Source organism: Citrobacter telavivensis (genome assembly GCF_041807075.1).
Lineage (GTDB): Bacteria > Pseudomonadota > Gammaproteobacteria > Enterobacterales > Enterobacteriaceae > Citrobacter_A > Citrobacter_A telavivensis.
Genome location: NZ_JBGUBF010000002.1, coordinates 57440 through 172782, shown reverse-complemented (window position 1 = coordinate 172782; position 115343 = coordinate 57440). Strand labels below are relative to the sequence as shown.

The 115343-nt window shown below is 52.3% G+C and carries 90 protein-coding genes, 1 tRNA gene and 4 pseudogenes (2 of these 95 running past the window's edge); 52 read left to right on the top strand and 43 right to left on the bottom strand.

What is annotated here, in order from left to right:
- The 3 genes from ACERJC_RS11980 to ACERJC_RS11970 all read right to left on the bottom strand — a co-directional run.
- Positions 1-58, bottom strand: partial view of a hypothetical protein gene (locus ACERJC_RS11980; protein ID WP_373671762.1) — the 5' portion only. 494 nt of this gene lie to the left of the window's left edge; 58 of the gene's 552 nt are visible here — the first part of the coding sequence; it begins with the start codon at positions 56-58; the stop codon falls past the left edge of the window.
- Positions 59-363: 305 nt separating this feature from the next.
- Entirely contained in the window at positions 364-1254 is an 891-nt protein-coding gene (locus ACERJC_RS11975) for a GTPase family protein (protein WP_373671761.1), read from the bottom strand.
- Between the two features lie 52 nt (positions 1255-1306).
- On the bottom strand, positions 1307-2239 hold the full coding sequence (locus tag ACERJC_RS11970; protein ID WP_373671760.1) for a hypothetical protein: 933 nt from the start codon (positions 2237-2239) through the stop codon (positions 1307-1309).
- Between the two features lie 255 nt (positions 2240-2494).
- On the opposite strand from ACERJC_RS11970, the gene ACERJC_RS11965 reads away from it, so the two are divergent.
- From ACERJC_RS11965 to ACERJC_RS11935, 7 genes and pseudogenes are all read left to right on the top strand, one after another.
- Entirely contained in the window at positions 2495-2704 is a 210-nt protein-coding gene (locus ACERJC_RS11965) for a helix-turn-helix transcriptional regulator (protein WP_373671759.1), read from the top strand.
- An 855-nt stretch (positions 2705-3559) separates the two neighbouring features.
- Positions 3560-4180, top strand: a complete 621-nt coding sequence (locus tag ACERJC_RS11960; protein ID WP_373671758.1) for an inovirus Gp2 family protein — start codon at positions 3560-3562, stop codon at positions 4178-4180.
- Positions 4181-4495: 315 nt separating this feature from the next.
- Complete coding sequence (locus ACERJC_RS11955; protein WP_373671757.1) at positions 4496-4882, top strand: putative zinc ribbon protein; 387 nt, start codon at positions 4496-4498, stop codon at positions 4880-4882.
- A gap of 363 nt (positions 4883-5245) precedes the next feature.
- On the top strand, positions 5246-6940 hold the full coding sequence (locus ACERJC_RS11950) for a ShlB/FhaC/HecB family hemolysin secretion/activation protein (RefSeq protein WP_373671756.1): 1695 nt from the start codon (positions 5246-5248) through the stop codon (positions 6938-6940).
- A 12-nt stretch (positions 6941-6952) separates the two neighbouring features.
- A pseudogene (locus tag ACERJC_RS11945) lies at positions 6953-7756 on the top strand (filamentous hemagglutinin N-terminal domain-containing protein); the annotation flags it as partial.
- A gap of 3123 nt (positions 7757-10879) precedes the next feature.
- Positions 10880-16225: pseudogene (locus ACERJC_RS11940) on the top strand (hemagglutinin repeat-containing protein); the annotation flags it as partial.
- 383 nt (positions 16226-16608) lie between these two features.
- Positions 16609-16914 (top strand): hypothetical protein, encoded by a 306-nt coding sequence (locus ACERJC_RS11935; protein ID WP_373671755.1) that lies wholly within the window; start codon positions 16609-16611, stop codon positions 16912-16914.
- A gap of 267 nt (positions 16915-17181) precedes the next feature.
- On the opposite strand, the gene ACERJC_RS11930 is transcribed toward ACERJC_RS11935, so the two are convergent.
- Entirely contained in the window at positions 17182-17316 is a 135-nt protein-coding gene (locus ACERJC_RS11930; protein WP_373671754.1) for a SymE family type I addiction module toxin, read from the bottom strand.
- Positions 17317-17434: 118 nt separating this feature from the next.
- Between ACERJC_RS11930 and ACERJC_RS25520 the strand changes: the two are divergent.
- Positions 17435-17575 (top strand): annotated as a pseudogene (locus ACERJC_RS25520) (cytidine deaminase-like fold-containing protein); the annotation flags it as partial.
- Between the two features lie 13 nt (positions 17576-17588).
- Complete coding sequence (locus tag ACERJC_RS11925) at positions 17589-17960, top strand: DUF6911 family protein (protein ID WP_373671753.1); 372 nt, start codon at positions 17589-17591, stop codon at positions 17958-17960.
- A gap of 447 nt (positions 17961-18407) precedes the next feature.
- Here the strand turns inward: ACERJC_RS11925 and ACERJC_RS11920 are convergent, their stop codons facing one another.
- Complete coding sequence (locus ACERJC_RS11920; RefSeq protein ID WP_373671752.1) at positions 18408-19415, bottom strand: DUF4917 family protein; 1008 nt, start codon at positions 19413-19415, stop codon at positions 18408-18410.
- A gap of 278 nt (positions 19416-19693) precedes the next feature.
- Between ACERJC_RS11920 and ACERJC_RS11915 the strand changes: the two genes are divergently transcribed.
- The 11 genes from ACERJC_RS11915 to ACERJC_RS11865 all read left to right on the top strand — a co-directional run bounded on the left by ACERJC_RS11915 (position 19694) and on the right by ACERJC_RS11865 (position 41425).
- Positions 19694-20911: a DNA cytosine methyltransferase gene (locus ACERJC_RS11915; RefSeq protein ID WP_373671751.1), complete on the top strand. Its 1218-nt coding sequence runs from the start codon at positions 19694-19696 to the stop codon at positions 20909-20911.
- A 17-nt stretch (positions 20912-20928) separates the two neighbouring features.
- The gene (locus tag ACERJC_RS11910; protein WP_373671750.1) at positions 20929-23487 is read left to right on the top strand and encodes a hypothetical protein; all 2559 of its coding nucleotides are present in this window, start codon (positions 20929-20931) and stop codon (positions 23485-23487) included.
- Positions 23488-23501: 14 nt separating this feature from the next.
- Positions 23502-25592, top strand: a complete 2091-nt coding sequence (locus tag ACERJC_RS11905; RefSeq protein WP_373671749.1) for a hypothetical protein — start codon at positions 23502-23504, stop codon at positions 25590-25592.
- Between the two features lie 19 nt (positions 25593-25611).
- On the top strand, positions 25612-31455 hold the full coding sequence (locus tag ACERJC_RS11900; RefSeq protein WP_373671748.1) for a DEAD/DEAH box helicase: 5844 nt from the start codon (positions 25612-25614) through the stop codon (positions 31453-31455).
- A 90-nt stretch (positions 31456-31545) separates the two neighbouring features.
- Positions 31546-31746 (top strand): hypothetical protein, encoded by a 201-nt coding sequence (locus tag ACERJC_RS11895; protein WP_373671747.1) that lies wholly within the window; start codon positions 31546-31548, stop codon positions 31744-31746.
- Between the two features lie 293 nt (positions 31747-32039).
- The gene (locus ACERJC_RS11890; RefSeq protein ID WP_373671746.1) at positions 32040-32873 is read left to right on the top strand and encodes an HNH endonuclease; all 834 of its coding nucleotides are present in this window, start codon (positions 32040-32042) and stop codon (positions 32871-32873) included.
- A gap of 231 nt (positions 32874-33104) precedes the next feature.
- On the top strand, positions 33105-34814 hold the full coding sequence (locus tag ACERJC_RS11885; RefSeq protein WP_373671745.1) for a class I SAM-dependent DNA methyltransferase: 1710 nt from the start codon (positions 33105-33107) through the stop codon (positions 34812-34814).
- A complete protein-coding gene (locus ACERJC_RS11880; RefSeq protein ID WP_373671744.1) occupies positions 34804-36192 on the top strand; it encodes a restriction endonuclease subunit S in 1389 nt (462 codons plus the stop codon). Before ACERJC_RS11885 ends, ACERJC_RS11880 begins: the two co-directional genes overlap by 11 nt.
- Positions 36185-37366: a DUF4268 domain-containing protein gene (locus tag ACERJC_RS11875; protein WP_121339976.1), complete on the top strand. Its 1182-nt coding sequence runs from the start codon at positions 36185-36187 to the stop codon at positions 37364-37366. Before ACERJC_RS11880 ends, ACERJC_RS11875 begins: the two co-directional genes overlap by 8 nt.
- Entirely contained in the window at positions 37366-40497 is a 3132-nt protein-coding gene (locus tag ACERJC_RS11870) for a type I restriction endonuclease subunit R (RefSeq protein ID WP_220152183.1), read from the top strand. The genes ACERJC_RS11875 and ACERJC_RS11870 overlap by 1 nt, the downstream gene beginning before the upstream one ends.
- An 85-nt stretch (positions 40498-40582) precedes the next feature.
- Positions 40583-41425: a hypothetical protein gene (locus ACERJC_RS11865; protein WP_373671743.1), complete on the top strand. Its 843-nt coding sequence runs from the start codon at positions 40583-40585 to the stop codon at positions 41423-41425.
- Positions 41426-41668: 243 nt separating this feature from the next.
- On the opposite strand, the gene ACERJC_RS11860 is transcribed toward ACERJC_RS11865, so the two are convergent.
- Positions 41669-42937: a tyrosine-type recombinase/integrase gene (locus ACERJC_RS11860; protein ID WP_373671742.1), complete on the bottom strand. Its 1269-nt coding sequence runs from the start codon at positions 42935-42937 to the stop codon at positions 41669-41671.
- 198 nt (positions 42938-43135) lie between these two features.
- A tRNA-Leu gene (locus ACERJC_RS11855) sits at positions 43136-43220 on the bottom strand.
- Positions 43221-43419: 199 nt separating this feature from the next.
- On the opposite strand from ACERJC_RS11855, the gene ahr reads away from it, so the two are divergent.
- Positions 43420-44439 carry an NADPH-dependent aldehyde reductase Ahr gene (ahr, locus tag ACERJC_RS11850; RefSeq protein WP_373671741.1) on the top strand — a complete coding sequence of 340 codons (1020 nt, stop codon included), beginning with the start codon at positions 43420-43422 and terminating at the stop codon, positions 44437-44439.
- 24 nt (positions 44440-44463) lie between these two features.
- Here ahr and idnK read toward each other — a convergent pair whose 3' ends face one another.
- On the bottom strand, positions 44464-45006 hold the full coding sequence (gene idnK / locus ACERJC_RS11845; protein WP_152401834.1) for a gluconokinase: 543 nt from the start codon (positions 45004-45006) through the stop codon (positions 44464-44466).
- Positions 45007-45223: 217 nt separating this feature from the next.
- On the opposite strand from idnK, the gene idnD reads away from it, so the two are divergent.
- The 5 genes from idnD (at position 45224) to ACERJC_RS11820 (ending at position 51066) form a co-directional block, all read left to right on the top strand.
- Complete coding sequence (gene idnD, locus ACERJC_RS11840) at positions 45224-46267, top strand: L-idonate 5-dehydrogenase (protein ID WP_152401832.1); 1044 nt, start codon at positions 45224-45226, stop codon at positions 46265-46267.
- A gap of 11 nt (positions 46268-46278) precedes the next feature.
- Positions 46279-47043: a gluconate 5-dehydrogenase gene (gene idnO / locus ACERJC_RS11835; RefSeq protein ID WP_152401830.1), complete on the top strand. Its 765-nt coding sequence runs from the start codon at positions 46279-46281 to the stop codon at positions 47041-47043.
- 63 nt (positions 47044-47106) lie between these two features.
- Positions 47107-48426 carry a gnt-II system L-idonate transporter gene (gene idnT / locus ACERJC_RS11830; protein WP_152401828.1) on the top strand — a complete coding sequence of 440 codons (1320 nt, stop codon included), beginning with the start codon at positions 47107-47109 and terminating at the stop codon, positions 48424-48426.
- 60 nt (positions 48427-48486) lie between these two features.
- The gene (idnR, locus tag ACERJC_RS11825; RefSeq protein WP_042321747.1) at positions 48487-49485 is read left to right on the top strand and encodes a DNA-binding transcriptional regulator IdnR; all 999 of its coding nucleotides are present in this window, start codon (positions 48487-48489) and stop codon (positions 49483-49485) included.
- A 78-nt stretch (positions 49486-49563) separates the two neighbouring features.
- On the top strand, positions 49564-51066 hold the full coding sequence (locus ACERJC_RS11820) for a helicase HerA-like C-terminal domain-containing protein (protein WP_373671740.1): 1503 nt from the start codon (positions 49564-49566) through the stop codon (positions 51064-51066).
- Between the two features lie 136 nt (positions 51067-51202).
- Here the strand turns inward: ACERJC_RS11820 and lptG are convergent, their stop codons facing one another.
- From lptG to ytgA, 3 genes are all read right to left on the bottom strand, one after another.
- Positions 51203-52285, bottom strand: coding sequence for an LPS export ABC transporter permease LptG (gene lptG, locus ACERJC_RS11815; protein WP_152401824.1), 1083 nt, complete (start codon positions 52283-52285; stop codon positions 51203-51205).
- Positions 52285-53385 (bottom strand): LPS export ABC transporter permease LptF, encoded by a 1101-nt coding sequence (gene lptF, locus ACERJC_RS11810; RefSeq protein WP_195296435.1) that lies wholly within the window; start codon positions 53383-53385, stop codon positions 52285-52287. The genes lptG and lptF overlap by 1 nt, the downstream gene beginning before the upstream one ends.
- Positions 53386-53447: 62 nt before the next feature.
- Positions 53448-53498, bottom strand: a complete 51-nt coding sequence (ytgA, locus tag ACERJC_RS11805) for a protein YtgA (RefSeq protein ID WP_211180521.1) — start codon at positions 53496-53498, stop codon at positions 53448-53450.
- Between the two features lie 153 nt (positions 53499-53651).
- Between ytgA and pepA the strand changes: the two genes are divergently transcribed.
- The 3 genes from pepA (at position 53652) to ACERJC_RS11790 (ending at position 58655) form a co-directional block, all read left to right on the top strand.
- Positions 53652-55163 (top strand): leucyl aminopeptidase, encoded by a 1512-nt coding sequence (pepA, locus tag ACERJC_RS11800; protein ID WP_373671739.1) that lies wholly within the window; start codon positions 53652-53654, stop codon positions 55161-55163.
- Between the two features lie 163 nt (positions 55164-55326).
- The gene (holC, locus tag ACERJC_RS11795) at positions 55327-55770 is read left to right on the top strand and encodes a DNA polymerase III subunit chi (RefSeq protein ID WP_046495682.1); all 444 of its coding nucleotides are present in this window, start codon (positions 55327-55329) and stop codon (positions 55768-55770) included.
- A complete protein-coding gene (locus ACERJC_RS11790; RefSeq protein ID WP_373671738.1) occupies positions 55770-58655 on the top strand; it encodes a valine--tRNA ligase in 2886 nt (961 codons plus the stop codon). The genes holC and ACERJC_RS11790 overlap by 1 nt, the downstream gene beginning before the upstream one ends.
- Before the next feature lie 72 nt (positions 58656-58727).
- Here the strand turns inward: ACERJC_RS11790 and ACERJC_RS11785 are convergent, their stop codons facing one another.
- On the bottom strand, positions 58728-59918 hold the full coding sequence (locus ACERJC_RS11785; protein WP_373671737.1) for a YjgN family protein: 1191 nt from the start codon (positions 59916-59918) through the stop codon (positions 58728-58730).
- A 179-nt stretch (positions 59919-60097) separates the two neighbouring features.
- Here ACERJC_RS11785 and ACERJC_RS11780 point away from each other — a divergent pair, with 179 nt between their 5' ends.
- Positions 60098-60601 (top strand): GNAT family N-acetyltransferase, encoded by a 504-nt coding sequence (locus ACERJC_RS11780; RefSeq protein ID WP_178828442.1) that lies wholly within the window; start codon positions 60098-60100, stop codon positions 60599-60601.
- A 6-nt stretch (positions 60602-60607) separates the two neighbouring features.
- Here the strand turns inward: ACERJC_RS11780 and ACERJC_RS11775 are convergent, their stop codons facing one another.
- From ACERJC_RS11775 to rraB, 3 genes are all read right to left on the bottom strand, one after another.
- The gene (locus ACERJC_RS11775; protein ID WP_373671736.1) at positions 60608-61438 is read right to left on the bottom strand and encodes a topoisomerase II; all 831 of its coding nucleotides are present in this window, start codon (positions 61436-61438) and stop codon (positions 60608-60610) included.
- 81 nt (positions 61439-61519) lie between these two features.
- Entirely contained in the window at positions 61520-62284 is a 765-nt protein-coding gene (miaE, locus tag ACERJC_RS11770; protein WP_286631140.1) for a tRNA isopentenyl-2-thiomethyl-A-37 hydroxylase MiaE, read from the bottom strand.
- Between the two features lie 67 nt (positions 62285-62351).
- On the bottom strand, positions 62352-62768 hold the full coding sequence (rraB, locus tag ACERJC_RS11765) for a ribonuclease E inhibitor RraB (protein ID WP_373671735.1): 417 nt from the start codon (positions 62766-62768) through the stop codon (positions 62352-62354).
- A gap of 98 nt (positions 62769-62866) precedes the next feature.
- Here rraB and argL point away from each other — a divergent pair, with 98 nt between their 5' ends.
- Both argL and argF (ACERJC_RS11755) read left to right on the top strand, forming a co-directional pair.
- A complete protein-coding gene (gene argL, locus ACERJC_RS11760) occupies positions 62867-62962 on the top strand; it encodes a putative translational regulatory protein ArgL (protein WP_371305914.1) in 96 nt (31 codons plus the stop codon).
- On the top strand, positions 62932-63936 hold the full coding sequence (gene argF, locus ACERJC_RS11755; RefSeq protein ID WP_178827081.1) for an ornithine carbamoyltransferase: 1005 nt from the start codon (positions 62932-62934) through the stop codon (positions 63934-63936). The genes argL and argF (ACERJC_RS11755) overlap by 31 nt, the downstream gene beginning before the upstream one ends.
- A gap of 94 nt (positions 63937-64030) precedes the next feature.
- Here the strand turns inward: argF (ACERJC_RS11755) and ACERJC_RS11750 are convergent, their stop codons facing one another.
- From ACERJC_RS11750 to ACERJC_RS11740, 3 genes are all read right to left on the bottom strand, one after another.
- Positions 64031-66478, bottom strand: a complete 2448-nt coding sequence (locus ACERJC_RS11750) for a molybdopterin guanine dinucleotide-containing S/N-oxide reductase (RefSeq protein WP_373671734.1) — start codon at positions 66476-66478, stop codon at positions 64031-64033.
- A 27-nt stretch (positions 66479-66505) separates the two neighbouring features.
- A complete protein-coding gene (locus ACERJC_RS11745) occupies positions 66506-67606 on the bottom strand; it encodes a NapC/NirT family cytochrome c (RefSeq protein WP_373671733.1) in 1101 nt (366 codons plus the stop codon).
- A gap of 476 nt (positions 67607-68082) precedes the next feature.
- Complete coding sequence (locus tag ACERJC_RS11740; RefSeq protein WP_373671732.1) at positions 68083-68535, bottom strand: YhcH/YjgK/YiaL family protein; 453 nt, start codon at positions 68533-68535, stop codon at positions 68083-68085.
- Positions 68536-69212: 677 nt separating this feature from the next.
- Here ACERJC_RS11740 and arcA point away from each other — a divergent pair.
- The 10 genes and pseudogenes from arcA (at position 69213) to ridA (ending at position 78033) form a co-directional block, all read left to right on the top strand.
- Positions 69213-70433, top strand: coding sequence for an arginine deiminase (gene arcA, locus ACERJC_RS11735; RefSeq protein WP_373671731.1), 1221 nt, complete (start codon positions 69213-69215; stop codon positions 70431-70433).
- A 10-nt stretch (positions 70434-70443) separates the two neighbouring features.
- On the top strand, positions 70444-71376 hold the full coding sequence (arcC, locus tag ACERJC_RS11730) for a carbamate kinase (protein ID WP_152401797.1): 933 nt from the start codon (positions 70444-70446) through the stop codon (positions 71374-71376).
- A gap of 110 nt (positions 71377-71486) precedes the next feature.
- On the top strand, positions 71487-72491 hold the full coding sequence (argF, locus tag ACERJC_RS11725) for an ornithine carbamoyltransferase (protein WP_152401795.1): 1005 nt from the start codon (positions 71487-71489) through the stop codon (positions 72489-72491).
- A 111-nt stretch (positions 72492-72602) separates the two neighbouring features.
- Positions 72603-73682 (top strand): alanine/ornithine racemase family PLP-dependent enzyme, encoded by a 1080-nt coding sequence (locus tag ACERJC_RS11720; RefSeq protein WP_152401793.1) that lies wholly within the window; start codon positions 72603-72605, stop codon positions 73680-73682.
- 33 nt (positions 73683-73715) lie between these two features.
- Entirely contained in the window at positions 73716-75191 is a 1476-nt protein-coding gene (gene arcD / locus ACERJC_RS11715; RefSeq protein WP_178825859.1) for an arginine-ornithine antiporter, read from the top strand.
- 251 nt (positions 75192-75442) lie between these two features.
- The gene (locus ACERJC_RS11710; RefSeq protein ID WP_042322699.1) at positions 75443-75922 is read left to right on the top strand and encodes an arginine repressor; all 480 of its coding nucleotides are present in this window, start codon (positions 75443-75445) and stop codon (positions 75920-75922) included.
- 98 nt (positions 75923-76020) lie between these two features.
- Positions 76021-76156: pseudogene (gene pyrL / locus ACERJC_RS11705) on the top strand (pyr operon leader peptide).
- 2 nt (positions 76157-76158) lie between these two features.
- On the top strand, positions 76159-77094 hold the full coding sequence (gene pyrB, locus ACERJC_RS11700) for an aspartate carbamoyltransferase (protein ID WP_373671730.1): 936 nt from the start codon (positions 76159-76161) through the stop codon (positions 77092-77094).
- A 14-nt stretch (positions 77095-77108) separates the two neighbouring features.
- Complete coding sequence (gene pyrI / locus ACERJC_RS11695; RefSeq protein ID WP_046495617.1) at positions 77109-77570, top strand: aspartate carbamoyltransferase regulatory subunit; 462 nt, start codon at positions 77109-77111, stop codon at positions 77568-77570.
- A 76-nt stretch (positions 77571-77646) separates the two neighbouring features.
- Positions 77647-78033, top strand: coding sequence for a 2-iminobutanoate/2-iminopropanoate deaminase (ridA, locus tag ACERJC_RS11690; protein WP_152401787.1), 387 nt, complete (start codon positions 77647-77649; stop codon positions 78031-78033).
- Positions 78034-78085: 52 nt separating this feature from the next.
- Here ridA and ACERJC_RS11685 read toward each other — a convergent pair whose 3' ends face one another.
- The 5 genes from ACERJC_RS11685 to mgtL form a co-directional block, all read right to left on the bottom strand.
- Entirely contained in the window at positions 78086-79372 is a 1287-nt protein-coding gene (locus ACERJC_RS11685) for a TRAP transporter large permease (protein ID WP_042321679.1), read from the bottom strand.
- Between the two features lie 30 nt (positions 79373-79402).
- Complete coding sequence (locus tag ACERJC_RS11680; RefSeq protein WP_152401784.1) at positions 79403-79912, bottom strand: TRAP transporter small permease; 510 nt, start codon at positions 79910-79912, stop codon at positions 79403-79405.
- Between the two features lie 60 nt (positions 79913-79972).
- Complete coding sequence (locus tag ACERJC_RS11675; RefSeq protein ID WP_178827052.1) at positions 79973-80950, bottom strand: TRAP transporter substrate-binding protein; 978 nt, start codon at positions 80948-80950, stop codon at positions 79973-79975.
- Positions 80951-81308: 358 nt separating this feature from the next.
- On the bottom strand, positions 81309-84017 hold the full coding sequence (gene mgtA, locus ACERJC_RS11670; RefSeq protein ID WP_371895050.1) for a magnesium-translocating P-type ATPase: 2709 nt from the start codon (positions 84015-84017) through the stop codon (positions 81309-81311).
- Positions 84018-84163: 146 nt separating this feature from the next.
- On the bottom strand, positions 84164-84217 hold the full coding sequence (gene mgtL, locus ACERJC_RS11665; RefSeq protein WP_125369841.1) for a mgtA regulatory leader peptide MgtL: 54 nt from the start codon (positions 84215-84217) through the stop codon (positions 84164-84166).
- Between the two features lie 272 nt (positions 84218-84489).
- Between mgtL and treR the strand changes: the two genes are divergently transcribed.
- The 5 genes from treR to nrdG all read left to right on the top strand — a co-directional run bounded on the left by treR (position 84490) and on the right by nrdG (position 91839).
- On the top strand, positions 84490-85437 hold the full coding sequence (gene treR / locus ACERJC_RS11660) for a trehalose operon repressor TreR (RefSeq protein WP_152401777.1): 948 nt from the start codon (positions 84490-84492) through the stop codon (positions 85435-85437).
- Positions 85438-85583: 146 nt separating this feature from the next.
- Positions 85584-87002, top strand: coding sequence for a PTS trehalose transporter subunit IIBC (treB, locus tag ACERJC_RS11655; protein WP_286631191.1), 1419 nt, complete (start codon positions 85584-85586; stop codon positions 87000-87002).
- 47 nt (positions 87003-87049) lie between these two features.
- On the top strand, positions 87050-88705 hold the full coding sequence (gene treC / locus ACERJC_RS11650) for an alpha,alpha-phosphotrehalase (protein WP_373671729.1): 1656 nt from the start codon (positions 87050-87052) through the stop codon (positions 88703-88705).
- Between the two features lie 409 nt (positions 88706-89114).
- Positions 89115-91253, top strand: coding sequence for an anaerobic ribonucleoside-triphosphate reductase (nrdD, locus tag ACERJC_RS11645; protein WP_373671728.1), 2139 nt, complete (start codon positions 89115-89117; stop codon positions 91251-91253).
- A gap of 121 nt (positions 91254-91374) precedes the next feature.
- Complete coding sequence (gene nrdG / locus ACERJC_RS11640) at positions 91375-91839, top strand: anaerobic ribonucleoside-triphosphate reductase-activating protein (RefSeq protein WP_152401770.1); 465 nt, start codon at positions 91375-91377, stop codon at positions 91837-91839.
- Positions 91840-91847: 8 nt separating this feature from the next.
- Here the strand turns inward: nrdG and ACERJC_RS11635 are convergent, their stop codons facing one another.
- From ACERJC_RS11635 to ACERJC_RS11585, 11 genes are all read right to left on the bottom strand, one after another.
- Positions 91848-92132, bottom strand: coding sequence for a type II toxin-antitoxin system RelE family toxin (locus tag ACERJC_RS11635; protein ID WP_373671727.1), 285 nt, complete (start codon positions 92130-92132; stop codon positions 91848-91850).
- Positions 92122-92364 (bottom strand): type II toxin-antitoxin system RelB/DinJ family antitoxin, encoded by a 243-nt coding sequence (locus ACERJC_RS11630; RefSeq protein WP_152401767.1) that lies wholly within the window; start codon positions 92362-92364, stop codon positions 92122-92124. The genes ACERJC_RS11635 and ACERJC_RS11630 overlap by 11 nt, the downstream gene beginning before the upstream one ends.
- Before the next feature lie 77 nt (positions 92365-92441).
- Complete coding sequence (locus ACERJC_RS11625; protein WP_152401764.1) at positions 92442-94352, bottom strand: BglG family transcription antiterminator; 1911 nt, start codon at positions 94350-94352, stop codon at positions 92442-92444.
- A gap of 18 nt (positions 94353-94370) precedes the next feature.
- On the bottom strand, positions 94371-95111 hold the full coding sequence (gene dagF / locus ACERJC_RS11620) for a 2-dehydro-3-deoxy-phosphogluconate aldolase (protein ID WP_373671726.1): 741 nt from the start codon (positions 95109-95111) through the stop codon (positions 94371-94373).
- Entirely contained in the window at positions 95108-96226 is a 1119-nt protein-coding gene (locus ACERJC_RS11615; protein ID WP_152401760.1) for a DgaE family pyridoxal phosphate-dependent ammonia lyase, read from the bottom strand. The genes dagF and ACERJC_RS11615 overlap by 4 nt, the downstream gene beginning before the upstream one ends.
- Positions 96210-97343, bottom strand: a complete 1134-nt coding sequence (locus ACERJC_RS11610; protein WP_373671725.1) for an amidohydrolase/deacetylase family metallohydrolase — start codon at positions 97341-97343, stop codon at positions 96210-96212. The genes ACERJC_RS11615 and ACERJC_RS11610 overlap by 17 nt, the downstream gene beginning before the upstream one ends.
- 44 nt (positions 97344-97387) lie before the next feature.
- Positions 97388-98032 (bottom strand): DUF4310 family protein, encoded by a 645-nt coding sequence (locus ACERJC_RS11605; protein ID WP_042321639.1) that lies wholly within the window; start codon positions 98030-98032, stop codon positions 97388-97390.
- Positions 98033-98043: 11 nt separating this feature from the next.
- Positions 98044-98820: a DUF4311 domain-containing protein gene (locus ACERJC_RS11600; protein ID WP_042321636.1), complete on the bottom strand. Its 777-nt coding sequence runs from the start codon at positions 98818-98820 to the stop codon at positions 98044-98046.
- Between the two features lie 22 nt (positions 98821-98842).
- Positions 98843-99142: a DUF4312 family protein gene (locus tag ACERJC_RS11595; protein WP_046495547.1), complete on the bottom strand. Its 300-nt coding sequence runs from the start codon at positions 99140-99142 to the stop codon at positions 98843-98845.
- 2 nt (positions 99143-99144) lie between these two features.
- Positions 99145-99507: an SFCGS family glycine-rich protein gene (locus tag ACERJC_RS11590; RefSeq protein ID WP_012134368.1), complete on the bottom strand. Its 363-nt coding sequence runs from the start codon at positions 99505-99507 to the stop codon at positions 99145-99147.
- Positions 99508-99518: 11 nt separating this feature from the next.
- The gene (locus ACERJC_RS11585) at positions 99519-99857 is read right to left on the bottom strand and encodes a glycine dehydrogenase (protein WP_162200254.1); all 339 of its coding nucleotides are present in this window, start codon (positions 99855-99857) and stop codon (positions 99519-99521) included.
- A gap of 373 nt (positions 99858-100230) precedes the next feature.
- Here ACERJC_RS11585 and ACERJC_RS11580 point away from each other — a divergent pair, with 373 nt between their 5' ends.
- Positions 100231-100749: a ClbS/DfsB family four-helix bundle protein gene (locus tag ACERJC_RS11580; RefSeq protein ID WP_178826699.1), complete on the top strand. Its 519-nt coding sequence runs from the start codon at positions 100231-100233 to the stop codon at positions 100747-100749.
- A gap of 157 nt (positions 100750-100906) precedes the next feature.
- Here ACERJC_RS11580 and ACERJC_RS11575 read toward each other — a convergent pair whose 3' ends face one another.
- The gene (locus ACERJC_RS11575; protein WP_373671724.1) at positions 100907-101824 is read right to left on the bottom strand and encodes a LysR family transcriptional regulator; all 918 of its coding nucleotides are present in this window, start codon (positions 101822-101824) and stop codon (positions 100907-100909) included.
- Between the two features lie 308 nt (positions 101825-102132).
- On the opposite strand from ACERJC_RS11575, the gene ACERJC_RS11570 reads away from it, so the two are divergent.
- Positions 102133-103161 (top strand): alpha/beta hydrolase, encoded by a 1029-nt coding sequence (locus ACERJC_RS11570; protein ID WP_373671723.1) that lies wholly within the window; start codon positions 102133-102135, stop codon positions 103159-103161.
- 118 nt (positions 103162-103279) lie between these two features.
- On the opposite strand, the gene cybC is transcribed toward ACERJC_RS11570, so the two are convergent.
- Both cybC and pmbA read right to left on the bottom strand, forming a co-directional pair.
- Positions 103280-103669, bottom strand: coding sequence for a cytochrome b562 (cybC, locus tag ACERJC_RS11565; RefSeq protein WP_152401749.1), 390 nt, complete (start codon positions 103667-103669; stop codon positions 103280-103282).
- 53 nt (positions 103670-103722) lie between these two features.
- On the bottom strand, positions 103723-105075 hold the full coding sequence (pmbA, locus tag ACERJC_RS11560; protein ID WP_373671722.1) for a metalloprotease PmbA: 1353 nt from the start codon (positions 105073-105075) through the stop codon (positions 103723-103725).
- Positions 105076-105168: 93 nt separating this feature from the next.
- On the opposite strand from pmbA, the gene yjgA reads away from it, so the two are divergent.
- Entirely contained in the window at positions 105169-105720 is a 552-nt protein-coding gene (gene yjgA / locus ACERJC_RS11555) for a ribosome biogenesis factor YjgA (protein ID WP_046495529.1), read from the top strand.
- Positions 105721-105817: 97 nt separating this feature from the next.
- Here yjgA and mpl read toward each other — a convergent pair whose 3' ends face one another.
- Positions 105818-107197, bottom strand: a complete 1380-nt coding sequence (gene mpl, locus ACERJC_RS11550) for a UDP-N-acetylmuramate:L-alanyl-gamma-D-glutamyl-meso-diaminopimelate ligase (RefSeq protein WP_373671721.1) — start codon at positions 107195-107197, stop codon at positions 105818-105820.
- A 175-nt stretch (positions 107198-107372) separates the two neighbouring features.
- Here mpl and fbp point away from each other — a divergent pair, with 175 nt between their 5' ends.
- A complete protein-coding gene (gene fbp, locus ACERJC_RS11545; protein WP_042321606.1) occupies positions 107373-108371 on the top strand; it encodes a class 1 fructose-bisphosphatase in 999 nt (332 codons plus the stop codon).
- Positions 108372-108463: 92 nt separating this feature from the next.
- Here fbp and ACERJC_RS11540 read toward each other — a convergent pair whose 3' ends face one another.
- From ACERJC_RS11540 to cscK, 3 genes are all read right to left on the bottom strand, one after another.
- Positions 108464-109576: a methyl-accepting chemotaxis protein gene (locus ACERJC_RS11540; RefSeq protein ID WP_373671720.1), complete on the bottom strand. Its 1113-nt coding sequence runs from the start codon at positions 109574-109576 to the stop codon at positions 108464-108466.
- 61 nt (positions 109577-109637) lie between these two features.
- Positions 109638-110885, bottom strand: a complete 1248-nt coding sequence (gene cscB, locus ACERJC_RS11535) for a sucrose MFS transporter (RefSeq protein WP_373671719.1) — start codon at positions 110883-110885, stop codon at positions 109638-109640.
- A gap of 62 nt (positions 110886-110947) precedes the next feature.
- Positions 110948-111871: a fructokinase gene (cscK, locus tag ACERJC_RS11530; RefSeq protein ID WP_373671718.1), complete on the bottom strand. Its 924-nt coding sequence runs from the start codon at positions 111869-111871 to the stop codon at positions 110948-110950.
- 217 nt (positions 111872-112088) lie between these two features.
- Here cscK and cscA point away from each other — a divergent pair, with 217 nt between their 5' ends.
- Positions 112089-113522, top strand: a complete 1434-nt coding sequence (gene cscA, locus ACERJC_RS11525; protein ID WP_371895038.1) for a sucrose hydrolase — start codon at positions 112089-112091, stop codon at positions 113520-113522.
- Between the two features lie 7 nt (positions 113523-113529).
- Here the strand turns inward: cscA and ACERJC_RS11520 are convergent, their stop codons facing one another.
- Both ACERJC_RS11520 and yjfF read right to left on the bottom strand, forming a co-directional pair.
- Positions 113530-114525, bottom strand: coding sequence for a LacI family DNA-binding transcriptional regulator (locus ACERJC_RS11520; protein WP_152401733.1), 996 nt, complete (start codon positions 114523-114525; stop codon positions 113530-113532).
- Positions 114526-114603: 78 nt separating this feature from the next.
- A protein-coding gene (yjfF, locus tag ACERJC_RS11515; RefSeq protein WP_152401731.1) for a galactofuranose ABC transporter, permease protein YjfF crosses the window boundary here: on the bottom strand, positions 114604-115343 show its 3' portion. Its footprint extends 262 nt past the window's final position; only the last 740 of its 1002 coding nucleotides appear in the window; its start codon lies off the right edge, out of view — the gene reads right to left on this strand; it ends in the stop codon at positions 114604-114606.

Below are 115343 nucleotides of genomic sequence, written 5' to 3'. Positions count from 1 at the left end.
GTACAACCGCGAGGCACCAGGCAAAAATGTCCTGACGCTGTAATGGATAGGATTTCATCTCAAGGTCTCCCTGTGGATACAGACACCCGTCATCACAGACATAAAAGCACACATAGAATATTCCTTTATAAACAATTAATTAAATGAAACGAATAACAGGGGATATTTTCACATTCAGCACAGATCGTACTGGCTAATCAGAAGGCGGGATAATTGTTAATTCAGATCGATATGCATAAACTGATCGTTGATATCTATCAATAATAACGATCGATATATTGAATTTAATAGCCAAAAACTATTACAGGTAATCATTTCGATCGTCGAAACAGATCGAAACGGCAGTGAAAAAACACAGTGAAATCAGAACAGGAGATGCCAGACGGCGCGGATAACCGCCAGGAACCGCAGGCGGAGTCGCTGTAACTGGCGCACCAGCCTGCCTGATTTCTGTATAGCCGCGACGACCTCATCAAAGATGTCACCTGTGGCCCGGACAAAACCCTCCCGTGCGGTTTCCTGCACACGTTCAGTTCGAAGTTCCGGACTGAGGTGCCGGGAAACGGCGCTGCAGCGGCTCACCGGAAGCGCCTTAATCAGCGCTTCCGCCCACTCCTCCAGGTGATAGTTCTCCGTTACCGATACCGCAATGACCGGATGGACGGCGGCAAACAGCATTGCGGCAAGTTCGGTTTTGGCGCGAAGGTTTTCTGACTGGCGTGGTGAGGGTTGGTGATTTATATCGTCCCATTCGCGGCAGGGCTCCATTTTATCGGCCTGGGTGAGGACAAACAGAAAGCACTCCGGCGCAGCACCCGCGTTCAGCAGTTCACGATAACAGCGGATGTCATCTTTCCAGGCCCGTTCATCTGCCTTCAGCGCCCAGACAATCAGATCCAGCTTCGGGGCCCATGCCCGGTACAGACGACGATACTGCCTGTCGGGTTCCGGGGTTTCGGCAATGCCCGGAAAATCGGCAATATGAAGCGTTCGTGAACCACGGGTAACCTGATAGCGGTGAACATGACGGGTACAGCCCCTGACGGGGTCGACCCTGGCGGGCGGTGGACTGAAGAGGGTATTGCACAGGCTGGATTTGCCCGCTCCCGATTTTCCCATAATGCCAATCACCGGTTCGTAGTGAACGCACCGGAGCAGGCGCTCCACCATCGCATCCGACAGAATACCAGGGAGAAGGGATAAGGGCTGTTGCAGGGCCTCAGGAATTTGCCCGGTAAGGATATGGTCTGACACATTGACCTCCGTGAGTTAAAAAACGATGCGGCAGTAATACCGGCTGCCATACTCACAGTGGTGATATCTGGTTGTCTTTTTTTGAAAGTGAAAGCGTTATCGTATTTTTGAACTTCACATCACGGGAGTGCATATGCACTTTGTAAAGTATATTTTTCGGTTTATCCGCATCGTCTACATTGAGCATCTCATAGCCCTCATAAATTTCATCCGGACTGTCCCTCTTATTCCATGCCAGCCCAATAAAATACCCTCCTGACTTCGCTCCTGAAGCGTGCTCAATATACACCATTTTCTCATACTTATTTTTATCCCAACCATCAACTGCCAGCGTTTTGAACTGCCTGAATCTGATTCCTGGGAAATTAAGTCTGCTATTAACCACATCATTAAAAAAAACAGGTAAGACATGCAATGTGATCAGAATTCTGACATTGCAGTTAAAGTCATTGTCCTCATAATACTTAACTATTGCCTTTTTGACGAATAAATGAAGGAAATCAGGCGTCCCCCCCATAAAATGAGTAATCACAGGTATCTCCTTAACAATAAATGCTCTCAACATTTCCATAACTGCAGTTCTGGTATCGCCACTCATTTTCCTTCTGGCTTTAGAGTAGAACTCGCTCTGGCTGCTTAAATCAGGAATTGTGAATTTATAAACAGGAAGGCGACATTCATGAGCGTTCAGTACAATCTCCTCATCGGCATCGCTGGTATCCTTATTCGGTACTATTGTAGATGTACGATGCAAAATGCGCGTCTCATCCCTGATAAAACTCTTTTCCCCTGCATTACCCGCTTTTAACTCATTACGTAACTCCTCCAGAAATCGGGCTGACGATGTATCAAACCTCAGGCATGCAATGATGATTTCCAGGATGAGCCCTGACCTGGTCATGCCTCGTTTCTGTGCCAATTTCCGCAGAGTATTGCTGAGCCTGAACGATGGCAGATTAACGGTGATTCGATAGTGGCTGGGCATTTTTTCTCCATAAGTGCTGCACTTTATATAACAAAAAAGTGCCGCACTAATTGTAATTCATTGAATTTAACCAAGATAACACACACTAATGCTTTGAACACCTTATAAGTAACCTTTGTCTGAGCAGGTTGAAGAAGCCTGTCCTGCAGTACGTGATGTAATTTTTTACTCGGCCTTCCCATCCTCTGAGGAAGGCTGCAACACAACACTGAGAACAGTCATTCCTCCTTCACTTTTAACGTAAAGGAGATTTCCATGAACACATCCCCCGCACTGCTGAACGACCAGCTTGTCGATATGGCATTCATTACCACCTACACCGAAATGACGGATAAATGGTTTTACAGACTCATCAGCGAAGGTCAGTTCCCGAAGCCCATCAAACTGGGGCGCAGTTCGCGCTGGCTGAAGAGCGAAGTAGAAGCCTGGATGCAGCAGCGTATTGCTGACTCACGGGGTAACTGACCATGTCTGCGCTGAAGTACAAAAGAAGAGAAGCTGTATCAGCAAAAACCTCACGCACAGTGTCTCCGGATATCCCGACTCGCTGGATATGTCCACAGTGTCGCCGACAGTATTGTGGTGCTAAACCCTGCCCTTTCTGCCACAGGGCTGCCTGACGAGTCACTGGCTGCTGACGGTCAACTTCGTTGACCACATGACGGTCTCCGGTTTTTCAGTTGTGAACGTCAGACTCTCCGGGAATAAGATTTTTTTGTATCCTGAACTGGTAACCCTGGAGTAAAATCTGAGGGTTTTAAATATATAAGCCCGTACCTGACAAGGCCTGGTTATTAGCTGACCATGTAACCTGGTACAGTATATATATTATATAGGTAAGGTGTTGGGCAATATAATGCATGAAGGTAAAGGGTTAAGTAACAATAACATGATGCATGCTAACTCATTAGTTCACTACAATTAACGTGATGAGCTAGCGAGATACATTATAAAAATAGAATTGCAGGATACTAATCTCAGTTAATACAGGTATGAAGACTTACCCAGAGCGTTCTTTAAAATAAAATTAAAGAAACCTTTCACCCCCTGAAAAAACTAACCACACAGCTCTCTCGCCGGGGGAGATATTAAATCGTGATGACTGACAATAGCCAGGGCGGCTTTCGTTCAGCATCGTAATAAATACCAGCAGGTAAGTGCATTCATCGTTAGTTAAAGCCTCAGCGTCAGTAGATGAGCATCAGGCAGCGCTATACCTTTCCACCGTCTGAAACTTTAACCCTCATTCGTGCGTTCGTTACTGCCATTTGCTCTGGCAGGGGCTTCGCACGTCTGAACATACCTACAGGAGTAACACTTATGCCCGACAGTAAATCCGGACCACTGAATACCGGTTATATGAAGCGTATGGAGGATATCATCACCTTAGCAACAGAGGCTCACTCCAGAACTGCCGTTTTCACCTTCGTTCTCAGACTGCCTGAGTACCGCGACAAAGGGGACACTATAGCCTGTATTCCCAATCTGCAGGTCGGGATAATGGAACGCTTCAAAGGGGCGCTGAAAGCCCGTATAGCCGTTCATCAGCACCGACGCAGGCGGGAAGGTCTTCAGGTGTGTCCAACGGACCTGAGAGTCGTCTGGGTACGTGAGACTGGTGCCAGTGGCAAACCGCACTATCACGCAGCGACATTCGTGAATAAAGATACCTTTAACGGCTTAGGGGATTATTCGAAGCAAGACTGTAATCTGGGGAGTTATATCTGTAAGGCCTGGCTGAGTGCGACAGGTCTGCTCGGGTATCCTGAATACAGAACACTGGTGTCCTTCAATAACACGCCGCACATTCTGGAAGCGCTTCGCGAGGACCGTTTTGAGAAACAACGGAAGCAACTACTGGACCACCTGAGTTACTTCGCCAAAGAACGCACCAAAGTCTACAGCAGGGAAGCCCGCTCATTCGGGGGGAGTGTCAGATAAGCCAGCACAATGCAGGAAGCGACATTTTCCCTTCTTGTGGAAGAACAGTAATCCTTTATCAGCCCCGAAACTGACGGTCAATTTCTTATCATACTTTCATCATCTTAATTCCCGATAACCCTTTCTGCAGTCATACCGCCACGTTTTCCCAGTCCTTCTGCCCTGAACAGGATGGAGTACACCTGCGCGGTATCTGGCTGCAATGGAGAAAAAGAATATGAGAATACTCACACTCACCGGCGGCCAAAAACCACCATCTTTTTTACCCTTACTCTGCCTGTTCGTGCTCCTTGCGGTGTGTTTAAGGAGACTGGCATGCGAATGATGAAATGCTATCTCGCGAATACCGGCAACGGACATTTTATCACTGCTGACAAAGCTGCGACCGAAGAACCGGGACCGCTGACCTGCTCCTCATGCGGTTGTGTTCTTTACATGCAGCCCGGAAATGCAGACGAAAAACCGTGGTTCAGGCATGACCAGAGTACGGTGCCCGTCAGTACACTGATGAACTGTGTTCATTCTGATCCGGAAATTAAGGCTGAGGCCAGGCTCAGAAAGCTGCGTAATTCCATTGGGGAACTGACAACTCCCGTGACAGTGCTGTCCTGGTACTGCGTCTGGTGCGGGCAACACTACCAGGGAGAGAAGTTCTGCTCTGTATGCGGCACAGGGATATACAGTATCGAAGGAAACATGTGACAGGCAAATGACAGCAGAACTATCAGGTCTCCGGTATGCATTATGCCCTGAAGAACAGTTGAATCGCGCTGATTTTTTGCCCGGTTTAACATGCCACCACCACTTCGCCGTATTCAGTTTCATGCTGCCGAAAATGCCGGCTCCCGGATGCAGGTAATATTCGGCAGCCCGGGCTGACAATGGCTGTCAGTACATCTGACACCTGTCTGTTGATGCAATATTTTCTCGCCATTTCAGCGGGACGAATGAATACATTAGCCTCAGTTATCATATACACAAAATTAACAATGTTATTTACAAAATCTTACTTCTGGATTATTTTCACGTTTAACTTTCATACGAAATCTCCCTTAAGGATAAGTAATGGGCAGGAAGCCAGTATGCGATTATTCCGTCGTCACGCGCCTCTTCTGTATCACCATTCTGGCGGTAGCGTGCGTGCGTGCCACAGCGGCTCCACTCTCTCCGGCTGACCGCGATACCATTCAACAGCAACAACAACAGCTGCTTGAACAGAACCAGCGTCAGCGTGATGAACTGGAGCGCAGCACACCGCTACCCCGCTCATCTGCACCTGTCGTGCCCCCGACCACAGAAGGTCCGTGCTTTACCATTTCCCGTATCGAAATCAGTGGCAATACGAAATTGTCACCGCGCGACGCTGACACCGTCACCGCCCCCTGGCTGAATCAGTGTCTGGACATGACCCGGCTGACGCAGGTCACTAACGCCGTCTCTGACTGGTATATCAGCCGGGGTTATATCACCAGCCGTGCCTTTCTGACTGAGCAGGACCTCTCCTCCGGCGTGCTGACCCTCACGGTACTGGAAGGCCGGTTACAGCAAATCCGCCTGGAAGGTGTACCGCAGCGGACGCTCGCCATGACGTTTCCCGGGCTGGAAGGAAAAATCCTTAACCTGCGCGACATCGAACAAGGTATGGAGCAATTAAACCGCGTGCGCCAGGTTCCAGTGGAGATTGAAATTCAGCCGGGTGAGTCGCAGGGCTGGTCAATTGTCAATCTCACCGCAACGCCGGAATTTCCGCTTAGCGGTTCGGTAAGCTTTGATAACAGCGGGCAGAAAAGTACCGGTACCGGCCAGTTCAGCGGCGCATTAACCGGCAATAACCTGCTTGGTCTGGCGGATAAATGGTTTATCAGCGGCGGACGCAGTAGTGATTTTTCAAACTCGCATGATGCGCAGAATTTTGCCGCCGGTGTCAGTCTTCCCTACGGCTACGGCCTGCTCGATTACAGCTACAGCTGGAGCAATTACCTCAACACCATTGATAACAACGGCTGGCCGTGGCGCTCAACCGGCGACAGTGAAACGCACCGGCTTATCGGCTCGTGGGTGGTGTTCCGCAACGGCGATATCAAAACCGGTCTTACAACCGGCATCACCCACCGCATCAGCCGCAATTATCTGGATGACGTGCTGCTGGACTCCAGCAGTCGCAAGCTCTCCAGCGTGATGTTCGGCATCAATCACACGCAAAAAATGTTCGGTGGCGTGGCGACCCTCAACCCGTCTTTTACCCACGGTGTGCCGTGGCTGGGCGCGGAAGACGATCACGATAAACATGGCGATGTGCCGAAAGCGGAGTTCCGCAAATGGAGCCTCAACAGCAGCTTCCAGCGACCCGTCGCGGCCGATCTCTGGTGGCTCAGCAGCGTTTATTTTCAGTGGTCACCGGACCGGCTTTATGGAGCTGAACAACTCACACTGGGTGGAGAAAGCTCTGTCCGCGGTTTTAAGGAAAAGTATCTTTCCGGCAACAATGGCGGTTATCTGCGAAATGAGCTGAATTACTCGCTGTTTACCCTGCCGTGGATGGGGCAAATCAGCGCGATGGCGGCGCTGGATGGCGGCTGGCTGAAACAGGACGACCAGGACCCGTACGCCAGCGGCACGCTGTGGGGCGCGGCAGTCGGGCTGACCAGCGCGAATCGCTGGTTTTCGACACAGTTTACCGTGGGAACTCCTGTGAAATACCCGGACTGGCTGGCACCGGATCATCTCATTATTTATTACCGCATGGCGGTGGCGTTTTAAGGGACAAAAACGATGGATAACAATCAGACCCGTTTTTCTCAGCGTGTACTGAGCTGGCTGCTGAGTACCCTGCTGGCAACGCAACCGCTGCTGCCCGCGGTGGCAGCAACCGTCACCCCCACCGGTAACACGAAGATGGATAAAGCCGGCAACGGCGTGCCGGTGGTGAATATCGCCACGCCCAACGGAGCGGGGATATCCCATAACAAATACGGTGAGTATAACGTCGGGAAGGAAGGTTTAATCCTTAACAACGCCACCGGTAAGCTGAACCAGACGCAACTGGGCGGCCTGATCCAGAACAACCCGAACCTGAAAGCCGGACAGGAAGCGAAAGGCATTATCAACGAAGTCACCGGCGCTAACCGTTCACAGCTTCAGGGTTATACCGAAGTGGCGGGCAAAGCGGCGAACGTGATGGTTGCCAACCCTTACGGCATTACCTGTAACGGCTGCGGCTTTATCAATACCCCAAACGTGACGCTGACCACCGGGAAACCGGTACTGGATGCCAGCGGCAACCTGCAGTCGTTTGATGTCACTAAAGGCAGCATTACCATTGAAGGTCAGGGGCTCGACGGCAGTCTCAGCGACTCAGTATCCATTCTTACCCGCGCCACGGACATTAACGCCGCCCTGCATGCAAAAGACCTGACGGTGATTGCCGGGGCCAACAGGGTGACGGCGGACGGTCGCGTCAGTGCACTGAAAGGTGAAGGCGACGTGCCGGAGGTCGCTGTTGATACCGGCGCGCTCGGCGGGATGTACGCCAACCGCATCCGTCTGGTCTCTGGCGAAAGCGGCGTCGGGGTAAACCTCGGCAACCTCAATGCCCGCAGCGGTGATATTACGCTCGATGCAAACGGCAGACTGACTGTCAACAACAGCCTTGCCACCGGCGCCATCAGCGCAAAAGGCCAGAGCGTTACACTCACCGGCGACCATAAAGCAGGCGGTAACCTGACCGTCAGCAGCCAGAGTGATATCGCCCTCAGTAACGGAACGCTTAACAGCGACAACGACCTCAGCCTGACTGCCAGCGGCAAAATCACTCAACAGAATGAAAAACTGCTCGCCGCCCGGGATGCCACGTTGCGGGCAAATACCCTTTCGCAGGACAGCAACAGCCAGACTGATGCCGCCCGCAGTATCGCCCTGAATGCAGGTAGCAGTGTGGCAACACAGGGGCGCGTGACCGCCGGACAGAACCTTAGCGTCACCACCGGCACACTCAGCCACAACGGTGAACTGGTCGCAGGTAATGCCCTGTCGCTGAATGCCGCCAGTCAGACGCTGAGCGGTGCGATAAACGCCACCGGCGATATCACGGTGCAGGGACAGAACCTCACCACCACAACCGCGTCGCAGATGCAAGGGCGCAACGTCACGCTCAGCGCGAAGCAGGCTACGCTGGCCGGTACCCAGGCGGCAAAAAAACAGTTGAACATCGCTGCCAGCGAACGTCTGAACCACAGCGGTAAAAGCAGTGCGGCATCACTGAATGTCAACGCTCCGACATTCGTTAATCAGGGGGTGATGACAGCCGCCACGCTGAACACACAGTCGCAGACGCTGACCAACAGCGGTCTGCTGCAGGGCGATTCACAACTACTGCTGAATACGCAACAGCTCGACAACCAGCAGGCCGGAACGCTGTACAGCGCCGCGAACCTGACGCTTAACGTTCCTGGTATCGTCAACAATGGCCTTATCGTCAGCGATACCGGACTGACCGTGCAGACGACAACCCTCACCGGCGACGGGCTGTTACAAGGAGACAGTGCCCTGACGCTGCGTGGTGACACGCTGGCCCAGGGTAATGCAGGACGCTGGTTAACTGCGGGCGCACTGGACATCACCGCCGGGCAGCTCACCACTGCCGGTACAGTACAGGGTGATAACGCCACGCTGACCGGCACGGACTGGAGCCACGGCGGCAGCCTGCTGGCGACCGGCACACTCGTGACGAACACCGGTTCGCTTGTCAGCACCGGCGATATCATGAGCCAGAGCAGTGCCACGCTGACGGCGCAGAATACAGACAACCGGGGCAGACTGCTGTCAACTGAGAGTCTCAGCCTCACGGGTAACATGCTCAGCAACAGCGGCACGATTCAGGGTAAAACGCTGACAGTGCGCCAGGACAGCATCACCAACAGCGGCACGCTCACCGGGATCGCCGCGCTGACACTTGCCTCCCGTATGGAGATGGCGTCACCTCAACTTGCGCTGATGAATAACGGGGGATCACTGCTGACCACCGGCGATCTGACGATCACCGCAGGCAGTATTACCAGTTCAGGACAATGGCAGGGCAAACGAGTTCTGCTCACCGCAGACAGTCTGACAAACAGCGGTGCAATCCAGGCGGCTGACAGCCTGACTGCACACCTGACGGGTAATCTCGCCAGCGCAGCGGGCAGCAAAGTCACCTCGAACGGTGAGATGGCGCTCAGTGCAATGAATTTAAGCAACAGCGGACAATGGATCGCACAGAACCTGACGCTGTCAGGCGAGAATCTGACCAACTCAGGCGACATCACCGGCGTCAATGACCTGATGGCCTCGCTGAACGGTATGCTGACCAACCAGGCAGGCGGTAAAATGCTCAGCGCGGGTACACTGGCACTGCAATCCGCAAACGCCAGTAATGCCGGGCAACTGCAGGGCAAAACCACAACTGTCAATACCGCGTCGCTCGCCAACAGCGGCCGCGTGCAAGGGGAATCGCTCGACCTGAACATCAGCGACGAGCTGAACAACGCCGTGAATGGCGTGTTGCTGAGCCAGAATGCGCTCAACCTCTCCACCGCGACACTTATCAACAATGGTACGCTGCAGGGCGGCGGCGCGACCACGCTCACCGCCACCAGCCGCGCACAGAATGACGGTAACATTCTCTCCGGCGACAAACTCACGCTGACCACACCGCAACTTACCACCGGCAGTAACGGGCTTATCCAGGCGCTGACGCTGCTGGTAAATGCCGTGCAGACTGTTAACGGCGGAAAGATGGTGGCGACCGGCAATGCCGAACTGCGTGGAACCAGCCTGACCAACACCGGCACGCTACAGGGTGCAAACCTGCAGGTGCTGAATAATACACTCACCAATAGCGGCACTGTACTGGGTACCGCCGCCCTCATCGTGAAAGGCAATACCGTTAATAACCAGGCGGGTGGCAGATTGTTCAGTGCAGGAAACCTGTTGCTCGACAGCAACACGCTCACCAGCGCTGGTCAGGTGGTGGCGCTCGGCGATACCACCCTGAAACTGGTTAACGCCCTCACCCACAGCGGCACCCTGGCGGCGGGCAATCTGCTCTCCGTCACCTCTCAGGCAACTATTGCCAATAACGGTGTGATGCAGGGTAATGGCCTGTCGCTCAGCGCAGGCGGAGCCTTAACGAACAATGGACAACTGACCACCGGCACGGCTGGCAGCACGTTCAGCGCACAGAGCATTCTGCTTAACGGGGCCGGAAGCCTCTCGGCGGGCGGTGACGTCCAGATGACCAGCCGCGGTGATATCACCATCAATGGCTTCACCGGCACGGCAGGCAACATGACGATGAACGCCGCCGGAACGCTGCTGAACACCGCACTGATTTATGCCGGTAACAATCTCAACCTTTTTGCTGCCCGGCTTCACAACATTTATGGCGATATCCTGGCGGGCAACAATCTGGTGATGCAGAAGAATGCGGCGGGTGCGGCGAACACGGAGATCATCAATACATCAGGAAATATCGAGACCCTCAGGGGTGATATCACGATGAAGACGGGTCATCTGCTGAATCAGCGGGATGGTCTGAAAGTTACAGAAACACATATTAATGGCGGACAAACCCTCCCGGGCGTGGGAGACGCCACTCTGTCTGTGGATATCAGTCTGCTGCCGGAGGGCAGTTACGGCATATTAAAGAGAATTCGCGATTACGAAACAGGCCCATGTGGAACACACAGTGCCTGTAACTACTTCCATGTCATGCAGTATTACTATGCAGCTTTTGAGGATACTGCCGATCAACGGTTTATTACCAACCAGACAGGAACGACGGTCACAAGCAGCGGTGGTGCTGCGCGTATCGCTTCCGGAAAGAACCTTGTAATCGAAGCCGGAAACCTGAGTAATCTTGCCAGTGATATCCTTGCCAGTAAGGATATTTCACTGACAGGGAATGTACTCAATAATCAGAGCTGGCAGTCAGGTATATCAACGGAGTATTTAGTTTATAGTTATGATCCCGGTTATATCGGTTACGCCACCGATACAACAGATAAACTCCCTGAAAAATATTCAGAAGATGCAGAAACTGGTCGGGAAAATCGGTTACCGGAAAGCACTACGCTGAATTATATCCTGAAGGGCCACGAGACTGCGCTGACGGAAGGTGAGCATTTCCGCTCTGTTATCCAGGCAGGCGGCAATGTTAATGCCACGTTCACCAGTGATATCAGCAATACCAGTGCCACCGCCAGTGCCGGACAGATTAGTAACACTATCACCACCCCGTCGCTGACACCGCTGAGTCAACAGACCGTAAGTGATGCGGAAAAAACGCAATCGCTCACAAACGCGAACACTGTCGCAGTCAATTCCCCTGAATGGCGCGATGAAGTCAATGATGCACTGCAAAACCTGAGCGGTGGCAATTCGCTGGATAATTCAGGTACCAGCGCTTATCCCCTCCCCTCGGGCAATAACGGCTATTTTGTCACGTCCACCGACCCGGACAGCCCGTATCTTATTACCGTTAACCCGAAACTCGACGGACTCGGTCAGCTTGACCCCAGCCTGTATGGCGATCTTTATGTGCTGCTGGGCATGCACCCGGGCGATGCTCCACGCGAAACGAACCGGGCATTTACTGATCAGAACCAGTTCCTGGGTTCGTCGTACTTCCTTGACCGACTCGGTCTCAGGCCGGACCACGACTATCGTTTCCTTGGCGATGCGGCATTTGATACCCGTTACGTCAGCAACTATGTACTGAACCAGACCGGCAGCCGCTATATCAACGGTCTCGGCTCTGACCTCGACCAGATGCGATACCTGATGGATAACGCCGCCACCACGCAGAACGCCCTCGGCCTGCAGTTTGGCGTCGCACTGACGGCTGCGCAGATCGCCGCGCTCGATCAGAGCATCCTGTGGTGGGAATCCGCGACTGTCAATGGTCAGACGGTGATGATCCCGAAAGTCTATCTGTCACCGAAAGACGTTGCCGTGCAGAACGGCAGCGTCATTAGTGGTAACAACGTTCAACTGGCAGGTGGTCGCGTTATCAACGATGGCAGTACCATTACTGCGCAGAATGCATTAGCTATCGACAGCAGCAACAGCCTCAGCAACCTGAATACCGGACTGATAAACGCTGGTGGTAGTCTGAACCTGAGTGCCATCGGGGATATCAATAATATTGGTTCTGCTATCAGCGGTAAGACTGTGGCGCTGGAGAGCATCAGCGGCAGCATCAATAATATCACCCGGACTCAGCAGTGGAGTGCGGGCAGTGACAGTCGCTATGGCAGTGTGCATGTCAGCGGTACGGACACCGGTCCGGTGGCGACCATTAAAGGCACTGATTCACTCTCACTGGATGCAGGGAAAAACATTAACATTACCGGGGCAAATGTCTCGTCTGGTGGCACCCTTGGAATGTCTGCGGGAAATGATATCAACATTGCCGCAAACCAGATAAGCGGGAGCAAAAGTCAGTCCGGTTTCTGGCGCACTGAAGACAACAGTTCATCATCCACCACTTCACAGGGCAGCAATATCAGCGCTGGCGGAGACCTGGTGATGGTGGCAGACAATAACCTGAATGTTACCGCCTCATCCGTCTCCGCTGGTAACAGTGTCCTGCTCTCTGCAGGTAACGACCTTAACCTGAACGCGGCCCGGGAAAGCCACAACAGTCGTAACGGTAAATCAGAAAGTCACGAAAGCCACGCGGCAGGCTCCACGGTGACTGCAGGGGATAACCTTACCTTTGCCGCCGGGCGGGATATCACCAGCCAGGCCGCCGGAATCGCCGCGGAAAACAACGTCGCCATCCAGGCGGGCCGTGACGTGAACCTGATGGCCGAAGCCAGCAACGAAGGCAGCAGCTACATCTCAAAAAACAAAAAAGAGATTAACGAGTCTGTTCGCCAGCAGGGAACGGAAATCGCCAGCGGTGGCAACACTACCATCACCGCAGGACGGGATATCACATCTGTTGCTTCATCTGTGACCACAACCGGTGATATTGCGCTGAACGCCGGGCGTGACGTTACACTGACCACCGCCACAGAAAGCGATTATCACTACAAAGAGACGAAGAAGAAAAGCGGCGGTTTCCTCAGCAAGAAAACCACGCACAAGATTGAGGAAGACAGCGCCACCCGTGAAGCCGGGTCATTGTTGTCGGGAAACAGCGTCGCGGTAAACGCCGGTAACAACCTGATGGTGAAAGGCTCGGATGTGGTGGCTGACCAGGATGTGGCGCTCAGCGCGGGTAATAATGTGGATATATCCGCCGCCACCAATACCGACACCTCATGGCGCTTTAAGGAAACGAAGAAATCGGGTCTGATGGGTACCGGCGGTATCGGCTTCACCATCGGCAGCAGTAAGACCACGCATGACAGACGTGAAGCCGGTACCACCCAGAGCCAGAGTGCCTCCACAGTGGGTAGTACGGGCGGTAACGTCAGCATCACCGCGGGAAACCAGGCGCATATCAGCGGCTCGGATGTGATTGCCAACCGGGACATCAGCATTACCGGTGACAGTGTGGTGATTGACCCGGGTCACGACCGTCGCACAGTGGACGAGACGTTTGAGCAGAAGAAAAGCGGGCTGACCGTTGCCCTCTCCGGCACAGTGGGCAGCGCCATCAATAATGCTGTCACTAACGCGCAGGAGACGAAAGAGACCAGTGACAGTCGTCTCAGGGCACTGCAGGCAACCAAAACGGCCCTGTCTGGCGTTCAGGCCGGACAGGCAGTAGCACTGGCCTCCGCAACCGGTGACCCGAATGCGATGGGCGTCAGCCTGTCACTCACTACCCAGAAATCAAAATCACAACAGCATTCAGAGAGTGACACGGTATCCGGCAGCACGCTCAATGCCGGGAATAACCTGTCGGTTATCGCGACCGGTAAAAACAAGGGCGATAACAGCGGGGATATTGTGATTGCCGGAAGTCAGCTTAAGGCTGGCGGCAACACAACTCTGGATGCCACGAATGATGTTCTGCTCCTTGGTGCTGCAAACACGCAAAAAACCACCGGCAAGAACAGCAGCAGTGGCGGCGGCGTGGGGGTCAGCATTGGTGCCGGTGGCAGTGGAGCCGGTATCAGCATCTTTGCCAACGTCAATGCCTCAAAAGGCAACGAGAAAGGCAACGGCACCGAATGGACTGAAACCACTATCGACAGCGGGAAAACCGTCACCATCAACAGTGGTCGCGATACGGTACTGAATGGTGCGCAGGTCAGTGGTGATAAAATCACGGCAGACGTGGGCCGAGACCTGCTGATGAGCAGCCAGCAGGATAACAATGACTACGACAGTAAACAGAGCAGCGTAGCCGCTGGTGGCAGCTTCACCTTTGGTTCTATGACCGGCTCGGGTTACATCAGCGCCAGCCAGGACAAGATGAAGAGTCGCTACGACTCTGTGCAGGAGCAGACCGGGATGTTCGCCGGTGACGGCGGGTTCGAAATTACCGTGGGTAAACATACCCAGCTTGACGGTGCGGTCATAGCCTCAAACGCGACGGCAGATAAAAACCACCTTGATACCGGCACGCTGGGATTCAGCGACCTTCACAACGAGGCGGATTACAAAGTCAGCCACAGTGGCATCAGCCTGAGCGGTGGCGGAAGCTTTGGCGGCGACCAGTTTAAAGGCAACATGCCGGGCGGCATGATATCTGCCGGTGGCAGCAGCGGCCATGCTGAAGGCACAACCCAGGCGGCTGTGTCGGATGGCACCATCACTATTCGTGATAAGGATAACCAGAAACAGGATATCGCGGACCTCAGCCGTGACCCGGAACATGCCAACGACAGTATCAGCCCTATCTTCGACAAGGAGAAAGAGCAGAACCGTCTGCAGGAAGTGGGTCTTATCAGTGATATTGGCAGCCAGGCTGCAGATATCGCCCGTACTCAGGGTGACCTGAACGGACTGAAAGCTGCGAAGGAAGCATCCGGTGAAACACTTCCTGCTAATGCGACAGAGAAACAACGTCAGGAATATCTTGCGAAACTGCGTGACACGCAGGCTTACAAGGATGAAATGGCGAAGTTCGGCACCGGCAGTAATATCCAGCGGGGTATACAGGCCGCGACAGCCGCGCTTCAGGGGCTGGCAGGTGGCGACATTGGCGCAGCACTGGCGGGAGCTTCAGCACCGGAACTGGCACATCTGCTGAAATCAACCGAAAAAGACCCGGCTGTAAACGCCATCGCCCACGCCATTCTTGGCGGTGCAGTTGCTGCGTTGCAGGGTAATAATGCGGCAGCAGGTGCGGTGGGAGCAGCGACGGGAGAACTGGCCGCCAGAGCGATTGCCGGAATGTTGTATCCAGGTGTGAAACAGTCTGATCTCAGCGAAGAGCAGAGACAGACAATAAGCACTCTGGCAACGATATCTGCAGGTATGGCAGGCGGTATTGCCGGTGACAGCATCGCGTCAGCGGCTACAGGCGCGCAGAGCGGTAAGAATGCGGCTGAGAATAACTATCTTAGCGTGTCTGAAAAGACTGAGCTTGAGCTAGCAAAACAGACGCTTAAAAACAGTAAAGATCCGGTAGAGCGCGAAAAGGCGCAGCAGAAATATGATGCATTGCTTGAAAAAGATATTAGCAGCGATAAGGAAGTGATTGATGCGTGTGGCAATGGCAAAGCAGCCACTGCCGGATGTGCGACGGAAAGAGCTAAAGCGTATGCGGCAAAAGCCGGATATGAAACCGGAAACTACAATAATCAAGCCAGCGATATGTATCCGGATGCTTACGGGCAGATAGTAAACTTGCTGAATATCACCAGTGTTGATGCGCAGAATCAGCAACAGGTGAAGGATGCAATGGTGAACTACGCCATGGTGCAACTTGGTGTTGATAAAGCAACGGCACAAGCTTATGTCGAAACTTATGACGGGATGAAGATAGTAGCAGCTTCAGTTGCACCAATTATAGGAACTGCAGCAGCAAACAAACTAAGTTCTTTGACGAACAAAGTTGTCTCTTCTGGGAGCTCTCAATCAGCACAACTTATTAAATCATATGGTCCACATGAATCAGGCCCGTTAGGGAATCCAAATGATCCTCAAGCACCAGCTTCGACATTTAGAAGCGGAACGTATACTGAGAAAGTAGCAGAAACAGATATTTATCTATATCGTGACTATGGTGGTTCTGCAAAAGCTGATGGTCGTTATTGGACTCCAGAACCATCAAAAGGCCCTTTACAATCTCAGATGGATAGTGCTGTACTTCCCGAATGGGGGAACACTTTCCAAAACCAATCTATTATAAAGATCCCTAAAGGAACAACATATTACGAAGGAGCAGCTGCAGCACAAACTGGTACCCAAGGTACCCACCCGACATTGCATGGTGGCGGCACTCAGATATTTTTACCTACACCTAAAGATGACTGGATCATAAAAAAATGAATACGAGTGAAATAGTTGAGTATTGGGTAAGCAAAAGAAGCTCATTTTATTTCTTTCTACCAGACGGCCCCTATGGAAGGCCTTTTGATAATCAATATGTTATTGAAAAGATAGAAAAAAAAACAGATGGATTTAGAATTTTTCTTTCGGACAACCTAATGCTTAACTTTATTGGGGACGCAGAGGTTGATGATGAGGGATGTAATCTGAAAATTAAGAACTTTAATCACTGCATCTTCGTAAGAAATGGGAAAATTCTAAAAAAATATGATCATGGGGAAGTAGTTTTAAGTGGTTTCTGAATGATTCAGCTCCTGATTGCTATGCCGGGAGCTGCTTTTCTATATTCCCCAGCTGTAGGCAATTTATCCGGTGGAATCTTCACCGGGGCGGTAGCGTGTCCGGGCGAAAAAGGCGCGTCAGGGCAAAAAAGTTGTCGGCCGGATTGCATCGCTCGCGAAGCAATGCACTGGTCGGTCAGCACCGGTTGATATGTTCAGTATGTGATGCCAGGGTCGGTAACGGCTTCTGCGTGGTCAGTATCAGACAACCCGGCATCACTCGTACCCTTAGTGGTGTCTCGCTCTCAAATTCGCGTCTTCCAGACAGTCGCCCTTAAGCGTGATGGTGGAGGCAGGTTCGTGAGTCTGACTGTCGCGGATGTAACCAATGGCATAAAATCGCCCTTCGCTTAAGAGTTTCATGACCACCCGGCAGGCCCTTCGCCGTGAGGTTTCTTCAACTGCCATGATAAAACAGTAATGACAGTGGCGGCAGTACACCACAGATGGTGGTACAGGCTGTTGGGGGAATACTGGGAGGGATCCTTGCCGATATTGCCGCAGTGATATAGCAGCTATGGCTAATAAAGCGTGGCTAAAATCTTTAACAATTTATGAAGAGGCTACAGGATCAGTCCTCTACTGGCAGCCTAGCATGAAATCTCTCAAGGTTAGGGATTAAAATGAATTTTAAAATGAGCTGGACACTGGACGAAACAGGTGGCAATAAACAGATCTCAAATTGGGATATGGTATTAAATCAGTTTAAACAAATTCAGGGGAAAAAAGGAACCCTTACTCTTGATATACTGAACAGTGGCGATGATAGCGCTGAAATGCTTCAGGTCAGAACAGAGAATGGTTATTACTTGATAACATTAGGTGAAATTATCGAAGATGAATACCAAGTAAGAACGTACTGGGATTCATCTAAACCTGATACAGGAATGGTGATTCTTGGAGATTACTGGCCGGAATCTCAGCTTACAAAAGACTGTGAACTTATTGTTAAGATCTTAAAAGAGTTTTTTGATACTGGTAACGTATCAAAGGAACTTCTTTATTGAAATATAAATTCAAGACTTCAGCATCCTAAGTGGTGCTGCAGTTTGCTTATATGATGATGGCGTAATAGATCTTGTGTCACGGCAGGGTGGTAGCGTGCTCAGGAGAAAAAGGCCCTAACTAACTTAAAGTTAAGGGAAAAATTAGGTCAGCCACATAAACCTACGTCGGAAAGAGATGTTGTTGAGAATAACCTGACGAGTAAGTCTCTTATTGAAGTATATGCGTTAGCAGCCCCTGCAGGACAAGAGTGGCTTGTCCGGTTAGGTGGGATACTTACAAAATCAGCTCCTATTCCATGTCGAGATGCTCATAACGAATGCTTGATGTATCCTATTGAAAAATAATAATTTTAATCTACTTAAATTTATATTAAAGAACACAGTCTAGTAACGCGCCGCTTTAGCTATGCCCCTACGCCGTTACCAGTTAGGGTTAGGGTCCCTACATCAAATTTCGGGTGGCTTATTCCAGCAGCTCGGGCTTTCACTGTCAAAAAACTCTATCAGAATATTTTGCCCAAGATTATCTTTGATTAATTGATTGGCTCTATTGCAATACGCTTGGTCTTTTCTGAAAACGGATACCGCGACTCGCTTTATGCCCGCTCCAGCCATTCGTTTTAGCAGATGTACATCATGTTCGCCTATGCCCCAGCCTAGAATCACAAGATTTTCACACTGTTCGACGAGAACTTCCCGGTAAACCGTTGAAAGATAGAAACTGCTCTGAATAGAGTTTACTTTTTGTTCATGCGTTCCTTCGCTCACAAACAGCGGAACGACTTCCTCGCTTTGCCAACGTTTCAGAATCGATTCAAGTAAGCCCGCATTCTGAATATGAATTTTACTCTCCTGTTCGATACGATTTCGACACAATATGAGGCTGCCATGTGGGTAAAAAACAAGCGTGTTAGATTGTTCATTTCCAAGCATTCCTCTTAACCGTTGCCAATCCTGCTCAAAACGACCTCTGGCAAGAAAGCAGTCCTTAAATCGATGATGATCGTTGATATCCAAACCATATGTCATTGTCCAGTAAACGATCAGATCATAGTTAAGCGAAATAACCTTATTGAATCTTTTCAGAAACTCGTAAATATATGGCAGTTGTTCATCAACTTCATCATGCTCAGGATGCACATCTCGTACAGCCTGAATAAGGCATTCGCGTATCCGGAGGTAGGCCTCATGGGTACGGGCATCCTCAATGTCTAAAGATTTATTGACGTTAGACGCCTGCCAAACAATACGCAAAATAAGTTCGAAATCTTTAGTATTAAAAAAGTCAAAAAGTTTGCGTACATCCGCCTCCAGACTCTCTCTTTGTTTGACGCATTCAAGCAGAGATCCATATGCAAAACGAGGACTGACGGCGATACTTGCGCCGTTGCCCAGCAAAATAGTCCCATCGTATCGTGGCGCTAGCTCAGACCAAGGGAGAATGGTAAACGACATTTTAGCTATCCGCTCCAGTAGTGAATTTTTAAAATAAAAAACATTTTACAGCGCAGGTGCTGACTATTTGCATTTTTTGTCATCGTATCAACAACCTCACTTGCTGAAAGCAAAAGATTATCTTTGTTTTCAGTCAGTTTCTATACTTTGCCACATAGACAGCACCTTTATCGATATAGATATTATCTTCATGATTTTATAGACTATCTAGTTAAGAATATCTCTTTCAGGAAATTGATCGATGCCCAGATTCAGCAATACTATTTTATGGTCAGGTCATGAGCACTAAAGCCGTCACGAGCCACAATCATTTAACGGAACCTAATGAGGCGGGATTCACTTTCTATGAGTTTTTCGCGGGGGGGGGTATGGCCAGGGCAGGGTTGGGAAAACAGTGGCAATGCCTGTTCGCCAACGATATGGACCCGATAAAAGCATCGACCTACATCGACAACTGGGGCGACGAACATTTCGACATACGCGATGTACGCGAAATTGCACCCGATGAACTGCCGCTCCACGCTGATTTAAGCTGGGCCTCATTTCCCTGCCAAGATTTATCACTGGCCGGCAATGGCTTGGGAATTGGCGAAAGAGATTCCAGCGCGGATGAAACCACGCGTTCAGGCGCGGTATGGCCGTTCCTCGATTTAATAAGCAGGCTCGGCGAGGAAAACCGTAAGCCGCCGATTCTTGTTCTTGAAAATGTTCTTGGGTTGCTGACGCTGGATCAAGGGAGCCATTTCGCCGCGATATGCCATCAATTAAGTAAAACGGGCTACCGATATGGTGCAATAATCATTGATGCAAAGTACTTTCTTCCGCAGTCCAGGCCCCGCGTATTTCTTGTGGCGATTAGTCGTCATGTTTCCATTCCTGCATGTTTAGTTTCAGAAGAACCTTTGTCGCAATGGCATTCGTCGTCACTTCTTCGCGCCTGCGATGCGCTGGCGGAAGATGCCCGCAATGACTGGATCTGGTGGTCGCCAGGCAATATGCCAGACGCTAGAATGAAGGAGCTGGACGACTTAATCGATTTTGAAGACGAAAATGCGCTATGGCATTCTGTTGATGAAACACAACGGCTTATCAGTATGATGGCACCGGCACACATGGCGCGCCTGGCGAACGCGCAGGCATCCGGCGCAACAATAATAGGCAGCCTTTATTTACGCATGCGCAAAGAAAAAGGTGTAAACAGGCAACGGACCGAAATTACGTTCTCGACCGTTCTTGGTTGCCTTAGAACGCCAAAAGGTGGAGCTTCTCGTCCTCGTATTATTGTTGTCAAGAATAATCAGGTGAAAACGCGTTTGTTGTCGGTTAAGGAAGCGGCAGCATTAATGGGTTTGCCAGATGATTTTATCCTCCCGGCGGCGTATCAGTCGGCGTTTAAAGTGATCGGCGACGGCCTCGCCGTTCCTTCTGTCCGTTTCCTGGCCGAACGTATTCTGGAGCCACTGGTGATGGCCGTCAGAATTAATAATACCCACTGAACGGAGAATATTCGCGAATGAACGGGACGTCACCGGTTACGCTCGATGGCTGGGAAAGTAAACTGATTGATTATTTTCTTCGGTTCGGTGCTGACGACGATGCGCAGGATATTCGCTGGTTTGAAGTTACGCCGGAGACGCTCGCGGCAGCATTCGCCGACAGCGGCGTTAGCGCGGATGATGTTGAGGAAGCGTTTCGAACCTGCATGTCGAAAATACGGGAGCTGCCGCAGCGCCTTGCAGGCGGCATGATGGAAAAGTCAACTCGTCGTTCGCCCGGATATTTTACTTATCTGGTCATGACGTTACTTATTAGCAGTAAATTCGACGTACAGGAAAAACGCAATGATTTTCGCCTGAAACTACAGAGCTGGTTGCAGACCACGCATAGTTTTCAGAACTTATCCGGCGTCAACAAGATGTGGGAGGCATTAGCCGAATGGCTTGACCAACGTATTCAGGAAGGCGAGCCCTACAGGCGTCTTGTCCTGCCGCCGCGGGATGGCTGGGTCCAGATCGGTCACACACTGCGATTGGCATTCCCGAATAAAGCCGATCTACGCCTAATGAGCGAATGTCTTGAAAGCTATCCACAAGCTGGCGCGAACCCGCGCCAGCTAATTGAATACTTTCAAATCGTTATTCAGAGATACGGTGTTTCTCCTGCGCTGAAAGAGGCTTTTGCCGAATTCAGCGACGCTTGGTTGTTGGGTCATCGCGCGCTGTTCGATATGCCTTTCTGGCACCTGCGCCAACGAGCAGTCCAGCTATCTTCCTGTGTAACACCGCATCAGGCCATCATTGATATGTACGTCGATTTCGATGGCTCGCGGTGCTATTTCAGTGTCGCAGACAAGAGCGACGAAAGAGTTTTTCATCCTACATTATCCGAAGCTCTTATCGCCCGCGACGCCGAGAGTAGCGAAAATCTGGGGAAGGCGACGCAGGTTGGCTTACTCTTTTTTTACGAGATAGGACACGGACGCTGGAGAGCTAAATCGTCACCCGACGTAGACTCCCAACAGTTTCATATCGCTTTATCCAGTAAACATTCTGTACAGATGAGCAAGCGCCTGAATGAATATATTTCAGAGGACGAGTGGATTTTAACGTCGCAGCCGCTGAGCAGGGTTTCAGCGGCGGATTTATTCCGATTAATACGATCCTCTTCAGCTAATCAGGATGATGTCGTTACACGCCCTCAGCTATACGGAGGAATACGCGTCCCTGGCGGATGGCTGGGATTACCGGCATTTTTGCCTTATGTTGAGTCAGATACGCGACGCTACAAAATATATTCAACCGTGAATGATGAAGCAGGAACCAATATTTCTGTAATAGATGGTCGGCTGAATTCTTCTGAGCCGCTTAACGGTAAATTTTTCATCGAGCCAGCCCTTAAGGCGGGTGAACAAACGCCGCTCTGGCGGCGTCGCGCGCGTTTTTTCACCCGCGCCATACCGCACCCTACTTTAGGTGAAAGCGCAAGATACCGGTTTGAACTGCTTTGCGATTGGTTGACGTCTTCACTAAAGGCACCGACGTTTAATTTCGAAGGATTGTTTGAGTGGGAAGATAGCGAAGCGTGTTGCGATCACCTCCTCGAAGCGATTTACGCGAGTGGAGCCAGCGGCTGGGAAGAAGCTGAATTAATCGAGCTTCTCAAGCCTGTGACCGGTGATATCAACGTGTGGCATTTGATTCGTTGTTTACATCATGCGGGTCTGATCGAGCCGCGCTTGCGGCCTGGGTGGAAAGGTCGGGTATGGACATTAGTTAAACCTTCATTGCTTTATATTCGCAATGGAGAAAATAGTCTGATTGTTGTGGAAGGCGCAGTCTGCGCCAGTCTGATGGATGATTTTCAAAAAGCGGTCGCTGGGCTGGGTGGAAATAGTTTTCGTCGTTGCGGTGTAAGCCTCTGGTCGCCGCCTGTATTTGGAGCAGCACTAGCTAATCCTCTTGCGTTATCCCAGCGTATGGGATGGCCGCTTATCGAAGCACCGTCGTCATCCGATACAACACCACTTTCACTGGTCTCGACGGAGCGCACAGCTGAACTACACGAGCCAGCGGCTGTCTGGAACTGGCGTTCAGGAAGATTTCAGCAGCATGGTTCTGAGGATAAAGAGTCTGCTTCGCTGTCATATCATAATCACCCTGGCGGGCGAGATCATGATATTTATCGGGTTGTTTCCGGAAGCAAAACAATACATTATCTTTCTAGAACTGCAGCTATTATCGCTGCTGGCGCAAAAAACCGGCAACCCGTGTTTAAACGCATCACCAAAAATCATCTGCTATGTCTTATCACTGATTGCGGTCTGCCTGACGCGCTTGCCGCGGGAATACGGCGTCACACGCTCAGAAACGGAGGCCCAACGGATTCTGGTTATGTTTATCCTGTCGATGACGCCTCTTTCCTCTGGCTGAAATCGCTGCTTCCGGGATGTTTTTCTTCCCTCGCGCCGGACGGCGAGAGGGAAGCAAGCAATTTGGTTTCCTCCGCTCGCCATTCCGGCGGGAAAATACGTCTGACATGGCGAGACGGGCGACTCATGCTGGGTCCGAGATAATAAGGAAAATAACAATGAGTGAAATTCCCTGGTATCTTGGTCAATATGACCGCAGAAATTACCAGTCGTACTTCAAAGTTGTCGCGCAGGAAACCCAAGATGGCTGGAGTGTGATCGACAATCCTAAGAAGAAATTTCCTCGTACAGGGGAAGTCGAGTTTAACGGAACTGACCTTTTACAATTTCGCCCGCAAGAATGGGCTGCCTTTCAGGTGGGTCCAGGTCCTCGAAACAAGACTCAGGCGAAACACACCCGTCGTATTTATCCTTATTATGATTTATCTTCCGGGCAGTCACTGCTGGAGGCGCGTCGTAGATTAAGTTTCGATGGCATAACGGCAGACGGCGAACCGGGATTATGGGCTATCCGCTTCGGGTCCGATGCGCTTATTCTGGCTAATCTGGCGGAATCGAAATCAGGCAGCCTTATCCTATCCAGAAATCAGAACGTTTACGAATATGATTTCAATGAAAACGGCGTAATTATCGTATCCGGTATATCTGAAAGCGAAAATTTGTTTTATATGCCCGATGTCGATGCGTCACCAACCCAGGTCCATGACTGGACGCCGGATAAGCAATACATCGAAAACGTTATTCGACTACTTTCCTGCGCTGATTCAACAGCCGCGGTAGCTTCGTGGCTTCGGGTGCATACAAACGAGCAAAATGGGGAATTAACATCCGGCACCGAAGCGCTTCTGGCTGCCGCTCAAACGCTCCGGGCTGGAGAGCTGGCGAAGAAACTGGAAGAAGAGGATTCACTGGCTCGTCAATTTACTGAAGCGGTGTTGAAGGACCAGCATATCACCCGCCTTCTCGACCATCAGATAAAAAACATTGCGAAAGAAGAGCGAGTCGCATTGCGCGCCGAACAGCATAAGGCGCTCGAGAAAGAGTTTTCTATTGAACGACGGCGACGTCGTGAAGTTATTGAAACGGAAATGGCCGTTTTTGAGAAGACAAGTAAAAGCGAGATCGAAGAGAAGCTCACACAATTACGGCAGCTCGAAGAAGAAAAATTACACATTGATTTTGCAGAAAAGCAAGCGGATATAGAACAAACGCTCAAACAGGAAAAAGCGTATCTCGAAAGCGAAATTAGCCGTCTGAAAGACGCCAACGCTGATTTATGCGCTCAGAACGAAAACCAGCGTCAGATACTGGCTTCTTTGACCTGTGAACATGAAGACTGTTTGGCATCTTTAACAGATATCGAAGAACATACCGCTCAGGCGCAAATTGAACTCGAAAAAATAGATATCGCCATTGCTGAGAAGGCTCGTCGTATGGCTTACTCAGCGATCCCCGAAGTACGCCTCCCGGTGCAAGCGAGAGTCGTATCTTGCGAAGAGTTCGGTTATACCCTCAGAGAGAACAAGCTACTGACGTCTGACGGAAAGATACTCATGACGCAATTTCTGGCGTTGATGTTGGCCGGCGAGTGTCCATTGCTATATGGCCCGGAGACACAAGACTTCCTTGCTATTGCCGAATCGCTGATTTCTTCAGGCCGCTCCATCCGACAGATCGCCGATCCAACGATGATTTCCTGTGAAGATCTTTGGGTTCGTGCGGGAAATAATATGGCAACGCCGCTTTATCAGGGTTTATTGTTGAGCGAAGCCTCTTGTCCTCGAACGATTCTCGCCGTCATTGAAAGTGTCGAATGTTCCGCTGCGCGTTTCTGGCTGCCAACGCTGAAAGACCGATTACACGGCGGCGATTTGCCCAGACGCTTTCTGATTTGCGGCACCATTGAGAACGAAGATTGTGAAGAAGCGGAGAAAATGAAGGAACAACATCTTCGCCTACGGATGGAAAACGTCGTCATTCAGAATGCGATTGCGCTGTCCCCTTTGCACCTTTCCCCGGAAAATCATACTGAACTGGACCCTGGCATAGCATCGCAAGGTTCACTCCCGGATAAACTCGCTATCACGGATAAAATGTCAGCCGGACGTTTGGATCTGGCAAATACCCTACGGGCGATGCGAACGGCACATGAAGTCGCGCCGTTTGATGATGAAAACAAAGCGATACATCAGAAGCAGTTAGTCGATTTATACGCTGATTTGCAGAATAACGAGCTGTACGCCCAATAAATTACAGGAGAAGGAAATCATGTTAGATCCAATTGGCGGTTTTCGCCGCATTCAGGACTTCTTCATTTCATATATAGAAACCAGCTTTCGAATTGCCGATCCTTCAGTCGCGGACTCAAGACGCAATCTCTTGAATAGCAGCGGGGAATTTGCCGCAGAGCCCTACATTGAACCTGTTTTACGGTATGAGTCTTCGGATAAAACGCTTGAAGCTTTGGCCGAGATGGACAGCGGGCCGCTGAATAGCTTGTCTTCCAAAGGCCGTAAAGCGTTCGTCGAACTAGCGTTATCCGGTCTGTTCGATTCTAAACCAGGCGACGAAGTCTGGCCGCGTCGTTCGGTCCATGCGCCCTATAGCCACCAGACTCAAATGCTAGAGCGCGGTATTCGCCCCGGCTGCCCCGGCATTGTGACATCGGGAACAGGTTCGGGAAAAACGGAAAGTTTTATGTTGCCGATACTGGCTGCATTATCGAATGAGGCTGTCAACTGGGCCAAGCCTCGCGATGGCTATCTGCAAAATCGGTGGTGGAATGGCGAAAAAACAAACTGGGTTTCTCGTCGCGAAGGAGAAAGACGCCCTGCAGCGGTCAGGGCGATGGTGCTTTACCCAATGAACGCTCTGGTTGAAGATCAAATGGCGCGTTTGCGTAAAACACTAGATTCCGACGATGCGCGAGAGGTCATGGAGCAGCGTTTCGCCGGAAACAAGATCTTCTTCGGGCAATATACCAGCGCCACACCGATTACCGGCTACTCTAACCATCCTCGTCTTTCCGGCATCAGTTCGGAAAAAAGCCGCCGGGCTCGTAATCTTGAAAAATTACGTAAGGCGTTGAAACGAATTGATAGCGATCAGCAGGCTGCGCGCGCATTCGACGAAAAAGTAAACGCTTCGGAAAAGACCCGATATATATTTCCTTCTACAGACGGCGGGGAAATGATGTCTCGCTGGGATATGCAGGCTGCCCCGCCTGACGTTCTTGTCACTAACGCCTCAATGCTAGGGGCAATGCTTTCGCGCGAAGTCGAAGACGGTATTTTTGATGCTACGCGCGAATGGTTGATGAATAACAACGATGCGTACTTCTATCTGGTATTCGACGAGCTGCATTTAATGCGCGGTTCCGCTGGAACCGAAACCGCAATGTTGATTAAGTCGCTGATTATCAGACTTGGGCTTGACGATCCGAAACATCGCTACAAACTGCGTTTGCTGGCGTCTTCCGCATCGCTGCCGATGGATGGAGCTGATGGAGAACAATCACGGAAATACCTTCGAGATCTCTTTGCGCCCTTTGGCACTTGCCGCGATTCTCTGGATCCCGGTAGCGATAAGCCTGATTTCTGGCGTAACTGCGTCATTCAGGGAAAACCTTATATACCGTTGAAGCCAGAAGGAAAAATCGCCGTGCGGCCTTTTGCCGCATTAATGCGGGTTGCCCTTGAGAATCAGGGAAATGTCATTCGCAATTTGAATATGACGGACGCGCTGAGTCAGGCTTTGTCTGATGTATTCCTAGCTCTGAGCGTGAATGCGCAAAATGATATGCAAGGCATTAAACAAGCGGCGGAAAAAGCGGCTGCGCTATTGACCAACGCTTGTATAGAAGAAGACGGCGAGTTGCCACGAGCAATGCCTCCAGGACTTATCATAGATAAGATTTTTCTGAAGGAAGACTCGGATAAACCAGATGAATTGGAATTAGCATTACGCGGGTTAATGCTGGTGCGCGCGCTGCCGGAATGCGGAGTGGTTTGCGAGAAGCCCGCCAACGTCACACCAGCTTTTCGCGTGCATACATTCGTCAGAAATATTGAAGGTTTCTTTGCCTCCGTATCGGCGGGAGAGCAAAAGGCGAAATTCGCAGACTTTTGCCTAGAGCGAGGGCTGTCGCATGCGCCATCAACACCAGCCGGAAAACGTGGTCGCCGTTTGTTCGAAATGTTGTATTGTGAAGCGTGTGGCGAGTTACTGATCGGGGGGCAGAAGGGACAGAATCACGGTAAAATCATCGAATTATTACCTTCAGCGACAAATCTGGAAAATCTTCCAGAACGCCCTAGCGCTGAATATTACGATGATATGACACTGGATGAGTTCGCGGTTTTCTGGCCTGTCGATATAGCTGATCGACCGCCGGTAGGTTGCGAAAAAGGTTGGGATGTCTGGGAAAAAGCGGCGCTTAATCCTGTTACAGGCATAGTGACCACTGGTCAGGAAACATCAACGACGAATACTGACGTAGTTCGCGGGTATATCTATTTCCAGAATCAGGTTAAGCCTAAAAAAGGTGAGCCGCCGAAGAAACCCTCTGCGCAACCTTTCTGCTGCCCTAGCTGCGGTATTGACTATTCCAGCCGGCCTGCCAGCAATCGTTCCAGATCGCCCATTCGCGCATTTCGTACCGGTGTAACGAAATCATCCCAACTGGTTGCAACGGAGCTATTTGAATTACTGCATGCGATCGGCGCAGAAGCAAAGAGTATTGTTTTCTCAGACAGTCGACAGGATGCGGCATCAATGGCGCTGGAAATCGAACGGCTGCACTTGCGCGATCTACGCAGGGAAATATTGATCGCAGCGTCCAGGGCGATGATTAACGAGGCCGAAAGCGGGTTCATTTCAGACAAGGATATTGAAGAAAGGAAAGCCAAAGCTAAACAATCTGGAGACTACGATGAGTATGCCAAACTAGATAACCTTCAAAAAAGCCAAGTCGGAATTACCGAGCTTTGTAAATATCGACGGGTAAAAATAGACAAATTGCTGGAGTCTGAAGGCGGCTCAATCGGAAGAATCACATCTGAGCTAGTCGGACTGGGAATATCACCCTATAAATACCGTTCTAATTCAGATGAGAATGATAGCGCTGTTTGGCATGCTAATTTCATTAAAGAAGAGGAATCGGTTAGATTCAGTGAAAGACTTCCTTCTCATGAACTAATGAAAATAAAGACGAAAATATCTTACGATCAATCTGAACTGATAGATGACGTTATCTTCGCCAATACTTTTTTCGCGCTGGAAGAAACAGGACTGGCATACCCATGTATCTCAGATAAAGATGACACGCCGGAAATTGATGCTTGGCTAAGGGTTTTTTCCGGTGCCTATCGTGTTAAAGAGAATAAATATTTCGATGCAAGCCGTACTCGTGATTGGTATGTTGGGAAAGATGTTGAAAAAGAGAAAATTAAGCGAGTCGCGAGAGTTTTATTCGGTGATAACAACTATCAAGATGGGTTGACGCGTATATTAAAGCAGTTTACTGATTTGAAACATCCAGCAGGATTAATTAGTATCGGTAAGTTGTTTCTTAAAGTTGCTAAACCTGGCGATAATTACTGGCAATGCGGTAATTGTGGGCGAATTCACTTACATTTAGGATTCAAACATTGTACCCGTTGCGTAAACCCGCTCGACATTAAACCCAGCGGAGTTGTCGAAGAGCTATGGGAAGAAAATTTTCTTGGTAAACGCATTGTACGTGGAGAGCGAGACGGAGTTAAACGTTTCCGGCTGAACGTCGAAGAATTGACGGGACAAACGGATGATTTCTCCGATCGTCTGCGTAAGTTCAAGGGTATTTTCGTCGATAAGATGAGTGAACTTGAAAAGCTAGATGCGGAAATAGATATGCTTGCTGTTACCACGACAATGGAAGTTGGAATTGATATCGGTTCACTTCAGTCTGTTTATCAGGCGAACATGCCGCCTCAACGGTTTAACTACCAGCAGCGCGTCGGTCGAGCTGGACGACGCGGTCAAGCTTTTTCTTTCGTTATCACATTTTGTCGCGGACGTACTCATGATGCTTACTATTTCGCCCATCCTCATGCGATCACCGGTGATCCACCGCCGCCGCCCTTTCTGGCGGTAGATCACGATGCCATTCCATTAAGACTTATGCGGAAAGTATGGCTTAGAGCTGCATTTAATCTTTTACGCGAAGAGGATCATAAAAACGGAACAACTTTCCCTGGAGATAAGCTCGTTCCTCCTGATATTCATGGCGAATATGTTTCTACGCATGATTACTATCATAGCGATGAAACAAATTGGGCTGAACGATTGCTGGGAGCATTGAAAGCGACTCAGAATATACATGATCGTTTTATTGAAGCAGCAACATTCGCTCCAGAGCAAAAACAACGTCTTTATTCCGCATTAAATGCGGAAAGAGTAATTGATGAAATCGCTGAACTGAATGCTTATGTCCCTGAAGAAGATATGGGGCTCGCTCGTTTCCTGGCCGAACACGGTAAACTGCCGATGTATGGAATGCCGACACGGGTGCGCAACCTTTATTTGGGATTGCGTAAAACAAAAGGTCTAAATGCTCAAGAAGAATACGAATGGTCGACGATGGATCGAGATCTTGATCTCGCAGTTTTCGAATATGCTCCCGGTTCTGTATTGATTAAGGATAAGAAAAAGCATGAGGTAATAGGCTTTACAGGCAATTACCAGGAACCACAGGTCAAAAATAACCGAATATCGGATCTATCGACGGTAGGCTCATGGCAGGAGTCATGCAGCCATGTAGCAATTTGCCCGGCATGTGGCTCCGCCAAGCTGGAGTTACATAAGCCTGGCAGCGATATTAATTGCGAGGATTGCCGCGCTCCTATTAGTCCTGACGAATTCAGGCTTTATATCACGCCCGCCGCTTTTCGCACGGATTTCAAACCCAAAGACGATATAGATAGTTTTATCCGCATGTCGTTGAAAACCACGGCGACAGTGTTGCATGAAGGCGTTCCAACAAAATGCGATTCTTTCACTGTGCAACGCGGCGAAGTGACCATCCTGCGCCTCAACGATGGTCCTATTAATGGAGAAAAGGAAGGTGAACGATTTACTGTCGACTTGGTAACCGATCAAAAAGCACCGATGCCCTTTTCTACATATTGTTCGTCAGTTAAAGGCGAGCAGGCTATCGATTCAGGATGGCTGGAATCGCACAATAACCCGCGCTGGCAGTTTAGCGGCAAGAAAAAAAGTTTTGGGCTTATATCGAGCAAAGAGACCGAATCGCTTCATCTTGAACTAACGAAATTCGATACTCGCCTTAATCTGAATATGGTCGCCAGATACGGAGAGTACATGAATTTGCCTACGCGCGCCGCGGCTATCAGCGCAACCCAGATATTGACGCATAAAGCAGCGCTCTATCTGGATGTTTCGCCAGATGAATTTGAAATACTTGAACCCCGACTACATCTTGGTAAACCCATATTGCAAATCGCCGACGCGTTAATCAACGGTTCAGGATTATGCAGACGGCTTGCCGAACCAGCAACTGCTGACGGCTTACCTTTGATAGTCAAATTATTACATGAGATTCTCGAAGAGAAAAACGACTGGCCGATGGTTGATTTTCTAAAAAATGATCACCCGACTCAGTGCAAAACCGCGTGTTACAAGTGCATACAGCGCTATGGCAACCGTCAATATCACGGCTTGTTGGACTGGCGTTTAGGTATGGCCTATTTACGAGCGATGGTTATGCCTGAATTCGCATGCGGCCTGAACTCCGTCGACTGGAACCAACCGGAAATGAAAGGCTGGCGAGAAAGAGCGTTTGAGTTAGCGGAAGACGTCGAGGCGCTACGACCAGGAACAATCAAATTGTCAAAAGAGCATTCATTACCTGTTCTTATCGAAGTACAGGACGGAAAAGAGCTTTGGCGAGCGGCCGTAACGCATCCATTATGGCAATGGAGAGACGCCGAACGTGATGCCCTTATCAACACTTTTGGATTGGTTGATGGGAAGTCGCCGCTACGATTCATCGATACATTTGAACTGGAAAGACGACCACTGCGTGCGCTGACGAACCTTAAAAAATTGCAGTAGCGTTTATTGTTACTGGCTGGTGTTTTTAGCCGAAGACGCTTTCGATGCGAAAGCGCATTTAAGCGACGACATAACATAGCGAGGTTTACGATGGATACGGTTTCTCCTGCTAAACGAAGCTATGTTATGTCCAAGGTTAAGGGGAGAGATAGCAATTCAGAAAGAATCGTTAGACGTCTCGTCTATCATGCTGGATTTCGTTATCGTTTATGCGATCCGCGATTGCTGGGCAAGCCAGATTTAGTGTTTTGGGGAAAGCGTAAAGTTATCTTCGTGCATGGCTGTTTTTGACATGGTCATGAGGGATGTCAGCGACATCGTATGCCAAAGTCAAACCAGGAATACTGGTTTGTTAGGTTGGGGAAAAACAAAGTCAGAGATACTTTGCATTTATCAAAACTACATGAAATGGGTTGGCAGAAGTTGGTGGTTTGGGAGTGCGAACTTAAAGAAACAGATATCCTTTTGGAAAAAATGAAAACGTTCTTAAAAGAATGATGGACCGGACAAATTTTAATAAAACGTTGCGTATTTATATAGATAGATAGTAGTTTTATAGAAAACCCTCACATAAGATCATTATAATGCTTGTTTTTGATAAAAACGGTACTGAACTGAACGCAGAGTGCACAGTAGATGAAGAAGATGGGGTTTATGGCCTAATCCTTGAGTCTTGGGGACCAGCACACAGAAACAAAGACTACAATATTGCCCTCGATTGTATCATTGAGCGACTGATCAATTCCGATGTAGATAATGTCGTTGTATATCTTGCCTCATCGACAGCCAGAAAGCATATGCCGTCCATAGCTGAAAGAAAAATCCATCCTGGTGAATACTTTTCTCTAGTAGGTAATAGCCCTCGAGATATTCGCCAAGAAATGTGTAGTTATCAAGCTCATTTCAGTAGCACAGGTAGAAAAGAAGTTCCTTCTGGTAACAGGACCAAACGAATAATGATAAGTGTTCCTAAAGTCAACAGTGGCGAATTTTGGAAACCAATAATACATGGAGAATCATCAGATCTCTTGCAACCTACAGATGATGAGAACGTTCTGAATACAAGAGTTAGCAAATTAATAAAAAAACCTCTGAGTAAGCCCAAAGGATATAAAGTACCAGGCGCGGTAGAGCGACTTCAAAAGGTCTATGTTAGAGATCCTGCGGTGAAAGCTTGGATCTTGCAGCAAAGTAAGGGTGTTTGTGAAAACTGTGGTGCAAAGGCACCGTTTTATTTAAACGATGGTAGCCCATACCTGGAAGTACATCACGTGATACCTCTATCTTCAGGAGGTGCTGATACCACAAGCAACTGCGTTGCACTTTGTCCCAATTGCCATAGGGCCTTGCACTACAGTCAAAATGCGAAAGAACTAGTCGAGATACTTTACATTAATACAGATAGATTGCAGAAGTGAGGGGGTTCTTTTCTAAGTGGCTTGCAGACGGGCAACGTCCCATTTCTTTAAGAATAAGCAAGCGAGACGATGATCTAGTTTCCTCTTTTTTACCCTGCAAAAGCAAACTTCTTGAAGCCGTGTCGTTTGTAATCGCCTTCGTTCCGGGTATCATTTTGCGAACTGCGTTCCAAAACTGAATTTGCGATAAAGCATGGCTGCTTTTCGCTACGAACTACCCCGAGGATTTTCATGAACAACGCCGAACAACGGTTTCTGAACGAACTGGATAACAAATTCTGGAAGGCCGCTGATAAGCTGCGCGCCAATATGGATGCCGCCAACTACAAGCATGTGGTACTGGGGCTTATCTTCCTGAAATATGTGTCCGATGCCTTCGAGGCTCGTCAGCAGGAGCTGCTCACCCTGTTCCGCGATGTCGGCAATCCGGACAACATCTACGCCATGTCACGCGACGATTACGACTCCGATGAGGATTACGCGCAGGCGATAGTTGATGAGCTGGAAGTAGAAGATTACTACAAAGAAAAGAACATTTTCTGGGTTCCGAAAGCGGCGCGCTGGGACACGCTGAAAAACAAAGCCATGCTGCCGACCGGTACCGTGCTGTGGGTGGACGAAACCACCGGGCAGGAGGTGAAGCTGCGCTCCGTCTCCTGGCTGGTGGATAACGCGTTAGATGAAATCGAAAAAACCAACCCGAAGCTGAAAGGCATTCTGAACCGCATCAGCCAGTATCAGTTGGGCAATGAAGTGTTAACCGGTCTGATTAACACCTTCTCTGACGCCAACTTCAGCAACCCGGAATATAACGGCGAGAAGCTCAATTTAAAGAGCAAAGATATTCTCGGCCACGTTTACGAATATTTCCTTGGCCAGTTCGCGCTGGCAGAAGGCAAGCAGGGCGGCCAGTACTACACGCCAAAAAGCATCGTTACCCTGATCGTCGAAATGCTCCAGCCTTATAACGGCCGCGTGTATGACCCGGCGATGGGCTCCGGCGGGTTCTTTGTGTCCAGCGACCGCTTTATTGAAGAGCACGCGGGCGAGAAACAGTACAACGCCGCAGAGCAGAAACAGAAAATCTTCGTCTACGGTCAGGAGTCCAATCCGACCACCTGGAAACTGGCGGCGATGAACATGGCGATCCGTGGCATCGACTTTAACTTCGGCAGCAAAAACGCCGATACCCTGCTGGATGACCAGCACCCGGATCTGCGCGCCGACTTCGTGATGGCTAACCCACCGTTCAACATGAAGGAGTGGTGGAGTGCGAAGCTGGAAGGTGATGTGCGATGGAAATACGGCACGCCGCCGCAGGGCAACGCCAACTTTGCGTGGATGCAACACATGATCCATCACCTGGCCCCGAAAGGCTCGATGGCGCTGCTGTTGGCCAACGGCTCGATGAGCTCCAACACCAACAACGAAGGTGAAATCCGCCGCAACCTGATCGAAGCCGATCTGGTGGAGTGCATGGTCGCGCTGCCAGGCCAGCTGTTTACTAACACCCAAATCCCGGCCTGTATCTGGTTCCTGACCAAAGACAAATCCGGCGGCAACGGCAAAGCGCACCGCAAAGGTGAAGTGCTGTTTATCGACGCGCGCCAGATTGGTTATATGAAAGACCGCGTGCTGCGCGACTTTACCCGCGAAGATATTGCCAAAATTGCCGATACCTTCCACAAATGGCAGACGGATAAAGAGTACGAAGATGAAGCCGGATTCTGCTTCTCGGCAACGCTGGAAGACATCCAGAAAAACGATTTTGTGCTGACCCCTGGGCGCTATGTCGGTGCCGCCGAGCAGGATGAAGATGATGAGCCCTTTGCCGAGAAGATGGCACGGCTGACGGCTCAGCTTAAAGAACAGCTGGCAGAGAGCGCGAAGCTGGAAGCGCAGATTAAGGCGAATCTGGGGGGGCTGGGTTATGAGTTTTGAGTTATATGAATACAAAATTGAGGATCTAGGTAAAGTTATCACTGGTAAAACACCGCCTTCCAAAATTAGTGATGCTTTTAGCGCACAAGGTATTCCTTTTGTAACGCCAAAAGATATGGACGGTCGTAGACTTATAGATAAAACCGAAAGGTATTTGTCTTCCCAGGGTGTCGAAGCGGTGCGGAATTGCTTACTGCCTCAAAATAGTATTGCGGTGTCTTGTATTGGTTCAGATATGGGTAAAACGGTTTTATTACCCGGTGAAAGCATTACTAATCAGCAGATAAATGCCATCGTTGTAGATTCAGAACGTTTTGATTACAAGTATGTCTATTATTATCTTTCAACTCTGCAGGATGATTTCAAAGCAATTGCTGGAGGAAGTGCAACTCCAATTTTGAATAAGGGGCACTTTAGCCAATTTAAGGTTTCATTACCCGTTAAACTCTTGCAAAATAAAATCGCTTTAATACTTGACTCCTTGGATACAAAAATAGAAGTAAATACCGAAATCAGCCATACTCTCGAACAAATGGCCCAAGCCCTGTTCAAAAGCTGGTTTGTAGATTTTGAACCGGTAAAAGCCAAAATCGCAGCGCTGGAAGCGGGCGGTTCGCAGGAAGAATCCACACTTGCGGCCATGACGGCGATTTCCGGGAAAGAGGCTGATGCGCTGGTGGTTTTTGAGCGTGAACACCCTGAGCAATATGCAGAGTTAAAAGCCACGGCAGAACTGTTTCCGTCTGTGATGCAGGATAGTGAGATGGGGGCGATTCCAGAAGGTTGGGCTTTGGGGACATTAAGTGACATTGCTATTTTTGCCAACGGTAAAGTGGACGTTTCTTCTCTGACACCGGCTACATATGTTTCTACTGAGAATATGCTTGAAAATCGAGCCGGTATTTCTAGCGCTTCTTCATTACCCTCTGTAAACAGCGTTCCTAATTTTAGACGTGGACATGTTCTGATTTCCAATATTCGCCCTTATTTCAAGAAAATTTGGTTAGCTCGGTTCGAGGGAGGCCGTTCGGCGGACGTGTTAGCCTTTGAAGCAAGAGACTCTGTTACCGTGGAGTACATTTACAATTTGCTTTATCAAGAATCGTTCTTTGATTTTATGATGCTGACTTCTAAAGGTGTGAAAATGCCTAGGGGAGATAAAAAAGCGATAATGGGTTGGCAGTGTATTTGCCCTGAGAAGAAAATCTCACACGCTTTTTCAAAGGCTGTTGGTAACTATTATTCATTTATTGAAAGCAATCATGCTCAGAATAAGACTTTAACCCAACTCCGCGATACCCTTCTCCCCAAACTCCTCTCCGGCGAAATCACCCTGCCCGAAGCAGAGCAGGCAGTAAGCGAGGCGGAAAATGTATAAAGTCGATACGCCGACCAATAGCTTGCACTCCTTGCAAGAAGTGTCGTTCAGCAGCCTCGGCTTTCGCGAGCGCGATCATTTGCAGGAGTGGCTGGCGAAAAATCCGCAGACGCTGACCAAAAAAGACGACAAAGAAGACGAACTGCTGATTATCCAGAAAGAGTTCGCCGGCTTTGACGACACCAAAGAGCGCCTCGATCTGCTTGCACTCGATAAAAAAGGCAACCTGGTGATCATCGAGAACAAACTCGATGACTCCGGGCGCGACGTAGTCTGGCAGGCGCTGAAATACGCCGGATACTGCGCCAACCTGCGTCAGGAGAGCGTGGTGGAGATCTTCCAGCTCTATCTGGATCAGTACGATCCCAGCGAGAACCGCCAGGCAGCAGACGTCATCGCCGAGTTTATAGGCTGGGAAAGCCTGAAAGAAGGGGTGCTCAACCGTAAAGGCACCCAGCGGGTCATCATGGTCGCGGCCAATTTCCGCAAAGAGGTCACCAATACCGCGCTGTGGCTGATGCAGTTTGGTATCCGCGCCCAGTGCTTCAAAGTGACCCCTTACCGTTTTGGTGAAGACGTGTTTGTCGATATCCGCCAGGTTATCCCAACCCCGGAAGCGGAGTCATACATGATCGGCATGGCGCAGAAAGAGGCGGAAGAGCAGTCAACCTCCAGCAGTAGCGAACTGCAACAGCGTCATTATCTGCGCCGCGAATTCTGGACGATGGCGCTGGAAAAATTCCGCACCAGCCCCTGTACACTGTTTAACAACCGTGCCCCCTCAACCGATCACTGGCTGGCCGCCGGGTCGGGCGTCAGCGGCGTGCCGTTTGAGCTGATCTTTTCCCAGAAAGACGCTCGCGTGCAGCTCAATATTTCGCGCGGGGATGCGCTGGAAAACACCTGGTTATTTGAACGCCTGCAGGAACGCAAAACGCACATTGAATCGCTGTTTGGCGAGCCGCTCGACTGGCGATTGCTGCCAGAGCGAAAAAGCTGCCAGATCGTCTGCTCAAAGGCGTTTGACGGCGGCAATAAAGAGATCTGGCCTGCCATTATCAACTGGATGATGGATAGCATGAACCGTCTGGAAAAAGCGATCCGCCCGAGCCTGCTGGAACTGGCGATTGAGCTGAAACAGACCGGTATGATCACCGAGGGAGAGGAAGAGTAATGCTGAGCGAAGACGATTTAGAGCAGCAATGCCTGAAATGGTTTGCTGAACAGGACTGGGAAGTGCTGCACGGGCCAGATATCGCACCGGATGGAGACAACCCGCTGCGTGCTTCATTTCATGATGTGTTTCTGCGCCCGGTGATGCTGGAGCAGCTGCAAACCATCAACCCCCATCTCCCTGTTACCGTGCTGGAAGAGGTGATACTGCGTATTACCCGCCCCGAAAGCCCGGATCTGGTCGTCAGCAATAAAGCCTTTCATCACCTGCTGCTCAATGGCGTACCCGTTGAATATAAGCATGAAGACAAGGTGATTCACGACAACGCGCTGTTAATGGATTTCAACCATCCAGACAACAACCGCTTTATGGTGGTGAACCAGGTCGCCATTCAGGGAACAAAACAGGTGCGTCGCCCGGATGTCATTGGCTATATCAATGGCCTGCCGGTAGCGGTGCTCGAACTCAAAAGTCCCATTGATGCTAACGCCGATATCTGGGCGGCGTTTAACCAGTTACAGACCTATAAAAATGAACTGAGCGACCTGTTTATCTGCAACGAAGCGCTGGTGGTGAGTGACGGGCAGAATGCGCGTATCGGCTCGCTGACTGCCGATGAAGAGCGCTTCCTGCCATGGAAAACCGTGGCTAACGAAGATGATAAACCGCAGTTTGACTGGCAGTTACAAACCGTCGTGAAGGGCTTCTTTAACCGTGCGCTTCTGCTCGATTACATTCGTTATTTTGTGCTGTTTGAGTCTGACGGTAAACGGCTGATCAAGAAAATTGCCGCCTATCACCAGTTCCACGCGGTGCGTGAAGCGGTTGCGGCCACGATTGTGGCGTCTACCGGCAAACACCTGCCGCTGCGCAGCAACATTACCCCCGGCAGTAAAAAAGCGGGCGTGGTGTGGCATACCCAGGGCTCTGGCAAAAGTATCTCTATGTGCTGCTACGCCGGAAAGCTGCTGCAACAGGCGGAGATGAACAACCCGACCATCGTGGTGGTGACCGACCGTAACGATCTGGATGGGCAGCTTTACGCCACCTTCTGCCAGGCGCAGGATTTGCTGAAACAGATGCCGTTACAGGCTAACGACCGCGACGAGCTGCGCGAGTTGCTCAATGCTCGTGAATCCGGCGGCATCATCTTTACCACCGTGCAGAAGTTTGCGCCGCTGGACAACGAGCGGAGCCATCCGGCACTCAATCAGCGCAGCAATATCGTGGTGATTTCCGATGAAGCGCACCGTAGCCAGTATGGCCTGAGTGCCACGCTGGACCGTGAAACCGGGGTCTATAAATACGGCTATGCAAAGCACATGCGCGATGCACTGCCGAACGCGTCGTTTATGGGCTTCACCGGTACGCCGATTGCCTCTGAAGATAAAGATACCCGTGCCGTGTTCGGTGATTACGTCTCGATATACGACATTCAGGATGCGGTGGATGATGGCGCGACAGTACCTATCTACTACGAATCCCGTCTGGCAAAACTCGATCTGAATCATGAGGAACTGGAAACGCTCTCCGACCAGGTAGATGAGCTGGTGGAAGATGAAGAGACGGACCAGCAAGAGAAAACCAAAGGTGACTGGAGCCGTCTGGAAAAACTGGTGGGATCTGAGCCACGTATCAAACAGGTAGCTGCGGATCTGGTTCAGCATTTTGAAACGCGCAACGCGGCCATGAACGGTAAAGCGATGATTGTCGCCATGAGCCGTGATATCTGTGTGAAGCTCTATGATGCCATCGTCGCAATCCGTCCGGACTGGCACAGTACAGATGTCGAACAAGGTGCCATCAAAGTCATCATGACGGGCTCGGCATCTGATAAAGACCATCTCCAGCCGCATATATACAACAAGCAGACCAAAAAGCGTCTTGAAGCCCGTTTTAAAGATTTGAACGATCCGCTGAAGTTGGTGATTGTCCGCGATATGTGGCTGACCGGGTTTGATGCGCCGTGTTGCCACACCATGTATATCGATAAACCGATGCGCGGCCATAACCTGATGCAGGCCATTGCGCGCGTTAACCGCGTGTTCCGGGATAAACCCGGCGGGCTGGTGGTGGATTACATTGGCATTGCCAACGAGCTGAAGCAGGCTCTGAAAACGTACACTGACTCGAAAGGGAAAGGGCAGACCACGGTAGATGCGCGGGAAGCCTTAGCCATTCTGTTGGAAAAAATCGATGTCATTCATGGGATGTTCGCATCCTCAGCAGGAAAACCCGGCTTTAGCTACGAAGGCTTTTCTCGCGATCCATTAGCATTTTTACGCGATGCCGTGAACTACATTTTGGGTCTGGATGACGGTAAAAAACGCTACCTCGACGTTTCACTGGCGATGAGCAAAGCCTGGTCGCTCTGTAACACCCTTGATGAAGCTGAGCCCTTACAGGAGGAGTTCGCGTTTCTTTCTGCCGTCAGAGTGGGGCTTATCAAACTTGATCCGAAGGCAAAATTTAGCCAGTCAGAAAAAAACTCCCTGTTGAGCAAGATTCTCGATAACGCCGTTGTTGCAACCGGCGTTGAGGATGTGTTTGCTCTGGCGGGGTTAGATAAACCCAATATTGGGCTGCTGTCGGATGAGTTCTTGGAAGAAGTGCGGGAAATGCCACAGCGTAATCTGGCGGTGGAACTGCTGGAAAAACTGCTAAATGACGGCATCCATGCTCGTTCTGGTAATAACGTGGTGCAGCAGAAAAAATACTCTGACCGCCTGAAAGCCGTTTTGCTGAAATACAATAACCGGGCGATTGAAACCGCGCAGGTGATTGAAGAGCTTATCCAGATGGCGAAAGCGTTCCAGGAAGCGATGGCGCGTGATGAAGCGCTGGGGCTAAACCCGGACGAAATCGCGTTCTACGATGCACTGGCGGAAAACGATAGCGCGGTACGAGAGCTGGGTGATGATGTCCTTAAGAAACTGGCTATCGAAGTCACGTTAAAATTGCGTCAATCCACAACTGTAGACTGGCAGGTACGAGAAAGCGTGCGTGCGAGGTTACGTATTCTGGTGCGCCAGACACTACGCAAATATAAGTATCCGCCGGATAAAACACCGGGTACGGTGGAGCTGATTTTAAAACAGGCTGAGGTTATCTCGAATCATTGGACGGTATAGCAACTGATGAGTTCTATCCGCCGAGGATGACGGTGAATTTTAGTCTCAAAAAAATCTCAGTTGATTATAAAAGGAAAATAGCAAAGTGAGTAGAAACCCATGGGAAGTACCTGAATGGCATGCTCTAGGCCGAGAAGCATCATTAGTCTGTCATCTCATTGGATCAGGTGCAACAGCTATAGGTAGGGCCAATTACGCTGACAAGATGGGAGAATATTACACTGCGTTCTTTGGACTTTCAGTTGGGTTAGAAAGGCTTTCAAAGTTAATATTGGTTGCGCATTATGCTATTGAGAACCAAGGAAGAATGCCTGATGAGAAAGTTGTGAGAAAATTTGGACACAAACTAATCGACTTGACCAATGAGGTTGAGAATATTTCCAAAAAAATGGAACTATTACTTGAATATAAAATGCCTACAGGAAAAATTCCTCACAAGATACTTGAATGTTTAGATTCATTTGCTGATGCTCGGAGAGGTAGGTATGCAAATTTTGCTTCATTAGGTAACCCCTCTTTAACCGGTGATGAACCTATTAACAAGTGGTGGGGAGAAGTAGCTGAGTGCATACTAGAAAAACATTATTACGGTACAACTGCTCAAAGACGTGTTGAAGGGGATGCTGAATTAATCGATGCTATGATGTCACGTTTTACAATGGTATTGCATACAGATGAGACCGGAAATATTATGCAAGATGTTAAGTCTTCCTCAACACGTACTGGCCAAAACGTTATCGTACAAAAGTGGGGAAGATACTATTCTCTAACTATCGCTCGATGGCTTGCAACAATTTTATCTGAGCTTTCTCAGATCGCTTGCTATAAATATAATATCGAAGGTTTTTTTGGTCTGAATGAACATTTTTATAGTTACACTGTTGACGATAGTTTCTTAAAAACCAGAAAGATATGGCCTCTAAAATAATAGCAATCTTAACAAACACCATATATCGTGAATACGAAGCTGAGCTCACAACAAGCTGTGAGCTCCCTATTACTTCAGGCCCCTCTAAGTAAGCATGCATACCGTATTCCTGTTTTTTACATAAACCTGACAGTCAGGTTTTACTGGTTTCAACATATAAAGTTGTTAGGCTAAGTTTGAGCTAATACATATATTGCAGTCAATTGCTGCAACCAGAGATGCTTCCCACTTCAGCCCAACTATTTATCCACCATTACCCCGATTAATTTTCGCATAGTCAAACGGCGTAATCCCCTTCTCCCGATTCGCATCCAGATAATCCGCCCACCACTGCAGCATTAACCTGCGCTCTCCCAGATGCTCCGCCTTGTGGATGTAAGCTGCTCGCACAGAGCTACGCTCTTGGTGACTCATCTGCCGCTCTACCGCATCCCTCGACCATAATCCCGACTCGATCAACGAGCTACACGCCATCGTCCTGAAACCATGCCCACATACTTCCGTTTTCGTGTCATAACCCATCACTCTCAGCGCCTTGTTCACCGTGTTTTCACTCATAGGTTTACGCGGATCGTGATCGCCCACAAAGATCAGCTCACGGTTTCCACTCATGCTTTTGATCTTTTGCAAGATAGCGAGAGCTTGTCGCGACAAAGGAACAAGATGTGGAGTACGCATCTTCGAACCACGTTGAGAATGCTTAACTCCTTCCAGTGGCTCACGCTCGCCCGGAATCGTCCACATAGCCGTTTCAAAATCCACTTCTGTCCAGCGAGCAAAACGTAACTCGCTCGAACGGATGAAAACCAGTAACGTCAAATCCACAGCTAACCGCGTTAATGGTCTGCCGGTGTAGTTATCAATGCGATGGAGTAACTCAGGAATGCGATTGAGATCTAGCGCAGCGCGATGCTTTCGTTTAGCTGTTGCGATCGCACCAGTGATCTCTTGTGCAGGATTGTAATCAATTAAGCCGTTCTGTACTGCAAAGCGCATTATTGCCGTTGTTCGCTGTTGAAGACGCGCAGCCACTTCAAGGCGTCCTGACTTTTCCACCGCTTTAATTGGGACCAGTAAGTCACGAGTACCAATATCTTTGATATTTCGCTTCCCAACTGAAGCAAATAAATTGTCTTCGAGACTTTTCAATACACGAGCGCTATGCGATGCAGACCACTTCTGATTGCTGGCGTGCCACTCTCTGGCTACCACTTCAAACGTTATCGCTTCTTGTTCCTGCTCTACCTTAACGGCTTTCTTGTTCTCACTGGGATCGACGCCATTAGCTAATAGTTTACGGGCCTCATCCCTGCGTGCCCGGGCATACGCCAGCGAGACTTCAGGATATTTCCCCAACGCCAGCATCTTCTCTTTACCGCCAAAGCGATAACGAAGCCGCCAGTATTTCGAGCCATTCGGGTGAACCAGCAAAACCATGCCTTCACCGTCAGCCAGTTTATAGGCTTTTGCTTCAGGCTTAGCCGAACGAACCTTCACATCACTCAGAGCCATGATGAGTATCCTTTCAAGGGTTCTGTGTGGGTACAAACATTATCGAACCGGGATATACCCGCAGTTGTACCCGCATCAGTAAGTTGATGTAGATTGAATCAGGTTGACTTAGGAAGAGTGAAAAAGCGAGGAAAGCCTTGCGGATACTGGATTTCAGGCACAAAAAAAGACGTCCGTTGACGTCTATTGATGTTCCGATGGTGCCGAAGGCCGGACTCGAACCGGCACGTATTTCTACGGTTGATTTTGAATCAACTGCGTCTACCGATTTCGCCACTTCGGCACTGAAGAGGTACGCGGAAAACGTTGTGGATTATACCTGTAGCACGCAACCATGCAAGCGCTAGCGTGTGTCTTCTCCGTTAAGTGTCGAAAAAATCAGCACGCTTCCCCTATTCCTCTTCTCTATCCCCTCTTCTGCAAAGCGATGCCGTATTCCATGCTCTACACTTTCCTGTTCAACACCACATGAGGGAAACACGATGTCGATGATAAAAAGCTATGCTGCAAAAGAGGCGGGCAGCGAACTCGAACTCTTTGAATACGATGCGGGCGAACTCAAGCCGGAAGATGTCGAGGTACAGGTCGATTACTGCGGTATCTGCCATTCCGATTTGTCGATGATCGACAACGAGTGGGGATTCTCTCAATATCCACTGGTTGCCGGGCATGAAGTGATTGGTCGCGTGGTCGCTCTCGGCAGCGCGGCACAGGGGAAAGGGCTGAAGATCGGCCAGCGCGTGGGTATTGGCTGGACGGCACGCAGCTGTGGGCACTGCGATGCCTGTATCAGCGGCAATCAGATTAACTGTCTGGAAGGCGCTGTGCCAACCATTCTCAATCGCGGCGGCTTTGCTGAGAAGCTGCGCGCAGACTGGCAGTGGGTGATCCCGCTTCCGGAAAGCATCGATATTGAATCCGCCGGTCCGCTGCTGTGCGGCGGCATCACGGTGTTTAAACCGCTGCTGATGCACCACATCACCGCCACCAGCCGCGTCGGAGTGATTGGTATTGGCGGGCTGGGGCATATCGCGATTAAGTTGCTGCATGCGATGGGGTGTGAAGTCACCGCGTTCAGCTCTAACCCGGCGAAAGAGAAAGAAGTGCTGGCGATGGGTGCCGATAAAGTGGTGAACAGCCGCGATCCGCAGGCATTAACCGCGCTGGCAGGCCAGTTCGATCTCATCATCAACACCGTCAATGTCGATCTCGACTGGCAGCCCTACTTCGAAGCGCTGGCCTACGGCGGTAAATTCCACACCGTCGGCGCGGTGCTGAAACCATTGCCGGTACCCGCATTCACGCTGATTGCCGGCGATCGCAGCATCTCCGGTTCGGCGACCGGTACGCCATATGAGCTGCGTAAGCTGATGAAGTTTGCCGGACGCAGCAAGGTCTCGCCAACCACCGAACTGTTCCCGATGTCGCAAATCAACGAGGCTATTCAGCACGTGCGTGACGGCAAAGCCCGCTACCGCGTGGTGCTGAAAGCCGATTTCTGACGCTCTGACTCAGCGCCTCCTTGTTCAGATTGAGGCGCTGAGTCGTTCCCGTGCCTGGCGAAACGCCAGTACCGCCTGTTGGCACTGCGCCGTCACGTTCTCAATGTCATGATTAATGTCGATACGCGCGATATCGGCCTCTTCCGCCAGCGGACATTCCAGCGCCTCAAACTGACTTTTCAGCAAGCCGACCGGCATAAAGTGCCCTGCCCGACGCTGCATCCGCGCCAGGATAATGTCGTAATCGCCATCCAGCCAGAGAAAATGCACGTTAGGACTGCCTTTGCGTAAAAAATCGCGATACTGTTTTTTTAATGATGAGCACACAATAAATCCCGTCTCATTTTTTTTATACAGACTATAGGACGCATCATTTAAGCGTTCTAACCACGGCAGCCTGTCTTCATCGGTTAACGGTATTCCCTGAGACATTTTATCAATGTTTTTGGCAGGATGGAGATCGTCACCATCAATGAACTTCGCCGATAATAATGCAGCCACCTTACTGCCAATTAACGATTTACCACTTCCTGAAACGCCCATCAAAATATAGCTTTCCCCGGCCATGTAAAACCCTCTGCGTCATATTCCATGGCGCGATACTACGCCTGCATAATCGGCAATTTCACGTTTTTTTATTTCCATAGATAAGAATTATAAAGCGCATCACGTTATGCGTAACATTGTAGTGTAACAATTTTCCAGCGTGACACTGATCACAAATAAGGACAATGAAAACCGCTTAAATGCACCGGAGATGAAGACCTGACCCAGTGAGGCATTTATGGAAGTGAAAACTCAATCCTGCGTTGTCGCGGGTAAGCATTCTGTTGCCGTTACACAACAGAATATCGAATGGAATAATAAAGGCACGCTCGTAAAAATAACTCGCGGAGGGATTTGCGGCTCTGACTTACATTATTACCAGGAAGGCAAAGTCGGTAATTTCACCGTCAAAGCGCCGATGATTTTAGGTCATGAAGTTATTGGCAAAGTGGTCCATAGCGATTCAGAAACATTACGCGAAGGACAGTCAATTGCTATTAATCCGTCTAAACCGTGCGGCCATTGTAAATATTGTCTTCAGCATGAAGAAAACCAATGTACTGAAATGCGCTTTTTTGGCAGCGCGATGTATTTTCCGCACGTCGATGGGGGATTTACCCAGTTTAAAACGGTCGATACCGCCCAGTGCATTCCTTACCCGGAACAGGCGGACGAAAAGGTTATGGCCTTTGCCGAACCGCTGGCGGTGGCCATCCATGCCGCGCATGAAGCTGGCGACCTACAGGGTAAGAAAGTGTTTATCTCCGGCGTCGGCCCCATCGGCTGTCTGATCGTCAGCGCGGTGAAAACGCTGGGTGCCGCGGAAGTGGTCTGTGCCGATGTCAGCCCCCGATCGCTGTCGCTGGCTCAGCAAATGGGCGCGGATACGCTGGTGAATCCTCTGCATGACTCGCTCGATCAGTGGAAAACGGAAAAAGGCTATTTCGATATCAGCTTCGAGGTCTCAGGCCATCCTTCCTCTATCACTACCTGTCTGGAAGTTACCCGGGCAAAAGGGGTGATGGTGCAGGTCGGGATGGGCGGCGCCGTTCCGGACTTCCCGATGATGATGCTGATCGGCAAAGAGATAGCCCTGAAAGGCTCTTTCCGCTTTACCACCGAATTTAACACTGCAGTCTCCTGGCTGGCGCATAACGTTATCGATCCGCTGCCGCTGTTGAGTGCGGAATATCCGTTTACCGATCTGGAACAGGCGCTGATTTTCGCCAGCGACAAAACCCAGGCGGCGAAAGTTCAGCTCGTCTTTGAGAATGAAAAATAAGGAGCAACATCATGAACGATCTTTTTTCACTGGCAGGTAAAAATATACTGATCACCGGCTCCGCCCAGGGGATCGGGTATTTGCTGGCAACGGGTCTTGGCAAATATGGCGCGCAGATTATCGTTAACGATATTACGTCGGAACGGGCAGAAGCCGCCGTCGCAAAACTACAGCAGGAAGGGATCCGCGCCGTTGCCGCCCCCTTTAACGTGACGCATAAACAGGATATCGACGCCGCAATAGAGCATATCGAAAAGGATATTGGCCCGATTGATGTACTGGTCAATAACGCCGGGATCCAGCGCCGTCACCCGTTTACCGAATTTCCAGAGCAGGAGTGGAACGACGTGATTGCGGTCAACCAGACCGCCGTGTTCCTCGTCTCCCAGGCGGTAACCCGTCGGATGGTTGAGCGCCAGGCTGGGAAAGTGATCAACATCTGCTCGATGCAGAGCGAACTGGGTCGCGACACCATCACACCGTACGCCGCATCGAAAGGTGCCGTGAAGATGCTGACTCGCGGTATGTGCGTTGAGCTGGCGCGCCATAACATTCAGGTTAACGGCATCGCGCCAGGGTACTTCAAAACCGAGATGACCAAAGCGCTGGTTGAAGATGAAGCCTTCACCTCATGGCTGTGCAAACGTACGCCTGCCGCCCGCTGGGGCGATCCGCAGGAACTGATTGGCGCAGCGGTATTCCTCTCCTCCAAAGCCTCGGACTTCGTTAACGGGCACCTGCTGTTCGTCGATGGCGGCATGCTGGTCGCGGTGTAACCACTGAACAACCCTACGCAGCGCGCAAGCGCTGCCTTTTTGGCACAGATAAGAGATAAGATTATGCCATTAATCATAATTGCGGCAGGCGTCGCGCTGCTTCTGGTCCTGATGATTGGCTTTAAAGTCAATGGCTTCATCGCCCTGGTCCTGGTCGCAGCCGTCGTGGGATTCGCCGAAGGGATGGACGCACAGGCAGTTTTACATTCCATTCAAAACGGGATCGGCGGTACGCTCGGCGGGCTGGCGATGATCCTCGGTTTTGGCGCAATGTTGGGTAAATTGATTTCTGACACGGGGGCCGCACAACGCATTGCCACTACCCTGATCGGTACGTTTGGTAAAAAACGCGTGCAGTGGGCGCTGGTCGTCACCGGACTGGTCGTCGGGCTGGCGATGTTCTTCGAGGTCGGCTTTGTGCTGCTACTGCCGCTGGTATTTACGGTAGTGGCCTCTTCCGGTTTGCCGCTGCTGTACGTCGGCGTGCCGATGGTCGCCGCCCTCTCGGTGACCCACTGTTTCCTGCCGCCGCATCCGGGACCGACCGCCATTGCGACGATTTTTGAAGCCAACCTCGGCACCACGCTGCTGTACGGGTTCATTATCACCATCCCTACGGTGATTGTCGCAGGCCCGCTGTTTTCAAAACTGCTGACCCGCTTTGAAAAAGCGCCGCCGGAAGGGTTGTTTAACCCGCACCTGTTCACCGAAGAGGAGATGCCGTCCTTCTGGAACAGTATCTTTGCGGCGGTGATCCCCGTCATACTGATGGCTGTTGCCGCAGTCTGTGAAATTACGCTGCCAAAAACCAACTCAGTGCGGGTATTCTTTGAGTTTATCGGTAACCCTGCCGTCGCGCTGTTTATCGCTATCGTACTGGCGATTTTCACCCTTGGCCGACGCAATGGACGCACGATTGAACAAATCATGGATATCGTCGGTGATTCTATCGGCGCCATCGCGATGATTGTGTTTATTATCGCCGGCGGCGGCGCGTTTAAGCAGGTACTGGTGGACAGCGGCGTGGGCCAGTATATTTCGCAGTTGATGACCGGCACGTCGCTGTCGCCGCTGTTGATGTGCTGGACGGTAGCAGCATTGCTGCGTATTGCGCTGGGGTCAGCGACCGTTGCCGCGATCACGACCGCAGGCGTGGTGCTGCCGATCATTAACGTCACTCATGCCGATCCGGCGTTGATGGTGCTGGCAACCGGGGCCGGTAGCGTGATCGCTTCGCACGTTAACGATCCTGGATTCTGGCTGTTTAAGGGTTACTTTAACCTCAGCGTCGGTGAAACGCTGCGGACATGGACCGTGATGGAAACCCTGATTTCGATTATGGGACTGCTGGGCGTACTGGCGCTAAACGCCGTTCTGCATTAAGAAGGCGGGATTAACCACCGGGGGGCGATGTCGCCGCCGCTCCCCGGTACGGGAGAGAAGATGAGGAACCACAGAATTTCTTTGCAGGACATCGCCACGCTCGCGGGCGTGACCAAAATGACGGTGAGCCGCTATATCCGCTCGCCGAAAAAAGTCGCAAAGGAAACCGGCGAGCGTATCGCGCAGATCATGGAGGAGATTAACTACATCCCGAACCGTGCGCCCGCCATGCTGTTGAACGCGCAAAGCTACACGCTTGGCGTGTTAATTCCTTCATTTCAGAACCAGCTCTTCGCCGACATTCTTGCCGGTATTGAATCTGTTACGTCTGACCACAACTACCAGACTCTGATTGCCAACTATAACTACGACCGCGAATCAGAAGAAGAGTCGGTGATCAATCTGCTCTCCTACAATATCGACGGCATCATTCTTTCCGAGAAATATCACACCCTGCGCACGGTGAAATTCCTGCGATCGGCCGCGATTCCCATTATCGAGCTGATGGATATCCAGGGCGATCGTCTGGATATGGAAGTCGGGTTTGATAACCGTCAGGCGGCGTTTGATATGGTCAGCACCATGCTGGATAAACGCCAGCGGCGCAAAATTCTCTATCTCGGTTCGAAAGACGATATCCGTGATGAACAACGTTTTTGCGGCTACTGCGACGCGATGACGCAGCGAAACCTGACGCCTCTGCGCGTTAACCCACGGGCGATCTCGTCGATTCATCTGGGCACGCAGCTGATGCGCGACGCGCTCGTCGCCCACCCGGATTTAGACGGCGTTTTTTGCACCAATGATGATATTGCAATGGGTGCGCTGCTGTTTTGCCGGGAGCGCGAACTGTCCGTACCGGAGCAAATCTCCATTGCGGGTTTCCACGGTCTGGAGATGGGCCGACAGATGATCCCAAGCCTTGCCAGCGTCATTACGCCCCGTTTTGATATTGGCCGCATGGCGGCGCAGATGTTGCTGAGTAAAATCAAGAACAACGACCACAACCACAATACGATCGATTTGGGATACCAGATTTATCACGGCAATACGCTATAAGTGATTTTCTCTCCCCTGCGCATATTCTCTTTCCTTCACATTGCCTATACTCGACGCAGGATAAATGGAGGAAATCTAATGAGCTCACCCCTGCTGATTGCCCGCACGCCAGACACTGAACTGTTTTTACTCCCCGGTATGGCAAACCGTCATGGACTGATTACTGGCGCGACCGGTACCGGGAAAACCGTTACGCTGCAAAAACTGGCCGAATCGCTGTCGGAAATTGGCGTGCCGGTATTTATGGCCGATGTGAAAGGTGACTTAACGGGCGTCGCCGCTGAGGGACAAGCCTCCGAGAAACTGCTCGCCAGACTGAAAAATATCGGAATTACCGACTGGCAACCGCACAGCAACCCGGTGGTGCTGTGGGATATCTTCGGTGAAAAGGGCCATCCGGTTCGCGCCACGGTCTCTGACCTCGGGCCGCTGCTGCTGGCGCGTCTGCTGAACCTTAACGAGGTACAGTCCGGCGTACTGAACATTATCTTCCGCATTGCCGATGACCAGGGTCTGTTACTGTTGGATTTCAAAGACCTGCGGGCCATCACTCAATACATCGGCGACAACGCCAAATCCTTCCAGAATCAGTATGGCAACATCAGCAGTGCTTCAGTCGGGGCTATTCAGCGCGGGTTGCTGACGCTTGAACAGCAAGGGGCGACGCATTTCTTTGGCGAGCCGATGCTCGACATCAAAGACTGGATGCGTACCGATGCCAACGGCAAAGGGATCATCAATATTCTCAGTGCCGAGAAGCTCTATCAGATGCCGAAACTCTACGCCGCCAGCCTGCTGTGGATGCTCTCCGAGCTTTACGAACAGTTGCCGGAAGCTGGCGATCTGGAAAAACCGAAGCTGGTCTTCTTCTTCGACGAAGCGCATTTGCTGTTCAACGACGCACCGCAGGTGTTGCTGGATAAAATCGAACAGGTGATCCGTCTGATCCGCTCGAAGGGGGTTGGCGTCTGGTTTGTTTCGCAGAACCCGGCGGATATTCCGGATAACGTACTCGGTCAGTTGGGCAACCGCGTTCAGCACGCCCTACGCGCCTTCACGCCGAAAGATCAGAAAGCGGTGAAAACCGCCGCACAAACCATGCGCGCCAATCCGGCGTTTGATACGGAGAAAGCGATTCAGGAACTGGGTACCGGCGAAGCGCTGGTCTCGTTTCTTGATGCTAAAGGCAGCCCGTCGGTCGTTGAGCGGGCGATGGTAATTGCCCCGTGCTCACGTATGGGACCGGTGACGGATGATGAGCGCAACGGACTGATCAACCACTCTGCGCTTTATGGCAAATATGAAGACGACCTGGATCGCGAATCCGCGTTTGAAATGCTGCAAAAAGGCGTCCAGGCGGCGACCGAAGCGCAAAGTAGCCCGACGGCAAAAGGCAAAGAGGTGGCGGTTGACGACGGGATCCTCGGCGGGTTGAAGGATATTCTCTTCGGCAGCACCGGACCGCGCGGCGGTAAGCGTGATGGCGTCGTGCAGAGCGTGGCAAAAAGCGCCGCGCGTCAGGTGACCAATCAGATCATTCGCGGGATGTTAGGCAGCCTGATGGGTGGAAGAAGACGCTAGGCATTGCGCCGCAGTTTGCCGGATGGCGGCGTAACCGCCATCCGGCCTACAAGAGATGACAACTTACGCATCATAATTCGCGAGTAGGCCTGATAAGCGCTGCGCCATCAGGCACTGCGCCAGAACGTGCCGGAGATTATGACTTACGCATCATCAGCCAGAGGCTGATTAAGAAGAACGAGGCGCTCGGCAGCAGTGCGCCGATAATTGGCGGGATGCCGTACACCAGCGTCAGCGGGCCGAAGATCTGGTCCAGCACGTAGAAGACAAAACCAAAGCTTATTCCCGTTACCACACGCACGCCCATCGGCACGCTACGCAGTGGGCCAAAGATGAACGACAGCGCCATCAGCATCATCACCGCAACGGACAGCGGCTGGAAGACTTTGCTCCACATATTGAGCTGATAGCGTCCGGCCTCCTGGCCGCTCGACTTCAGGTACTTCACGTAGTTGTGCAGACCGCTGATGGAAAGCGCATCCGGGTCCAGCGCCACCACGCCCAGTTTGTCCGGCGTGAGGTTAGTTTTCCAGGTACTGCTCACGATTTGCGAACCGGTTACCTGCTTCGGATCGGTCAAATTTGACTCATCCACCTGCGACAGACGCCAGACCTTCTGTTCCGGATCAAACTTCGCAGACGCGGCATAGCGCACGGACTGCAGACGACGCTGATCGTTAAAGGCGTAGATACTGATCCCCCCTAACTCTTCATCGCCTTTCACCCGTTCGATGTAAACAAAGTTGTTGCCGTCTTTCGCCCACAGCCCCTGCTGGGTGGAAAGCAGCGAACCGCCGTACATCGCCTGCGCACGGTAGTTACGCGCCATTTGCTCGCCCTGCGGCGCAACCCACTCGCCGATGGCCATGGTCAGCAGCACCAGCGGGATCGCGGTTTTCATCACCGAAAGCGCTACCTGCATACGGGTAAAACCCGACGCTTGCATCACCACCAGTTCGCTGCGCTGAGCCAGCATCCCAAGGCCTAGCAGCGCGCCAAGCAGCGCCGCCATTGGGAAGAAAATCTGCACATCTTTCGGCACGCTGAGCAGGGTGTACATCCCCGCGCCCAGCGCATCGTAGCTCCCCTGCCCGGCTTTTTTCAGCTGGTCAACAAACTTGATGATGCCGGAAAGCGACACCAGCATGAACAACGTCATCATGATGGTGGTGAAAATAGTTTTACCGATATAGCGGTCAAGGACACCAAATGGCTGCATCACACCGCTCCTTTACGCGAAAAACGGGCGCGCAGACGGCGCACCGGCACTGTATCCCACAGGTTCAGGCCCACTGCCAGCGCCAGGTACAGCAGGTTGACGACCCACATCCAGATAACCGGATCCAGCTTACCTTTCCCGCCGTTGGATTTCAGGGAGGTTTGGATCAGGAAGAACATCAGATACAGCAACATCGCAGGCAGCATTGACAGCACGCGGCCCTGACGTGGGTTGACCACGCTCAGCGGTACGACCATCAGCGCCATCATAAATACGGTGAATACCAGCGTGATGCGCCAGTGCAGCTCCGCACGGGCCCGATCGGTATCAGTGGACCACAGCGTACGCATATCCATCTGGTCAGTATCGTTAGGATCCAGCGCTACCGCCTGATGACCAATAATCGCCTGATAGTCCTGGAAGTCGGTGATGCGGAAATCACGCAGCAGTGCGGTGCCTTCAAAGCGGGTACCTTTGTTCAGGGTGACCACCTGCGTGCCGTCGCGCAGTTGCGATAAATGTCCGGAATCGGCAACCACCACGGAAGGACGGGCGTTACCTTTCGGGCGAATCTGCGCGAGGAACACATCTTTAAAATCGCTACCCTCAACGCTTTCAATGAACAGTACCGAACCGCCGTTGGTGGCCTGCTGGAACTGCCCTTGCGCCAGTGCTGCCATTCCTGGATTGGCTTTCGCCTCAGCGAGTACCTCATCCTGATGCTTTGACGACCACGGTCCCGCCCACATGACGTTAACGGCGGCGATGATACCGGTGAACAGCGCCAGGATCATGGCGGCTTTCACCAGCACGGACTTGCTCAGACCGCAGGCATGCATCACCGTAATTTCACTTTCGGTATACAGTTTGCCCAGAGTCATCAACAGGCCGAGGAACAGGCTGAGCGGCAGGATGAGCTGCGCCATTTCAGGCACGCCGAGGCCCAGCAGCGAGAGCACCAGATTTGCCGGAATGTCACCGTCAACCGCTGCGCCGAGGATCCTCACTAACTTTTGACAAAAGAAAATCAAAAGCAGGATGAAGAGGATGGCAAGCTGGCTTTTGAGCGTCTCCCGCACCAGATATCTTATGATTATCACTTTAAATACGCCCGTAAAAACTCGTCTTTTGCAGGAATTTAGCTTGTTTCATGGCTTAAACGTCATTTATTCTCTTGAGTCGTCGAAATCGTCGCTAAAATTATTATACTCAGCGGATTCGCCACTCAGAACGCGTTCTGATGTGCCAATGCCGTAATAACGTTAAGATTAACACGAAGTCACCGCAACTGCGGACATGAGTTACGAAAGCTTGCAATTCTAACCGCAGGCGCCGCCGTTGTCTTTAAGATTCAGGAGCGTAGTGCATGGAGTTTAGTGTAAAAAGCGGTAGCCCGGAGAAACAGCGGAGTGCCTGCATCGTCGTGGGCGTCTTTGAACCACGCCGCCTTTCTCCGATTGCAGAACAGCTCGATAAAATCAGCGACGGGTACATCAGTGCCCTGCTGCGCCGTGGCGAACTGGAAGGCAAACCAGGTCAGACCTTGTTGCTGCACCATGTTCCCAACGTGCTGTCCGAGCGTATCCTCCTCATCGGATGTGGCAAAGAGCGCGAGCTGGATGAACGTCAGTATAAGCAGGTTATTCAGAAAACGATAAACACTCTGAATGATACCGGCTCGATGGAAGCCGTCTGCTTCCTGACCGAACTGCACGTCAAAGGCCGCAACAACTACTGGAAAGTACGTCAGGCTGTCGAGACGGCCAAAGAGACGCTATACAGTTTCGATCAGTTGAAGACCACCAAAAGCGAGCCGCGTCGCCCGCTGCGTAAAATGGTCTTCAACGTGCCGACCCGCCGTGAACTGACCAGCGGCGAGCGTGCTATCCAGCACGGACTGGCCATTGCCGCCGGTATTAAGGCTGCGAAAGACCTCGGCAACATGCCGCCGAATATCTGCAACGCCGCCTACCTGGCCTCTCAGGCGCGCCAGTTGGCTGACAGCTACAGTAAGAATGTGGTCACCCGCGTCATCGGCGAACAGCAGATGAAAGAGCTGGGAATGCACTCTTACCTCGCCGTCGGTCACGGTTCGCAAAACGAATCGCTGATGTCGGTAATCGAGTACAAAGGCAGTCCGTCCGAAGACGTCCGCCCGATCGTGCTGGTCGGTAAAGGGCTCACCTTTGATTCCGGCGGTATCTCCATCAAGCCTGCCGAAGGCATGGACGAGATGAAGTACGACATGTGCGGTGCCGCAGCCGTTTACGGCGTGATGCGCATGGTGGCGGAGCTTCAGTTGCCGATCAACGTCATCGGCGTGCTGGCGGGCTGTGAAAACATGCCGGGTGGTCGCGCCTATCGTCCGGGCGACGTGCTGACGACGATGTCCGGTCAGACGGTCGAAGTGCTGAACACCGATGCCGAAGGCCGTCTGGTGCTCTGCGACGTCTTAACCTACGTTGAGCGTTTTGAGCCGGAAGCGGTGATCGACGTGGCGACCCTGACGGGGGCCTGCGTGATTGCGCTGGGCCATCACATCACCGGTCTGATGTCGAACCATAACCCGCTGGCGCACGAACTGATCGGCGCGTCCGAACAGGCGGGTGACCGCGCATGGCGTCTGCCGCTGGGTGATGAGTATCAGGAACAACTGGAGTCCAACTTCGCGGATATGGCGAATATCGGCGGCCGTCCTGGTGGTGCAATCACCGCGGGTTGTTTCCTGTCGCGCTTTACCCGCAAGTACAACTGGGCGCACCTCGATATCGCCGGTACCGCCTGGCGCTCCGGGAAAGCCAAAGGCGCAACCGGTCGTCCGGTGGCGCTGCTGTCACAGTTCCTGCTCAATCGCGCGGGTTTTAACGGCGAAGAGTAAGTTTGTTTGCCGGATGGCGCTGCGCTTATCCGGCCTACAAGCCGTAATTTGTCGATGAATGAAATACGATTGTAGGCCTGATAAGGCGCGTTAGCGTCGCCATCAGGCAATAAGGCCGGGTCATCCGGCTTTGCGTTTAAATCCACCACAAGAAGCCCCATATATGAAGAATGCAACGTTCTATCTTCTGGACAACGAAAACACCGTCGATGGCTTAAGTGCCGTCGAGCAACTGGTGTGTGAGATTGCCGCAGAACGTTGGCGCAGTGGTAAACGCGTGTTGATTGCCTGCGAAGACGAAAAACAGGCAATTCGCCTGGATGAAGCACTGTGGGCCAGACCGGCTGACAGTTTCGTCCCGCACAATCTGGCAGGTGAAGGACCGCGCGGCGGCTCGCCGGTGGAAATCGCCTGGCCGGAAAAACGCAACAGCAGCCCGCGCGATCTGCTCATCAGTCTGCGCGTTGGCTTTGCAGATTTTGCCACCGCTTTCACAGAAGTGATAGACTTCGTTCCTTACGAAGATTCTCTGAAACAATCGGCGCGTGAACGCTACAAAGCCTACCGCGTGGCTGGTTTTAACCTGAATACGGCAACCTGGAAATAATGGAAAAGACATACAACCCCCAAGATATCGAACAGCCGCTTTACGAGCACTGGGAAAAGCAGGGCTATTTCAAGCCTAACGGCGATGAAAGCAAAGAGTCCTTCTGCATCATGATCCCGCCGCCGAACGTCACCGGCAGTTTGCATATGGGTCATGCTTTCCAGCAAACCATCATGGACACCCTGATCCGCTACCAGCGCATGCAGGGGAAAAATACCCTGTGGCAGGTCGGTACCGACCACGCCGGTATCGCGACCCAGATGGTGGTTGAGCGCAAAATTGCCGCAGAAGAAGGTAAAACCCGTCACGACTATGGTCGCGATGCCTTCATTGACAAAATCTGGCAGTGGAAAGCGGAATCCGGCGGCACCATCACTCGCCAGATGCGCCGCCTCGGTAACTCCGTTGACTGGGAGCGCGAGCGCTTTACCATGGACGAAGGTCTTTCCAATGCCGTGAAAGAAGTGTTTGTCCGCCTGTACAAAGAAGATCTGATTTACCGTGGCAAACGCCTGGTAAACTGGGATCCAAAACTGCGCACCGCCATTTCTGACCTGGAAGTGGAAAATCGCGAGTCTAAAGGCTCGATGTGGCATATCCGCTACCCGCTGGCCGACGGCGCAAAAACCGCTGACGGTAAAGATTACCTGGTGGTTGCGACCACCCGTCCGGAAACCCTGCTCGGCGATACCGGCGTTGCCGTCAACCCGGAAGATCCGCGTTATAAAGATCTGATTGGCAAATTCGTGGTGCTGCCGCTGGTAAACCGCCGCATTCCGATCGTCGGTGACGAACATGCCGACATGGAAAAAGGCACCGGCTGCGTGAAGATCACCCCGGCACACGACTTTAACGACTATGAAGTCGGTCGTCGTCATGCCCTGCCAATGATCAACATCTTCACCTTTGATGGCGATATCCGCGAAACGGCGGAAGTGTACGACACCAAAGGCGAAGAGTCTGACGTTTACTCAAGCGAGATCCCGGCTGAGTTCCAGAAACTGGAACGCTTTGCTGCACGTAAAGCGGTGGTTGCCGCCGTCGACGCACTGGGCCTGCTGGAAGAGGTTAAACCACACGATCTGACCGTCCCGTACGGCGACCGTGGCGGCGTAGTCATCGAACCAATGCTAACCGACCAGTGGTACGTCCGTGCCGACGTGCTGGCAAAACCGGCGGTGGAAGCGGTTGAGAATGGCGACATTCAGTTCGTACCGAAGCAGTACGAAAATATGTACTTCTCCTGGATGCGTGATATTCAGGACTGGTGTATCTCCCGTCAACTGTGGTGGGGTCACCGTATTCCGGCATGGTACGACAACGATGGTAACGTCTATGTGGGCCGCAACGAAGACGAAGTGCGCAAGGAAAACAACCTGGGTGCCGACGTTGCGCTGCGTCAGGACGACGACGTACTGGATACCTGGTTCTCCTCCGCGCTGTGGACCTTCTCCACGCTCGGCTGGCCGGAAAACACCGACGCGCTGCGTCAGTTCCATCCGACTTCTGTGATGGTCTCCGGCTTCGACATCATCTTCTTCTGGATTGCCCGCATGATCATGATGACCATGCACTTCATCAAAGATGAAAACGGCAAGCCGCAGGTGCCGTTCCATACCGTCTACATGACCGGTCTGATTCGTGACGACGAAGGGCAGAAAATGTCCAAATCCAAGGGCAACGTCATTGACCCGCTGGATATGGTCGACGGGATTTCCCTGGCAGACCTGCTGGAGAAACGTACCGGCAACATGATGCAGCCGCAACTGGCAGAGAAGATTGCTAAGCGTACCGAGAAACAGTTCCCGGACGGCATTGAGCCGCACGGCACCGACGCCCTGCGCTTCACCCTGGCCGCGCTCGCCTCTACCGGTCGCGACATCAACTGGGATATGAAGCGTCTGGAAGGTTACCGTAACTTCTGTAACAAGCTGTGGAACGCCAGCCGCTTTGTGCTGATGAACACGGAAGACCAGGATTGCGGCTTCAACGGCGGCGAAATGACCCTGTCGCTGGCGGACAGATGGATCCTGGCGGAATTCAATCAGACCACGAAAGCGTATCGTGAAGCGCTGGACAACTTCCGCTTCGATATCGCTGCGGGCATTCTGTACGAGTTCACCTGGAACCAGTTCTGCGACTGGTATCTGGAACTGACGAAACCGGTGATGAACGGTGGGACGGAAGCTGAACTGCGCGGCACTCGCCACACGCTGGTTACCGTTCTGGAAGGTTTGCTGCGCCTGGCGCACCCGATCATTCCGTTTATCACGGAAACCATCTGGCAGCGTGTTGATGCTATCGCTAATAAAGAACTTCGTTTCCAATTAAATACCATGAACGAAGACCGTACCATCATGCTGCAACCGTTCCCGGCCTATGACGCGTCTCAGGTTGATGAAGCAGCCCTTGCCGATACCGAATGGCTGAAGCAGGCGATCACCGCGGTGCGTAATATCCGTGCGGAAATGAACATCGCGCCGGGCAAACCGCTGGAACTGCTGCTGCGTGGTTGCAGCGATGACGCGATTCGTCGCGTGAACGACAACCGCAGCTTCCTGCTGAATCTGGCGCGTCTGGAAAGCATCTCCGTGCTGCCTGCCGACGACAAGGGTCCGGTATCGGTCGCCAAAATTATCGACGGTGCCGAACTGCTGATCCCGATGGCAGGCCTCATCAACAAAGAAGATGAGCTGGCGCGTCTGGCAAAAGAAGTGGCGAAAATCGAAGGTGAAATTAGCCGTATCGAAAACAAACTGGCTAACGAAGGCTTTGTGGCGCGCGCGCCGGAAGCGGTCATCGCTAAAGAGCGTGAGAAGCTGGAAGGCTACGCCGAAGCGAAAGCGAAGCTGGTTGAGCAGCAGGCGGTCATCGCCGCGCTGTAATCGAATAACCGGATAACGGTAATGTAAAAAGGCCGGAGCATGCTCCGGCCTTTTTGTATCAGGCTTGTTGTATCAAATAAATGGAACCTGCGGCATCATACCGCGTGAAAGCACCGCAATCGGCCCTGTCTCGGGTTGTTCATCATGGTCAGTCAGTTCCAGAGTATCCAGATCGCCATCAACCCAGGTATTCGCCGCCAGGAAACGCAGATAGCGCATCTTCATTAACGGATAGGCCAGCCCCAGCGTAATGGACGATACCACGGCAATCAGCCCCCACTGCACCACCAGCGCATGAAATGCGATACCGGAATGAAAACGGATACCGCCGTTCGCGAGCGTCAGACTGTTCATAAAATGATTACGCAAACCCATCCACATATACCCAGTGGAAAGCAGAATGGCAGCGAAATAGAGCAGGTAGCAGGCGATGATTTGTCCCTGGTACTCAAGGATCAGTGCAAACTGCGCCTCCTCACTCATCCCGCCCATCATGCTGGCCATCATGATGGCGCTGAAAATGCCGGAAAAGAGCCAGGCAATCATCGCCAGGAAAGGCACAACGATCAGCATCGACAGGAAACACACTTTAATGCACTGTTTTACGCTTACCGCAACAGCGAAACGATGAATACCAAACTGACCGCCCTCACCGAGCAGCGTAATCCATTTCGCATACACGACACCGGCAATAACGCCGGCGCCTGCCAGGAAAATAACGAATGCTAACAGGACTTTTGTAATAATAGCCGTAACGCTGTCACCAGGAATATTCACCACCAGGAGAATAATCACCGTCAGCAGAATATAAAGCACAACGGGTAATCCCATCATCACCCACCATGCACGTCCCAATGGGCTGTGAAAGTTAAAGCGCACATTATTCAGTGTGGTCATCATGGCATTATATTTTATGCTTTTGACCATAAAGAGGGGTAATACCAGGAAAAATACCAACAGTAACACCAGTTCAAGCGCGGGCACGGCGGCGAAGAAAGAGATCAAGATAATAACAAAAACCAGGAACAACCAGCTTAAGAAAATTGCCAGTCCCGTCGCATGGTAGCCAAAACGCGCACCGTTCAATTCCATATTTTCATAAATATAGCGACGACTGCGCACCATCGCCCATGGTGTATAGATGCCAAGAGTAATGATACATAGAATGATATTAGTCAGGCAGATCATAAAATATTCTCCACCGCGACCATGAAAGTCAAACTGCCAACGAGACTGCTGCCCGTTTTTTACTACTGAGTCCATAACAATTCCTTTGTTTGCCAAATATAAAAATGAAAACTATTAAATAATATCACTATCAGAAAACGCAGAATAACCCGTTCAGTGAAGAAACGCTTGTTTTTTTACGTACTGCTTGCATGCTTTCACAGACAGTGATATCAATTATAATTATATATATGTAGATTTAATTAAACGAAAATATGAGTAATCAACAGCATCAGTCCCTCACTCTCCGTCCCCTTTGCGTACAGGATAATCCTGTCATCGCGGCGGTTATCCGTCAGGTGTCCGCCGAATATGGTCTCACCGCTGACAAAGGCTATACGGTTGCCGATCCGAATCTGGACGAACTGTATCAGCTCTACTCTCAGCCAGGCCATGCGTATTGGGTGGTGGAGCGTAATGGGGAAATCGTGGGCGGTGGCGGAATTGCCCCGTTAACGTGTAGCGAACCCGATATTTGCGAGCTGCAAAAAATGTACTTTTTGCCCGCGGCGCGCGGACAAGGCATGGCGAAAAAGCTGGCGCTGATGGCGATGGACCACGCTCGCGCGCAGGGATTTAAACACTGCTATCTGGAAACCACTGCCTTTTTACGCGAGGCGATTGGCCTGTACGAACATTTAGGGTTTGAGCATATCAGCGAACCGCTGGGCTGCACCGGGCACGTCGATTGCGAAGTGCGCATGCTCAAACCCCTGTAAAGCAGGTTATTGCATCTCAGGCGATACCGAAAGTCGAATCACGCCAGCGGCCTGCGCGGCTGGCAATTTCAGCACTTCCACCCACATATCCTGCACCAGATCGCAGACAACCTTTTCTTTCCCCACGCCCTTCTGCGGCTCAGCCATAAGCTGTACATCCTGCCCGTAGCGCTGCACCAGCACCGGTACGACGTTTTGCAGATCCTCCATGGCCTGTTGTTTCTCAGCCTCTGTCACCGTGTGTTTATTGACACCATATGCCGCGCGCATCATCGTGGCATCGCCTTCCATACGCCGTTTCAGAATATCCTGCGAGATCAGACGCGTCGGGTTAATCCCGCCTTTGACCTGCGGGAAGAGAAAGCGGAAACACTCGTCGTCGCCTTTTTTCTGCACCGCGGCAATCTGTTCGAGATTGATCTTCATATAGTCAACGACGTTGCTGTCCGGCGCCTGCTGTAAACGCGACATCTGAATTTGTAGCACCTGCGGTTGAATGGTATCGATAATTTGCTGCTCGGTTTTACCTTCATTTTTTAGCTGCAGCGCCTGCGTACGAAGATGGATCCAGAATGTCGGCTCCTGTTCCTTCAGTACCTGAAACGTCGGCATTTGCAGTAGCGCGGCATCAAACTGCTGCTCTTCCGTTTGACCGGATGCCGCTTTTTCTCGCGGGATCAGGTAGTGCACGTCAAAGAGGTTCCACGCGACGATCGCCACAATCATCAGCACCGCGCCAGAGGCTTTCCCCACCCAGCCTTTTTTACGCATCAGCCCAATCACCGCAGCGATAACCGCGCCGACGTAGCCTGCGAGAAGTACATGTGTCCAGTTCATCGGTATTCCTTGCCCTGAAAAGGAGACATTTTTCCCTGCTCGCGACGGGATGTCACCTTACAGCAGGCAGAACTACCGAAATTAAGAGGCGACAGGGACGCCGCTGTGAAAGCGAAACTCGTTGTCCGGCGAGGCTATCAGCGCGGCTTCCACTTCACCAAAATGACGGACGCGGGGAGAAATATCCTCCTGCGACACCTGTTGCGCCAGCGCCAGGTAGTCCTGAAAGTGGCGCGCTTCGGAGCGCAGTAGCGACAGGTAGAACTTTTGCAGGTCGTCATCGAGAAACGGGGCCAGCGCGGCAAAGCGTTCGCAGGAGCGTGCTTCGATGTAAGCCCCACAAATCAGCTTATCAATCAGCGTCAGCGGTTCATGCGTGCGCACCGCTTTCAGCATCCCTTTTGCGTAGCGACTGGCGGTGATCTTCACGTAAGGAATATTTCTGGCCTGCATCGCTTCGCGCACCTGCCAGAAGTGGTGCAGTTCTTCTTTTATCAACAGCACCATGCTGTCGATAAGCTGGCGACCCCACGGATCGTCCGTTTCTGGCATCACGCTTTTACCAATCTGTTTATGGAGCGCGACAAAGTCCGGTTCCGGCCCTTCGCGGAAGGCAAAGGCTTCATACGGCTGCAGCCAGGCGAGCAGCGCATCCGCGCCCGGTTTATCCGCCACGTACTTACGCACCAGCAGCATCGCCGTTTGCGCCGCCTTAAGTTCGCAAATCAAATGATCGGTGAGCAGCAGAGGAAGGTTTTGCGGATCGCGCGCCTGGTCGATCCAGGCCTGCGGGGTAGGACAGTGCAGAAACTGGCGTACCGGGGAGAGGATTTGCGGATAGTCCATGTGTAACCTGTCGAAAGAGTACGGCAGCAAACTGCCGTACTTTTTAACGTTTTAACGTTCGGGGTTCTTAGTGACGCACACCGTCGTCATCTTCGTCGACGTAGTCTTCGTCGTCGCCCTCTTCACCGTTCGGATCTTCAAAGTAGGTGCCCCAGCCGTCGTATTCAACGTCATATTTCTCTGCCAGGTTCATCAGTTGCTCAACCTGCGCGTCGATAAGATCGGCTTTGAGCGCACATTCACTGAGGATATCGCAGCAAATGACGGTGTCGCCTTCTTCCACTTCCAGCTCTTCCGGCTCGGTCACTTCGTAGCCAAGTTTAAACGCTTCAACCGCGGCTTTTTCCAGGGTTTCGAAATCGTCTGCGGAAAGATGGTGCTCGATGGTATACAGCGCGTCCGGGTCGCTGCCATCATCCAGTAATTCTTCAATAATCAGGCGCGTTTCTTCACGCTGCTCTTCCAGTTGTTCCGGGTTTGCCATGGCTCGTTCCTCATAATGTCCTGCCGATACTCTTATTGTCACATACCACCGTCGTTGCCTCCACCTTTCCAGAAAAGATTTGTTAAACGGGGTTGCAAATGCATAATCATCCATATAAATTGAATTTTAATTCAATAGATGGCATCAGCCATGGGAGGGAACTATGTCAGGTTTTTATCAGAAGCATTTTTTAAAGTTACTCGATTTCACCTCTGCTGAACTCAACGCACTTATCCAACTTGCCGCAAAACTGAAAGCCGATAAGAAAAACGGCAAAGAAGAACAAAAACTTACAGGCAAAAACATCGCGCTCATCTTCGAAAAAGACTCGACCCGTACACGATGCTCTTTCGAAGTTGCCGCTTACGACCAGGGCGCTCGCGTCACTTATCTCGGTTCCAGCGGGAGCCAGATTGGGCATAAAGAGTCAATTAAGGACACCGCACGCGTGCTGGGCAGGATGTATGACGGCATTCAGTATCGCGGTTACGGTCAGGAAGTGGTCGAAACGCTGGCCGACTATGCCGGTGTACCGGTATGGAACGGGTTGACCAATGAGTTCCATCCCACCCAGTTGCTGGCCGACCTGCTAACAATGCAGGAACATTTACCGGGCACAGCGTTTAACGACATGACGCTGGTTTACGCCGGTGATGCGCGCAATAACATGGGTAACTCAATGCTGGAAGCCGCCGCACTCACCGGGCTTGATCTGCGTCTGGTGGCGCCAAAAGCCTGCTGGCCAGAAGCATCGCTGGTCGCAGAATGCAGCGCAATGGCGAAGAAAAATGGCGGCAACATTACGCTCACCGAAGATATCGCGGCAGGGGTGAAAGGTGCGGACTTTATCTACACCGACGTCTGGGTGTCGATGGGCGAACCAAAAGAGAAGTGGGCGGAGCGTATCGCCATGCTGCGTGACTATCAGGTCAACAGCCAGATGATGACGCTTTCCGGGAATCCGCAGGTGAAGTTCCTGCACTGCCTGCCCGCGTTTCATGACGACCAGACCACGCTCGGTAAAAAAATGGCGGAGGAATTTGGTCTGCATGGCGGGATGGAAGTCACCGATGAGGTATTTGAATCCCCGGCCAGTATTGTGTTCGACCAGGCCGAAAACCGGATGCATACCATTAAAGCCGTGATGGTGGCAACGCTGGCACAATAATGTTATCTGCAAAGAAAAACCCCACATAACAATGTGGGGTTCATGAGCAGTCTGAAGCGAAATCACCGTTTCCGCTCAGTATTACAACCGTGAATTACGCGCCCATTGGTGGCGTAAACGCGGTAAGTTCCAGCTCCGGTCCAGTGTATTTCTCCGCCATCACCAGCGCAGTGTTGCCCGCGCAGCCATTCGCCAGACGCGAGGTCGGGATGTCTTTGGTAAGCACGTTGGCCCCGCCGTTTTTACAGATCCCGGTGCCAGCATAATCCAGATCCGGCCATGCACCTTCATGGATACACACCACGCCCTGCTTGATGCCGTCGGTGACTTTCGCGCCGGTCAACACCTGGCCGCGCGCGTTCCAGACACGCACCAAATCGCCGTCAGCAATGCCACGTTTTTTCGCATCTTCCGGATGGATGTAGAACGGCTCACGGTTAGCCACCGCATACTGTTTACGCAGCGACGCATAGTTAAGCTGGCTGTGTAAACGATGCGCCGGATGTGCGGTCAGCAGTTGCAGTTCCCCCTCTTTAGCGTTGCCAGCCCACTCGTCGGGTTCCAGCCAGGTCGGATGCGCCGGGCAATCCTTATAGTTGAAGCCTTCAATGGTTTTCGAGTAAATCTCAATTTTACCGCTCGGCGTACCCAGCGGGTTCATCACTGGATCCTTACGGAAATCGGCATAGCGCACAAATACTTCTTCTTTCGGGTTCTTACGCATTTCGATCAGCTTGTTCGCCTCCCAGAAGGCGGTGAACTGCGGCATATTGACGCGCTGCTGGCGAGCGCCTTTCTGCGCCACGTCGTAGAACTCGCGCAGCCAGTCCATTTCGCTCTTGCCTTCGGTATAGGCAGCTTTACCGCCTGGTTTCAGCAACTCCGCCATATCCGCGAACACGTCAAAATCGTTGCGGGCCTCGAATTGCGGTGGGATAGCTTGTTTCATCGGCACCAGATGCTGGTTGCTGTAGTCGCCGGTCATGGTCAGGTCGTTACGTTCAAACGATGTGGTGATCGGCAGAACAATATCAGCGTGCTTGGCGGCAGCCGTCCAGTAGCACTCGGAGATCACCACCAGTTCCGGTTTTTGCCAGGCTTTTACCAGGCGGTTGGTGTCCTGATGATGAGTGAAGTTGCCACCGCCGGCCCACCAGATCATGCGCAGATCGGGGAAGGTTTGTTCTTTACCATTATGCTGATATTTGCCGCCGGGGTTTTCCAGGGCCTCAACAATACGCGCAACCGGGAACGCTTCAACCGCATCGGAAGTTGCCCAGTCGTTGCCAGCAGACGAGCCGCCTGCGATTGTCGCTGAAATCGCCGACAGCACACCGCCGCTCCGGGTTGGGTTGCCGCCGTTAGAGTAATGGTAAGAGAAACCAAAACCACCGCCCTCGGTACCAATCTGGCCGAGCATCGCCGCCAGGGTGACCAGCATCCAGTGGCGCTGTTCGCCATACTGCTGACGCTGAATGCCCCAGCCCGCCATCAGCATGGTTTTATTCTTGGCAAAGATTTCCGCCAGAATTTCCATTTGCTTCGCCGGAACGCCGCAAATCTTCTCGGCCCAGGCCGGATTTTTCGGCGTGTTGTCGCTTTTACCCGTCAGATAAGCTTCGAATTCGCCATAGCCGGTGGTGTATTTATCGAGGAAGGCTTTGTCATGCAGGCCTTTTTCTACCAGCGCGGACGCAATACCCAACATCAGCGCCACGTCGGTACCCATATTCGGCGCAATCCACTGCGCTTTATCACCGAAGAAATCGATGGTTTCTGAGCGTTGCGGATCGATGGCGATAACGGTTTTGCCGGAGGCTTTCAGTTTATTGAAGTACTCGAGGCCTTGCTCATCAGTACTGGTCCAGGCAATTTTCAGGGTGTTCAGTGGGTTAAGGCCCCACAGGACCACCACCTGGCTATGTTCAAGGAGCAGCGGCCATGCCGTCTGCTGCTCGTAAACTTCTACCGAACCGACTACGTGCGGCATGATCACCTGCGCCGCGCCAGTGGAGTAGTCGCCGGTATGTCCGGTGTAGCCGCCCGCCATGCTCATGTAACGCTGAAGCAGCGTCTGCGCTTTGTGCAGTACGCCACTGGAGCGCCAGCCATAAGACCCCGCAAATACGGAAGAAGGGCCATGCTCGGCACGGATACGGGCGTGCTGTTCGTGAATGAGCTTCAGGGCGTCTTCCCATGACACTTTGACGAACTCGTCTTTACCACGTTTGCCGTCCGGTTTGCCCGGCGCATTCAGAAAGCCTTTACGTACCATCGGAGATTGAATACGGCACGGGGTATGCGCCTGATCCGGTGCGGTAGTTTGCAGATCGTTGGGAATCGTTTTCGCCAGCGCGCCGCGAGACGAAACAATTTTGCCGTCTTTAACCTCGATGTACATCGCTCCCCAACGCCCCGCAGTCAGGATCGCGTTACCCGGCGCGTCTGCGGCCCACGTCGGCATCGGGATTGCCGAGGTAATCATCATCGCGCCAGCGGAACCGCCAGCATATTTTATAAAGTTACGTCGTGTAAGGTTCATAGGTTTTCCTTTAATCGTAATTTTCAGTTATTCCTTGGCGGTAAAATCTTTGGCGTGATACTGGAACCAGCGAGTCAGGATGTCTAAATCCTCAGCGCTGATATCCGTTCTCGCGCCCATCCCTTTGGCAACGGAAGGCCAGGCATTTAAGGTGTAATGTTCAGAAGAAATCGGCGCATGGCATCCGGAGCAATACGTTTTGTCGAGTGTTTTGGCGTAGTCCCAGATAGCGTCGGGTTTACCCAGTGCGGGTTCAGCCAGTGGTGCGCGTAGAGAAACCGTGCGCCACGCGTTTCCGTAAGGATCTTTTTCCCAGTCACTGGAGATTTTGAGTGCTTTTTGTCCTTCATCGGTAAGCGTGGCAAGGACTAAACGCTGGCCCGCCGCGATGTAAATCACCTGCTCGGCGCCCTGCATTTGGCTACCGATTATCTCCACTTCACGCGCATCGCCAGACTGACCCACCACGTTCAGTTTGGTGGCCGGGTAAACCGTGCCCAGATTGCCCAGTGAGGTAGGCGCGACGGGGTACACTTCTTTTGCATCAACCGGCGTCTGGCGTGCGCTTTCCATCAGTGCATCATGGGCTTTGGAGTCAATTGTGATTTCAGGCGGGAAGTGCGCGATACCTTTATGGCAATCAATACAGGTTTGTTTTTCTTTGATGCCCAGCGCATGCATTTTCTGCGCGTCGGCGCTCTGCTTTTGCAGATCCATGGCGTCAAACTGGTGACACGAGCGGCAGGTCGCCGAATCGTTGGCTTTCATTTGATCCCAGACGGTCTCCGCCATCTCAAGGCGGTGCGCCTCATATTTTTCCGGCGTATCAATTTTGCCGGTGACAAACTCATGCCAGATATCCTTGCTGGCCCGAACTTTCGTGATCAGGTAATCCATACCCGATTGCGGAATATGGCAATCCTGGCACTCAGCGCGGATACCTTTTTGATTCATAAAGTGCGCAGAACCCTGGTACTCTTCATAGGGTGCTTGCATGGTGTGACAGGAGAGACAAAACGAGGTGTCTGAGGTTTTATGCATCACCCACATGGATGACAGCGCGAGTGTTCCCCCCAGGATAATGCCCACAAAAACAAGACCCGCTATCCACTTCCATTTCTTATTCATACCTTGCCCTGAAATTAATTCAAAAGTTAATATTTAATTTTGTGCGATATATTTTGCGGGATGCTTTTTCAACAAGAATTGATGTAACACAAAAGTGTTATTCACCAGAAAGAGTTAAACGTGCTTTTGATCGAGTTTTTGAAATTTAATAGGAAGTGTTACGGCTAACCGTATGTTGTAACTGAAGTTATCGCGATAGCGATATGAAATGAAATATACAACGACTAACTAAAACTGGCCACATCGTTATATATTTAAATATATAATGAAATAGCAGGATCGCGGTGCGCTATTACTCACTGAAATAAACCGACCTTTACTGACAGGCTATCTTCTTAATGAATGCAACTGCCGTTTTTATATTTTTTACCGTTTTCGCAGGAGCAAGGAACTTTACGGCCAAATTTAAGATAAGGGATAAAAGGTACAGCCGCTCCGATTCAGGGAGCGGCTGCTCAGTCCCGGCCTTGACTGTTTCAGGCCATCAGCAGTTTAACCACCGCTTTACGCACCGGCGCGGGTGCGCCGACGGCACACAGCGGTTTGTGCACTTCTTGCGGATAAAAGACGACAAAGTCGCCTTCATTCAGGATCAGCGTTTTCTCTTGCTCACCTTCCGCTAAAAACGCGATGTCTTTATCAGCCAGCCAGTCGGTATCCGGCTTACCGGCAGGCAGCACGCTGAAGGTCATCCCTTCCTGCCCTTTCAGCACGATCTGAATATCCAGATAGCGCGCGTGATACTCCGCCCGACGCTTCTCGAACGGCTCGGTCATATCTTCAGAAATCAGATAGAACAGACGGCTGCCGTCGATCTCATGTTTCCCCTTCTCCGTCGTTTCGGTGACGTTTGTCTTGATGTGCTCAATCGCCTGGCGAAGTTCTTCAGGAAGCCAGGATTGCAGATGGTGAATGTTACCAACGATCATCTTATACCCCTCATTCAAAACAGCGTTTCAATTTTAATTGTTATACGAAAAAATGCCCTGCCGTGCCATCGCTATCTTGCAAAGTTTTGCGTCAGCGCATGTTTATCGCTGGAGTTGTTGACTATCTGTTAACACCAAACAGTGTTCTATGCATATTTAGTGCATAAAATGTAAATTCAACCAAGGGCAAATTTTCATAACACACTGTTATAAAAAGAGTTATAAGAAAAACCGCCAGGCGATCACAATTCATTTCCCTTACTCAATCAATGATAATCACCATAGTTATTGCGCGATTTACTTTATGGTAAAAATAATATAATTCACAATACGCATATCTATGCATAGAATCATTATTATTCTATACAAATCATAGTGTTACATTACTTTCATTATTAGTTCCCGCCAACAAATAATTAACACTGAAGAATAACCTGCCGTATAACTGCGTAGTAATTCAGTTTTATACTTTTTATTTTTGTTATTTCTCAGACCTCTGTCATATATTAATTAAGAAAAAACAAATAACCGAATGGATGTGAAATCCATCACATTCTCGACGTCTTAATAATTCAATGATGCCTCTCGAAAAATATCGGAACAGTTATGACTGCGAGCATTTTTATTATTCGCAGCCACCCCCTTTTTATTCCTGAAATAGAGTGAAAGGTATCGTAATGGAAAAACATTATGTCGGTTCTGAAATCGGCCAACTACGCAGTGTGATGTTGCATCGCCCTAATCTCAGCCTGAAACGCCTCACGCCATCTAACTGCCAGGAGCTCCTGTTTGATGACGTACTGTCGGTTGAACGCGCGGGTGAAGAGCATGATATTTTCGCCAACACGTTACGCGAGCAGGGTATCGAAGTCCTGTTACTGACTGATTTACTGACACAAACGCTGGATATCGCGGATGCGAAAAGCTGGCTGCTGGAAACACAAATCTCGGATTACCGACTTGGTCCTACTTTCGCCACCGATATCCGCGCCTGGCTTGCCGATATGTCGCATCGTGAACTGGCCCGTCATTTAAGCGGTGGACTCACCTACGGTGAAATTCCCGCCTCAATTAAAAATATGGTGGTCGATACCCACGATATTAATGACTTTATTATGAAGCCATTGCCGAACCATTTATTTACCCGTGACACTTCCTGCTGGATATATAACGGCGTCTCCATTAACCCAATGGCTAAACCGGCCCGCCAGCGCGAAACCAATAATCTGCGAGCCATCTATCGTTGGCATCCACAATTTGCCGACGGTGAATTTATTAAATATTTCGGCGACGAGAATATTAATTACGACCATGCCACCTTAGAAGGCGGTGATGTACTGGTGATCGGGCGCGGGGCCGTGCTGATCGGGATGTCTGAACGCACAACCCCGCAGGGGATCGAGTTTCTTGCCCAGTCTCTGTTTAAACATCGCCAGGCTGAACGGGTGATCGCCGTTGAGCTCCCCAAACACCGCTCCTGTATGCACCTCGATACCGTCATGACCCACATCGATATCGACACCTTCTCCGTTTACCCGGAAGTGGTGCGCCAGGACGTGCAGTGCTGGACCCTGACGCCAGACGGCCGCGGCGGCCTGAAACGTACCGAAGAACGCACGCTGGTTAACGCCATTGAGAAAGCACTCGGCATCGATCAAGTGCGCTTGATTACCACCGGCGGCGACGCCTTTGAAGCCGAACGCGAACAGTGGAACGACGCCAACAACGTCCTCACGCTGCGCCCCGGCGTGGTCGTGGGCTACGAACGCAACATCTGGACCAACGAGAAATACGACAAAGCCGGCATCACCGTGCTGCCTATCCCCGGCGACGAACTGGGGCGCGGGCGCGGCGGCGCGCGCTGCATGAGTTGCCCACTGGAACGCGATGGCATTTAAGGAACCCACCATGCAAAACAAACCGACTTTGGTTGTCGCTCTGGGCGGCAATGCGTTGCTCAAGCGCGGCGAACCGCTGGAAGCCGATATCCAACGCAAGAACATCATCCTGGCGGCGAAAACGATCGCCCAACTCACTCAGCAATGGCGGGTGGTGCTGGTTCACGGCAACGGGCCGCAGGTGGGTCTACTGGCATTGCAGAACAGCGCCTATGACCGCGTCACCCCGTACCCGCTGGATATTCTCGGGGCGGAAAGCCAGGGGATGATCGGCTACATGCTGCAACAGGCGCTGAAAAATCAACTGCCGCAGCGGGAAATCAGCGTGCTGCTTACTCAGGTGGAAGTGGATGCAAACGATCCGGCCTTTCGCAACCCCACCAAGTATATCGGCCCGGTTTATGACCACGCACAGGCCGATGCGTTACAGGCGGAAAAAGGCTGGGTTTTCAAAGCAGACGGTAAAGCCTTTCGCCGCGTGGTGCCCTCACCACAGCCGAAACGCATTGTTGAGAGCGACGCCATCCAGGCACTGATCGCCCGCGATCACCTGGTCATCTGTAACGGTGGCGGCGGTGTGCCGGTCGTCGAGAGAGCGGACGGTTACCACGGCCTCGAAGCGGTGATCGACAAAGACCTCTCCGCCGCGCTGCTTGCCAGCCAGATCCACGCCGACGCGCTGCTGATCCTGACCGATGCCGACGCGGTGTACCTCGACTGGGGCAAACCCACCCAACGTCCGCTGGCGCAGGTGACGCCGGAACTGCTGAGCGAAATGCAGTTTGATGCAGGCTCAATGGGACCCAAAGTCAGCGCCTGCGCTGAATTTGTCAGCCGCTGCCACGGCATTGCGGGTATCGGTTCGCTGGCCGATGGTCCGGCCATTCTCGCCGGAGATAAAGGCACCCTGATTCGGCGTGAAACCGCCGATGTTGACGCGTAAGGCTTTTTTGCCGGATGGCGGCCTCGCCTTATCCGGCCCACACCGATTCACGTCCGTAGACCTGATAAGCGCAGCGTCATCAGGCAGTTCATTTTAATAAGGATACATTGATGGCTATTTCACTGAAAAATCGCAACTTTTTGAAGCTTCTCGACTTTACTCCGGCGGAGATCCAGTTCCTGATCGATCTGGCGATTGAACTGAAGGCGGCGAAGAAAGCCGGGCGCGAAAAGCAAACGCTGACCGGGAAAAATATCGCGCTGATATTCGAAAAAACCTCCACCCGCACCCGCTGTGCCTTTGAGGTCGGGGCATTTGACCAGGGCGCGCAGGTCACTTACCTCGGGCCAAGCGGCTCGCAGATTGGGCATAAAGAGTCGATGAAAGATACCGCTCGCGTACTGGGCCGGATGTATGACGGCATCGAGTACCGCGGGTTCGGTCAACAGATCGTTGAGGAACTGGGGCAATACGCCGGGGTGCCGGTGTGGAACGGCCTGACTGACGAATTCCATCCTACGCAGATCCTCGCGGATCTGATGACCATGCTGGAGCACGCGCCTGGAAAAACGCTGCCCGAACTGAGCTTCGCTTACCTTGGCGATGCGCGTAACAACATGGGCAATTCACTGATGGTCGGTGCCGCGAAGATGGGCATGGATATTCGCCTCGTCGCGCCAAAATCCTTCTGGCCAGATGAAGCGCTGGTCGCCCAGTGCCGCAACATCGCCAGCACCACCGGGGCGCGCATTACCTTGACGGACGATGTTGAAGAGGGCGTTTACGACGTCGATTTTCTGTACACCGACGTCTGGGTCTCCATGGGTGAGCCGAAAGAGGCCTGGGCTGAGCGCGTCAGCCTGATGACGCCGTACCAGATCAACCAGAAGGTTATCGACGCCACCGGCAATCCCAACGTGAAATTCATGCACTGCCTGCCCGCCTTCCATAACGAACACACCAAAGTGGGACGTGAAATCGAAGCGGCCTACGGCCTGAAAGGGCTGGAAGTCACGGAAGAGGTTTTTGAATCCGCTCACTCCATCGTGTTCGACGAAGCGGAAAACCGCATGCACACCATCAAAGCAGTGATGGTGGCGACGCTCGGCGACTAACCCACACGGAAAGCGCCGTCCGGGACGGCGTCTTTCTCCACGGTAGCTACTGGACCGAACGAACCGGGCGCGGGTGCCCCCTGACCCGCGTCTCACGTAAGGAGACCCATTATGCGAAACCAGGATTTTCCATGCCTCTTCGTTAATCTTTCGGTCATTCGTGACAACACCCGCACGCTGATCGCGCTGTGCCGCCAGCACGGCGTAGAGCCTGTCGGCGTCAATAAGCTGAGCTGTGAAGCAGCGAATGTCGCCAGAGCCATGATTGATGCCGGCATCAGCACGATTGCGGATTCCCGGATCCAGAATCTCAAAAAAATAGCCGACCTGCCCGTCGACAAACTGCTGCTGCGTCTGCCGCAGATAAGCCTGGCGCACGACATCGTGGCCTATGCGGATATTTCGCTGAATTCCGAAGAGCATACGTTGCAGGCGCTCTCCGCAGCGGCAACGGCGCAGAACAAAACGCATCGGGTCATTTTGATGCACGACCTGGGCGATCTGCGCGAAGGCTGCATGGATCCACAGGAGACGCGACGTCTTGCGCGCCTGGTACACAAGGAACTGCCGGGACTGACGCTGGAAGGCCTTGGCGCCAATCTCGCCTGCTACGGCGGAGTGGAACCTACTACCGAAAACCAGCAGGCGCTGGTCGATCTCGCCCATGAAATAGAAGACGAACTGGGTATTGAACTGCGCACGATTTCCGGCGCCAGTTCCGCTGCCCTGTTCCTGCTGATCAACGGTGGGCTACCGACGGGCGTTAACCAACTGCGGCTTGGCGCATCGCTGATTATGGGATTCGGCCTGAATGACGAGCCGATCCCCGACACCCGCCAGGATGCCATCAAGCTCGGCGTGGAGATCATCGAGCTGAAAGATAAACCCTCCGTTCCGCGACACTCCACGGCGCTGGATGCCATGGGGAGAAAGCCGGTATTCGAAGATCTTGGCGTACACCACCGGGCGCTCGCCGCACTCGGCGAGCAGGACGTCTCCTTCTCCCAGCTCCGGCCATTTGACCCCGGCGTCAAAGTGCTCGGCGCCAGTTCCGATCACCTGATCCTCGATGTCACCCACACCGCATCGGGATATCAGGTGGGCGACATCGTCTATTTCTCCCTGGGATACAGCGGCGTCTTGCAGTGCATGACCTCCGAATACGTCGGCAAGCAATACAGCTACTTCTAAAAATCACTCTCTGTCAGATTGAGGACTCTCTTCATGACTACTCTAGATACCAGCAAACCGGCTGCGGACGCTTCGGCCTCCCTGTCCGAAGGTAAGCTCAAACTTCCGGCACTAACGGCGCTTGTGGTCAGTGCGCTGATCGCCGCCGGGGTATTTTCCCTGCCGCAGAACATGGCGGCCAAAGCGGGCGCCGGCGCGATCCTGATCGGCTGGGGGATTACCTTTATCGGGATGTTAACCCTCGCCTTTGTTTTCCAGACCCTGGCGCATCGTAAAAGTGACGTTGAAGGCGGCGTGTATGGCTATGCCCGCGCGGGCTTTGGTGAGTACATCGGTTTTAACTCCGCCTGGGGTTACTGGATCTCGGCGTGGATCGGCAACGTTTCGTACTATGTGGTGATCTGTTCCGCCCTCGGCTCATTCAGCGCGCTCGGCTTCTTTGGTGATGGCACCACCCTTTCTGCGCTGATTGTGGGTTCAATTCTGCTCTGGAGCCTGCATTTCCTGATCTGTCGCGGCGTGCAGGGTGCAGCCTTGCTCAATCTGATCGGCACGGTCGCGAAAGTGGTTCCTCTGATCATGTTTGTTGTACTGGTCAGCGTCGCCTTTCAGGTTCGCACCTTTAAGATCGAATTCTGGGGCAATGAACAGCTCGGCTCCGTCATGGACCAGGTGAAAAACATCATGCTGGTCACCACCTGGGTTTTCATCGGCATTGAAGGCGCGGCCATGTACTCAGGCCGGGCGATGAAAAAATCAGACGTGGGTAAAGCTACCATGATTGGATTTTTCATCTCGATCCTGCTGTTCGTCGCCGTTTCGGTTCTGTCGCTGGGCGTCCTTTCCCAGCCCGAGCTCGCCCAGTTGAAGAACCCCTCGACTGCGGGCGTACTGGCTGCGGCGGTCGGGCCGTGGGGTGCCGCTCTGATGAACATCGGCCTTATCGTTTCCGTCGGTGCCGCGCTGCTGGCCTGGACGTTATTATCTGCGGAAACGGCGTACATGGCCGGTAAAGACGGCACCATGCCCAAATTTCTGGGCAAAGAAAACGCCAATAAAGCGCCGGTTAACGCGCTGCTGCTGACCAATGGCCTGACCCAACTGTTCCTGATCATCGCCCATTTCCAACAGGCGGGGTATCTTGCGCTGCTGCTGCTTGCCACCTCAATGATCCTGATCCCCTATTTTCTCAGTGGTCTGTATGCCCTGAAAGTGGCGTGGCAGAGAGACGGTTACAGTAGTGATGAACAGCGTTCCATCACCCGCGACATCATCATCGGCGCGCTGGCAACACTCTATGGCGCCTGGCTGGTCTACGCCGCCGGGATGGAATATCTGCTGATGTCGATGATCCTCTACGCCCTCGGCATCATTTTTTATGTCTGGGCGCGGAAAGAGAAAAATGGGAGACTTTTCAATCCAATAGAGATCGTTCTGGCTATTATGGTGGTGGCGGCGGGGATCTACGCCGTCTACCTGTTGGCGACAGGCGTGCTCACGCTCAGTTGATGCACGTCAACACAGGGAAGACGAAGCGGCAAAACTCCGCCTTCCCTTAGACGACTAAGTGGAATATTTTCTCATGGAGATGCCATCCGTCAGGATGCTGAAGCGAGCTCCAGTAGAATTTCAATAAGCCGATCAAATACATCCCGGTTGAAATGGAGAACGTTTGCTTAGTGCGTCATCAATTAAAAATAGAAACATTGGGCAGACCTATTGGTTGTTATCTTCGGCTGATTACACTGGACTAACTGATGATGAAACTTTACCAACCCGCTTCAGAAAAAGAAGAACTACAGCTCTCTGTTTGTCAGCGCCTGATTGGCGAAAAAAGTTATCTCTCGCAGGAGGAGATCCGCCGCGATCTGCAAAACTACGGCTTTGAAACCATCAGCCAGTCGACGGTTTCCCGCCTGCTGAAAATTCTTGGCGTCATAAAAATTAGAAATACGAAAGGACAAAAAATTTATTCCGTAAATCCGCAATTGCGCCCTGCCCCCGATGCCGCCCGTTCGATTGCTGAAATGGTAGTGAGCGTGGAGCACAACAGCGAATTTATCCTTATCCATACTGCCGCCGGCTATGGTCGTGCCGTCGCCAGGATCCTCGATTACCATGCCCTGCCGGAGATTCTGGGAGTGATCGCGGGTAGCAGTATTGTCTGGGTTGCCCCACGGGTTGTACAGCGGACTGGCCTTGTCCACAAACAGATTAACTACTTACTAAAAATGAATTAATATTCATTAAAACCGTTTGCGTTGAATAAAAATGGCATTATTTGCTTGATCCGCAAACGGAGCTGAGTATAATCGCGGACAATTTGCCGGGAGGAAGTATGGTCCAGTGTGTACGACATTCTGTCTTACCGCGTCTGAAAACAGACGCTGGCCTGCCGTTTTTCTTTCCGTTGCTAACCTATTCCCAGCCCCTCAAATGAGGGGCTTTTTTTTTGCCCAGGCGTCAGGAGATAAACATGGCTAACCCGCTATATCAAAAACACATCATTTCCATAAACGACCTCAGTCGCGACGACCTCAATCTGGTGCTGGCGACCGCGGCGAAATTAAAAGCTAACCCACAACCGGAACTGCTCAAGCACAAGGTGATTGCCAGCTGCTTCTTTGAAGCGTCTACTCGTACCCGCTTGTCGTTTGAAACCTCAATGCACCGCCTGGGTGCCAGCGTGGTCGGTTTCTCCGACAGCGCCAACACGTCGCTGGGCAAGAAAGGCGAAACGCTGGCGGATACCATCTCGGTTATCAGCACCTACGTTGACGCGATCGTGATGCGCCACCCACAGGAAGGCGCGGCACGTCTGGCGACGGAATTCTCCGGTAAGGTGCCGGTACTGAACGCGGGCGACGGTTCGAATCAGCATCCGACCCAAACGCTGCTGGATTTGTTCACCATTCAGGAAACGCAGGGTCGTCTGAATAACCTGCACGTAGCGATGGTCGGCGACCTGAAATATGGCCGTACCGTACACTCACTGACGCAGGCACTGGCCAAGTTCGACGGCAACCGCTTCTACTTCATCGCCCCGGATGCGCTGGCGATGCCGCAGTACATCCTCGATATGCTTGACGAAAAAGGCATTGCCTGGAGCCTGCACTCCGCTATTGAAGAGGTGATGGCGGAAGTGGACATTCTGTACATGACCCGCGTGCAAAAAGAACGTCTGGACCCTTCTGAATACGCCAACGTTAAGGCCCAGTTTGTTCTGCGCGCCAGCGACCTGGCGGGAGCACGGGAAAACATGAAGGTACTGCATCCACTGCCGCGTATTGATGAAATCGCCACGGATGTGGATAAAACGCCTCACGCCTGGTATTTCCAGCAGGCAGGCAACGGGATTTTCGCGCGCCAGGCGTTACTGGCACTGGTTCTGACTAGCGATCTGGCACTGTAAGGGGAGATAACGAGATGACACACGATAATAAACTGCAGGTTGAAGCGATCAAATGCGGCACCGTAATCGACCATATTCCCGCGCAGGTTGGCTTTAAATTGCTGACCCTGTTTAAGTTGACCGAAACCGATCAGCGCATCACCATCGGCCTTAACCTGCCTTCCGGTGAAATGGGGCGTAAAGACCTGATTAAAATCGAGAATACCTTCCTGACCGCCGAACAGGTTAACCAACTGTCACTGTACGCGCCGCAGGCCACCGTTAACCGTATCGACAACTACGAAGTGGTGGGTAAATCGCGCCCAAGCCTGCCGGATCGCATCGACAGCGTGCTGGTCTGCCCGAACAGTAACTGTATCAGCCACGCCGAGCCGGTTTCATCCAGCTTCGCAGTGAAAAAACGCGTAGATGACATTGCTCTCAAATGCAAATACTGTGAAAAAGAGTTTTCTCATTATGTGGTGCTGGCCAACTAATTGGGGTTGGTTATAAATTCCTGGCTACCTATAATACCTGGGAAAATTCTTTTACCGCTGTACTTCAGGAGAAATCATGAGCAAAACTATCGCGACGGAAAATGCACCCGCAGCAATCGGTCCATATGTTCAGGGCGTAGATCTGGGCAGTATGATCATCACTTCCGGTCAGATCCCGGTTGACCCGAAAACCGGCAGCGTGGCAGAAGACGTCTCCGCGCAGGCGCGTCAGTCGCTGGAAAACGTGAAAGCTATCGTTGAAGCCGCTGGTCTGAAAGTGGGCGACATCGTGAAGACGACCGTATTTGTCAAAGATCTGAACGATTTCGCGACCGTCAACGCCACCTACGAAGCGTTCTTCACCGAGCACAACGCCACCTTCCCGGCACGTTCCTGCGTGGAAGTAGCGCGTCTGCCAAAAGACGTGAAGATCGAGATCGAAGCGATCGCCGTTCGTCGCTAAGCGATAAAAAAATCCGGGCATCAATGCCCGGATTTTCGTTACTGCAGTCCCCTCACATCACGCCAAAGAATTTCGGCAGGAACAGCGAAATCGCCGGAATATAGGTCACCAGCATCAGCACCAGGAACAGCACCGCGTAGAACGGTAGCATCGCCTTCACCACCTGTTCGATCTTCTGTTTACTCACCGCACTGGCAACAAACAGCACCGACCCTACCGGCGGCGTGATCAGGCCAATCCCCAGGTTCACCAGCATAATCATCCCGAAGTGTACCGGATCAATACCGAGCGCGTTGGTAACCGGCAGCAGCACGGGCGTCAGGATCAGAATCAGCGGGGCCATGTCCATCAGCGTACCGATCAGCAGCAACATGATGTTAATGCACATCAGGATGACATACTTGTTATCCGAGATACTGGTGAAGGCTTCGGTAATGCGCATCGGCAGTTGCATGTACGTCATGATGGCGCCAAATGCCGCAGCGAAACCAATCAGGATCATCACGATGGTCACAGTCTTCACGGTGCGATACATCAGCTTCGGCAGTTCAGACCATTTGTAGTCGCGGTAGATGAACATGGTGACGAAGAACGCCCACAGGCAGGCGATCGCCGCTGATTCTGTTGCAGTAAAGATACCGGAAAGGATCCCGCCCATAATAATGACGACCGTCATCAGTCCCCACAGCGTATCGAGAAAGATCTTCAGCGCCTGCCGGAACGGTACGCGTTCCCCTTTCGGGTAGCCGCGCTTATGGGCAAAGCCAACACACATCACCATCAGGGTAAAACTCAGCAACAGCCCTGGCAGGATCCCGGCAATGAACAGCGCGGCAATCGACACCGTACCGCCCGTCGCCAGCGAGTAGATAACCGAGTTATGGCTGGGCGGCGTCAGGATTGCCTGCACCGAACCGCTGGCGGTGACCGCCGCGGCGAAGTCGCGCGGATACCCTTTCTTATCCATTTCAGGGATCATCACCGAACCGATGGACGCGGTATCCGCCACCGACGAACCAGAGATCGCACCAAAAAAAGTCGACGCCACAATATTTACCAGCGACAGGCCGCCGCGGATAAAACCAACAAAGATGTAGGCGAAGTTCACTAAGCGCCGCGCGATCCCACCTTCCGCCATAATGGCACCGGCCAGAATAAAGAACGGGATCGCCAGCAGCGAGAATTTGTTCACACCGTTGGTCAACTGGATCATCACCGCTTCCAGCGGGATATCGATATACCACGCCCCGACGATCGCGCTGATCCCTACCGCGTACGCCACCGGCACCCCAATCGCCAGCATGATGCCGAGCGTAAAAACGAGAATAAATGCATCCATCTGCTTTCCCCTATGAAGTCGGTTCGGTCATCAACTGGTTGAACCCAGCATGACGACAGGACGTTGATACTGAGCGCCACGGCAGATCTTTTCGATGATGAAAAGCAGCGTGATCGCTGAACCGATAGGGAGCGGAAGATAGTTTTCCCCGGCAGTTAAAATGGGAAATTCCGCCACGGGCTGTTGCCACAACTCGTAACAGAGCGTCGAACCGTACCAAAGAATAAAAATGCTGATCGCCAGCAGCATCAGATCGGCACCGATAAAGCAGATCCGACGCCCCATTTCGCCAAGACGATCGGTCACCATGCTGACAGCAATATGCGAACCCGCACGGTAACTGACCGCCGCACCGACAAAGGTAAATGTCACCATGCATAATATGGCGACCGGTTCAGGCCAGGACAGCGCGCTATTCATCACATAGCGCGCGAATATCCCCACGGGAATAACCGCCACCATCACCAATAAAGCCAGCCCGGCAATCCACATTGAAATTCGATACAGCACATCCATTACCGATGAATAACATTCACCCATAATCATCACCTCAACTAATAACCGATTCAGGCGGATGACCTCCGTCACCCGCCTGATGAATTACTTCACATCCTGAATTCGCTTGATCAAATCCTGGTGGTCTTTACCATATTGATCCCGGACGGGCTGTGTGGCTTTATAGAAATAATTCGTATCGATATCATGAAAATTCACACCATTCGCTTTCATCGTCTCCAGCGATTTCGCGTTATACGCTTCCCAGAGTTGGCGCTGTTCCATTTGTGCTTCTTTCGCCAGTTTAATAATTAATTCCTGATCTTCTTTTTTCAGCTTGTCCCACTTGGCTTTTGAAAACAGGAACAGCTCAGGAATAATGAAATGCTTACTCCAGGTATAATTTTTGGCAACCGGCAGATAGTTATGCGCGACAAAGGTCGGCGGGTTATTTTCTGTGCCATCAATGACCCCAGTCTGCATCCCGCTGAACACTTCACTGGTCCCCATTGCGATCGCATTCGCGCCCATGGCTTTTAAGGTATCGAGTGATACCGGGCTGGTCTGAACACGAATTTTCATCCCCTTCAGGTCTTCCGGTTTCACGACCGGATCCTTGGTAATCAGGTTGCGCGTGCCGGCATCCATCCAGCCGAGAAACACCAGTCGGGACTGGCTGTTCGCGGTCAACCTGTCGCCAATTTCCTGACCAATTGCCCCGTCCAGTACTTTGTGCAGGTGATCTTCATCACGGAAGACATAGGGCAGCGTAAAGACGTTAATCTCTGGCAATATTGCGGCAACCGGAGACATCGACACGCGGATAATATCAATCGCACCCAGTTGCGCCTGTTCAATCATCTGCTTTTCATCGCCCAGCACACCGCCCGGGAAGGTTTTAATATCCAGACGTCCGTCGGTAGCAGCGCTGAGTTTTTCGCCCATATGCTTCACAGCAACCACGTTCGGATAATCCGCCGGATGGACATCTGCCGCACGCAGCGTTTGCGCAGACGCCGCCTGAGCGGCCAGCACTAAGGCGGAACCCATACACAGGTTTAACAAGGTTTTGGTCAGTTTCATTTTTCCATCTCCAGAGGTTTATAATTTTCATTAATACAAACGACTTGCAGGATAGAGGGCCACCTTAATTAAAAGGGACAGTAAGGAATGACATTGCCCGAACAGACGAGTCGGTGTAACAAATTATTACGATGATTATGTTCATAAAATGATGCGGGATGGAATTTTTTTTAGCACGCTGTTTCATTTTTGCAATGAAGGTCTTTTTCCTGGAAAAAAGATGTTCTGAAGAGGCCTAAAATTGTGATCGACCACACCTCTTTGGTTTTTCAAAAAAAATAAAACACGACGGATGAAAGAATATATTCTTTTGCAGGATGAAAAGAAAAATGGCTGCCGAAGCAGCCATTATTTTCGCTTATTGCCAACCGTAGCGGCGGCTATAGAATCCTTTCACCAGTTGCGTTAACGTCATATATCCCACCAGGATCGCCACCAGCCAGGGGAAATAACTCAGCGGTAACGCCTGCAATTGCAGATAACCTGCCAGCGGTGAGAACGGTAGCGCTATTCCCACAACCATGACCACCAGCGTCATCAGCATCAGTGGCCAGGCGGCACGACTCTGGATAAACGGCACGCGGCGCGTACGAATCATATGCACAATCAGCGTTTGCGAGAGCAGGCCCACCACAAACCAGCCTGACTGGAACAGCGTCTGCGCTTCTGGCACATTGGCATGGAATACCCACCACATCAGGCAGAACGTCAGAATGTCGAAGATGGAGCTGATGGGGCCGAAGAAGAGCATGAAGCGACCGAGATCCGCCGGATTCCAGCGCTGTGGTTTTTGGATCTGCTCATCGTCAACGTTATCAAACGGGATCGCCACCTGGGATACATCGTACAGCAGGTTCTGAATCAGCAAGTGCAGCGGCAGCATGGGCAGGAATGGCAAAAAAGCGCTCGCCACCAGCACGCTAAAGACGTTGCCAAAGTTAGAACTGGCGGTCATTTTGATGTACTTCAGCATATTGGAGAACGTACGGCGCCCTTCAATCACGCCCTCTTCCAGCACCATCAGGCTCTTTTCCAGCAGGATGATATCGGCCGCTTCACGGGCGATGTCTACCGCACCGTCAACCGAGATGCCGATATCCGCCGCGCGCAGCGCCGGCGCGTCATTGATGCCGTCGCCCATAAAGCCCACCACGTGCCCTTCGCGTTTGAGCAGCCGGACGATCCGCTCTTTATGCATCGGCGTCAGGCGTGCAAACAGCGTGGTACGCTGGGCCAATGCGGCGAGCGCGTCGTCGCTCATGCCTTCGATCTCGTTCCCGACAATCACTTCTCCGGCGTCCAGGCCCACCTCATGGCACACCTTCGCAGCCACCAGTTCGCTGTCACCGGTCAGGATCTTCACGGTGATGCCACTGGCGTTAAGCGCCTTCAGGGCGGGCGCGGTAGTCTCCTTCGGCGGATCGAGGAAGGCAATATAGCCTTCAAGGATCAGATCGGATTCATCAATACGCTGGTAATCGCCTTCCCGTGCCGGTAGATATTTGGTCGCCACGGCAACGACGCGCAGCCCCTGACGGTTCAGCGTGTCAGTCACGCGCTTCACCCGTCGCAGCATGTTGTCATCCAGCGGGACAATTTCGCCGTTATGGCGCACCTGCGTACAGACGCTGAGGATCTCCTGCAACGCGCCTTTGCACACCAGTTGATGGACATTCGTCTCTTCTGCCACCACCACCGACATCCGGCGGCGCTCAAAATCAAACGGGATCTCATCAATTTTCTGCCAGCGGGTAGACAACTCGCGCGCGGCCCCTTCATCAACGCCTTCCAGCACGGCGGTATCCAGCAGGTTTTTCAGCCCGGTCTGATAGTGGCTGTTCAGCCACGCGGCATGCAGGACGCGTTCACTGGGCTTACCGGAGATATCCGTATGATTCTCCAGCACAATTTTATCCTGGGTCAGCGTGCCGGTTTTATCGGTGCACAAAACGTCCATCGCGCCGAAGTTCTGAATCGCATCCAGATGTTTGACGATCACTTTTTGCTTCGACAGTTTCACCGCACCGCGCGCCAGCGTCGAAGTGACAATCATCGGCAGCATTTCCGGCGTCAGGCCCACGGCGACGGAGAGCGCAAACAGCGCCGCTTCCCACCAGTCGCCTTTGGTATAACCATTGATGAGCAATACCACTGGCGCCATCACCAGCATAAAGCGAATCAACAGCATGCTGACGCGGCTGATCCCCTTCTGAAAGGCGTTCTGCTCACTTTCCTGTTCGCTGACGCGCCCCGCCAGTTGACCAAACCAGGTATGGGCTCCGGTGGCGATCACCATCGCCTGCGCCGTGCCGCTCACCACGTTGGTCCCCATAAAGCAGAGGGTGTCGCACTCAAGCGGGTTGCTTTGATTGACGTCTCGGGTGCGCGCCACTTTCTCCACCGGCAGCGATTCCCCGGTTAACGATGCCTGGGCGACAAACAGATCTCGCGCCTGAATCACCCGCAGATCGGCTGGGATCATATCCCCGGCCGACAGCTTGATAATGTCGCCGGGCACCAGTTGATCGATTGGCAGCTCAACCCAGCCATTTTCCCCTTTCTCATTGATGACCCGCAGCACTGTCGCAGTATTACTGACCATCGCTTTCAGCGCATCTGCCGCTTTGGTGGAACGCGCTTCCTGGATAAAGTTAAGCAGCGTGGAGATTATCACCATCAGGGCGATCACCCCGGCGGCAAACAGATCCTCTGTGGCATACGAAATAGCCCCCAGGAGGGTCAGTAAGATATTGAACGGGTTACGATAACAGACCCACAGATGCTTCCACCACGGCGACGGTTTCTGGGTAGGCAGAAGGTTTTCACCGTGTTGTTCGCGGGCGGCGTTCACCTCTGCCGCAGTGAGTCCTTCCGGATGCGCATTGAACGTTTTCCACAACGTCTTTTCATCCATCGCGGCCACTTTCAGGCAGTGTTCGCTCAGGGAAGCAGGCATCGGGGTGCTGACAATCGACTGTGCATTGGGTAACGGATCGCGATGCACCAGGCGATCGGGCAGATGGCGGCCAAGCCGGGCAAACAGCTGGCGAGTGATATTTTTAAACATAGGCAGTCCCTCCGCGCCAACAAGACGGGCGCAGAAATATCCTTCAGGCGTGGCAAAGCCTTACCTGGCAGGTAACATGATTGTCTTAAACAGGGACGTTAACGCGTCTCTGTCTTACCTCACCGGTAAGACAGAGAAGGGCAGGCTTACCGGAAAGAACGTGTTCTCCATTTCGGGAGAGGGGTGGGATCGGGATCCATAAAGCCTCCGGTAAGTGAATGATTTAGCCCGCAGATTATAAGTTGTAGATCATAATATTTGTGGCATCTATGGCGTTATAATAACTCCCGGCAATTAAACAAAACATATACACAAAATCATTCGGCTTGCATCCCGGCGGAAAAGGAATGAACGACGCCAACGCAAAGGCAGCGTGAAGGATGACGTGTATAAACCAGACTTTGCCCATTGAGGTTTCTACGAGTAAAGTTACCCTCTTATCATCTTTTGCAGCGTACCACGGGAAAACAGGATGCAAAATCGGCTGACAATCAAAGACATTGCCCGCTTAAGCGGCGTGGGGAAATCCACCGTTTCCCGTGTGCTCAACAACGAAAGTGGCGTCAGTGAACGGACTCGCGAACGTGTCGAAGCCGTGATGAATCAGCACGGATTTTCCCCCTCTCGTTCGGCCCGCGCCATGCGCGGCCAAAGCGATAAAGTGGTCGCCATCATTGTGACTCGTCTCGATTCACTGTCGGAAAACCTTGCCGTACAGACGATGCTGCCGGTGTTTTATGAGCAGGGTTACGATCCTATCATGATGGAAAGCCAGTTTTCCCCGGAAAAAGTGGAAGAGCACCTGGGAATGTTGAAACGCCGCAACATCGACGGAGTGGTGCTGTTTGGCTTTACCGGCATCCCCGACGCGATGATCGCCCCGTGGCAGGCATCGCTGGTGTTGCTGGCACGTGATGCGAAAGGCTTTGCTTCCGTCTGCTATGACGACGATGGAGCGATTAAAATCCTGATGCAGCGCCTGTACGATCAGGGACATCGCCACATCAGTTTCCTCGGCGTTCCGCACAGTGACGTCACCACCGGCAAGCGCCGCCATGACGCCTATCTCAGCTTTTGCAAACAACATAAGTTACATCCCGTCGCAGCCCTGCCAGGTCTGGCGATGAAGCAAGGCTATGAGCATGCCGCGAGTGTCATTACACCGGACACTACCGCGCTGGTATGCGCCACTGATACCCTCGCGCTCGGCGCCAGTAAGTATTTGCAGGAGCAGCGGATCGATAACCTGCAGCTGGCGAGTGTCGGCAATACGCCACTGATGAAATTCCTGCATCCGGAGATAGTCACAGTCGATCCCGGCTATGCCGAAGCCGGACGCCAGGCGGCGGCCCAACTGATCGAGCAGATCAACGGACGCAGCGATCTGCGCCAGATCGTCATTCCTTCCACCCTTTCCTGAATCATTGCCGATCGCTTTCTGAACGATAATTTGTGATCTTCGCTGCGTTTCGGGAACGTTCCCATTTTTAATTTTTTATCCCGGATATACTCTGTGGCCATCGCACAACAACCCCCTTTTCACAGTCATCGCCACGAGGCTTCATGATGAGCAAAGTTAAACAAGCGGATATTGACCGGCTGATAGCGCTGGTAGGTGGGCGAGAGAATATCGCCACAGTGAGTCACTGTATTACGCGCCTGCGCTTTGTGCTGAATCAGCCAGCAAACGCCAGACCGAAAGAAATCGAAGAATTACCGATGGTCAAAGGCTGCTTTACCAACGCCGGTCAGTTCCAGGTGGTGATTGGCACCGAGGTCGGCGATTACTACAAAGCGCTGCTGGCGACCACCGGACAGGCGCACGCCGATAAAGAGCAGGCGAAAAAAGCGGCTCGCCAGAACATGAAATGGCATGAGCAGTTGATCTCCCACTTCGCTGAAATCTTCTTTCCGCTGCTGCCGGCGCTGATCAGCGGGGGCTTGATTTTAGGTTTTCGTAACGTCATTGGCGACCTGCCGATGAGCAACGGCCAGACGCTGGCGCAGATGTATCCGGCGCTGAAAACCATTTATGACTTCCTGTGGCTGATTGGCGAAGCTATCTTCTTCTATCTGCCGGTGGGTATCTGCTGGTCGGCGGTGAAAAAAATGGGTGGCACGCCGATCCTCGGCATCGTGCTTGGCGTTACGCTGGTGTCTCCGCAGTTGATGAACGCTTATCTGTTGGGACAACAGGTGCCAGACGTGTGGAACTTTGGCCTGTTCAGCGTCGCCAAAGTGGGCTATCAGGCACAGGTCATTCCGGCGCTACTGGCCGGTCTGGCGCTGGGCATGATTGAAACGCGTCTGAAGCGCATCGTGCCGGATTACCTGTACCTTGTTGTGGTGCCGGTGTGTTCGCTGATCCTCGCGGCATTCCTCGCCCATGCGCTGATCGGTCCGTTTGGCCGCATGATTGGCGACGGCGTGGCGTTTGCGGTTCGCCATCTGATGACCGGCAGCTTCGCCCCGATTGGCGCTGCGCTGTTCGGCTTCCTGTACGCCCCGCTGGTGATTACCGGCGTGCATCAGACCACGCTCGCCATTGATATGCAGATGATCCAGAGCATGGGGGGAACCCCGGTATGGCCGCTGATTGCCCTTTCCAACATCGCGCAGGCTTCTGCGGTGGTGGGCATTATTATCGCCAGCCGTAAACAGAACGAACGCGAGATCTCTGTTCCTGCCGCGATCTCCGCCTATCTGGGGGTCACTGAGCCGGCAATGTACGGTATCAACCTGAAATACCGCTTCCCGATGCTCTGCGCGATGATCGGCTCCGGCCTTGCCGGGCTACTCTGCGGCCTGTACGGGGTGATGGCTAACGGCATCGGTGTCGGCGGCTTGCCGGGCATCCTCTCTATCCAACCGACTTACTGGCAGGTGTACGCCGTCGCGATGGCGATCGCCATTGTCATCCCGATCGTACTGACCTCCGTGGTCTACCAGCGTAAATACCGTCAGGGCACGTTACAGATTGTTTGATTTTATTCGGGGCGCAATTGCGCCCCTCGCATAACCAGGAAATGACTATGAATACCCTTCCCCACTGGTGGCAAAACGGCGTCATCTACCAGATCTACCCCAGAAGTTTTCAGGATACGACCGGCTCTGGCACCGGCGATTTACGTGGCGTGACTCAGCGCCTCGACTATCTGCATAAACTGGGCGTGGATGCCATCTGGCTGACACCGTTCTATATCTCGCCGCAGGTGGATAATGGCTACGATGTCGCCAACTACACGGCAATCGATCCCGCCTACGGTACGCTGGACGATTTCGACGAACTGGTCGCCCAGGCAAAAGCGCGCGGGATCCGCATTATTCTCGATATGGTGTTTAATCACACCTCCACGCAGCACGCCTGGTTTCGTGAGGCGCTCGACAAAGACAGTCCGTATCGCGAGTTTTACACCTGGCGCGACGGCACGCCCGATACGCTGCCCAACAACTGGCGTTCCAAGTTTGGCGGTAACGCCTGGCAATGGCATGCGCAGAGCGAACAGTATTACCTGCACCTCTTCGCCCCGGAACAGGCGGATCTGAACTGGGAAAACCCTGCCGTTCGCGCCGAGCTGAAAAAAGTCTGCGAATTCTGGGCCGATCGCGGCGTGGATGGCCTGCGCCTGGACGTCGTTAATCTCATCTCCAAAGATCAGAGCTTCCCCAATGACCTTGACGGCGACGGTCGCCGCTTTTACACCGATGGGCCGCGGGCACATGAATTTCTGCATGAGATGAACCGCGACGTCTTTACGCCGCGCAAGCTGATGACGGTCGGCGAGATGTCCTCTACCACGCTGGAACATTGCCAGCGCTACGCCGCGCTGGACGGTAGCGAACTGTCGATGACCTTCAATTTTCATCACCTGAAGGTTGATTATCCTGACGGAGAAAAATGGACACTGGCGAAACCCGATTTTGTCGCGCTGAAGACCCTGTTCCGCCACTGGCAGCAAGGGATGCACAACGTCGCGTGGAATGCGCTGTTCTGGTGTAACCACGATCAGCCGCGCATCGTGTCGCGCTTCGGCGACGAAGGTGAATATCGGGTGCCGGCAGCGAAAATGCTGGCGATGGTGCTGCACGGCATGCAGGGGACACCATACATCTACCAGGGTGAAGAGATCGGCATGACCAATCCGCACTTCACCCGGATCACCGACTACCGTGATGTGGAAAGCCATAACATGTTTGCTGAGTTGCGGGCTGAAGGTCGCGATGCCAATGAACTGCTGGCAATCCTGGCCAGTAAATCCCGCGACAACAGTCGTACGCCGATGCAGTGGGATAACCGCAAAAACGCAGGCTTCAGCCAGGGCGAACCGTGGATCCCGTTGTGCGATAACTACACGGACATCAACGTGGAGAACGCGCTCGGCGATAACGCGTCGGTGTTTTACACCTACCAACGGCTGATCGCACTACGCAAATCAGAACCGGTGCTCACCTGGGGCGACTATCAGGATCTGTTGCCAGACAGCCCGTATCTCTGGTGCTATCGCCGCGAATGGCAGGGGCAAACGCTGCTGGTCATTGCCAACCTGAGCGGCGAATACCAGGCCTGGCAACCGGAGTCGTGCCGTGGTCGCTGGCAGGTACTGATGCACAACTATGAGGAAGTTTCACCGCAGCCGACGGCAATGACGCTGCGTCCTTTCGAAGCCATCTGGTGGCTTCAGAAGTAATCGGCTGACCCCCTCTTGCCCGGAGAAGGAAGACTTCCCGGGCAAAATCCCTCTCCCTGCCTTAGCTAACTGTTTTTGCTGAATAAATAATCAGATTTTTCTATGTCACAATTTACAATCGCTATAACGCCCGCCAACTGTACGCTCTGATTTTTACTTTGCGCTATATCAAAAAAATCGCAAACACTTTTGATGCAAATCACTATATATAGAACTTAAAATGCAATCCGCCCCAACATGTTGTATTAATCAACTACATTTACAACAACGATGATGTCCACAGTCAGGGTGACATTGTGGATAACATGGGACTGGACTGCGGGAAGTGATTGGATAGAGAGATGAATAACCATATCAATGCTTCCCGAGCCTCTGTGGATAACCTGTTCTTACAAATTATGGAGTGATCATGACACCGCATGTGATGAAACGAGATGGCTGTAAAGTGCCGTTTAAATCAGAGCGCATCAAAGAAGCCATTCTGCGTGCAGCTAAAGCAGCGGGAGTCGATGACGCAGATTACTGCGCCACCGTCGCAGAAGTCGTAAGCAGCCAGATGGACGCGCGTAGCCAGGTCGATATTAATGAGATCCAGACTGCGGTTGAGAACCAACTGATGTCGGGTCCTTACAAGCAACTCGCGCGCGCCTACATTGAATACCGTCATGACCGTGATATTCAGCGTGAAAAACGCGGTCGCCTGAACCAGGAAATTCGCGGCCTGGTGGAGCAAACCAACTCCGCGTTGCTCAATGAGAACGCCAACAAAGACAGCAAAGTCATTCCGACCCAGCGCGACCTGCTGGCCGGTATCGTGGCCAAACACTACGCTCGTCAGCACTTGCTGCCGCGTGATGTCGTGCAGGCGCACGAGCGCGGTGACATTCACTATCACGATCTCGACTATTCCCCATTCTTCCCGATGTTTAACTGCATGCTGATCGATCTGAAAGGGATGCTGACGCAGGGCTTTAAGATGGGTAATGCGGAGATCGAGCCGCCAAAATCGATCTCTACCGCCACCGCCGTGACCGCGCAAATCATCGCGCAGGTCGCCAGCCATATTTACGGCGGCACCACCATTAACCGCATTGATGAAGTGCTGGCGCCGTTCGTAACCGCCAGCTTCAAAAAGCACCGTAAAACGGCGGAAGAGTGGCACATTCCGGATGCCGACGGCTATGCGCATTCCCGTACCGAGAAAGAGTGCTACGACGCATTCCAGTCTCTGGAGTATGAGGTCAATACGCTGCATACCGCCAACGGCCAGACGCCGTTCGTCACCTTTGGTTTCGGTCTGGGCACCAGTTGGGAATCGCGCCTGATTCAGCAATCCATTCTGCGTAACCGTATCGCTGGCCTGGGCAAAAATCGCAAAACCGCCGTGTTCCCGAAACTGGTGTTTGCGATTCGTGACGGCCTGAACCACAAATTTGGCGATCCAAACTACGACATCAAACAACTGGCGCTGGAGTGTGCCAGCAAACGTATGTATCCGGACATCCTGAACTACGATCAGGTCGTGAAAGTCACCGGTTCGTTCAAAACCCCGATGGGCTGCCGCAGCTTCCTCGGCGTGTGGGAAAACGAACAGGGCGAACAGGTTCACGATGGGCGTAATAACCTCGGCGTGATCAGCCTTAACCTGCCGCGTATCGCACTGGAAGCGGGCGGTGATGAGCCGACGTTCTGGAAGTTGCTGGACGATCGTCTGATACTGGCGCGTAAAGCGCTGATGACCCGAATCGCCCGTCTGGAAGGCGTCAAAGCCCGCGTCGCACCGATCCTGTATATGGAAGGGGCCTGCGGCGTACGTCTGAAAGCCGATGATGACATTGCGGAAATCTTTAAAAACGGTCGCGCGTCAATTTCGCTAGGCTATATCGGTATCCACGAAACCATCAACGCCCTGTTTGGCGATACGCATCTGTATGACAGCGAAGTGCTGCGCGCGAAAGCGGTCGCCATTGTTGAGCATCTGCGTCAGGCCGTGGATCAGTGGAAAGAAGAGACGGGTTACGGCTTCAGCCTGTACAGCACGCCGAGTGAAAACCTGTGTGACCGTTTCTGCCGTCTGGATACCGCCGAGTTTGGCGTTGTGCCGGGCGTCACTGATAAAGGCTACTACACCAACAGTTTCCACCTCGACGTAGAGAAGAAGGTAAATCCGTACGACAAAATCGATTTCGAAGCGCCTTATCCGCCGCTGGCGAGCGGTGGCTTCATTTGCTACGGCGAGTACCCGAACATCCAGCACAACCTGAAAGCGCTGGAAGACGTCTGGGACTACAGCTATCAGCATGTGCCATATTACGGCACCAATACGCCAATCGATGAATGCTATGAGTGTGGCTTTACCGGCGAGTTCGAGTGCACCAGTAAAGGCTTCACCTGTCCGAAGTGCGGTAACCACGACGCCGCACGCGTGTCGGTGACCCGCCGCGTATGTGGTTATTTAGGCAGCCCGGACGCACGCCCATTTAACGCCGGTAAACAGGAAGAAGTGAAACGTCGCGTTAAGCATTTAGGGAATGGGCAGATCGGTTAATTTCCGTTTGCAAAGGCCGTAGGCCTGATAAGACGCAATCGCGTCGCCATCAGGCATCACAATGTTGCCGGATGGCGGTGCAAGCACCTTATCCGGCCTACATTCTTTCTGGACATCCTCTATGCAATATCATCAATATTATCCTGTCGACATCGTTAACGGCCCCGGAACTCGCTGCACCCTGTTTGTTTCAGGGTGCGTGCACGAATGCCCGGGCTGCTACAACAAAAGCACCTGGCGACTGAATTCAGGCCAGCCGTTCACGAAAGAAATGGAAGACCAGATCATTAACGATCTGAACGATACGCGGATCCACCGCCAGGGGATCTCCCTTTCCGGCGGCGATCCGCTTCATCCGCAGAACGTACCGGATATTCTGAAACTGGTGCAACGCATTCGCGCTGAATGTGCGGGCAAAGATATCTGGGTGTGGACCGGCTATAAGCTGGATGAACTCAATGCCGCGCAAATGCAGGTTGTGGATCTCATCAACGTGCTGGTCGACGGTAAGTATGTGCAGGATCTGAAAGACCCGGCGCTGATCTGGCGCGGCAGCAGCAACCAGGTTGTGCACCATTTGCGGTAACCTCCCCGTCAAAGCCGTTTGTCAGCGTCCTGATAAACGGCCGATTTTTCCCGCTTACCGATCGCAATCACCAGTATAAGAACCTGTGCATCCTTCACCTGATAAACTAGCCTGAAGCCAGACGCTTTGAGTTTTATTTTGTAGCAATCAGGAAAGTCATGAAGCCGGGCGGAGGAGAGCCGTGGATGTGAAAGCACCTCAGCCAGTTTCTTCCTGAACTGGTTTTTCACCGTTTCACCCAACTTTTGCCATTCCTTCAGCGCCCGCGGATCAAACGCCAGTTCATAGCGCATCCAGTCTGACCTTAATGGCCTCTTGCGGATCGGCCAGTCGCTCCCTGACAGTACGCAATAACGCTTCTTCGCTATCACTGACAGTGAGTGTCTTTACCGGCATGCGTCCATTTTCAGCCACATACTGAAACAGCAGTCTTACCGCTTCCGTAGGCGTAATATTGAGTTTTTCCAGCACGGCATACGCCTCGTTTTTGAGTTTGTCATCCAGACGGACGTTCAATGTGGCCATTATGCCTCCAGAGAAAAAAGAAATGTAATGCATTATAGCATTACATCTGCATTACATTCATATCTGGATAATGGCTCTCAAAAACGACTCACGCACTCCATCGCCACCGCTTTAAACTCGGCGAAGTTCTGGCTGCTGCACAGTCGCGTCATGGCGCGCTCGCGCAGGAACGTGACGAAGATATCGTAGATAGCCATTGCCTCTTCGTACTCGCTTTTGCTGATGGCGAGTAAAAAGATCACGTGCGCAGTCTCGTCACCCCAGGCGATGCCCTGTGGGGCGAGCACCGTATAGACTACCGTTTTTTTCGCCAGCAGTCCGAGGGCGTGTGGCAGCGCAATACTGTCACCAAGCATCGTGCTGACGATCGCCTCACGCTCAACTACCGAGTCGAGGAATTCCGCATCGACAAATCCTTCACTCTGCAACCGATCGCACAAGGTTTTAAACAGCGTCTGCTGGTCCATCTCACCGTCGATAATACAAAAATGCGCGGCATCGAAGTATTTGTTCAGCATCCACGGACGGGTTCTGTCCACCAGCACCAACTTACCGATCTGTTCCAGTTGATAGTCAGTAGGGAACGGGGCGATCTGCACGACCGGTTTGTCTTTCTCACCGATCCGCGCCGTGGCGATCACAAAGTCCTCCGCGATGCTCTCGCGCTGTTCGTAATCGCGCAGCGTCAGCGTATGCACAATTTCAATCTGCGGATATTTGCGTGCCAGTACCGCTTCAATCATGCGCACCATCGCATTTCCCGCGTCACAAACCAGCAGAACTTTTGGCTGGCGTTGGTAACCGATGTTGTAACTACGTTCAAGCCCAACGCCGATGTGCAACACCAGAAAGCCGATCTCGTTTTCGCTGATGGCGTAAGGGGTGTATTTGCCCCAACTGGAAACCGCCGCCAGGGTCATATCCCACGCCATGGGATAGTGCTGCTTGATGTTTTCCAGTAGCGGATTCGGGATCATTATCTGATAGCGCACCCGGGTGATCATCGTTTTGATGTGAGTGAGTAAATCCGCGTGAAGCTGTTTATCATTCAACAGGTTATAGTTGTACTGGCTGTTGATAAACCGCAGGATGTAATTGACCAGCGCTTCTTCATCGTCGGCATTGATCGCGCTGGGGGCAATTTCCTGCACCTGCCGCGCCGCGATATGCACCTTCAGCCAGTTCTCTTCCGATACCGAGAGCGGATGATTTGCCAGATGCTGCACCACAGCGGCAATCTCACGCGCCGCCAGGCATACGTTCTCTTCCACCTCTTCGGTGGTGAACTCCGACAGCGGATACCCTTCGCTGATGCGGCGTACCGCGACCGCGCAGTACAGGCGCAAAAACAGTTCGCCTTCGTCGGTAAGGCGAATATGGAAGCGGTTGAAGATCTCCTCAAGGAGAGGTTGAAGCTGCGACGGCACACCGGCATACAGCGCCTCTTCGGTCACCAGCGGATTAGCAGGATCCTGCTGCGCCAGCGTCCAGAGAAGATCGGTCAGGCAGGCGCGGATCGCCATCTCGCTGCCGAACAGTTTCATGCCATGGCGAGGGCGGGTTTCCAGCGTTAGATGATAGCGTTGCAGCCATTCACGTACTTCCGCCATGTCATTTTGTAACGTCGCCCGGCTGACAAACCATTCATCAGCTAAATCTTCGAGTTTGAGAGAAAAAGCGGACGTCAGAAAGCGCACCATCAGATAGTGCACGCGTTCCTGACTGGTTCGCGGAATTCGCAGCGCGCTGGGCTGCTGCGATTGCAGGGACTGATAGCTTGCCGGGTCATCGATCCTGAGCTGATAACCGTTGCCCCGGCTGAGGATAAACTGCGCGCCATGCTGAGTCAGCAGGGCATTGAGCGCAGTAATATCGGCACGAACAGTACGTGTGGAAACCGACAACCGCTGCGCCAGCTCATCCTGTGGCAGCGTCTCGTTTTGCAACATAGTAAACAGTTGCGCCAAACGTTGGTTGGGGAATCGCACATCACTCTCCTCGTTATTTTAACCTACACACGTCCGGGTAAGCGCAAGCAGCTGGCGCACATCGTCCGGACGGGTGTTCCCACTTACCTTATCAATAATAGAACTATAAATGTGAGGAATGATTTTGCTTACGCCAGCGTCGAGGGCGATTTGCAAAATCTCAGCGTAGTTTTCCAGATCGATGCCACCGGTCGGTTCCAGCCAGAAATCATGACGCGCACAGGCCTCTGCCACCGCTTTATATTCGTCACGGCATTTCAGCCCGCCCATCGGGAAGTATTTGATCGAGCTACCGCCCATATCTTTCAGCATTTCGATAGCCGTTTCGACCGGGACAATGCCGTCCGCCGCTTTGCTGCTCAGCGGTCCGGTGGAAATTTTCACCAGACCCGGCGTGCCGGTTGGCGATACCAGACCGTTAACCTCCGTCTCACTCTGCCCGAGCAGGGCGCGGCTGGTTGCCACGCCGGTGAACACCTGGTTGACGTGCTGCGGCTGAACCTGGCGGGAAATTTCACTGACCATCGCCGACTGGTTCGGATCGCCTGCCCCCAGCCCGACAGACAGCGCGTTGTTGATAAGCTTCGCGTAGTCGCGCATATCCGCCACCGCGCTTTCGACATCCGGGTAATTTTTGGAGAGCACGCCGACCAGCACATGACCTTCCGCCGCATCGTAAATATCTTGAGCGTTCTCTTTCGAGCCAGCCAGTACGTTCAGGCAGACGCGATCGCGGTAAAAGTTCGGGGTCAGTTTCATGCTTGTTTCTCCTGATTAATTACGTCGCCAATACGGCGCGCCACAATATCCAGTTGTGCGCGATCTACGCTGCGCACATCCGCTTCAATAATCCCTTCGTTGGCTTTGTAGCCACGGAAGTAAATCGCGTATTCGCCCTGCTTGAGCGCTTCCACCAGTTCGCCCGTCGCGATGCCGGTAACGGCTTCATCGAACTTAATTTCTGCACGGGCGATATCCCGTCCGGCGCTATCCCACACCACGCGAGCGGTCACCCCGTTGAGTGCATTGAGTGCGTCAATAAACGGCGTCATTTTTTCAACCATCTCTGCGCCGCTCTCTTTCTGAGCATGCAGATAGAGTTCAATGGCGCAGGTCAGACCGAGAATGCCCTCTTTGCCGACCTTCATCGCCCGGCCAATGCCTGCTGTCTGGCGTTTCACCCACTCGACGTACTGCGTTTTACCGATGACCAGTCCGCTGGTTGGCCCTTCAATGGCCTTCGCACCGCTGTAGATCACCAGATCCGCGCCGGAACGGTAGTAGCACTGCAGATCTTCTTCCGCCGCCGCATCGACAATCAACGGCAGATTATGTTTACGCGCCACCACGACGGCCTGCTCAACGCTGAGCATACTTTTCTGCACGCAGTGGTGGGATTTGATGTACAGGATCGCCGCCGTACGCGGGGTGATCGCCGCGGCCAACTGTGCGGCAGAGCACTCATTGGCATAACCCGCTTCCACCAGCTTGCCGCCGCCCAGCGCCACCATCGTGCCGACCGGCGCGCCAAAGTTGACGTTATGACCTCTCGGTAGCACGATTTCGTTATTTTCAATCGGCGTGACGTGCAGGTTTTCCAACAGCCAGTCGCTGTCCTGAACCAGCACGGCAGCCACCGACTGGGCGATACCCGCCGACGCACAGGAGACCACCGTTGCTCCCTCTACATCCAGCAGCTTCGCGATGTATTCCCCGGTTTTATTCACCAGATCTTTCATTTCAAAGTACTGGTTCATGCCGGCCATTGCCGCTTCCACCACTTCCGGGCGCGGCGTGGAAACGCCCAGCGCCGTCATACGTCCGGAGGTATTAATCACCTGCTTTAAATGGTATTTCTCAAAAATCGAAGGCATGTTCCGCGCTCCCTTGTTCGGTCATATAGCCCTTGCCCGCACGTATTGCGGCAAGCGGCACCAGCAGCTTCTCAGCCTGCAAACTGTCATTTTCGGCATCCATCAGCACGGTTGGCTGATGCTTCAGCGTAAAGAGGGTTAAGTCAGCGTCCAGACCAGGCTGGAGGCGACCTTTAGATTTCAGGCGCAAGCCGTCGGCGGCATTGGCCGTCACGCAGTCGATGACCTGCGGCAGCGACATTCCGATGGCGAGGAATTTCGACATCACATTCGCCAGTGAATACACCGGGCCGCTGATACGGTTGCGGCAATAGATATCAGAGCTGATGGTCTGCGGCAGAATGCCTAAGCTGATGGCGCGTTTTGCCACCGCGAAACTCAGGCTGGCCGTGCCGTGCCCTACATCCAGACGCACGCCGCGCTGAATCGCCCGGGTGACCGACGCGCGCAGTTCGCCTTCCGGCGTCAGGATACGATTGGGTTTTCCGTTGTAGCAGTGGGTGATGATATCGCCCGCCGTCAGGCGCTCCGCAATCTCATCCAGATCCGGCGGGTTATTGCCGATGTGGACCATCAGGGGCAAATCACCGTTCTCTTGCTGCATCGCTTTGGCGCGATCCAGCGGTGTAATACCATTTTCACCCACCACGCTGCTGCTCATTCGCGCCTTCAGGCCAACGATAAAATCGGGGTAACGTTTTACCGCCTGCTTCACCGCGTCGGCGTCGATGTTGGTCATATTCGCCAGCTCGTTTTGCGCAATCAGTCCGACACGGGAGATGTTCAGTAGGGCATAGACTTCCGTCGCGGCTTCGCGCGTCAGGGTATAAAAATCATCAATATCGTCGGCACCGGTGCTGCCCGCATCCACAACGGTTGTCACGCCGGTGGCAATGCCTACGCTGTCCGGTTCGTCGTGATAAATTGGGGAGTTTGGATAGCAGTGAACGTGGGAATCAATCCATCCGGCGCTGACGTAACACTCGCCGTTGAGCTCAACGGTTTTCACCGCCGGGTCGTTTATCTCACCTAACGCAGCGATTTTGCCGTCCTTCAGGGCGATGTCACAGACCGTATCGTCAACCAGACGCGCACGGCGCAGGAGTAAATCAAACATGTCTCTCTCCTGTTAGTGCGGGCGTTTTCACGCCCGCCGGGGGTTTAGCTAATGGCAATCGGGAAGATTGAACCTAAAATCATTGCGCCAAGGATCGCGCCGCCGGTGATCGGTTTCTGCCAGATGTAAAACAGCAGTGCGCCGACCAAAGAACCCACGCCGATAGGGATCGACGCCGTCATCGCGCTGAGGATGATCAGTGGACCGAGGAAACGACCCGAGGCGTTACCGGCCCCCATCATCACGTCCGCCCCGTAGGTCGAATCGCTCTGATTGATGGTGAACTTACGCGCCAGAATGATGACGTAACCGATCGCCAGGCCAATCGCCAGCCCCGTAGCCAGAGAAGCGATAAAGTTCTCAACCGGGAACATAATGCCCGCGCCCAGCAGCAGCGCCGGAACTCCCAGACCCACGCCGGTCTGAATCGCGCCGCCGATATCCAGAATCCCCACCAGAGAACCTTCGATGATGCGGGCGAACAGGAAGCTGGCACCAAACGCCGCCACCGCGCCGTACGATCCGGTATCAATTCCCGCTTTCAGCATGGCCACGAAAGCCACTTCGTTGAACGCGCCAATCCCGTACAGGTAGTACATGTGCGTCCCGGCAAATACGCCGGAGGAGAGCAGGCCAACGAAGATCGGGAAAGACCAGTCGGCAAACCAAAAACCTTTATTCTGTTCCATTGTGGCCTCCGTTATTTGCCGCTAAGCGAGTTGTGGATCAGTTCGAGCCAGTTCGGCACGGTCATGTGGAAGGATTCGATCATCTTCATGTCGAAGCCACGGAAGAAGCCGCTCAGGACGAACAGCAGAACAATCGCCGCCATCATCACTTTGGTCACATGGTTCCAGCCGCTCTCTTCAACGCCTTTACCGATCAGGATGCCCAGTACCAGACCCGGAACGGCGTTACCCATGATCAACTGCGCCGCGCCGCCGAAAACGGTTGCCCAGAAGCCCGATTTCTTACCGGCATCGATTGCCGCCAGCCAGAAGATCACTGGCATCACGGTGTTGACCAGCAGGTTTGCCGCAGGAACCAGTACCTTAACGGCAGTCACCTGCAACGCTTCCGGTACGGAAGAGGCCGTGAGGTTCAGGAAGGTCACGACGATCATGCCGATGATGCCGCAGGCAATCGCCATCTTTTTCGGGTCATGCAGCGTTTCACCGACGTTGCGGTTTTTGATCATCAGCGCTGCCGCGCCCCAGTTAGGAATAATGCGGTGATCCACGTCCTGTGTGAACGAGCCCGCCGCAACGGATGAGGCCCAGGCGTTGAAGAAAAAGCCCAGGCCAAACGAGAAGTGAGAAGCCGGATCCCCTTCACAGGAGTTCAGTTCCCCCAGAGTTCGAAACGCACCCATCCCCTGTGTGGTAGGCGCATGAAACATGCGTGCAGCCCCGGCCCCCACACCCACGCCGACGAGGGCACCGATGATGAGCGATTTTATTAAAATTATCAGGAACATAATTATGCCTTCTTAACAAGAATCAGCGTTGCGAGACAAAATCCACCTTGTCCAGATTGATGGCTGTCACGTTGACGGTCACATCCAGCTCCACGCTGTAAGTGCGTCGTTCCCGGCGCAGAAAGAAGAACAAAAACGCTTCTTTGCGCACCGCTTCACGCGCTTGAACAACCTGCACATCCTGTGGCTCAATACGCAGTAAAATATGCGGCGATGCCTTCATGACCGCGGCCTGAACGTGGTTCAGGGCATCGGCAAAGGCGCGCGTTTTGGCTTCGCCTTTACCGGTGACTCTCACCGTTGTGGTGAATTGTTCTTTCATACTTAGGCGCCGTATTTTTTCTGCCACGCCTGAACCAGACGCTCGCCAAGCTCTTCTTTATCCATAAAGCCGAACCCCAGCACGTTGCAGCCTTCGTTAATCGCCGTTACGCCTTCATCCACAGAGCGCATCCCGTATTTAGCCTTGTAGCCGTATTTGTTCTGTGCGGTGATAGCGCCCGCGCCGCCGCTGCCGCAAAAGGAGATGCCGAACGTGGCGTTTTCCGCTTTCATCACGTCCCCCAGTTTCATATCCGCGGCGACACCCGGTACCACCACCGCACGGCCACCGGCTTTCTCGACGCCTGCTGCCACTTTCTGGCCTTTTCCCAGACGATCGCCAATCACGACTGTAATCTGTTCCATGTTGTTGCTCCTTAAAGGTTGTCTTTCGCGACTTCAAAGTGGACGGACAGCAGCCAGGCCTCTTCCTCGGGAAGATTGCCAAACGCTGCGACCACGTCGCGGGCAAGCGCCATTGAATCGGCTGAAATTTCATCAAACAAACTGGCTTCCACTTCCGGCAAAGGCTCTCCGGTCACCGACCGGTGCGCCATGGCGCGAACGTGAGACGTCAGCATTTGTTCCTGTACGGCGTTGGGAATGATGTGATGTTCACGCAGCAAGGCATACACTTGCGCCAGCATGCGATCGGCCAGTTCACCAATCTGCGCCACCTGGTCCCCCATGTCGTTCATTACTGCTCCGTTATTCACTCGTCTTACCCCGTTAATGGCTCTGAGTTAAAACTAGCGGTGGGGGTCAAAAGTTTGTAGCGAGTTGTTTTCCACTTCGAAGTGGAAAGGCGAGTGGCAATAGTGATCTGTTCCACAAAAAAGGGGGTTTTGATGATTTATCGCTGGGAAAGTGTGATTTTATTCACAGATATCGAGGGTGTTTCGTGGCGACGCCAGCAGAGAAGAAAGTCTGAAACTGTGAGCAGAGCGCGCTTTTGAGCCGTATTATCGAAAAGAGTTATGACGAATCCTTGCAAGACATGACGCAAGGAGAGAGAAAATAACGGCCCGATGTTAAAACACCACACCGTTTCATCATGGTGTCATTTTCTTAAATGAGAAGGAATTCCTTATGAGTGTGCCTCAAACAAAAGCTGAATTACTTTTAGCCATTGATAAAAATTTCAGTAAATTAATCGGTTACCTTAATTCAATCCCGAACGAAATGACTTCCGATGATTCAATGGATGGGCACGCCAAAGGGACGGAGATGAGCGTTCGTGACCTTGTTTCGTATCTACTTGGATGGAATTCTCTGGTTGTAAAGTGGATCACTTTTGATGCGAAAGGTCAGCCGGTCGATTTTCCGGAAACAGGTTATAAATGGAACCAGCTTGGCCTCCTTGCTCAAAAATTTTACAAGGATTACAGCGCGTTAAGCTATGACTCCCTGATCGCTGAATTGCAGGCTGTAAAAAATGAAATTGTGCAGCTAATTAATGAACGTACTGATGATGTTTTGTACGGTAAACCGTGGTACACAAAATGGACGATGGGGCGAATGATCTCATTTAACACCTCTTCGCCTTACGCCAATGCGAATGGAAGATTAAGAAAGTGGGCGAAAAATAAAAATATCAGTTTAAAGTAATCATCAAAGTGAAATTATAAATCTGCCCCCCTTCTTATTCGACGCTGCCAGGTCTACATGTCGCAGGTAGCGTCGAACCACAAGCGGACAGATTAGGGCATAAAAATATATTGCTGCCATCCGGATTATATCAATGTGACAGGCTGGTTTTCCTGAATCACTTTTTCTTCTTTACGGATGGACGCTTACGGTTAACGCGCAGAGCCTCTATCACCAGTGAAAACGCGGGAGAGACTTGTTTGCGGCTGGGGTAATACAAATAGTATCCAGGAAAAGGCTTACACCACGGTTCAAGCACACGGATTAATCGACCTTTCTCAATATGTTCACCGAACTCTTCCTCCGGTAAAAAAGCGATTCCCATCCCCTCCAGAGCAGCATAGACAATGTGTTCTGACGTGTTGAACGTCACTTGCCCGCTCACCCGCACGTTCAAGTCGCCGCCGTCCTGATCAAAATCCCAGACATATAGCCCACCCGATCTCACCATTCTCTGATTTATACAGCAGTGTTGCGTCAGTTCATGGGGGGTTTGTGGAATGGGATAACGCGAAAAATAATCCGGTGAGGCTGCGGCCGCCATACGGAGTTCTGGTCCAATCGGTATGGCTATCATGTCTTTATCAATCGTGTCGCCCAGCCGCACTCCGGCGTCGAAACGGTCGGCGACAATATCGCGAAAACCGTGATTGGCGTCGAACTCAATATGAATATCAGGGTATTCACGCAACAGTGGCGTCAGTTTAGGTAACAGTGTGGTACGCAAAACGTTCGGCCCACAGGTGATTCGTACCGTACCGGCGGGTTTGTCTCGCAGCTCAGTGAGCATATCCAGTTCGGCTTCAATCTCATCAATGCGGTTGCCGATGGACTGCAACAACCGTTCTCCGGCAGCGGTGGGGGACACGCTGCGGGTGGTGCGGGTGAGAAGTCGAATTTGCAGGCGATTCTCAAGAGCGGAAATCGCCTGGCTGAGAGCCGGCTGTGTGACACCAAGATGTGCCGCCGCGCGGGTAAAACTTCCTTCGCGGGCAACGGTGACAAAATAAAGCAGGTCATTGAGATTGCGTTTCATCTGTCAGGCTTTCCCGATTAATAAGGTAATCTTATAAGCCTATTAAGCATTCATTAGCTAGTCAACCTACGCCTGCCGTGTAAAACTTTCCGCAAGAGATCATCGTGAACTGCCTGTTTATTTATGCACTTTTTGTCGTTATTCCCATGAATAACGTCCGGCCCCGGCTTGCCTGAAGATGGCTGACCTGTATAGCGCACACGTTGTCGGATAATGCCGAGGCAGGAGATAGACGACCGATCGCCGCAACAGGAATGACCATTCTGACATCACGTAAAACACACCACGCACACGAGAGGATGAAACTCATGAAAAATATGACACTGGCGCTGGGGCTGTTAATCAGTTCATTCGCCGCCACCGCGGCGGATATGTCAAAAGGCGCGGACAACTTCTATAAAAGCAATAACGTTACCCAGCAAAAGGTCACGTTTAAGAATCAGTACCAGATGAACGTCGTGGGAAATTTGTTTATTCCAAAGACGCTGAATCAGAATGCGAAAAACCCGGCAATTGTCGTCGGACATCCGATGGGCGCGGTCAAAGAGCAAAGCTCGAATCTGTATGCCCAAAAACTGGCAGAGCAGGGTTTTGTGACGCTGGCGATCGATCTCTCTTTTTGGGGGGAAAGTGAAGGAAAGCCGGGGCATCTGGTTTCACCGGAAATTTATGCAGATGACTTCAGCGCGGCGGTCGATTACCTCAGTACCCAGCCGTATGTTGACCCAGAGAACATCGGCGTACTGGGTATCTGTGGCAGCGGGAGCTTTGCAATCAGTGCAGCCAAAATCGATCCACGTATGAAGGCGATTGCCACTGTCAGCATGTACGACATGGGCTCGGCGTTCCGTCATGGTCTGAATCATTCCCAGACGCCAGAACAGCGTCAGGCCTTTATTAAATCCGCTATCGAGCAGCGATTTACAGAATTTAAAGGCGCAGAGAAGGCGTATATCCCGGGGACCGTTAACAAGCTGGATGACTCAACGCCGGCCATTCAGCGTGAGTTCTTTGATTTCTACCGTACCGAGCGAGGCGGTTACACCCCGCAGGGTGAGAAAGAAGCACTGACCACCAAACCGCTGTTAAGCAGCATTGGTAAATTTATGAATTTCTATCCATTCAACGATATAGAAACGATTTCACCGCGCCCCATGCTGTTTATTACCGGGGACCAGGCGCATTCGAAAGAATTCAGCGAAGATGCCTGGAAACGTGCGGCTCAACCGAAGGAGCTGTATGTCGTTCCCGGGGCTGGTCATGTCGATTTGTATGACCGTACCGACCTGATTCCGTTCGAAAAGCTGACATCGTTCTTCAAAACGAATCTGAAGTAATAATTAAGGCCGCCCTTGTAAAGAGGGCGGCCTGGTTCAGGAGAGTCAGGTTGAAAAGATCGTTATTTTTATGATTTCCCCTGAAGCCCCGGCTGAAGGCATCAGGGGAGAAACGCCATTAACGATACTTCTTGTGGTACGCGTTGCGGGTGGTTTTGAACTCTTCCGCGGCGGCCTGCGCTTCTTTGACCTTCCCTTCCTTCGCCAGCTTCAATGCACCGTCGATCTGGCCGACCAGGACGTCAAAACCATGACGAAAATCTTTCATTTCCGGACTGTCGGAGGCTTTGCTTTCCAGCTTTGGCGGCGTCGCTTTTTGGGCATCCAGCGCGGCAGCGCGCATTTTGGTTAACGCCTCTGTCACCTGTGTTGCGTTATCCGCTTTTTCGACCACCTTCAGGTTATCGTTAAGCGTTTCCATATTATCTTCGAGTTCGGCGGCAAACGCCGTTGCCGAACTCAATACCAGAGTGGAGACCGCCAGCATCGCCAGTAGTTTTTTACGCATTGCTCACTTCCTCTTTTTTATTGTTTTGGCGCGGCAGGTCGCGCCATCCGGGATTATTGTCCGGCGATTTTCATCTCCGGCAACAGAACTGAACCACACTGTATATTGCTACGTGTTTCAATATCGTTACCGATGGTAACAATATTGCGCCACATCTCTTTTAAGTTTCCGGCGATGGTGATTTCGCTTACAGGGTATTGAATTTCCCCGTTTTCGACCCAGAAACCGGCTGCGCCACGGGAGTAATCCCCGGTGATGCCGCTCACGCCCTGGCCCATCAGTTCGGTGACCACCAGTCCGGTGCCCATCTCTTTGAGCATCTGCTCAAAGCTCAGCCCCTGCCCGGCAATGCGCCAGTTATGAATGCCGCCTGCATGACCGGTGCTTTTCAGCCCCAGCTTACGGGCAGAGTAGTTGGTTAACAGCCACTGGGTCAGCACACCGTCTTTCACAATGTCACGACGTTGCGTACGTACACCTTCGCTGTCGAACGGTGAGGAAGCCAGTCCTTTTAACAGGTGCGGATGCTCTTCAATGGTCAGCCATTCAGGCAGAATTTGTTTTCCCAGCGAATCCAGCAGGAAAGTGGATTTGCGATACACCGAGCCCCCTGCAATCGCGCCAACCAAGTGACCAAACAGCCCGGTCGCCACTTCGTTGGCAAAAATTACCGGTGCTTTCATCGTCGAGAGTTTACGCGGTGACAGGCGGGATAACGTGCGGCGAGCGCAGTCTGCGCCAACCCATTCCGGCGTTTGCAGATCGCCCATCGCACGGCCAATCGTGTAGGCGTAATCGCGCTCCATATCGCCGTTTTCTTCAGCAATCACGCAGCTGGAAAGTGAATGGCGGGTGGAGCAATAGCCCTGCAACATGCCGTGGCTGTTGCCAAACACTTTAATGCCATAGTGGCTGTTAAAGCTGCCGCCTTCCGTATTGGTGATACGTTTATCGGCCTGCAAAGAAGCCTGTTCGGCACGCGCCGCCAGTTCGATGGCTTCATCCGGAGAAACCTCTGCCGGGTGGAACAGATCCAGATCCGGTGCGTCAAAAGCCAGTAACTCTTTGTCTGCCACACCTGCGCAAGGGTCCGGCGAGGTGTAGCGCGCGATGTCCAGCGCCGCCTGGACGGTACGGGCAATCGCCTGCGGGCTTAAATCAGTCGATGAGGCACTGCCTTTGCGGTTTTGATGGTAGACGGTAATTCCCAACGCGCCATCGCTATTGAATTCGACATTCTCCACTTCACCATAACGGGTGCTGACACTGATGCCGGTCGTCTTGCTTACGGCGACTTCCGCCCCGTCCGATTTGCCTGAGGCTAACTCCAGCGCTGTCGAGACCGCTTCTTCCAGAATCTTACGCTGCGCTTCAACTTGTGAGATTACTTTCATCGCAAATGCCATAATGTAGAGAGTTTCTCTGAAGTCTAACAGAGAACCGTTTTTCAGTGCGCATCTTAACTGGTAACATTAGCCTCTTTTTTTAAGGAGCCTGACATGACTAAGCAGCCCGAAGACTGGCTCGACGACGTTCCCGGTGATGACATCGAAGACGAAGACGATGAAATTATCTGGGTCAGTAAAAGTGAAATTAAACGCGACGCCGAGGAGCTCAAACGCCTGGGCGCGGAACTGGTGGATCTGGGGAAAAACGCGCTGGACAAAATCCCGCTTGATGCGGACCTGCGTGCCGCCATTGAGCTGGCCCAGCGGATCAAAATGGAAGGTCGCCGCCGCCAGTTGCAGTTGATTGGTAAAATGCTGCGCCAGCGTGAGGTTGATCCTATTCGCCAGGCGCTGGACAAGCTGAAAAACCGCCACAACCAGCAGGTGGTGTTGTTTCACAAGCTTGAGCATCTGCGCGATCGTCTGATTGACGAAGGGGATGACGCGGTAGAGGAAGTGCTGAACCTGTGGCCAAACGCCGACCGCCAGCAGCTTCGTTCGCTGATCCGCAACGCGAAGAAAGAGAAAGAAGGGAATAAGCCGCCGAAATCCGCGCGTCAGATCTTCCAGTATCTGCGCGAACTGGCGGAAAACGACGCGTAATGTAACCCGGCGTGAATGCCGGATGGCGACGCGAAACGTCTTATCCGGCCTACAAGCACGTAGGCCCGGTAAGCGTCAGCGCCACCGGGCCTTTTTATTACTCTTCGGCTTGCGCTTCGGCTTTTTTCGCCAGGCCATCCAGCAGTTTTTGGTGAATACCACCAAACCCGCCGTTACTCATCACCAGAATGTGATCGCCAGGTTGCGCCGTTTTCACGATCATCTCAGCCAGCGTATCCACATCACCACTCCAGTGAGCAGGCTGGATGCAGGCTTCCGCCACTTCCGCCACCTGCCACGGGATATGCGGCGGCTGCAGCAGATACACTTCATCCGCACGGCCCAATGACGGTGCCAGATCGTCTTTGGACAGCCCCATTTTCATGGTGTTAGAACGCGGCTCCAGCACGGCGATAATGCGTGCCGTACCGCCTACTTTGCCACGCAGCGCCGCAAGCGTTGCCAGAATCGCCGTCGGGTGATGTGCGAAATCATCATAGACCGTGACGCCGTTCGCTTCGCCGCGCAGTTCAAGACGGCGACGGGCGTTGATGAACGATCCCAGCGCATTGGCCGCATCGCCCGGCTGCACGCCAACGTGACGGGCCGCAGCAATGGCCATCAGACCGTTGTGCATGTTGTGTTCACCAACCAGTGACCACTTCACTTCGCCGACCTTCTCGCCGTCCAGCCACACTTCCCATTCCGAGGCATCGACGTTCAGCTTTTTCGCCTGCCAGTGGCCCTGCTCGCCCACCAGTTCCTGTTCGCTCCAGCACCCCATCGCCATCGTCTGCTTCAGATTGATGTCGTGTTCCGGATAAATGATCCGCCCCTGACCCGGCACGATGCGGACCAGGTGGTGGAACTGCTTCTGGATCGCTTTCAGATCGTCAAAGATATCCGCATGATCAAACTCAAGGTTGTTGAGGATCAGCGTACGCGGGCAGTAATGTACGAATTTGGAGCGTTTATCGAAGAAGGCGCAGTCGTACTCATCCGCTTCAATCACGAAGAAGTCGCTTTCGCCCAGACGCGCAGAAACGTCAAAATTCCCCGGCACACCGCCAATCACAAAACCTGGCTTATAACCGCAGACGTCAAGAATCCAGGTCGCCATGCCCGCGGTGGTGGTTTTACCGTGCGTTCCCGCAACGGCCAGCACCCAACGATCGCGCAGCACAAAGTCATGCAGCCACTGCGGACCGGACATGAACGGAATGTTTTTTTCCAGCACCGCCTCAACGCACGGATTTCCACGGGTCATGGCATTGCCAATGATCACCAGGTCCGGTTGCGAGTCAAGCTGACTGGGGTCATAACCCTGAATCAGGGAGATACCCTGGTTCTCAAGTAAGGTACTCATCGGCGGATACACATTGGCGTCCGAACCCGTTACTTCATGACCGAGCGAGCGCGCCAGCATCGCCAGACCGCCCATGAACGTGCCACAAATTCCCAAAATATGAATGCGCATACGTCACTATCCTAATTTAACCCAGGGGGCATTTTACGCATATGTCAGGCAAGTGAGAAACGCATTTCAGGATAATCCGTAGTTTGCTGGCGCGATTCACCTGAGCGCAGCCACTGAAATATTTGTTAAGATTGTTACGGTCGCTTTACTCCATATTAATTGCAGGGAAAGTGTTATGAAAACGTTAGGTGAATTTATTGTCGAGAAGCAGCACGAGTTCTCTCATGCTACGGGTGAGCTCACTGCGTTGTTGTCGGCAATAAAGCTGGGCGCCAAGATCATCCACCGCGATATCAACAAGGCCGGTCTGGTCGATATCCTGGGTGCCAGCGGTGCTGAGAACGTACAGGGCGAGGTTCAGCAGAAACTCGACCTGTTCGCGAACGAAAAACTGAAAGCTGCACTCAAGGCGCGTGATATCGTCGCGGGTATTGCCTCTGAAGAAGAAGATGAAATCGTCGTTTTCGAAGGCTGTGAACACGCGAAATACGTGGTGCTGATGGATCCGCTGGATGGATCGTCCAACATCGATGTTAACGTCTCTGTCGGGACCATTTTCTCTATCTACCGCCGCGTGACGCCTGTTGGCACGCCGGTCACTGAAGAAGATTTCCTGCAACCGGGCAACAAACAGGTTGCTGCGGGTTACGTGGTTTACGGCTCCTCCACGATGCTGGTTTACACCACCGGCTGCGGTGTCCACGCCTTTACCTACGATCCGTCGCTGGGCGTGTTCTGCCTGTGTCAGGAGCGCATGCGCTTCCCGGAGAAGGGCAACACTTACTCCATTAACGAAGGCAACTACATTAAATTCCCGAACGGTGTGAAGAAGTACATCAAGTTCTGCCAGGAAGAGGATAAATCCACGCAGCGCCCGTACACCTCGCGCTACATCGGCTCACTGGTTGCTGACTTCCACCGTAACCTGCTGAAAGGTGGAATTTATCTCTACCCAAGCACCGCCAGCCACCCGGAAGGAAAACTGCGTCTGCTGTACGAGTGCAACCCAATGGCATTCCTCGCAGAGCAAGCCGGCGGCAAAGCGAGCGACGGGAAAGAACGAATTCTGGATATCACCCCGGAAAGCCTGCACCAGCGCCGTTCGTTCTTCGTTGGCAACAACCATATGGTTGAAGATGTGGAACGCTTTATCCGGGAGTTCCCGGACGCGTAAAACCCTTGCCGGATGGCGCTAGCGCTTATCCGGCCTACAATAGCTGCGTATGCCGGATAAGACGTGTCAACGTCGTCATCCGGCATTTCACATCAGGCGGTCTGCAATTTAAACGACGCCATCGCTTCGATAAGCGCGTGCGACTGCTCTTCAAGCGAGCGGGTTGCCGCGGAGGACTGTTGTACCAGGGCCGCATTCTGCTGCGCCGTTTCATCCATCTGGCTCACCGCGATATTCACCTGTTCGATACCGCGACTCTGCTCCTGCGACGCGCTGGCAATTTCCCGCATCAGTTTGGTCATCCGCATCACTTCGCTGGCAATCTCATCCATCGTTTCACCCGCCTGCATTGCCAGGTCGCTGCCCTCCCCCACCTGCGACTGCGAGTCGCCAATGAGCGTGCGGATCTCTTTCGCGGCCTCCGCGCTGCGGCTGGCCAGATTGCGCACTTCGCCTGCCACCACGGCAAAACCGCGTCCCTGCTCTCCCGCGCGCGCCGCTTCAACCGAGGCGTTCAGCGCCAGAATATTGGTCTGGAACGCAATCCCGTCGATCACGCCAAGAATATCGGCAATACGGTTAGAGCTACCGGAAATATCGCGCATTTTTTCAATGACATAACACACCATTTCACTGCCGCGATCGGCGGTATCAGAAACTGATTTCGCCAGTTGATGCGCCTGATCGGCGTTTTCCGCATTCTGTTTCACCGTCGCGGTGAGCTCCTCCATGCTGGCGGCGGTTTGTTCCAGCGAGGTCGCGGTCGATTCGGTGCGTGTTGCCAGATGAATATTACCCGCCGTCAGTTCACGACTGCCGGTGTCTATCTGCGAACTGGCATCGCGGACGCGTTTGACGGACTCGCTCAGCGCCGCGCGCATCCCTTCGAGCGCAGCCTGCAGACGATTAAACTCGGCGCTGGCATAGCGGCTTTCCGCCGCCGATAAATCCCCTGTCGCCAGGCGTTCGAGTTGTTCAACGACATTATCGAGCGGTTTCAGGAGCTTATTGCGCAATAACAGCCAAACCACCGCCAGCAGAGCGATGGCCGTCAGCGTCGTCGCCGTCATCACCCCGTAATAGACCCATGAGGTAATAATACGCGTGGAGGCGTAAATCCCCATGCCACCAGTTAGCAGTAGTAACAGGGTAATAAGCGACAATAAAACCAACAGGGTATTTCGTAGGGAGAGGGATTTTGGCATCGTTATTTTCCGGTTGTAAGATATACAGAAACTATCGACAACAACCGGAAAAAGTTTAGGTTTATGTCGCTGAATTCAGTGAAGGTTCTGGCACGGACGGTTCTCGTTTTTTACTCAGGAAGAAAATGCCAAAAAGCAACATCAAGCAGACGATACCCGAGATGGCGAAAAACACGGTCTGGTAGCCTGCGAGGTCAAAGAGAATCCCTATTGGCGTTGAAAGCAATACTATCCCCAGCGAACTGGCAATCTGAAAACCAATCAGGAAGATTGTCGATGACAGTCGCTTATCAAAGTTCGCTACGCTGTATTTGAATACGGAGATGACGCAAAGTGGAACTTCAATAGCATGCAGGAGCTTCACCAGCGAAATGACCCAGGGATTAACGAACAAGGCGCAAGAGAGGATGCGCAGCGCCATAATCACCACGCCGATGAGTAATGCATTTTTTGGCCCCACCCGATTAACAAAGAAGGGAATACTCGCCATGCACAGTGCTTCAAGCACGACCTGGAACGAATTCAGATATCCATATACGCGCGTTCCAACATCGTGTGATTCGAACAGACCAGCATAAAACACCGGAAAGAGCTGTTGATCATAAATGTTATAGAAAGACCACGTCCCCACAATAAACACAACGAAGATCCAGAAGTTACGATCTTTGAAGACAGCGATAAAATCCTCTTTTTTTACCCCACCCGCTTCAGCCGTTACGCACTGCTGCTCCTGATCTTTGAAGCGCATGTTGATCATCATAAACACGGCGCCAAATAGCGAGACCAGCCAAAAGTTGATATGGGGATTAATACTGAAAAAGATGCCAGCGAAAAATGCGCCAATGGCATAACCAAATGACCCCCAGGCACGCGCGGTTCCATATTCAAAATGAAAACTCCGCGCCATTTTCTCGGTGAAACTGTCAAGCAGGCCGCAACCCGCCAGATACCCCAGGCCAAAAAAGAGAGATCCCAGAACCAACCCAACAGAAAAATGGCTTTGCAGTAGCGGTTCGTAAACGTAAATCATAAACGGCCCCGTCAGGACCAGGATGAAACTCATACACCAGATGAGAGATTTCTTCAGGCCAAGCTTATCCTGAATAATACCGTAGGCCACCATAAACAGCATGCTGGTAAACTGGTTAACCGAATAAAGTGTGCCTAATTCTGTCCCTGTTAAACCCAGATGTCCTTTCAGCCAAATGGCATATAACGACCACCACAGTGACCAGGAAATAAAAAAGAGAAATGAATAACTGGATGCAAAACGATAGTACGCATTTCTGAATGGAATCTTCAATGCCATAATTACCTGCCTGTCGTTAACAAAAATCACGTCCTGTTCAGAGGCAAAATCGGCCTCGTTGTTTACTTACACCGTTCCAGCTCTTGTCGATGCGGCAGCGCTGTCATCGCCCCTTTTGCCGTTACCGCAAGCGCTCCGCAGCGTTGGGCGAGTTCTATAATGTGTTGTAATTCGCCCTCATGCGCAGGGAAGCCTTCAGCAGCCAGACCTCCCAGTAATCCGGCGACAAACGCATCCCCCGCCCCGGTGCTGTCTACACAATTCGCGGGAATCGCGGCAAAGTGGTGAACCTCCCCGCGGTAGCAGACCACCACACCATCAGCCCCTTTCGTCACCAACAGCATGGTAATTTCATGCTCCGTTGCCAGGGCGCAGATATCCCGATCACACTGAGCGTTTCCATTGATAAGCCGCCATTCGTCTTCCGACAGCTTGACCACGTCTGCCAGTTGAAGCGCCTGCAACAAACACAAGCGCAACAACTGTTTGTCTTGCCAGAGATCGTCACGGATATTGGGATCGAAGCTGACAAAGCCGCCTGCACGTCGAAGCGCTGACATCGCAATAAAAGCACTGGTACGTGAAGGTTCGGCAGACAGGGCAATTGAACAGAGATGTAACCATTCGCCGTGCCGCCATTCGGGCAAATCGGTTGCCTCCAGAAAAAGATCGGCGCTGGGGCGAACCATGAATGTAAAAGAACGCTCTCCTTGTTCATTAAGATCGACAAGCACAGTCGATGTCCGGTGCCATTCATCCTGCTTCAACCGTGAAGTATCAACCCCTTCCGCTTTCAGCGTTCTTCTTAACAACGCGCCAAAAGGATCATCCCCCACCCGACCTATAAATCCACTTGCCCCACCTAATCTGGCTATCCCCACCGCAACGTTAGCCGGCGCGCCACCAGGGCAAGGCAATAACCTTCCATCTGATTCAGGCATAAGATCTACAACCGCATCACCTAAAACCCATACTTTGGCTGACATGTTTCTCCCTCGACTTCATCTGGCTTACGCACATTGATAAACCGCTTTTTCTCAAAACCGTCATGAATTTGCCCCAACATGCATAATCGATCACAAAACCGCATAGTTAACGTTAACATTTGCGATAATCATCACATTAACCACAATTAAGATCTTTATTTTTGCAAAAGTTAACGTTAACAATTCAACTATTATTGCTAAACCAGGAAGAGCTTAGATGACGCAATCAAGATTACACATGGCGCAAAAAGCGCTGGAAAAGCTGCGCACTCGCCGTGGAAACACCTTCTATCCTCATTTTCACCTCGCGCCTCCGGCTGGGTGGATGAACGATCCCAACGGGCTAATCTGGTTTAACGATCGCTATCACGCGTTTTATCAGCATCACCCATTCAACGAACACTGGGGGCCTATGCACTGGGGACATGCCACCAGTGAAGATATGATCCACTGGCGTCATGAGCCTATTGCGCTGGCACCTGGCGATGAGGATGACAAAGATGGATGTTTTTCGGGCAGTGCCGTCGATGACAACGGTGTGCTATCGCTCATCTATACCGGTCATGTCTGGCTTGCAGGAGAAGGCAATGATGACGCCATTCGTGAAGTACAGTGTCTGGCAACCAGTCGGGATGGGATCCATTTTGAAAAACAGGGAGTGGTGCTGACCCCTCCGGAAGGGATTATGCATTTTCGCGATCCTAAAGTCTGGCGAGAAGCAAACACCTGGTGGATGGTGGTAGGTGCAAAAGATCCTGGTAACACCGGGCAGATCTTACTTTATCGTGGTAAATCATTGCGTGAATGGACCTTCGATCGCGTACTGGCGCATGCCAACGCAGGCGAAAGCTATATGTGGGAGTGTCCGGACTTTTTCCGTCCTGGTGAACACCATTACCTGATGTTTTCACCACAAGGAATGAAGGCGGAAGGATACTGTAACCGGAATCGCTTTCAGAGCGGAGTCATACCTGGGGTCTGGTCTCCTGGACGGATCTTTGCACAGTCAGGCCCTTTTACTGAACTCGATCACGGGCATGATTTTTATGCGCCGCAAAGTTTTACCGCTAAAGATGGCAGGCTCATCATCATCGGCTGGATGGATATGTGGGAATCATCAATGCCATCAAAACGTGAGGGTTGGGCAGGTTGCATGACGCTGGCTCGAGAGCTCTCTGAGAGCAACGGCAAACTCATCCAGCGCCCGGTGCGGGAAGCAGAGTCGTTACGTCAGCGGTATCAACCTATTCCTGCCAACAACGTCGACAGCAAATGCGTTTTGCAGGAAAACGCACAAGCGATCGAAATTCAATTACGGTGGGATTGTCAGAATAGTCATGCCGAACATTACGGGTTACAGCTCGGCACAGGGATGCGACTGTATATCGATAATCAGTCCGGACGGCTCGTTTTGTGGCGGTATTACCCGCAAGAAAACATAGATGGTTATCGCAGTATTCCCCTTACGCAAGGTGAACCACTTGATCTGAGGATCTTTATCGATAAGTCATCCATTGAGGTATTCATTAATGGTGGGGAAGCGGTCATGAGCAGCCGAATCTATCCGCAGCCAGAGGAACGTGAACTGTCTCTCTATGCCGCTCATGGAGAAGCCATACTGCTGCAAGGCGAACTCTGGCTACTGGGGTAATCAACGGTCAGGCGGAACAACGGATCAGCAGCGGACAAGGGATCCGTTTCTGGCCGCCGCCGGTACGTCCTTCAATCACATGCAGTGCAGCTTCCCGCCCGATAATATCGTGTGGAAGCTGCATTGTGGTTAATGGGGGTAAAAACAGATGCCCGACGCCCACCAGGTTATCAAACCCCATAACGGCAACATCCTGTGGGATGCGGATCCCTTTCGCCAGAAGAACCTGATAAGCCACAAAGGCGGCGCGATCGTTACCACAAATCAGAACATCAAAATCGGGTTTACCCGATGGAATGCAGGCGTCCAGTAAACCTGCAAGATCGGTATAGTGATCGTCACCCATCGCCATGTGAAATTGCTTCACATCCGCCAGATCCCGTCCGGCATTACGCCAGGCCTGTTCAAATCCCTGTCGACGGTACCCTGTCGCCAGCGCGCCTTCGGGTAACCAGAAGCATAATGGCTGACGATATCCCGCCGCGATCAAATACTGGGTTGCCTCATACTGCGCGGTGTAATCATCAGGGATATAGCTGGGTAACGCGGGATCGTCCGCCACACAGTTCGCCAGAACGATATTTTCGCCATGCAGAACTTCAGGTAGCGTGATATGCCGTAGCCCCATCGTGGTATAGATAATGCCATCCGGCCGGTGAGCAAGCAGTTGGCGCGCCGCACGCGCGGCATCATCATCAGAAAAAATGTTGATTAAAAAACTGTTCCAGCCGAACTCGCTGGCTGTTTGTTCAATGGCAAGCAGGATATCGACTGAGAAAGGCGTTGTGGCCGTATCCTGCGCCAGCACGGCAAGGGTCGATGGCTTACGCCCCTGGGCACGCATCTTACGGGCGGAAAGATCGGGAACATAATTCAGGGTCTGGATAGCCTGCAACACGCTGTCACGCGTTGCAGGGCGTACTGATTCCGCATTATTCATTACCCGGGAGACCGTCATCATCGACACCCCCGCCAGGCGCGCAACATCCTTTAATGAAGCCATATCCAACCCACTTGCCGTAAAACAGGCACTGTAGCAAAAACCGTCTGTTCTGTCCTGGACTGCATCGGCAAACAGATATCAATTCCTGCTCCCTGAATCAGCAATACGCGTCACCGGCGAACTCTGTCGATTTTCCCAGAGCACCGTCAGGCCACGCTGCAACGCAATGAAAATAAATAACAAAACGCCAATGGCAATTTTCGTCCACCATGAACTGAGCGTACCGTCGAAGTTAATGTAGGTCTGGATCAGCCCCTGAATCGCCACGCCAAACAGCGTTCCAAGAACCGTACCCACCCCACCGCTCAGCAACGTACCGCCGATCACCACCGACGCGATGGCGTCCAGCTCCACCCCAACCCCTGCCAGCGCGTAGCCGGCCTGGGTGTAGACAGAAAAGACAATCCCGGCCAGCGTCGCCAGCCCGGTCGACAGCATATAGATGCGAATCGTCGTGCTGCGGGTGGAAATCCCCATCAGGTTCGCCGAAATCGCATTTCCGCCAATGGCATACACCTGATTGCCAAACCGGGTGCGATGCGCGAGGAAAATCCCCATCACAACCACCGCCAACATCAGCAGACCCATCGCGCTCAGGCGACCGCCACCGGGGATTTTCCACGCCAGACTGGACAGCGTGTCGTAAATGGGATGGTTAATCGGGATCGACTCTTCCGACACCAGGTAGCTGACCCCGCGCAGGAAGAACATACCGGCAAGAGTGATGATAAAGGCCGGGATCTTTAGCGCATCAATCAACAACCCCATGAAAGCGCCAAACGCACAGCCCATCGCCAGTACCAGCGGAAACGCCAGCA

Bases quoted from the DNA above. Each gene is read 5' to 3' on its own strand.
- ACERJC_RS11520 (WP_152401733.1), bottom strand. From the start codon at position 114,525: ATGGCTTCATTAAAGGATGTTGCGCGCCTGGCGGGGGTGTCGATGATG.
- treR (WP_152401777.1), top strand. From the start codon at position 84,490: ATGCAAAATCGGCTGACAATCAAAGACATTGCCCGCTTAAGCGGCGTG.
- miaE (WP_286631140.1), bottom strand. From the start codon at position 62,284: ATGGACTATCCGCAAATCCTCTCCCCGGTACGCCAGTTTCTGCACTGT.
- ACERJC_RS11740 (WP_373671732.1), bottom strand. From the start codon at position 68,535: ATGATCGTTGGTAACATTCACCATCTGCAATCCTGGCTTCCTGAAGAA.
- argL (WP_371305914.1), top strand. From the start codon at position 62,867: ATGCATAATCATCCATATAAATTGAATTTTAATTCAATAGATGGCATC.
- ACERJC_RS11775 (WP_373671736.1), bottom strand. From the start codon at position 61,438: ATGAACTGGACACATGTACTTCTCGCAGGCTACGTCGGCGCGGTTATC.
- ACERJC_RS11750 (WP_373671734.1), bottom strand. From the start codon at position 66,478: ATGAACCTTACACGACGTAACTTTATAAAATATGCTGGCGGTTCCGCT.
- ACERJC_RS11895 (WP_373671747.1), top strand. From the start codon at position 31,546: ATGGATACGGTTTCTCCTGCTAAACGAAGCTATGTTATGTCCAAGGTT.
- arcC (WP_152401797.1), top strand. From the start codon at position 70,444: ATGCAAAACAAACCGACTTTGGTTGTCGCTCTGGGCGGCAATGCGTTG.
- argF (WP_152401795.1), top strand. From the start codon at position 71,487: ATGGCTATTTCACTGAAAAATCGCAACTTTTTGAAGCTTCTCGACTTT.
- pyrI (WP_046495617.1), top strand. From the start codon at position 77,109: ATGACACACGATAATAAACTGCAGGTTGAAGCGATCAAATGCGGCACC.
- ACERJC_RS11580 (WP_178826699.1), top strand. From the start codon at position 100,231: ATGAGTGTGCCTCAAACAAAAGCTGAATTACTTTTAGCCATTGATAAA.
- ACERJC_RS11910 (WP_373671750.1), top strand. From the start codon at position 20,929: ATGAACGGGACGTCACCGGTTACGCTCGATGGCTGGGAAAGTAAACTG.
- nrdG (WP_152401770.1), top strand. From the start codon at position 91,375: ATGCAATATCATCAATATTATCCTGTCGACATCGTTAACGGCCCCGGA.
- pepA (WP_373671739.1), top strand. From the start codon at position 53,652: ATGGAGTTTAGTGTAAAAAGCGGTAGCCCGGAGAAACAGCGGAGTGCC.
- cscK (WP_373671718.1), bottom strand. From the start codon at position 111,871: ATGTCAGCCAAAGTATGGGTTTTAGGTGATGCGGTTGTAGATCTTATG.
- ACERJC_RS11575 (WP_373671724.1), bottom strand. From the start codon at position 101,824: ATGAAACGCAATCTCAATGACCTGCTTTATTTTGTCACCGTTGCCCGC.
- ACERJC_RS11785 (WP_373671737.1), bottom strand. From the start codon at position 59,918: ATGGACTCAGTAGTAAAAAACGGGCAGCAGTCTCGTTGGCAGTTTGAC.
- ACERJC_RS11920 (WP_373671752.1), bottom strand. From the start codon at position 19,415: ATGTCGTTTACCATTCTCCCTTGGTCTGAGCTAGCGCCACGATACGAT.
- rraB (WP_373671735.1), bottom strand. From the start codon at position 62,768: ATGGCAAACCCGGAACAACTGGAAGAGCAGCGTGAAGAAACGCGCCTG.
- ACERJC_RS11955 (WP_373671757.1), top strand. From the start codon at position 4,496: ATGCGAATGATGAAATGCTATCTCGCGAATACCGGCAACGGACATTTT.
- fbp (WP_042321606.1), top strand. From the start codon at position 107,373: ATGAAAACGTTAGGTGAATTTATTGTCGAGAAGCAGCACGAGTTCTCT.
- ACERJC_RS11970 (WP_373671760.1), bottom strand. From the start codon at position 2,239: ATGCCCAGCCACTATCGAATCACCGTTAATCTGCCATCGTTCAGGCTC.
- treB (WP_286631191.1), top strand. From the start codon at position 85,584: ATGAGCAAAGTTAAACAAGCGGATATTGACCGGCTGATAGCGCTGGTA.
- cscA (WP_371895038.1), top strand. From the start codon at position 112,089: ATGACGCAATCAAGATTACACATGGCGCAAAAAGCGCTGGAAAAGCTG.
- dagF (WP_373671726.1), bottom strand. From the start codon at position 95,111: ATGAAACTGACCCCGAACTTTTACCGCGATCGCGTCTGCCTGAACGTA.
- ACERJC_RS11890 (WP_373671746.1), top strand. From the start codon at position 32,040: ATGCTTGTTTTTGATAAAAACGGTACTGAACTGAACGCAGAGTGCACA.
- ACERJC_RS11600 (WP_042321636.1), bottom strand. From the start codon at position 98,820: ATGTTCCTGATAATTTTAATAAAATCGCTCATCATCGGTGCCCTCGTC.
- ACERJC_RS11675 (WP_178827052.1), bottom strand. From the start codon at position 80,950: ATGAAACTGACCAAAACCTTGTTAAACCTGTGTATGGGTTCCGCCTTA.
- mpl (WP_373671721.1), bottom strand. From the start codon at position 107,197: ATGCGCATTCATATTTTGGGAATTTGTGGCACGTTCATGGGCGGTCTG.
- nrdD (WP_373671728.1), top strand. From the start codon at position 89,115: ATGACACCGCATGTGATGAAACGAGATGGCTGTAAAGTGCCGTTTAAA.
- ACERJC_RS11875 (WP_121339976.1), top strand. From the start codon at position 36,185: ATGTATAAAGTCGATACGCCGACCAATAGCTTGCACTCCTTGCAAGAA.
- ACERJC_RS11590 (WP_012134368.1), bottom strand. From the start codon at position 99,507: ATGGAACAGATTACAGTCGTGATTGGCGATCGTCTGGGAAAAGGCCAG.
- lptG (WP_152401824.1), bottom strand. From the start codon at position 52,285: ATGCAGCCATTTGGTGTCCTTGACCGCTATATCGGTAAAACTATTTTC.
- ACERJC_RS11595 (WP_046495547.1), bottom strand. From the start codon at position 99,142: ATGAAAGAACAATTCACCACAACGGTGAGAGTCACCGGTAAAGGCGAA.
- ACERJC_RS11930 (WP_373671754.1), bottom strand. From the start codon at position 17,316: ATGAAACTCTTAAGCGAAGGGCGATTTTATGCCATTGGTTACATCCGC.
- cybC (WP_152401749.1), bottom strand. From the start codon at position 103,669: ATGCGTAAAAAACTACTGGCGATGCTGGCGGTCTCCACTCTGGTATTG.
- ACERJC_RS11965 (WP_373671759.1), top strand. From the start codon at position 2,495: ATGAACACATCCCCCGCACTGCTGAACGACCAGCTTGTCGATATGGCA.
- ACERJC_RS11925 (WP_373671753.1), top strand. From the start codon at position 17,589: ATGAGCTGGACACTGGACGAAACAGGTGGCAATAAACAGATCTCAAAT.
- ACERJC_RS11820 (WP_373671740.1), top strand. From the start codon at position 49,564: ATGAGCTCACCCCTGCTGATTGCCCGCACGCCAGACACTGAACTGTTT.
- idnT (WP_152401828.1), top strand. From the start codon at position 47,107: ATGCCATTAATCATAATTGCGGCAGGCGTCGCGCTGCTTCTGGTCCTG.
- ACERJC_RS11630 (WP_152401767.1), bottom strand. From the start codon at position 92,364: ATGGCCACATTGAACGTCCGTCTGGATGACAAACTCAAAAACGAGGCG.
- holC (WP_046495682.1), top strand. From the start codon at position 55,327: ATGAAGAATGCAACGTTCTATCTTCTGGACAACGAAAACACCGTCGAT.
- ACERJC_RS11950 (WP_373671756.1), top strand. From the start codon at position 5,246: ATGGGCAGGAAGCCAGTATGCGATTATTCCGTCGTCACGCGCCTCTTC.
- arcD (WP_178825859.1), top strand. From the start codon at position 73,716: ATGACTACTCTAGATACCAGCAAACCGGCTGCGGACGCTTCGGCCTCC.
- idnD (WP_152401832.1), top strand. From the start codon at position 45,224: ATGGAAGTGAAAACTCAATCCTGCGTTGTCGCGGGTAAGCATTCTGTT.
- treC (WP_373671729.1), top strand. From the start codon at position 87,050: ATGAATACCCTTCCCCACTGGTGGCAAAACGGCGTCATCTACCAGATC.
- pyrB (WP_373671730.1), top strand. From the start codon at position 76,159: ATGGCTAACCCGCTATATCAAAAACACATCATTTCCATAAACGACCTC.
- idnO (WP_152401830.1), top strand. From the start codon at position 46,279: ATGAACGATCTTTTTTCACTGGCAGGTAAAAATATACTGATCACCGGC.
- idnR (WP_042321747.1), top strand. From the start codon at position 48,487: ATGAGGAACCACAGAATTTCTTTGCAGGACATCGCCACGCTCGCGGGC.
- ACERJC_RS11635 (WP_373671727.1), bottom strand. From the start codon at position 92,132: ATGCGCTATGAACTGGCGTTTGATCCGCGGGCGCTGAAGGAATGGCAA.
- ACERJC_RS11900 (WP_373671748.1), top strand. From the start codon at position 25,612: ATGTTAGATCCAATTGGCGGTTTTCGCCGCATTCAGGACTTCTTCATT.
- ACERJC_RS11605 (WP_042321639.1), bottom strand. From the start codon at position 98,032: ATGGAACAGAATAAAGGTTTTTGGTTTGCCGACTGGTCTTTCCCGATC.
- ACERJC_RS11905 (WP_373671749.1), top strand. From the start codon at position 23,502: ATGAGTGAAATTCCCTGGTATCTTGGTCAATATGACCGCAGAAATTAC.
- ACERJC_RS11935 (WP_373671755.1), top strand. From the start codon at position 16,609: ATGAATACGAGTGAAATAGTTGAGTATTGGGTAAGCAAAAGAAGCTCA.
- ACERJC_RS11870 (WP_220152183.1), top strand. From the start codon at position 37,366: ATGCTGAGCGAAGACGATTTAGAGCAGCAATGCCTGAAATGGTTTGCT.
- cscB (WP_373671719.1), bottom strand. From the start codon at position 110,885: ATGGCATTGAAGATTCCATTCAGAAATGCGTACTATCGTTTTGCATCC.
- ACERJC_RS11880 (WP_373671744.1), top strand. From the start codon at position 34,804: ATGAGTTTTGAGTTATATGAATACAAAATTGAGGATCTAGGTAAAGTT.
- ACERJC_RS11610 (WP_373671725.1), bottom strand. From the start codon at position 97,343: ATGTTTGATTTACTCCTGCGCCGTGCGCGTCTGGTTGACGATACGGTC.
- ACERJC_RS11615 (WP_152401760.1), bottom strand. From the start codon at position 96,226: ATGCCTTCGATTTTTGAGAAATACCATTTAAAGCAGGTGATTAATACC.
- ACERJC_RS11720 (WP_152401793.1), top strand. From the start codon at position 72,603: ATGCGAAACCAGGATTTTCCATGCCTCTTCGTTAATCTTTCGGTCATT.
- yjgA (WP_046495529.1), top strand. From the start codon at position 105,169: ATGACTAAGCAGCCCGAAGACTGGCTCGACGACGTTCCCGGTGATGAC.
- ACERJC_RS11540 (WP_373671720.1), bottom strand. From the start codon at position 109,576: ATGCCAAAATCCCTCTCCCTACGAAATACCCTGTTGGTTTTATTGTCG.
- ahr (WP_373671741.1), top strand. From the start codon at position 43,420: ATGTCGATGATAAAAAGCTATGCTGCAAAAGAGGCGGGCAGCGAACTC.
- ACERJC_RS11915 (WP_373671751.1), top strand. From the start codon at position 19,694: ATGAGCACTAAAGCCGTCACGAGCCACAATCATTTAACGGAACCTAAT.
- ACERJC_RS11680 (WP_152401784.1), bottom strand. From the start codon at position 79,912: ATGGGTGAATGTTATTCATCGGTAATGGATGTGCTGTATCGAATTTCA.
- idnK (WP_152401834.1), bottom strand. From the start codon at position 45,006: ATGGCCGGGGAAAGCTATATTTTGATGGGCGTTTCAGGAAGTGGTAAA.
- ACERJC_RS11685 (WP_042321679.1), bottom strand. From the start codon at position 79,372: ATGGATGCATTTATTCTCGTTTTTACGCTCGGCATCATGCTGGCGATT.
- arcA (WP_373671731.1), top strand. From the start codon at position 69,213: ATGGAAAAACATTATGTCGGTTCTGAAATCGGCCAACTACGCAGTGTG.
- ACERJC_RS11885 (WP_373671745.1), top strand. From the start codon at position 33,105: ATGAACAACGCCGAACAACGGTTTCTGAACGAACTGGATAACAAATTC.
- argF (WP_178827081.1), top strand. From the start codon at position 62,932: ATGTCAGGTTTTTATCAGAAGCATTTTTTAAAGTTACTCGATTTCACC.
- ACERJC_RS11710 (WP_042322699.1), top strand. From the start codon at position 75,443: ATGAAACTTTACCAACCCGCTTCAGAAAAAGAAGAACTACAGCTCTCT.
- mgtA (WP_371895050.1), bottom strand. From the start codon at position 84,017: ATGTTTAAAAATATCACTCGCCAGCTGTTTGCCCGGCTTGGCCGCCAT.
- ACERJC_RS11570 (WP_373671723.1), top strand. From the start codon at position 102,133: ATGAAAAATATGACACTGGCGCTGGGGCTGTTAATCAGTTCATTCGCC.
- ridA (WP_152401787.1), top strand. From the start codon at position 77,647: ATGAGCAAAACTATCGCGACGGAAAATGCACCCGCAGCAATCGGTCCA.
- pmbA (WP_373671722.1), bottom strand. From the start codon at position 105,075: ATGGCATTTGCGATGAAAGTAATCTCACAAGTTGAAGCGCAGCGTAAG.
- ACERJC_RS11860 (WP_373671742.1), bottom strand. From the start codon at position 42,937: ATGGCTCTGAGTGATGTGAAGGTTCGTTCGGCTAAGCCTGAAGCAAAA.
- ACERJC_RS11745 (WP_373671733.1), bottom strand. From the start codon at position 67,606: ATGAATAAGAAATGGAAGTGGATAGCGGGTCTTGTTTTTGTGGGCATT.
- ACERJC_RS11790 (WP_373671738.1), top strand. From the start codon at position 55,770: ATGGAAAAGACATACAACCCCCAAGATATCGAACAGCCGCTTTACGAG.
- ACERJC_RS11780 (WP_178828442.1), top strand. From the start codon at position 60,098: ATGAGTAATCAACAGCATCAGTCCCTCACTCTCCGTCCCCTTTGCGTA.
- ACERJC_RS11960 (WP_373671758.1), top strand. From the start codon at position 3,560: ATGCCCGACAGTAAATCCGGACCACTGAATACCGGTTATATGAAGCGT.